A 115,343-nucleotide genomic window follows, 5' to 3' on the forward strand; every position below is an offset into this window, starting at 1 on the left:
CCACCCCCCCCCCCCTCTCCCGCCCCCCCCCCCCCCCCCGCCCCCCCCTCCCCCCCCCTGGACCACCTCTACCCCCATCACCCCCCAACCACCCGCCCCCACCTCCCCCCCCCCCCCCCCCCCGCTCTCGTCCTTCACCCCCCGCCCTCTTCTTTTCTTCCCTCATCAACACCACGCTCCGGGGCCCCCCCTGCCCCCCCCCCCCCCCTTCTATTTTTCCAGCCCCGGCAGACGGCTTACAGCACGTCGTTCACGAGTTCCGGCGGGCGGGCGATCACTGCCTTCTTGCCGTTCACGACGATGGGACGCTGCAACAGCTTCGGATGGGCAGCCACGGCCGCGAGCAGATCGTCGTCGCCCAGTGCCTCGTCGGCCAGCCCCAGTTCCGCGAACTCCGTCTCGTTGCTGCGGATCATGTCGCGCACGGGCACATCCAGCAGCTTGTGCAGACGTTTCAGATCCGCCAGCGTCGGCGGCATCTTCAAATATTCGACGACTTGCAGGTCGCCACCCGCCGGCGAACCCTCGACGAGCGCCAGCGCCTCGCGCGACTTCGAGCAGCGCGGGTTGTGATACACGGTAATCATGGTCACTCCAATGCGTCCAAAAAGCGTCCGGCGTGACAGGACAACGAGGGGTCAGCAATCGCTCGATGCAGCAACGATGCCCTCGCATCCCCGCGTCACGCCTGGGACGTGCGCTCCGAGTATGCATGGTATCGTCGGATGCCGCTAGCTACGGCCACCACGGACATCTGATCCGGCAACTCAGGAGAAAGTGACATGGCAGGACGCTTCATCAGCATCAAGTCGCGCGACGGCAAGACGTTTCAGGCATATCTGGCGACGCCGGACAGCAAAGGCGTTAGCGAGGGCAAGGGCCCCGGACTGGTGCTGTGTCAGGAAATCTTCGGCGTAAATGCCTACATTCGCGAACTGGCGGACCGCTATGCCGAAGAGGGCTACGTTGTCCTCGCGCCCGACCTGTTCTGGCGCATCGAGCCCGGCATCGAACTCGGTTATTCGTCCGGCGACTGGCAGCGCGCGTTCGCCTTGTTCCAGAGTTTCGACGTCGATCTCGGCATGGAAGACGTGGGCGCTACCGTCGACACGCTGCGTGCCTTGCCGGAATGCGTAGGCGGCGTGGGCGTGGTCGGCTATTGCCTCGGCGGCAAGCTGGCCGCGCTGTCGGTCACGCGCACGAGTGCGGATGTGGCCGTCGGTTACTACGGCGTGGGGCTGGAGCAGCACATCGACGAACTCGCGGGCGAGCATCCGCCCCTCGTGCTGCACGTCGCCGAGCTCGACAAATACGCGCCTGTCGAAGTGCGCGACACGCTGACCGAGCGACTCGGCAAGCATCCCAACGTCACCCTGTATCTGTACCCGGACGCCGATCATGCTTTTGCGCGTCCCGGCGACCACTTCAACCGCGCCGCCACCCAGCTCGCCCATCAGCGCACCATTGGTGCGGTGCGCCGCGTCATCGGGCCGCACTTCGACTTCGCGTCGCTGTGGGAAACGCATTGCGCGTACGAATTTGCCATCCGCGAGATCGATCCGTTGATGAAGACGATGGTGGCGGAGCCCTACGTCAATCACATTCCGACGATGACGGGCGGTGTCGGCCATCAGCAGTTAGCGCATTTCTACCGGAATCACTTCGTCAACAGCAACCCGCCCGACACGAAGCTGATTCCGATATCGCGCACGATCGGCGCGACCCAACTCGTCGACGAACTGCTGTTCTGCTTCACCCATACGACGCCGGTGGACTGGATGCTGCCGGGCGTGGCGCCGACGGGACGCCGTGTCGAGATTCCGTTGGTGGCCATCGTACGATTCCGGGGAGACAAACTGGAGCACGAACACATATATTGGGATCAGGCGAGCGTACTCGTGCAGATCGGTCTGCTCGATCCGACAGGGTTGCCGGTCGCCGGCGTGGAGACCGCGCGCAAGTTGCAGGACGAGAATCTGGCGTCCAACAGCTTGATGCCGAACTGGTCGTTCGGCACCAAGGCGCAGTAGATTGACCGCCGGCGAGCGCCGGCGTTGCAGTGAAGCGGTCGTCCCTCCCCGGCGAGGGGACGGACGCCGCGCAGCACAGGCAGTTACAACAAGAAAAAGTGTCGCGAACGTTGCGGGAGACAAGTCATGAATACGCAACCTTCTCAGCGCGCGTGTGCGCGTCATGTTCGTCATGCGCGCCATGCACGCCGCGTCGCATTCACCGGATGGTTCGCCATCCTCTCCGGCATGTTGATGGTGACCGGTTGTGCGAATCCCGATTTCGAGCCCAAGAAGCCGCTCGTCCTCAATTTCCCGCTCGGCCAGCCGCCCCTGTCGGGCCTCGATCAATACAAGGTGGCGGCGGCGCAGCGTGTGACCGAGGTCAATGCCCGGGAGATCACACCCGGCAATCCGCAGCCGATGTTGCGCTCGGTCGTCTCGCTCGAATACTGGGTCGATCGCGGTGGCAATGTCACGCGCGTGGCCCTCTATCGCAGCAACGGCGATCATGAAGCCGAGCGAATCGCCATCGCCAGCTTGCGACGGGCGAGCCCCTTGCCGGCACCGAGCCGGGCGCTGGTGGACAGCAGCGGACGTGTGCGTGCCGTCGAGACCTGGCTCTTCAACAACGACGGCCGGTATCAGCTGCGCAGCGTGGCCGCGCCGCAGATCGACGGGCAGTGATATCGTGACAGGCATCCGCCCGCTTTGCCCGGCCCGCTCGGGGCAACGGATAGGGGGCGACGGAGATGCTCATGCCGCGATTTGCTGCCAACCTGACCCTGCTCTATCAGGAAGTCCCGTTTCTCGATCGTTTTCAGGAAGCGGCGAGCGATGGCTTCAGAGGTGTCGAATTCCTGTTTCCGTACGAGCATCCCGCACAGGAAATCCGCAAGCGACTGGATGACGCCGGGCTGACGCAAGTCCTGTTCAACGGTCCGGCGGGCGACTGGGCGAGCGGAGAGCGCGGCATCGCGGCGTTGCCCGGCCGCGAGGCACAATTTCGCGACGGGATCGAACTCGCACTGGACTACGCCGATGCGCTAGGTTGCCGGCAGTTGCATGTCATGGCCGGTTGCCCCGACGCCGCCGAGTCGCCCGAGCGATGCCGCGCAAGCTACCTCGAGAATCTCGCCTACGCGAGCGGTCAGGCGGCGGCACACGGTGTGACCGTACTGATCGAACCGATCAATCCGCGCGACTTTCCGCGCTATTTCCTCACGCGCCAGGATCAGGCGCACGCCATTCGTAGCGAAGTCGGTGCGAGCAACCTCAAAGTCCAGTTCGATGCGTACCACTGCCAGATCGTCGAGGGCGATCTGGCGATGAAAATACGCCAGTCCATCGACCATATCGGCCACGTGCAGGTCGCCGGCGTGCCGGCCCGACACGAGCCCGATACCGGCGAGGTCAACTATCCCTTCCTGTTCCGTCTGCTCGACGAACTGGGGTATGCCGGGTGGATCGGGTGTGAATACCGCCCACAGGGGGCGACGCGCGCGGGACTTGGCTGGCTCAAGCCGTGGCTCAGAGCGACGGCGAACCGATAGATCGCGACCATCCCGACGCACTTTCGCGTCACGTCGACGTCACGTTTGCGTCACGTTCCGGGGGATTACGCAGACGTGAATCGATTTCCGAAAATCAATCGGAGGTCGAAGCATTGTGCGCTGCGCAGCGATATATCCGAGACAGAGTCGGAGAAAGTCTTAGGAAAGATGTAGGACGAATCAGGCAAAAAAATGGCGGGACACACGGGCCCGCCAAAACCACACGCTACGGGGTTAGCGCGAGGAGACCAGATTCGGAGCACTGTATCGAACCACCTTGCAAATTGCGCCGGGGGACGCGTTTTTGCCGATACAGTCGCGCTGCTGTGTTACCGGGGGATAAGCACTTCAGCGTTGAGATGCATTGTGGTGGAAACGTATGGAGGGAGGGGTAACAAAGTGTTTCAGGTTGTAACACCTAGCGCGTTTCACTGCCTCTGTGAATCGCGCCTGCGCCTTGCGGCACAAGGCGCTTCGCTGAGACACAACTTTCCATATTTTGTTCGTCATCCTGAATAACTCGCCACCCGAGCCATCCGTTCGACATCCATCCGACCCCGGTAAGGCAATCCCTCTTCGCCATCGATACCTCACCACTATCGACACGCCAATCCCGGCTGAGAGTCGGTGATAGCGTCGCGGCCGCTCCACTAGCGGCCATCTTCAGTCATCGTCGACAAACGCACCGCATCCTGGCGTCCCGAACGCAGGTGTCGGCAATGTGCTAAGTTCAAACTTTGTGCGTGGCAACAAAGTGAGCAATGGAAACCATTGAACGTTTGGGGCAGATCCTGGCGCGTGACCGGGTGATCGCGGTTGTGGGCTTATCGCCGCGGCCCGACAGGCCGAGCTTCACCACCTCGCGATACATGCAGCAGCATGGGTATCGGATCGTGCCGATCAACCCGCAGGCCGCCGATTCCGGCGAAAAGATTCTGGGCGAGACCGTCTACGCCAGCTTGACCGACGCAGCAGAAGCCCTTCGCGCCGAAGGTCTGCGCATTCACATGGTCGACTGCTTTCGCCGCAGCGGCGACATTCCGCCGATCGCGACCGAGGCTGTCGCCATCGGTGCAAACAGTTTGTGGATGCAGTTGGGCATCGAGAACGACGAAGCGGCGGCCGAGGCATTGGCGGCAGGGCTGGACGTCGTCATGGACCGCTGCGTCAAGATCGAGCATCAGCGTTGGTTGATGCAAGGCGGCGGGTTGTCCGAACCGGGTGGCCAACAGGCCACCGGCCGCTGACACGTCAAACGCTTGTGCCGAACGTCGTCCCGAAAATAGAAAAAGCCGACGGTTCAACGTCGGCATCCGACTCCCTCTAACGTCAACATCTCGCTGCCATGACCATCGACGCCGATCTGCTCGCCTATTACGACTTGATGGCGCGCAAGTACCCCACTCCCGAAAACGCCCCCGCGCCGACGCCGCAGGACGTGCGCGCCAAATTCGCCGCCGTCGCCGTCGAGGCGCTGCGTCCGTTGCCGGCGGGATTGAAAAGCGAGACGTTCGAGATTCCGCTGCCGGGTCGCAATCTGCGGGCGAGGCTCTATCGACCGGAGGGTCGCGTCGTCCCGCTGGTCGTGTACTTCCATGGTGGCGGCTGGGTCGTTGGCGATGTCGACACGCACGGAACGGTCGCGGCCCTGCTCGCGCAGGATGCCGACGTCGCGGTACTCAGTGTCGATTACCGGCTGGCTCCGGAGCATCCGTTCCCGGTGCCGGTCGACGACGCGCGTGAGGCGTTGGCGTGGGCGGCGGAACAGCGTGCCCGGCTGGGCGTGAGTCTGGACCGGTTGGCGGTGGCGGGCGACAGTGCGGGCGGACATCTGGCGGCACAGGCGGCGGCGTGGTTCAACGACAAGCACCCGGGCATGGTGGGTGCGCAGTTGCTCATCTATCCGGTCGTGCAGTATCGGTTCGACACGCCGAGTTACGAGCGTCTGGCGGATGGCATTGGACTGACGCGAGACGAAATGCGTTGGTACTGGAAGGAATTTCTGGGTGGCGTGGAGCCGGCGGAGAGTGATGTGCGGGTCAATTTGATGGCGGAAGCGCCGCGTCATCCGTTGCCGAACAGTTTGGTGATTGCTGCGGAATACGATCCGTTGCATGACGAAGCGGTGGCGTATGCGCAGTTCGTTGCGCGTACGGGATCGCGGGCGGAGGTCATCGAGGCGGCGGGTTTGACGCATAGCTTCGCGCGATTGCAGCCGTTCGTGCCGCAAGCGAGGATGGTGATGCACGACGCCGCGCAGCGTCTGCGCGAATGGCTGGGATAAACCGGGTCGTGTACAGGACGGCCTGAGAGCGCTCGAACCCCGCATGTCCGAACGGATTCGAGTCGAGGCCGCGGAAGCGGACGACCCGAAGGCGTTTGCGCCGTTGGCGAGGATGCAGATGGCCGAGGAGGTTTAGGGTTTAGGGGGGTTAAAACCCTGGGCAACACAGGCCGGAACAAGGGGGACGCTTGCCGCAGCGACTTTAAAGTTGGAGCGGAGGGAAGCGTCCCCCTTGTTTCGGTGTCGCTGCGTTTGGGGAGAACAATGCAGCGGTGAATCAGCGAATCACTTCAGCCATTTATCGACAACGCTCTGATACTCACCGGTTTTCTGAGCGAGATTCAGCCATTGGTCGACGTAATGCTTGAAGACATCGTCGCCACGGGGCAGCAGATAGGCCTTCTCGCCGAACTGAAGCGGTTTATCGGGATTGACGGGACAGAGTGCGGGGTTGAGCTTGTGCTGGAGGAGGGTTTCGGAGGAGTCCGTGACCATGACATCGGCTTTGCCGTCGGCGATTTGCTGGAAGATCGTGACGTTGTCCGGATAAATCGTCAGCGTGGCGTTCGGCAGGTATTGGCGGGCGAAGCGTTCGTTGGTGCCGCCGGGGTTGGCGATAGCGCGGGTGCTGGGTTTATTCAGATCGGCGAGCGTCTGGTACTTCGCCACGTCGGCGCAGCGAACAATGGGTGACTTGCCGTCGACCATGACCACCTTGCTGTAGTAGGCGCGCGCGGCGCGATCGAGCGTGACGGACACGCCGCCGACGACGATGTCGCACTTCCCGGCGGTGAAATCGTCCATCAGGCCTTTCCAGGTCGTCGGGACGATCACGGGTTTCACGCCGAGCGACTTGGCCAGTGAGGCGACGAGATCCACGTCGATGCCTTCGAACTGTCCGTCGGGGCGGCGGTACGAATAGGGTTTGTAGTCGCCGGTAGCGCAGGCGCGCAGCGTGCCGGACTTCACGATGTCGTCGAGCCGGGAGTGGACGGCGACGGGGGCCGCGGTCGTTGCCGTTTGCGCGTGAGCGGCAGTGGTGACGGTAGCGACGGTGGCGGTGGTGAGAATTGTAGCAACGAGGGTCGTGGCGGAAGCGGCGAGCGCCGTCCCCGTCACGAAGGCCGCGCGGGCGGCCGTCTTCATGACTGTCATGCTTGTCTCCGTATTGTTCTGTCGGCGTAGTGACGCCCTGACGTTCCGAGTCGTCTGACGCGACTCGTGGGGCTTCATACTACTGTTCGGCTGCGCCCGCGCCAACCGTCGCAAAAATGCGAAGTTTCCGAGCGCAGCGCGCCGGATTCACCGTCCGGTTCAAGCACTTATCTGCGGCATAACAGCCCGCCACGCGACCGGCCCCGGGATACCCGAGTAAAATGGCCGCTTGCCCAACCCCTTCCTACCCCCGCTGCGACGTGTCCCAAGCTCTGCAAAACGATACTTTCCTGCGCGCGCTGCTGCGCCAGCCGACCGAGTACACGCCGATCTGGCTGATGCGCCAGGCGGGCCGGTACCTGCCCGAATACAACGCGACCCGAGCCAAGGCCGGTAGCTTCCTCGCGCTGGCGAAGAATCCCGCCTACGCCACCGAAGTGACGCTTCAACCGCTCGAACGCTTTCCGCTCGACGCCGCGATTCTGTTCTCGGACATTCTCACCATTCCCGACGCCATGGGCCTCGGCCTGTCGTTCGAAGCCGGTGAAGGCCCGCGCTTCGCGCATCCGCTGCGCACCGAAGACGACGTGCGCCGCCTGCGTGCCCCCGACCTCGACAGCCTGCGCTACGTGTTCGACGCCGTCGCCGAAATCCGCCGCGCACTGAACGGCCGCGTGCCGCTCATCGGCTTCTCGGGCAGCCCGTGGACACTCGCGTGCTACATGGTCGAGGGCGCCGGGTCGGCCGACTTCCGTACCGTCAAGACGATGATGTATGAGCGTCCCGACCTGATGACGCACATTCTCGAGACGAACGCGCGTGCCGTCGCCGCCTATCTGAATGCGCAGATCGAAGCGGGTGCGCAAGCCATCATGGTGTTCGACACCTGGGGCGGCGCACTGGCCGACGGCCTGTATCAGCGCTTCTCGCTGGCGTACATGAAGCAGGCGCTCGAAGGCGTGCATCGCGAGTGGAACGGCGTGCGCATTCCGCACATCGTCTTCACCAAGGGCGGCGGCCAGTGGCTCGAAGCCATCGCCGACACGGGTCCCGATGCCATCGGGCTCGACTGGACCGTGGATCTCGCCGCAGCACGTCGTCGCGTGGGCGATCGTTGTGCACTGCAAGGCAATTTTGATCCGACCGCGCTATTTGCGGCCCCCGACGCCATCCGCACCGAAGTGCGACGTCTGCTCGACGCGTACGGTAATGCGCCGGGTCACGTATTCAACCTCGGGCACGGCATCTCGCAGTTCACCAACCCGGAACACGTCGCGGCACTCGTCGACGAGGTTCACAGCTATAGCCGGAAGCTTCGCCAAACGGCGTAAACAGGCGTGGATAGTCGTCGGCACTTCTCCGCACAAGCGGTGATGCGGGTTCGCGGGGCATTTCGCTCTGCAAACCCAACCGCCGTTTCAAGCGGGGAATGTCAAGCGAAAAGCGGTCGAATAACCCCTCCAATTTTCAGAGTTGTCCCGAAGACTTATGCACAAATTCTCGCTGCGCCGCCGCAAGTGAGAGACGAATGGAAGGGGTCGTCGACGTCATTCATAAGCTATTGATCAAAAAGCATTTTTGAATCTGGCAAAGTCGGGACGCCGCGCGACGCAAAGACCGTGCGACGAGGCTGACGGGAGAGAATCCCCACAGTTCTCAACATAGTTATCCACAAGCGTTTCGAACGCACTGGAAAGCCGACTCAAATCCGGGGTTTACCGGCACTTCTCAGGATTCACTTTAAGTTTGACCCGCGCCGACGATCTCTCCGCTCCTGCGTCAACCGCTTCGTCCGACGACGCGCACGACACGCTGTTCCCGGTGACCGGGCCGCGCGGCCCGGCACCCGCCATCGCACGTGTCGCGCTCGACACGCCGCTGCTCACCCTGTTCGATTACCGTCTCGATCAGGCCGCGAGCCCCGGCCAACTGGTGCAAGTCCCGTTCGGACGGCGACAGGTCGTGGGCGTTGTCTGGGAATTGACGCAGCGCAGCGAAGTCGACCCGAAAAAGCTGCGGGAAGTGACATCCGTCTGGCACGAATTGCCCCCGCTCGGCGACGATTGGCGCGACCTGATGCAATTCGCGTCACGTTACTATCAGCGCGGCGTTGGTGAAGTCGCATTGCCTGCCATTCCCGGCCATCTGCGCACGCCGATGCGCTGGCCGCGACTGCTCGCCCAACGCGGCGTGCAGCGCTACCGGATCGCCGACGGCGCGCTTGGCACGTTGATGGAGAACGTGCCCGCCCGTCTGCGGGCACAGCGCCGACTCGCCGAAGGACTCGCACAGGCAGGCACACTCGATGCCGACGAAGCCCGCGCCCTGTGCTCGAAGGCGGCGGACGTGCTCAAGCAATGGGCCGCCGCGGGCTGGGTCGTCGTGGAGACGGTGCCGTTTCATGAAGCCGTTCGGGACGCAGACGACACCGATGGGGATGAGGATGACGAACCGGCAGCATCCGTCGACGGCATGGCCGATGTGCTGGACGACAGCAATGCCACCCTCAGCGGCACGAACGAGACGAAAACGCTGACGACCGGACAAGCCGACGCCGTCGCCGCCATCCATGACGCGCTGCTCGCCGCAGGCGCTCAGTCGCTCGAAACGCCCGGCGCCGAGCCGGATAAGGACACACCGGCGTGCGCGCCCTTCCTGCTCTATGGCGTGACCGGCAGCGGCAAGACGGAAGTCTATTTGCGCGCCGTGGCCGAAGCGCTGCACACGCGGGCGTCGCGAGACGCCCAGGTGCTCGTGCTCGTCCCGGAAATCAATCTGACGCCGCAACTCGAAGGCGTCTTCCGTGCGCGCTTCCCCGACGAGACCCTTGTCACGCTGCACAGCGGGCTGGCCGAGGGTGAACGCGCACGGCACTGGCTGGCCGCGCATCGCGGCGAAGCGCGGATCGTGCTCGGTACGCGTCTGGCCGTGATGGCGTCGATGCCGCACCTGCGTCTCATCGTCGTCGACGAAGAACACGACCCGTCCTATAAGCAACAGGAAGGTCTGCGCTATTCGGCCCGCGACCTTGCCATCTGGCGCGCGAACCGGCTGCGCATTCCGGTCGTGCTCGGCTCGGCCACCCCCTCGCTCGACAGCTGGAACCGCGCCGAACAGGGCCGCTACGTGCGTCTCGCCATGCCCGAGCGCGCCACGCCCGACGCCGTGCTGCCGCGCGTATCGCTCATCGACATGGAGATCGAACGCAAACGCCAGCGTGTGGTGCACGAAGGCCTCTCGCAGCCGCTGCTCGCCGCCATTCGCGCACGCATGGAAGCGGGTGAACAAAGCCTGCTATTCCTCAATCGCCGTGGTTACGCGCCGGTGCTCAACTGCGACGCCTGCGGCTGGATCAGCGATTGTCGCCGATGCAGCGCACACATGGTGCTGCACAAGCCCGAGCGGCGGCTGCGCTGCCATCACTGTGGCGCCGAGGCGCGTATTCCTCACGCGTGTCCCGACTGCGGCAACCTCGACCTCGCCCCGCTCGGACGCGGCACGCAACGCATCGAAGAAGCCCTCGCCGAGCACTTCCCCGACGCGCGGCTCGCGCGTATCGACGCCGACAGCACCCGCCGTAAAGGCAGCGCTCAGGCGCTTTTCGCGCAGGTGCACGCGGGCGAAGTCGACATCCTGATCGGCACGCAGATGGTGGCCAAGGGACACGATTTCCGTAACGTCACGCTCGTGGGCGTAGTCAACGCCGACAGCGCCCTCTTTTCCCACGATTTCCGCGCGGCCGAACGTCTCTTCGCCCAGTTGATGCAGGTGGCCGGTCGCGCCGGACGCGCGGCGCGTGCCGATGGCCCCGGCGACGTGCTGATTCAGACCCGCTACGCCTCGCACCCGCTATTCGCGTCGCTCATGCGGCACGACTATGCAGGCTTCGCGGCGCAGCAACTGGAAGAGCGTCGTGTCGCACTGCTGCCGCCATATACGCATCAGGCGTTGTTACGCGCTGAAGCCCGCAAGCTCGATGACGCCATGACGTTCCTCAAACAAGCCCGCGAGATCGCCGCGACGCCAGCGTTGCACGACTCGCGTATCTCGCTGTGGGACCCGGTGCCGATGACGATGGTCCGGATCGCCGGCACCGACCGCGCCCAACTGGTGGTCGAAAGCCCGCATCGCGGGGCGCTCCAGCGTTTCCTCACGCAATGGATGAGCGAACTGCGCGCGCTCAAGGCACCGGTGCGCTGGCATCTCGAAGTCGACCCTCTCGAAATATAAAACGGTATATAGCGTTCCGAAAATTTGACAACATCGGAAGAATCTCCGACGATGCAGCCGTAACCCCACGATAAGAAGAACGCTGCACGTCGAACGGTTCACGTCATCTGCAAGATAAGTTCGTCCTACAGGAGACATCCGATGAAGTCGCACGACCGGAGCGCCGCCCCCACGGCGCCGCAAGCTGTTGCATCCCCTCTCGTTCCTCCCGAATACGCGTTTTCCGAATCACCACTCGAAACCGCCACGGCGGAAGTCTCGCGGCGTCGCTTTCTGCGCCGTGCCGGTGCGCTAGGTATCGGCGCCAGCCTCGCGGGACGCGCCCTCGACGTACTCGCGGCAACCGCCGCGCCGCAAACGGTCACGCTGCCGTTCGCGAACGGCGAGCGCGAACTCGTGGCGTATCCGCAAAAGCGCCCGCTGATCCGGCTCACGGCACGTCCGCCGCAACTGGAAACCCCCTTCGAAGTCTTCAACGACGGCCTGATCACGCCGAACGACGCGTTCTTCGTGCGCTATCACCTCGCCGGGATTCCGACCGACATCGATCCGGCGAAACATCGCATCCGCGTGGGCGGCAGCGTCGCCAAGCCGCTCGACATCTCGCTCGCGTCGCTGAAGAAGGACTTCGGCCCGCCCGTGGAAATCGTTGCCGTGCACCAGTGTTCGGGCAACAGCCGGGGATTCTTCGAGCCGCGTGTCGGCGGCGGGCAGATCGCCAACGGGGCGATGGGCAACGCGCAGTGGCGCGGCATACCGCTCAAGCGCATTCTCGAGCGGGCGGGCGTGTCGGCCGGGGCGAAGCAGGTGACGTTCGAAGGCCTTGACCGGCCCATCGTCCCTGCCACCCCCGAGTTCGTGAAGGCCCTCGACCTCGATCACGCGATGGACGGCGAAGTGATGGTCGCCTTCGCCATGAACGGTAAGGATTTACCGATGCTCAACGGCTTTCCGGTACGGCTGGTCGTGCCCGGCTACTACGGCACCTATTGGGTCAAGCATCTGGCCGACATCAACGTCATCGACAAAGTCTTCGACGGCTTCTGGATGGCCACGGCCTATCGCATTCCGGATAACGACTGCAACTGCGTCGAGCCGGGCAAAGCGCCGGAAAAGACGAAACCGATCGGCCGCTTCACCGTGCGCTCCTTCGTCACCAGCCACAGCGACGGTCAGCAAGTCGCGGCGGGCCGCGCGATGCGCGTGCGAGGCATTGCGTTCGACGGCGGTGAAGGGATCCGCGACGTGCAGTTCTCCGCCGACGGCGGCCAGACGTGGCAAACGGCGAAGCTGGGTAGCGAGTTGTCGAAGTATTCGTTCCGAGAGTGGATCGCGTCGTTCACGCCACCGCAGGCCGGCGAGTACGTCCTGAAAGTCAGGGCGACGAATCGTGCCGGGGTGACACAACCACTGCAATCGTTGTGGAATCCGGCGGGCTATCTGCGTAACGGCGTGGAATCCGTACGCGTGGTTGCGGCTTAAGGCGGGGGACGATCATGAAAAATCTGAAATTCACGCCTGATCTGACGCGCGCAGCAGCGCGGGCGCTCGGTCTGGCCGGCGTATTGGCAGGTGTATTCGCAGGAACACCTGCCCACGCGCTCGACATCAAGCTGCCGCAGGAAACGGCGCAACTCAAGGCCTCGACGCTCGCGGGCCATCAGGCGGCCAGCGCCTGGTGCGTGATGTGCCACTCCGTCGACTACATCAACTCGCAGCCGCCAATGCCGTCGGCCTTCTGGAGCGCCGAAGTCACGAAGATGGTGAAGGTCTACGGCGCGCCGATTCCCGAAGATCAGGTCAAGCTGATTTCCGAGTACCTCGGCAAGGCGTACGGCAGCGACCAGAAGTAGCCGCGCGGGGGGCGCAACCCCGAAGCGACCCCGATGGTGCAACCGCATTTTTGACTCTGGTTGCACCTCTTTCGAAACCCGGTTACGATGCCGCAATTCACCCGCTATGGGTGTCACGTTTTTGCGTCATCAGGTAACCCTCTCATGGCTAACACCACCCTCGGCGTCAAAGTCGACGACATCCTGCGCACGCGGCTCAAGACGGCTGCCCAGCAAATCGAGCGCACCCCGCACTGGCTCATCAAACAGGCCATCTTCGCCTATCTGGAGCGCATCGAGAGCGGCGCGCTGCCCCCTGAACTCAGTGGTGCAACCCAGTCGGGTACCGAGGTGATCGACGGCCATGCCGGCGACGACACCGTGCCGCACCCGTTCCTCGAATTCGCCCAGAACGTGCAACCGCAATCGGTGCTGCGTGCGGCGATCACGGCGGCGTATCGCCGTCCCGAGCCGGAGTGCGTGCCCGTGCTGGTCGGTCAGGCGAAGCTCGCACCGGCCACGGCCACGCTGGCATCGGACCTCGCGCGCAAGCTCGTCGTCGCCCTGCGCGGCAAGAGCACCGGCGGGGGTGTCGAGGGACTGATTCACGAGTTCTCGCTGTCCAGCCAGGAAGGCGTGGCGCTGATGTGTCTGGCCGAAGCGCTGCTGCGCATTCCCGACAAGGCCACGCGCGACGCCCTGATTCGCGACAAGATCAGCAAGGGCGACTGGCACGCCCACATGGGCAACTCGCCGTCGATGTTCGTCAACGCCGCCACCTGGGGCCTGATGATCACCGGCAAGCTCGTCACCACCACCAGCGAAGCCGGTCTCACGAAGGCCCTCACGCGCCTGATCGGCCGTGGCGGCGAACCGCTGATCCGCAAGGGCGTGGACATCGCCATGCGTCTGATGGGCGAACAGTTCGTCACGGGTGAAACCATTTCCGAAGCGCTGGCCAACAGCCGCAAGTACGAAGCGCAGGGCTTCCGCTATTCGTACGACATGCTCGGCGAAGCGGCGACGACCGAAGAAGATGCGCAGCGCTACTACGCGAGCTACGAGCAGGCCATCCACGCTATCGGCAAGGCCTCGGCCGGTCGCGGCATCTATGAAGGCCCCGGCATCTCGATCAAGCTCTCGGCGCTGCACCCACGCTACTCGCGCAGCCAGCACGAGCGCACCGTCTCGGAACTGCTGCCGCGCGTGCAGTCGCTCGCCAAGCTGGCCCGCTCGTATGACATCGGCCTGAACATCGACGCCGAAGAAGCCGACCGCCTCGAAATCTCGCTCGATCTGCTCGAAGCCCTGTGCTTCGACCCGGAACTGGCCGGCTGGAACGGTATCGGCTTCGTGGTGCAGGCGTATCAGAAGCGCTGCCCGTTCGTGATCGATTTCATCATCGATCTGGCGCGTCGCAGCCGTCACCGCATCATGGTGCGTCTGGTCAAGGGCGCTTACTGGGATACGGAAATCAAGCGTGCGCAGGTCGACGGCCTGGAAGGCTATCCGGTCTACACGCGCAAGATCTATACGGATGTCTCGTACCTCGCCTGCGCGAAGAAGCTGCTGGCCGTGCCGGATGCCATCTACCCGCAATTCGCCACGCACAACGCCTACACGCTCTCCGCGATCTATCACCTCGCAGGCAACAACTACTACCCCGGTCAGTACGAGTTCCAATGCCTTCACGGCATGGGCGAACCGCTGTACGAGGAAGTCGTTGGGCCGATCGCCGCAGGCAAGCTGGCGCGCCCGTGCCGTGTGTACGCACCGGTCGGCACGCATGAAACGCTGCTCGCCTACCTCGTGCGACGTCTGCTGGAAAACGGCGCCAACACGTCGTTCGTGAACCGCATCGCCGACGAGACCGTCAGCGTCGACGAACTGATCGCCGACCCGATTTCGGAAGCCGAGAAGGTGCAACCGCTCGGCGCGCCGCATGCCAAGATTCCGCTGCCGCGTGACCTGTACGGCGTATCGCGCGCCAACTCGTCGGGCTTCGATCTCTCGAACGAACACCGCCTCGCGTCGCTGTCGTCGGCCTTGCTGGCCAGCGCAGGCACGCCGTGGCGCGCCGCCCCGATGCTGGCCGACGGCGAACGTACCGAAGGCACGCCGCGTGCTGTGCGCAACCCCGCCGATCTGCGCGACATCGTGGGTCAGGTCATCGAAGCGACGTCCGCCGACGTCGAAGCCGCACTCGCGCACGCCGTGGCCGCCGCACCGATCTGGCAAGCCACGCCGGTCGAAGAGCGTGCCGACTGCCTGATGCGCGGCGCCGATCTGCTCGAAGCCCACATGCCCACGCTGATGGGGCTGTGCGTACGCGAAGCGGGCAAGTCGCTGCCGAACGCCGTGGCCGAAGTGCGCGAGGCCGTCGACTTCCTGCGCTACTACGCCGCGCAGATCCGTCAGGGCTTCTCCAACGACACCCACCGCCCGCTTGGCCCGGTGCTTTGCATCAGCCCGTGGAATTTCCCGCTCGCCATCTTCGTCGGTCAGGTCGCCGCCGCGCTGGCCGCAGGCAACCCGGTCATCGCGAAGCCCGCCGAGCAAACGCCGCTCATCGCAGCCGAAGCCGTGCGTCTGATGCAGGCCGCAGGCATTCCGTCCGGCGCGCTGCAACTGCTGCCGGGCACGGGCGAAACCGTGGGCGCTGCGCTGGTGGCCGACGCTCGCACCAAGGCCGTGATGTTCACCGGCTCGACCGAAGTCGCACGCATCATCGCGCGCACGCTGGCCGATCGCCTGGACGCCAACGGCCGACCGATTCCGCTGATCGCCGAGACCGGCGGCCAGAACGCGATGATCGTGGACTCGTCGGCGTTGCCCGAACAGGTCGTGTACGACGTGCTCGCCTCCGCTTTCGATTCGGCGGGTCAGCGCTGCTCGGCACTGCGCGTGCTGTGCCTGCAAGACGACATCGCCGACAAGACGCTGCACATGCTCAAGGGCGCGATGCAGGAGCTGGCCATCGGCAACCCGGACCGTCTGTCGATCGACGTCGGCCCGGTGATCGACGCCGAAGCGCAGAATGGCATCAACCGTCACATCGAACAGATGCGCGGCAAGGGCTTCCCGGTCGAGCAACTGACGCTGCCGGACGCCGCCCGTCACGGCACCTTCGTGCCGCCGACGCTCATCGAGCTGACCGACCTGAAGGCGCTGCAACGCGAAGTCTTCGGCCCGGTGTTGCACGTGATCCGCTTCAAGCGCGCGCAGCTCGACAAGCTGCTCGATCAGATCAACGGCACCGGCTATGGCCTGACGTTCGGCGTGCATACGCGTATCGACGAAACCATCGCTTACGTGACGGAGCGGGCGCATGTCGGTAACGTCTACGTGAACCGTAACGTGATCGGCGCCGTGGTCGGCGTGCAGCCGTTCGGCGGCGAAGGCCTCTCCGGCACGGGTCCGAAGGCCGGGGGTCCGATGTATCTGCCGCGTCTGCTGGCAACGCGTCCGGCGGCACTCGCCCCGGAACTGAATCGCAACGAAGCCGCCCTCTCGCCGCTGGTGAGCTATCGCGACTGGCTGCGTCAGCAACCGGAGAGCGCCGCCGCCGTCGATCGCGTCGACCGCTATCTGTCGACGTCTGCCCTCGACGCCACGGCGGTGCTGCCGGGCCCGACCGGCGAGCGCAACACGTACGGTCTGGAGCCGCGCGGCCCGGTGCTGTGTGTGGCAGCAACGGTGCTCGGCGCACGCACGCAACTGGCCGCCGTGCTGGCCACGGGTAACAACGCCGTGTTCGCGGACAGCGCTGCCGCCCGCGAACTGGTGAGTGCGTTGCCCGCCGCCCTCAAGGGCCGGGCGTCGGTGCTCGCTGCCGGGGTGGACGCCGCCAGCGAAGCCGCCCTCGCCGCCGTGCTGTTCGAAGGCGATAGCGACGAACTGCGCGCGCTGAACCGTCGCATCGCAACGCGCAACGGCCCCATCCTCTCGATGCAGGGTCTGGCGCCGGAAGCCCTGGCCGCTGGCGACGATTACGCGCTGGAGCGTCTGCTGTGCGAACGCTCGGTGTCCGTCAATACGGCCGCAGCGGGCGGTAATGCCAACCTCATGACCATCGGCTAATCGCGGGTTGTCCGCCGGATTTAGCGACGTCTCCTCCCGGATTCGTCCTAAATCTGGCGATCCACTCGCCTACGTCTTCTTCGTTCGTCTTCGCGTTTCCTCCGCTTCTCGCCCGCTTCTCTCCCGCTACTCTCGCGCTTCTCGTCCCCTCTCACCACTTCGCCGCTGCCTCTCCCCGGCTACCCCGCCTCGCCCGCCTCCCCCGGTTTTACCGACTTCTCCTCCGCCTTCCCGTGCCCAGTCACCGCTTCGTTGACGATCGACCCGCAACGAATCGCGCGGTTATGCGGCGCGCTGCGGGGAATGTTTGACGTCACATTTCCGGATGCACAAGTGACGCACCGCTAAATGCGTAGATGCGCAATTTGAGCGATTTCGGGGTATCGTCGCGCCCGCCCCCGACATATAACGCGTCTCACCGCTTCAGCGCGGTTAACCCGTGCCGGCGACACGTATCGCCGGCCACCGCGGCCGTCAGTACGCGTAGCACCTCTTTCGTCATGCCGGAAGAGGCGCAACGCGCTTGCGCGCCGTACAAGGAGGCAACATGTCCAACGTGTCTGTTTGGAACCCCACGGCGGTGTCGTTCACCGTCTATTTGATATTGATGCTGGTCATCGGCTGGCTCGGTTACCGCTCCACCAACAATCTGTCCGACTACATCCTCGGCGGACGCCGCCTCGGCAGCTTCGTCACCGCACTCTCCGCCGGGGCGTCCGACATGAGCGGCTGGCTGCTGCTCGGCCTGCCCGGCGCCATCTACGTAGGCGGTCTGTCCGGCGTGTGGATCGCCATCGGTCTGGCGATCGGTGCGTGGGCCAACTGGCGTCTCGTGGCCGCACGGCTGCGTGTGCACACCGAAGTCTGCGGCAATGCGCTCACGCTGCCCGAGTATCTGACGCAACGCTTCGACGACCGTAGCCATGTGCTGCGCATCGTCACGGCGCTCGTGATTCTCATTTTCTTCACGATCTACTGCGCGTCGGGCGTCGTGGCCGGCGCCCGTCTGTTCGAGACGATGTTCGGCCTCGACTATCACACCGCGCTGTGGATCGGCGCCGTGGCCACCATCGCGTACGTTTTCATCGGCGGCTTTCTGGCGGTTAGCTGGACGGACACGGTGCAGGCGTCGCTGATGTTCGCGGCGCTGGTCGTCACGCCGATTGCCGTGATCAGCATCGACGGCGGCCCGTTTACCGCCATCGACGCCGTGACCGCCGTCCACCCGGCCCACACGGACCTGCTCGGCGACCTCGCCCCCGTCGGCGTGCTGTCGCTGCTCGCGTGGGGCCTCGGCTACTTCGGCCAGCCGCACATCCTCGTGCGCTTCATGGCCGCGCGCTCGGCCGCCGCGATTCCGAAGGCACGCCGCATCTGCATGACATGGATGGTGTTGTGCCTGACCGGTGCCGTCGCCGTGGGCTTTTTCGGACTGGCGTTCTACAGCGCACGCCCGGAACTCGGCGCCGGCGTGAACGCCAACTCGGAAACGATCTTCATCGCGCTGACGCAGCAACTCTTCACACCGTGGCTCGCGGGCGTGCTGCTCGCGGCCATCCTCGCGGCGGTGATGAGCACGTTGTCCTGCCAATTGCTGGTGTGCTCCAGCGCGCTGACGGAAGACCTGTACAAGACGTTCGCGCGCGGCCCGGTGAGTCAGCGCCGCCTCGTGTGGATCGGTCGCGCGATGGTGCTGGCCGTGGCCGTGATCGCCGTGCTGCTCGCGCTCGACCCGGAAAGCCGCGTGCTCGGCATGGTGAGCTACGCGTGGGCGGGCTTCGGCGCCGCGTTCGGTCCGTTGGTACTCGCCACGCTGCTGTGGCCGCGCGTCACGCGCAACGGCGCGCTCGCGGGCATTGTCGTGGGCGCGGCAACGGTGCTGATCTGGAAGCAGTTCGGCTGGTTCGACCTCTACGAGATCGTGCCGGGCTTCACGTTGGGCGGGCTGGCGCTGTTCGTCGTAAGCCGACTGGACCGCGCACCGAGCGCCGCCGTGCTGGCCCGCTACGCCGCCGCCGAGACCCGGTTGCAGGAAATCCGCGACGGCAAGACGTCCGACACCGATGCGGTAGACGGGTCGGGTGGCACCCAGGCCCCGGCGGCGCAACCGTCGCCATAACCCGGTAGCACCTTCTATCGGAATTTCTCCCTCTTGACCGGCGCGAGCAGCCATCCAATACTGCCGCGTCGGACGCATTTTGCGTTTGATTGCGATGAATGCCGTCCCGGGTCAACCGGCCTGGTACTGACGACGTTTCAAGAAAGGCGTGCCGCGGCGATCCCGCGGACACGCCACTCAACGACAAACACATGCAAGGAGAGGGTTGATGCAATCGAAGCTTACGGCTAGCGCCGTCGCAGTCGCGGGACTGCTTGCCGGATTGGTCGCGTCCGGCGCAGCCAATGCGCAACAGGCGCAGGAAGTGAAGCTGGGTTTTGCCGCACCGCTCACGGGCGCACAGGCCCACTACGGCAAGGACATGCAGAACGGCATCCAGCTGGCTGTCGACGAGTACAACGCCACCAAGCCGACCATCGAAGGCAAGCCGGTGAAGTTCGTGTTGCAGGCCGAAGACGATCAGGCTGACCCGCGTCAGGGTTCGCTGGTTGCGCAGAAGCTGGTCGACAACGGCATCAAGGGCATGCTCGGCCACTTCAACTCCGGCACGACGATTCCCGCCTCGCGTATCTACGCACAGGCCGGCATCCCCCAAATCGCCATGGCGACGGCACCGGAATACACCAAGCAAGGCTTCAAGACGACCTTCCGCATGATGACGTCGGACATCCAGCAGGGTTCGGTTGTCGGTACGTTCGCCGTCAAGAAGCTGGGCTTCAAGAACATCGCCATCGTCGACGACCGCACCGCGTACGGTCAGGGGCTGGCCGACGAGTTCGAGAAGGCCGCGAAGGCTGCCGGCGGCAAGATCGTGCGCCGCGAGTTCGCCAACGACAAGGCCGTGGACTTCCGCGCCATTCTGACCAACCTCAAGCGCTCCAACCCGGACGTGGTGTTCTACGGCGGCGCCGATGCGCAAGCCGGCCCGCTCGCCAAGCAAATGCGCGAACTGGGCATCAAGGCCACGCTGATGGCAGGCGAGATGGTCAAGTCGGACGCCTTCCTGAAGATCGCCGGCGACGCCTCCAACGGTTCGGTCGTCTCGCTGGCGGGTCTGCCGCTCGACAAGATGCCCGGCGGCGCCGCTTACGAGTCGCGCTACAAGGCCAAGTTCGGCGCCGGTCCGGAAACGTACTCGCCGTACGCCTATGACGGCGCGATGGCCATGATGTCGGCCATGAAGAAGGCCAACTCGACGGATCCGGCGAAGTACCTGCCGGTGCTGGCCAAGACGAGCATGCCCGGCGTCACCACGCGTGAACTGGCTTACGACCCGCAGGGTGACCTGAAGTACGGCTCGATCACGCTGTACAAGGTCGTCGACGGCAAGTGGACCGTGCTGGAAACGGTCGGTGGCAAGTAAGTCACGCCATCACGGGCTTGCGATAGCGCGTTAAGCCACGCAAGACGCACATAGGCCGGTGAGGATGACTCACCGGCCTTTTTTTCACTTCACCAGACGTCCTTGGGCAACCGCTCACGCAGTTCGGGCGGCATGGCGTCGCGCGTGAAGACGGGCTCCGCGACACCCGCCTTACGTTGACGCTGATAGTCGTGCCACGCGACCCGCGCGTACTTCATCAGCAATCCGATCGCCACGAGGTTGATGAACGCCATCAACGCGGTGCCGACATCGGCCAGACTCCATACCATCGGCAAGCTCGCGACCGAGCCCAGCATGACCGCCAGCAACACGAAAGCGCGGAAGATGTTGAGCAGCCAGGGGCGTTGCGTCATGTAGTCCATGTTCACCTCCGCATACGCGTAATTGCCGAGCACGCTGGAGTAGGCAAGGAAAAACACGGTAATGCCGGTGAAGACGACCGCCCACTCGCCGAAATGCGTGGCAAGTGCGCGCTGTGTCAGCACCGATCCTTCCGGCGCGGCGCCCGGCACGAACTGCCCCGAAAGCAGGATCATGAAAGCTGTGGCGGAGCACACCACGATCGTGTCGAAAAACACGCCGAGCATCTGCATCAACCCCTGCTGAACCGGATGCTTCGTCGTCGCCACCGCCGCCGCATTCGGCGCACTGCCCATTCCCGCCTCGTTCGAGAAGAGTCCGCGCTTGACCCCCATCAGCACCGCCTGACTGACGGCATATCCGGCGATGCCACCCGCCGCAGGTTCCAGCCCGAAAGCATGACGCCAGATCATCGCGATCATGTCCGGGATCTCGTGGATATGCACGATGCAGACGAACGCCGCAAGGCTCAGATAGGCGACGGCCATCACGGGCACGATCCATTGCGCCATTCGTGCGACACGTCGCACGCCACCGTAGATGATCGGCGCTGTGAGCAACACCAGCGAGATACCGATCCACTGACGCTCCCAGCCAAACGACGCTTCCAGCGCTTCCGCAATCGAGTGCGACTGCACGGAGTTGAGCGCAAAGCCGAATGTGTAGAGCAGTGCGATGGCGAACACGATCCCGAACTTGCGCGATCCGAGGCCGAGCTGGATGTAGTACGCCGGACCGCCCCGGAAGGTGTCGTCGCGATGCGGCACCTTGAAGATTTGCGCGAGTGTCGACTCGACGAACGCCGACGCCATACCGAGCAACGCCGTCATCCACATCCAGAAAATCGCCCCGGGACCGCCAATGGTCAGCGCGACGGCAACCCCGGCAATATTTCCGGTACCGACACGACTCGCCAGCCCTGTCGCGAAGGCCTGAAACGGCGAGATGCCGCCGGTGCTGCCCGACTTACGCAGCAGGCAAACGCTGTGCGCCAACGCGCGGAACTGTATGCCGCCGAACCGCAAAGTGAAGTACAGACCTGCGCCGAGCAACGCGATGACAAGCGGGTAACCGGACAACACCCCCCCGATGGCATCGACCATCGATTTGAGCCAACTCTCCATAGCGATCGTCTCCTGTCGTCATTTCGAACAGCCTCTGTCCCGTTGGGGAACAGGAGGCAAGGGACGGAGAATCGCAAGAATCGAGCAGATTCGACAGATAGACGCGGCACTTTGCGCTTTTTCCTATCTGCGGATCATGCCTGGACGACGAACAATAAAAAAGCCGCTCGGCATTCGCCGGGCGGCTCAAAGACAAGGCAAGGAGACATCAATACGTAGATTAGCGGGGGAATGTGACTGTCATATGACGCTCAGGCAACGCGCCGAGCAGACTCACTTGATGACGTCCTTCCTGTCCCATATCTCGCTCGGACTGCCGGCGAACATGGTGTTGATCTGACGCATGAAATCCGGACTACTGCTACCGTGGAACGTCGGAATAACCTTCACTCCCGAGTCACCGCTGCGAATCCCTTCGATAGCGCGTTGCTTCGTTTGGCCTCCGGGGTGACTGATCCAGCCGATGGAGAATTGGGAGATGTGTTTCGGCTCGTAGGCGAACACGGAAAGATTTTCCTGCCGGGTGACCAGACACAGGATCTTCCGTGACCGGTTGGCACTGGTGTTGATGAGCGCGCGCGCGTCTTTAGCGAACGAGACACCATCGAAGTAGTTGGAGAACTGGATGCGTCCGTCGCTCCAATACCTGTCCGTATAAAGGTGACCACGCCTCTCCCATTGGTCTGAGTTCTCGGGGTGGCGAGAATCCGAACAGCCAAGCGCCCCTTTGATTTCGATGAGTGCGAGGTTGTCGGCGTGTACGCGGTTCCGACCACTGCTATCGAGCCTTGACCCGTCAACCGGGATTTCGGCCAGCCAGAGCTGGTTGCCTTGACGGGCCACGTCGGTGATCTCCTCCACCAGTTTGGTCGGCACGTCCGTCACGCTCCGGGGCATGCTCGCGAGTTGCCACACCCAGGCATTGTTGCGGAACTGGCACGACAGCACTCTGCCGGACGTATCCAGACTGATCCCATTGACGCTGCAACCGCCGCCCTCGATCGCGAGGTTATCTTTGTCGAACTCGACGATGCCTCCCATCGCCTTGAGTTTTTCTGACCGGACAGAGTCCGCCAACACCTCCTCCGCAGAAACCTTCTTCGCATCGTCAATGTCGTTGCCCGCCATCTGCAACTGGCCGCTCACCATGGCCCCCTTCTCGTCAGCGGATAAAGCACCGACCGTCGCGCTTTTCGCGGTCACCGTCTGCATGGAGAGTTTCCCCGAGCCTTCGATGTCTTTCGCACCGACGATGTCGCTCTTGGATTGCAGATTCAGCGTGCCATTAAAATTTGCGTCAGCCCCAACATCCAGCGAGCCCATCCTCAGATTGCCGTTGCCCTCGATATTCCCCACTCCCGCGATGTTGTGCCTTATCGGATCGTTGGATGCGTCTTTCGCCTCCGCATCCGCAAAATTCAGATCGCCCGACATGGCGCGTGATCCGTCGCGTGAGACCGTATTGTTGAGGTCCTTGGTCTGTGAACCGCCGCGCATGGCGAGCAACCCCGCAACGCCCGCCTTCGGATTGACGATCGGCAACACGCCCTCGGCCTGATCGATGAATCGGATCTGGCCCGGGTTACCGGACGTGGACAGACCACCGTATGTCCCGATCTTGCGTGCTGCAATGCTGGACATGTTGATGTCCGCGTCGGACGAGTACGTCTGCCGTATCGGTTCGGTCAGGAATGTCAGCGTTTCGATCCGACAGGCGTCCTTCACTTCGCACACGCGGTCGACGTGAATCTCGTACTGCCCCACACCGGGCGGCGGTTTGTCCGAGACGCCCGGCAGCCGCAACGCCTGAATCAACGTTGTCGCGTTCAGGTTCTCGAGGCGGACGCTGTTATCCGGCAGCACTTTGCGCCGGAACTCGACGCCGTTGATCTGGAGCGCATCCCCTCCCTTGCCCGACAGCAACTTGTCGATTTCCCCGTGATGCTTGACCGTGAACGTCTCGACGGCATTGCCGATGGCTTTGAGCGATTCCCCGATCCGCTCTGCCCGCTCGATGCGCATCTGGCGTGCCTGCTGCACACCCCAGAACGTAATCAGCGCACCCACGACAGCCACCGCAATCGCGGCAGACACCAGGAAAATGCCGGATTGTTTCCTTCGCATTGACCACCCCCTTTGAGAACGGCCGCCGCCGCCACCATGAACACCGGTGACGACGGCGGCTGAAAAATCCCGACATTCTCTGTGAGGGCACTCCGGCAAGCTTTGGCATTTGTGCGGCGAGCGTCTTGCCATGTCACCAATTCGAAAGCCGAATCGCAAAAAACAAAAGCCGCGGGACTTTCGTCACGCGGCTTTCGTCGGTATCGACGTCAGACCATCAGCACTCGACGATATTCACCGCCAGCCCGCCACGCGCCGTTTCCTTGTACTTCGTCTTCATGTCGGCGCCGGTTTCGCGCATCGTCTTGATGACGGAATCGAGCGACACATAGTGCGCGCCGTCGCCGCGCAGCGCCATACGGGCCGCGTTCACCGCCTTGACCGACGCCATCGCGTTGCGCTCGATGCACGGAATCTGCACGAGGCCGCCGACCGGGTCGCACGTCAGACCGAGGTTGTGCTCCATGCCGATCTCGGCCGCGTTCTCAACCTGCTCGACCGTGCCGCCGAGCACCGCCGCGAGTGCGCCCGCTGCCATCGAACACGCCACGCCGACTTCCCCCTGACAGCCCACTTCCGCGCCGGAAATCGACGCATTGAGCTTGTACAGGATGCCGATGGCACCGGCGGTGAGCAGAAAGTCGATCACGCCCTGTTCGTTCGCGCCGTGGACAAACCGGTCGTAGTAATGCAGCACCGAGGGGATGATGCCCGCGGCACCGTTCGTCGGCGCGGTCACCACGCGCCCGCCTGCGGCGTTCTCTTCGTTGACGGCGATCGCGTACAGGTTCACCCAGTCCATCACCGACAGCGGGTCGGACAGCGTGCGCTCTGCGCGTTGCGTCAGTTGACGGTACAACTCCGGCGCGCGACGTCGCACGTGCAACGGCCCCGGCAGTTCGCCGTCGGCTTCGTCGTTGCCAATACCGCACCCGCGCGTCACGCACGACTGCATCACGCTCCAGATGTTGAGCAAGCCACGACGGATATCGTCTTCCGCATTCTCACCGTGATGCCAGACCAGCTCGTTTTCCCACATCAACTGCGCGATGGTCTTGCCGCTCGCGCGGCACATCTCCAGCAATTCCTTGCCCGTGCGGAACGGGTACGGCAACTGATCGTGTGCGGAGAGCACCTGCGCATTCGACGCGCCCGCCGTCACGACGAAGCCGCCGCCCACCGACAGATAGCGCCCTTCACGCAGCTTGTTGCCCGCGCCGTCGAACGCATGGAATTTCATGCCGTTCGGGTGCTCGGCCATCGCCTCACGACGGTAGAACACCATGTGTTCCTTCTCGACGAAAGGCACGTCGTGCTTGCCGAGAATCGAGAGTGCCTTTTCCTTGCGCAGCGTCGCCAGACGCGCGGCAATCGTCGACGGATCGACGGTATCGGGCGCCTCGCCCATGAAACCGAGCAGCACGCCCTTGTCGGTGCCGTGGCCCTTTCCGGTGGCCCCGAGCGAGCCGTACAACTCGGCGCGCAACGTCGCCACCTGCGGCAGCAATCCGTCGCGCTCCAATCCCTGCACGAACATCAGCGCTGCGCGCATCGGCCCCACGGTATGCGAACTCGACGGTCCGATACCGATCTTGAACAAATCGAAAACTGAAACGGCCATGACGCTTTCCTGAAGTTCTGAAACGTTTTTGTGACGCCTCGAATGCCACCAGTCTGGCGCATTCGCGTGACATCCATAGAGACAAAAAGGGGCCAGCAATGTTTCTGCCGGCCCCCGTTTGTCGAATCTTCGCGACGTCTGTTACTCGTAGTCGCTCATCGGTACGCAGGCACAGAACAGGTTCCGGTCGCCGTAGACGTTATCGGCACGTCCGACCGGCGGCCAGTACTTGCGCTCGCGCAACGCCGCCACCGGGTACGCCGCCTGGCTGCGCGCATACGCGTGCGTCCATTCGTCGGCGGTCACCACGGCGGCCGTGTGCGGTGCATGCTTGAGCGGGTTGTCTTCGCGATCGGCGCGGCCTTCTTCCACCGCACGAATTTCCTCGCGAATCGCGACCATCGCTTCGATGAAACGATCCAGTTCGTGCTTCGATTCCGACTCGGTCGGCTCGACCATCAGCGTGCCCGGCACCGGGAAGCTCATCGTCGGTGCGTGGAAACCGAAGTCCATCAGGCGCTTGGCCACGTCGTCCACCGTGATGCCGCTGGTGTCCTTGAGCGGACGCAGATCCAGAATGCACTCGTGCGCCACCAGTCCGCCCGGTCCCGAGTACAGCACCGGGTAGTGCGGCGCGAGCTTTTTGGCGAGGTAGTTGGCGTTCAGGATGGCCGTCTCGGTCGCCGCCGTCAGGCCCTGTGCGCCCATCATGGCAACGTACATCCACGAGATCGGCAGAATCGACGCCGAGCCGTACGGCGCCGCCGACACGGCACCGATGCCGTGCGCATCACGTGAGTAGCCCGTCGAACGCTGGTTCGGCAGGAATTGCGCCAGATGCGCGCCCACCGCGACCGGGCCGACGCCCGGGCCGCCACCGCCGTGCGGAATGCAGAACGTCTTGTGCAGGTTCAGGTGCGAGACGTCGCCGCCGAATTCACCCGGCGCACACAGGCCGACCATGGCATTCATGTTCGCGCCGTCGACATACACCTGACCGCCGTTGGCGTGCACGATTTCGCAAATCTGACGCGCGCCGGCTTCGAACACGCCGTGCGTGGACGGGTACGTCATCATGATCGCGGCCAGACGCTCGCGATGCTGCTCGGCCTTCGCTTGCAGGTCGGCCAGATCGACGTTGCCGTTCGCGTCGCACGCGACCACCACGACCTGCATGCCGGCCATCTGTGCCGATGCCGGGTTGGTGCCGTGTGCCGACGCCGGAATCAGGCAGATGTCGCGATGCGCTTCGCCGCGCGACGCGTGATACGCCTGAATGATGAGCAGACCCGCGTACTCGCCCTGCGAACCGGCATTCGGTTGCAGCGAGACGGCGGCGTAGCCCGTGGCGGCCACCAGCATCTGTTCGAGCTGATCGATCATCGAACGATAGCCGACGGTTTGCGTGGTCGGTGCGAACGGGTGGATCTGACCGAACTCCGGCCACGTCACCGGCAGCATTTCCGAGGTGGCGTTGAGCTTCATCGTGCACGAACCCAGCGGGATCATCGTGCGGTCGAGCGCCAGGTCCTTGTCCGACAGGCTGCGCAGGTAACGCAGCATTTCGTGCTCGGAGTGATAACGGTTGAACACCGGGTGCGTGAGGTAGGCGCTCTGACGCGTGAGCGTCAACGGGAAACCGTTCGTGACGGTGGCTTCGATGGCGTCGAAGTCCAGCGAGACTGCGCTCTTGCCCAGGCCTTCGGCGACCACTTCCCACAGCGCGATCACATCGGCGCGCGTGCTGGTTTCGTCGAGCGACAGACCCACGGTGTCGGCATCTTCGCGACGCAGATTGAAGCGACGCGCAGCGGCCACGGTGTGGACGGTGTCTGCACGACCGGCGACGGGCACCGTCAGCGTGTCGAAGAACGTCGCGTTACGCGGCGCGGCGCCCAGCGCGGTGAGACCGGCAGCCAGCACGGCCGTCAGACGATGCACACGCTCGGCGATGATGCGCAGGCCTTGCGGGCCGTGATACGCGGCGTACATGCTGGCCATGATGGCGAGCAGCGCCTGCGCGGTACAGATGTTCGACGTGGCCTTCTCGCGGCGAATGTGCTGCTCGCGCGTTTGCAGCGCGAGACGCAGCGCCGGCTTGCCTTGCGAATCGACCGACACGCCGACCAGACGGCCCGGCATCGAGCGCTTGAGCTCGTCGCGCGTGGCCAGATAGGCGGCGTGCGGGCCACCGAAGCCCATCGGCACGCCGAAGCGCTGGCTGTTACCGACGGCCACGTCCGCACCCCACTCGCCCGGCGGCGTGAGCAGCGTGAGCGAGAGCAGGTCGGCGGCAGCGATCAGCATGCCGCCCTTGGCATGGATGGCGTCGGCCAGCGCGCGATAGTCGCGCACGTCGCCGCCGACACCCGGGTATTGCACCAGCACGCCGAACGCATCGACTTCGGCCGCAGCCGCAGCCGGGCCGACCTGCACTTCGATGCCGAGCGGCCTGGCGCGCGTCTGCACCACTTCGATGGTCTGCGGCAGCACGTCATCGGCCACGAAGAACGTGTTCGACTTCGACTTGCCGGTGCGCTTGACCAGCGTCATCGCTTCGGCGGCGGCGGTCGCTTCGTCGAGCATCGACGCGTTGGCGATCGCCAGACCCGTCATGTCGATGATCATCTGCTGGTAGTTGAGCAGCGCTTCGAGGCGGCCCTGCGAGATTTCCGGCTGATACGGCGTGTAAGCCGTGTACCAGGCGGGGTTCTCGAGCACGTTGCGCAGGATCACGCCCGGCGTGAACGTGTTGTAGTAGCCCTGACCAATGAACGATTTGAAGACCTGATTCTGGTCGGCGAGCGCGCGCAGTTGCGCCAGCGCCTGCGTTTCGGTCTTCGCGGCGGCAAACTCGCCGAGCGATGCCGAGAATTGCGTACCGTCGCGACGAATCGAGGCGGGCACGACGGCGTCGATCAGCGCGGCGCGCGACGCGTAGCCAAGCTCGGAGAGCATGGCCTGTTGTTCGGGGGTATCCGGGCCGATATGGCGCGCGGAGAAGTTGTCGCGCTGCTCAAGCTCGGCAAGCGAGCGGCGCGAGGCATGCAGGTCGTTCAAAGCATTCATGGGTCAGATCTCTCGTTCGATCACGGCAAGTGACGGCGGGGCAACATCGGTAAGATCGGTAAGTCAGCGGCACCGGGGGGACCGAAGCCCTCCCGGCGTCGCGCACCGGCATCAGTTGCCGATCTTCGCCGCGTATTGCTCGGCGTTCAGCAGCTTGTCCAGTTCGGCCGCGTTCGACGGCTTCACGCGGAACAGCCAGTTGCCGTACGCATCGCCGTTGACCAGTTCCGGCGAGCCTCGCACTTCCTCGTTGATTTCGAGGATCTCGCCGCCGATCGGCGCGTGAATGTCGGCGGCCGCCTTGACCGACTCGACCACGGCGACGCCGTCATTGAACGCGACCGTGTTGCCAACCGTCGGCATCTCGACGAAAACGATGTCGCCCAGGGATTCCTGTGCGAAATCGGTAATGCCGACCGTCACGGTGCCGTCGGCTTCGAGGCGGGCCCATTCGTCGGACTTGGTGTACTTGAGGTTATCGGGGATGTTCGCCATGTTGACGCTCCGGAATTCAGTGTTTGGGGTATTCGGTTTTCGGTAATTCGTGTCGCCGCACCGTGGCGCCGATCTCAGGCCACCACGGCCTTGCCGTGACGCACGAACGGTAATTTGACCACACGTGCGGGCAATTGCTTGTCACGAATTTGCACATGCACGGTCGCACCGTCCGGCACGCCCTTGGGCAGACGGGCGAAAGCGATCGATTGCTGGAGGCTCGGGCTGAAGGTGCCGCTGGTGATTTCACCGTCGCCCGCGTCCGTCACCACGACCTGATGCGCGCGCAGCACGCCGCCCTTGCCGTCGAGCACGAGGCCCGCGAAGCGCCACGTCTGGCCGCGCGAGAGCAGCGAATCCTTGCCGACGAACGTACGCTCGCTCTCCTTCTCGACGGTCCAGGCCAGGCCGGCGTCGAGCGGCGACACGTCGTCGTCCATGTCCTGACCGTAGAGGTTCATGCCAGCTTCCAGACGCAGCGTGTCACGCGCGCCCAGACCGGCCGGACGCACGCCGACTGCAACCAGCGCCTTCCACAGCGCCGCCACGTGGTCGGCATTCACGATGACTTCGAAGCCGTCTTCCCCCGTGTAACCGGTGCGCGCGATCATCAGCTCACCGAAGGCGGTGTCTTTGGCGAACGCGGCGTTGAACGGCTTGAGGGCTTCGCTCGCGGCCTGGCTGCCCGGCACGGCCTGCCAGACTTTGGCGCGGGCGTTCGGCCCCTGCACGGCCACGATCGACAGATCGCGGCGCGGGGTGATCGTCAGGCTGTAGTCGCCGTGCGCGTTGAGCTGACCGATCCACGCGAGATCCTTGTCGGCCGTACCGGCGTTCACGACGATGCGGAACCAGTCTTCGGCGATGTAATAGATGATGAGGTCGTCGATCACGCCGCCGCTCGGGTTGAGCATGCAGGTGTAGAGCGCCTTGCCCGGGGTTTGCAGCTTGTCGACGTTGTTGGCCACGGCGAAGCGCAGGAATTCGCGGCAGCTCGGGCCGTGCAGGTCGACCACGCACATGTGCGAGACGTCGAACATGCCGGCGTCGGTGCGAACGGCGTTGTGCTCTTCGATCTGGGAGCCGTAGTTCACGGGCATGTCCCAGCCGCCGAAATCGACCATGCGGGCGCCGGCAGCGCGGTGCGTATCGTTAAGCGGGGTACGTTTGAGTTCGGTCATCGGGGCATCTGGCCGTCAGGCATCAAGGTTCATGAATTCCGGAAGATGTCGCCCCGCGAACCGCGAAAGCCACGCGCGACGCACCGTCCGAAAATGCAAAAAGGGGTCATCTCGACGACCGGCACTTGGCGCAGACAACTCATACGGCGCGTGCTGATGCACTTGCCCTGCGCAATGCCAGTTGGCGAGATGACCCCTCTGTCCTTGGTACCTGAGAGATTGCCCGGTACGTACTGACCGGCCCCTTCGGTGGGTTGCCCGCGTGTCTCGCACACGGCAACCGCTCTCCAGAGATCGAAGGCGATGCCCTCGGCGCGGCCGGTCCTTGATGCCTGAGAGTTTATGGGTATTACCCCTTCGGCGGCGCCGGCATGTGCTTCCCGGCGCGCTCTCCCGACCACGCTCGCGCACTTTACGGGGAAAGCCAAAGGCTGTCAATTTGCCGTAAATACGGCCCGGTTTTCCATACCTTTGGCGTCATGCCGTCAGCGCGATTCGCCGGGATTCGTACCCGCCGGGCAACCGTCCTTGCCCCAACGCCCGTTGCACACGGCCCAGATGCAGCGCTGCTTCGGTATCACCTCGAACCAGCGATAGCGTTCGCATTGCGCGAGCGCTGCCGCGATCGTGGTGACGGCGGACGGCGCGGAGGCGACCGGCGCAGACGTTGGCGGCGGCACCTCGGCCGCCGCGATCGGGCCGATGTCGCCGCCGTCGTAATGCGCGGGCAGATCGGCATTCGCGGTGGGGCGTGCGGTGGTGTCGGTGCCTTCGCGCCGGCTGAGCAATTGCATCATTTCGTCGGGCGCCGGTTTCGTCGCGGGCGGCGCAGACAGCGTGGTCGCGGCAGCGGTCAGGGCAGCCGTGGCGGCAGATGCCGAGAGCGGCGGCGGACTGACCGCGCTGGCCGTGGCAGCCACCTCGGCGGCCGCGTCGGAAGCGGCGGCGTCCACGGCGGCGAGCGCCTGTGCACGCGCGGTCGCGGCGGATGACTGACTGGTCTGATTGGACGGGCCGCCCTGCTGCGGCGTCACGACCGGCGCGTCGTTACCGGAATTGAAGGGTGTGACGGCGAGCCCGCCGGGCGGTTTGGGTACAGGGTCGACGTAGGGGGCGCGCAGATTCCACCAGATCCCGAGCAGGGCGATGGCCGCGAAGATGGCCGTCCCGATGACGAGTGCGCTATTGAGCCAGCCGGGCTCTTCGTTCGCCTTGTTCGTCTTGCCGCTGCGATGCCTCGCGCGCCTGGCAGCAGGCGACGCCGACGACGAGGTGTCGGCCGCTCCATCGTCGGCACCGGGCGACGGCGCACCCAGCGAATCGATCACGCCGATGGCCCCGACCGCGCCAGCAGTGCCGGCCGCGGCGCCGGTGACGCCGGCCGCCGCAGCGGCACCCAGACCGTCATCCCGAAAGCCGGGTTCGGCGTCCATGAGTGTTGCGCCGCACTTCACACAGTGCAGCGCGCGCGTCGCATTGTTCGTCCCGCAGGTTGGGCATTGCACGGCGACCTCACCACGATGGCAACGTTATTCATTATAGGCACCCGGTCGGCGTCGACGCCAGCACGTCCCATGACGTCGGCGGCCGCCCGTCGCGTCGGCCCCACAGTCGACACCACACAGATGACACACGCTGGCAACGCCCTCGGCGTGTCACGGCGGCGTGCCACCTGCGTGATAGACTTGCCCACCACCCGGCGCATGCCCGTCAGTCGCCCGTGAGCCCTTGCCCCCGAGCACATGAGCCGCTTCCCATGAAGCGGCTGGACGTTCGGAAGACGTCGAGGTCGCGGGTCCCCATCAGGCATGCCGCACGCGGCCATCGCTTTCGTTGTCACTCCTCGTTCCCATCGCGTCACACCATGTCGTCCTTTCCGCTCAACCCTGCCCAGAACGAAGCCACGCATTATTTCGACGGCCCCTGCCTCGTGCTGGCCGGCGCGGGCAGCGGCAAGACACGTGTGATTACGCAAAAGATCGCGTGGCTCATCGAAGCGAAGGGTTTCGAGCCGAAGCACATCGCCGCCGTGACCTTCACGAACAAGGCCGCCGCCGAAATGCGCGAGCGTGTGGCCAAGCAGCTCGAAGGCAAGACACTCACCACGCCGGGTAAAGAGGGCCGCAAGGTTCCCGTCAATCAGCTCACCATCTGTACGTTCCACTCGCTGGGCGTGCAGATTCTGCGACGCGAAGCCGAGAACGTCGGACTGAAGCCGCAGTTCTCGATTCTCGACGCCGACGACTGCTTCGGCCTGATTCAGGAGCAGCTCGGCACCACCGACAAGGCGATGATTCGCGGCGTGCAGACGGCGATCTCGCTCTGGAAGAACGGCCTCGTCACCCCGGAAGTCGCGCTGGCCGCTGCCGAGACGGCCGACGAGCATCAGGCCGCCCTCGTCTATCGCAACTACATGGCGACGTTGCAGGCGTATCAGGCGGTCGATTTCGACGATCTGATCCGGCTGCCCGCCGAGCTGTTCGAGCGCGACGAGGAAGTGCGCGATCGCTGGCAGAACAAGCTGCGCTACCTGCTGATCGACGAGTACCAGGACACCAACACCTGCCAGTATCTGCTGCTCAAACTGCTTGCCGGGCCGCGTGCCGCGTTCACCGCCGTGGGCGACGACGATCAGGCGATCTACGGCTGGCGCGGCGCCACGCTGGAAAACCTCAAGCAGTTGCAGGTCGACTTCCCGACACTCAAAGTCATCAAGCTCGAACAGAACTACCGTTCGACGTCGCGCATTCTGACGGCGGCGAACAATGTGATTGCGAAGAATCCGAAAATCTTCGAGAAGAAGCTCTGGAGCGAACACGGTCTCGGCGATCCGATCACCGTCACCGCAATGAACGACGAAGAGCACGAAGCCGAGTCGGTCGTCTTTCGTCTGTCCGCTCACAAGTTCGAGCGACGCGCCGAGTTTCGCGATTACGCGATCCTCTATCGCGGCAACCATCAGGCGCGCATCTTCGAGCAGGTGCTGCGGCGCGAGCGCATTCCCTATGTGCTCTCCGGCGGTCAGTCGTTCTTCGACAAGGCCGAAATCAAGGACTTGTGCGCGTATCTGCGCCTGCTCGCCAATCCGGACGACGACCCGGCCTTCATCCGCGCCGTGACGACACCGAGACGCGGTGTGGGCAGCACCACGCTCGAAGTGCTCGGCAGCTTCGCGGGGCAGGCCAAGGTGTCGCTGTTCGAAGCCGTCTATATGGGGGCGGTCGAAGCGCGTTTGCAACCGCGTCAGCTCGACCCGCTGCGTGCATTCTGCGACTTCATCCAGCGCATTGCGGCGCGGGCGGCGCGCGACCCGGCCAACGAGGTCATCGACGACCTGATGGAAGGCATTCACTACGAGGCGTATCTGTACGACACGTTCGACGAGCGTCAGGCGCAGTCGCGCTGGACCACCGTGCTCGAATTCCTCGAATGGATGAAGCGCAAGGGCACCCGCAGCGAGACGTCGGCCACCGCCGAAGGGCTCGATTCGCTCGACGCGGACGAGGCGGACGACGACGCCAAGAGTCTGATGGAACTCACGCAGACCATCGCGTTGATGTCGATGCTCGAAGGGCGCGACGGCGACGATCCCGACGCCGTGCGTCTGTCGACACTGCATGCATCGAAGGGACTGGAATACCCGCACGTGTTTCTCGTCGGCGTGGAGGAAGGTATCCTGCCGCACCTTCGTGAGGACGAGGAAGTCACCGCCGAGAAGATCGAGGAAGAACGTCGGCTGATGTATGTCGGCATCACGCGCGCGCAACGCACGCTGCAACTGTCGTGGTGCAAGAAGCGTAAGCGTGCCCGCGAGACGTACTCCTGCGAAGTGTCGCGCTTCGTGCCAGAGATGCAACTCGACGAAGCGCCGCCCCCGCCGCCCGAAGACGCCCCGATGTCGCCCAAGGACCGTCTCGCCAGTCTGAAGGCGATGCTCGCCGGCGGCGCGAACAAGACACCGTCGTCGTCCGGCGCCTGAGTCTCCGAGCGCCCGGCGCCCGCCTCTGCGCACAAACGAATAGCCCCCGCGTACGGGGGCTGGTCTGAGGAACGGCGACGTCCTTACCGGGGCTGTCGGCGGCAGCAGGCGCGCCGTGAAGCCAATGCTGGCTTGCTGCTGGAAACGCTACTTGCCACTACCCGAAGACGTCTGGTCACACGCGGTGGCCGGGCTCGACGCCACGACAACGCCCGCAAGACCGGTCAAACAAAGCAGGACTGCCACCATCAGTTTTCGCATAGGCTCGCCTCCTCTCGTCGGATGAAATCAGTTGAAGTTTCACTATAGGAGCGCATCCTTTCGAAGACAAAGATATCTTGACCATCGACGCAGCGCGGGTGATAGTCGGTAAAAAACGGGCGAAACATAACGCAAATCGCGTTGATTTCGGCCCAATGCCCACACCTTCCTGCCGCGTCCGGCCATCCGATGCCCGACGCTCACCGCGGCGACGCGTGTGCGGCACCGATCCCCAAGTTTTGTGGAGCGTGGTGCGTGAGACTGCATATCCTGTCCGACCTGCATTTGTCCGTGGCGCCGCTGGCCATTCCCGACGTCGAAGCCGATGTGACGATTCTTGCCGGCGACATCAGCCGTCCGGCGCAAGCGATCGAATGGGCGAAGCAATTGCCGCGGCCCGTCATCTACGTTCCCGGCAATCACGAGTTCTACGGCGCGACGCTCGCCGGCACGCTGACCGAATTGCGACGTCTGACGGTGGGAAGCAACGTCCATCTGCTTGAGCGCAGTGCGTTGACGTTGGGCGGCGTGCGCTTCGTGGGGACGACGTTGTGGTCCGATTTCGCGCTGTACGACGCCGAGGGCAAGCATGACGCCGTGATCGAGGAGTCGCAGAAGTTCGTGCGCGACTTCACGCGGATTCGCATCGGCGACCCGGCCGCGCCGTGGTCCGATCTGCCCTTCTTCACGCCGGACGATTGCGCGGCGCTGTGTCGCGAGAACGTCGCCTGGCTCACCCGAACGCTGGCCACGCCGCACGACGGCCCGACGGTGGTCGTCACCCATCACGCGCCGACACCCCAGAGCATTCATCCGCGCTTTGCGGGATCGCTCGTGAATCCGGCATTCATTTCGGATTTGACCTCGCTCATCGACCAGTCCGATGCCGCGCTATGGGTGCACGGCCATACGCATGATTCGTTCGATTATCGCGTTGGGCACACCCGGGTGCTGTGCAATCCGCGTGGCTATTGCTTCGAGGGACGTGTGGAGAATCCGGCGTTCGATCCGCAGATGATCGTGCGCGTCTGAGTGTTCGTCTGAGTGTTCGTATGAGACACGCATTGCGCGCCCGGACGGTGGCCCGGACAGGCCACGGCCCCGGCTGTCGGTCTGGCCGTCGAACGTTAGGTACGCCGAAAACGTGAGTCGGCGTCGAAACGAAAATCCCCGCCGAAGCGGGGATTTTTTATTGCGGGATCGGCGACGGCAGGCGCGGCGCTTACTTCGCGGCGCTCACCATGTAGTCGACGGCAGCCTTGACGTCGTCATCCGACGCACCTGCCGCACCACCCTTGGGCGGCATGGCGTTCAGGCCCTTGATGGCCGCGTTGTGCAGCGTCTCGATACCGGTGGCGATGCGCGGCGCCCAGGCGGCCTTGTCGCCGAACTTCGGCGCGTTCATCACGCCGCTGGCGTGACAGGCCATACAGACGGTGTCGTAGAGCTTCTTGCCGGCGTCGAGATTGCCACCGGCGCTGGCCGCTGCGGGCGCCGCCGTCTTGAGCGACGCCATGGCGGCGGCGGCCGCAGCCGCACTACCGGCGTCCGCGCCCGAAGCCGCGGCCGGCGCCCCCGAGGCGGGCGCGGCAGCGCCAGGCGTCGGTTGGGCCGGCTGCGCCGGTTCCGGCAGCTTGCCGCCCGAGGCGTTCGCCATATAGACGATGGCGCGGCCGATCTCGTAGTCCGTCACGTCGTCCGGGCTGGTGCCCCCGCGCGCGGGCATGGCGCCTTTGCCGGCCAGCGCGATCTTGAGCATTTCGTCGTAACCGGGCTTGATGCGAGGCGCCCAGTCTTCGGTAGAGCCGACTTTGGGCGCGCCTGCGGCCCCGGAGGCGTGGCAGGCCGCGCAAACCGCTTTATAGAGTTGTTCCCCGGTCTGGTAGACGCGCGGTGCGTTGGCATCCTTGATCTCGACGTGGGCCACGGGCGCGATGCGCTCGGCGATGGCTTTTTCGGTCATGGCGGAACTGCCGGCACCGGTCAGGGCGTTGTTGCCCACGTAATTGACCAGCAAGACGATGATGACGATGGGAACGAGAAAACCGGCAATGATGGCGGCGATGAGCTGCTTGGGTGTTTTGATCAGGGACTCGTGCTCGTTATGTGCTTCACTCATGCGGGATCTCTCAATAGTTTTTGTGGAAACCGAGTGCATCACACCGGATAGCTCGCATGGGAAGCTGGCACCATCCAGTCAAAATAACGAACCATTGTAGCAACAAACCCTCGGCCGATGACATGCCAAGGCGGTGCGCAGACGCCGCAAAAGTCCCGTATTTTCCCTAACTTACGCGAAAGCCAAAGCGGTGTTCCGCGTGCTTTCTGCGCAAAATGCGGCCGCGTTGCATGCACAGCAAAACCGCGCCCGACGGGCTTCCGATAGAGAATTGCCGCATTGTGGGGCATGGGAATGCACGGGGCATGGACGTCACGCGGCAAAACCGCTATGCTTCTACCTCTTTGCCTGCCGGTACGCGCGCTCGCGCATTCCCACCGGTGGTCAGCTTAGCGCCCGTAGCTCAGGGGATAGAGTATCGGCCTCCGAAGCCGAGGGTCACTGGTTCGATTCCAGTCGGGCGCGCCAATCTGCATCATACGTTCCCCCTCACCGGTTCCCCCCAACCTTGTCGGCCATTGGGCGAATTTCGAAGGCTGTCGACGCCCGTGCGTGCCACGATCTGGCATCCGGTCGATGGCCCGGGGGGCGATCCCGATCGTCATGATGCTTCGACGACAACGTGTAGCGCGCCATCCGCTTCCGACCCATGTGGCGCATGGATATCCGTTCGAACCTCCTGAATTTCTCCCCGGGCGTCTTGTCAGCACCGGCCGACGGCCGGGTCTCGCAACCCATTGCCCCCGCATCCGACACTGTCACGCGCGCCGCCCCCCAGGAGATGGCCCTGGACCTGCGCGTCGTGCGCCCCCTGCCTTCCTCTGCCGCCCTGGAAAGCCCGTTCCCCGGCACCACATCTCAAGCCTCCCCCTTCCTGCCTCAGTCCGCACCTGACGTCGCCGTCCGGCCGATTGCCCTCGTGGCGCCGTCGATCAGCGCCGCCGTACCTTTTGCGCTAGTGAACGTCGGTCCCTTACAAAAAGCCCACGAGGGCGAGGTCTTCCTGACGATGATCGAAGCGACTGCGCCGGTCGCCACAACGCCCGGTGTGGATCGCCGCCCCGGTGAAGCGAGAATCCGATGGGCACAACGTCTTCTGACGACGTCGCCTCATCTCGGGATCGACGGCATCGCCTGCCTGGTGGGTATGCCGTCACGCGACATCAAGCGTGAATTTGCGCGTCAGCAGCTCACCCCTGAATTGACCCGCATCCTGCTGGCGTTTCCGCCACGATCGCGCGAGTCCTACCAACAATTCTCCGATCGCCTGGGTAAGGCGTACCCCGACCTCCGGAACGAAGAAATCGAATGGCTCGCGATGGCACGAACCCCCAATCCGAAGCGAGTGGACCATGCTGCGTTATCGGACGACCTGCAACGTGTCGCCCAGGCTGTCCCGAAGTTACCCAACGAAGCAGTGCTGCATTACGCACGTCGTTTGCATCGGTACGACGGCAAGCTCACCCTGGGACAAATCGCACAACTCTCGGGGGCAACCGCCTCGAACATGCGCGCCGCCCCCATGTTCTACGAATTGACGCCCCGACAGAAACAGGTGCGCGCGCAATTGCCACGATGGCCCCACGAAGACAACACCAAATATGCCCGGCGCGTTCATGCCAGCTTCCCTGAGTTCACGGTAGAAGACCTCGCCATCGTCTCCGGTGTCAATCAAACGAATGTGGCCCGATATGTGCTCCGGGAGGAGCCCAGGCTGACGATGCGTCGGGAGGACGACGAACCGGCGTTGAACGCCGCGCTTCGACAAGCGCCGCCGCCCAATCCTCCTGCGGGCAGCCCCATGGACGAATCTCAAACGACATGAACGTACGCGTATCGCACGACCGAATGCCGGCCGGTAGTTCGGTGTGCGCGATCCATTGACGATCATTGACGATGACGCGCGGCGCACGCTGCGCCGTGCCGGAGCAAGCCTATGTTTCCCTTACCGCCCCCCGCCCATACGGGCGTGCTGTGGTGCCCCAGCGACCCGGTGGCCGACGCGAGACGTATTGCGCGGATCACGGGCCCGTCATGCAGCGAGGACATGGCGCTGGATCTTCGCACCGTGTTTCAGGCACCGACGACGGCGTCCGTTGCCGATCGTGTCAGCACATCCCCGGTCCTTTCGCCGACGCATCACGTAAGCGCGCCGCCGGTCGCTCACGTGGCGCCGCGCCTGTCGACCACGTCAGACGCATTGATTCCCTTAGCGCCACCGTCATCCGCTGCGCAGACGGTTGACGAGCCCCCAACGACGCAGGCCATTTCGACGCTCCCCGGCACCGATTCTGATGTCGGCACATCGGCGCCGCCTGTCAGCCGCTATAAGCTGGAGAGCAATATCCGATTTGCAGCGCGCCTGTATCTGACGCATCCGGAACTGACGCGAACACAGATTGGAGCGCTATCCGGTGCTACGCGATGGCAGATGGATAGTCATCCGGTGTTTCAAAAGACGCGCAATCAGTTGGCGGCCATCCGTAACGCCTTTCCGCGTCTTCCGAAAGAGAGCGCGCAGGCGCACGCCAATCGCATCAGTGCGAACCACGCCGACCTGACCTGCGAAGCACTCGCCCATCTGGTCGGTTGCAGTATCCACTCGTTGAGATATCGCTTTCCCAAGCTCGTCTCGCAGAGCAGGCCGCCATCGATCGCAGCGATTCCCCCCAAAAAGGAAGGCGAGAGCTATCGTGAACACGCCTTTCGCATCTTGACGGCCAATCCCCACATCCCACTCGCCCGACTCGCGAAGCTTGTCGGAACGCATGAGGCAAATCTCCGCAGCGACCCAAGATACTTCACGCTCACCCCCGAGTTGCAAAAAGTGCTCACGACAACGCCACGTCAACCCTACGAGACGAAATCCGATCACGCGCGTCAACTGCGTCTAAAGCATCCGACCCTTACCCCCACGCAGATCGCGAAGCTCACGGGACTGGACGTCAGTAACGTGTGCGGCATCATCAGGCGTTCAACGGCCCCATATGAGCGGAGCGGGCGAGGTCACCCCGCCCGGGCCACGCTGACCTTACCCGGCAGCGCACCAACACCCTCGCCTGTCCGGCACCTTCACTCTCCACTGTATCCGGGCAGCGCCAACGCACATATCGAATACGCCGTGCCCGTCAGAACACCACCAACCGATCCACAAGCTGCGCCATGCGCGAGTTCGACGCCGACCATGACTCCACCGTCGACGAGCGCCCATCGAAATACACCGTGTTGATGACAGAGCCGTTCTGGCTGAGGGTGAGCGTCGCGTAGGCCAGGTATTCGCTGGGCGCGTTGCCCCACAAGGAATTACGCCACGCGCGACGCACGTTGTAATTGAGCACGACGCAGCCCGTGGGCCATGTGCCCGGACTGTAGATCGTGCTCACGATGCCGTATGCCCGCAACCGTCCCTGAATCGCCGGCAACAGATCGGAGATGCCGTCCGACGGCAGTTCGATGCACATGTTGTGCGAGAGTAATTCCGGCGCGGCCGCCTGCGTCGGCGGGGAGATCGACGGCAACTGGTCCGAGAGCACCACGCCCGTCGAGACCATCGTGGCGGCCACCTGCGCGGCGATTACCGGGGCCGGGGTGGCAAAAAGGCAGCCGCCCAGGGTCACGCTGGCCACAGCCGCCAGCGCCAGCACCATCGCGAGGCGCTTCATCAGAATGGCGAAACGTCGAGCAGAATCGATTGCAACCAGCCGCCGTTGCTGCCATCGGCAGCCTGACCCGCATCCACGCGCGCCACTTTGGCCTGCCCGACCTTGCTCGACGCCACCACGTTGGCCGGCGAGATGTCGAACTTGTTGACCACCCCGGTGAAGCGGAACGTCTCCATGTTGCGGCCCTGCATGACCTGCTTTTCTCCACCGACGACGTAGGCCCCGTTAGGCAGCACCTCCACGATCGCCACGGCAATCGTGCCGGTCAGCGCCGAACTCGACGTGTTCGTGCCGTTGCCCTTGAAGCTGCTGGCCTGCTGGCCGATGTTGAACCAGCGCTCGAGCACCGAGTCGGCGCCGTCGGCCTTGGCGCTCTTGGCCGTCGCGCTCGCGCTTCGCGAGGTATCGCTCTGCGATTTGCTGCTGCCGGTCGAGTTCTCCGACACCGCAATCGTCAGCAGATCGCCGACACGGTGCGCCACGGGCGTCTCGAACCAGTTCGTCGCCGTGGTCGGCTGGTAGATCGAGCCGGCCGTCTGGACGTTGGCCACACGCGGCATTGGCATGACGGCCATCGGCGTGGCCGTGACCTGCGTGCTGGCGCATCCCGAGAGGACGGCACTCGCGCCAAGGAGGCTCGCGATGGCCACGCACGTCGCCTGCCGCGCTCGCGCGCGGGTCACCCCGGTCATGACAGGGACGAGAACGGCACGCAGGCGCACGACACGCGCGAGCGAGCGCGCAAGGATCGACGGTTTCGACATGGTGAGGCGCCCCCGCGCCGGTCCCGGATGCCGTATCCGGATGTCTTTCGAAAGAGAGGAACGATGAGCGGCCCGACGCACAGCGGCACGAAGCGTCGGAGGAGAACGGCTCGGCGGCCAGTCTCGTGATGGATAGTAAGAACCGGGCGTGCAGCCACTGCGCACAAATAGAGGAAAATTTGTGGAGGCACGACGCGCCGGGCTCCGAAGCTGAGAGAATGGCGCGCCGACCTTGGCAGGGGCGTCCGCGCCCGCCAGATCAGCCCCGTTTCCCCTGTCGTTACCCGCGCGTCCGGCCCGGCTGTCCGGCGTTGCACTTAGCGAGACTTAACGAGACTCACCGAACGCATGAACTCAGGCATCACCCGCAAGCTGTTCCTCGCGATCTTCGCGACGGGTCTGGTCACGATGGCGGCCACGACGGTCGTCGTGCGCGCCGCCATGACCGGCCACGGCTGGCTGCGCGGCGACAACCTGATGTATCTGACGATTCTCGGCATCGCACTGCTCGGCGCCATTGCGTTGCGCGTGGCGCAACGTCTGCTCGTGCCCGTCACACCGTTACTGGAAGCCACCCACCGTATGGCGATGGGCGATTACAGCGTGCGTGCACCCACGGCCGGCGCAGACGAACTCGCCCGGCTGGCCGTCGACCTGAACCGTCTGTCCGACACGCTCGCGCGCAACGATCAGGTGCGCCGCAACCTGCTCGCCGACATCTCCCACGAATTGCGCACGCCGCTCTCGATTCTGCGCGGCGAGATCGAAGCGATGGAAGATGGCGTGCGCCCGCTCACGCAGGACGCCCTGGCGTCGCTACGCGTCGAAATTTCTCAACTGTCCAAGCTGATCGACGATCTCTACGAACTCTCGCTCTCTGACGTGGGCGCGCTGACCTACGAGTTCGCGCCAGTGGATATGACAGAGCGCGTGGCGACGTCGGTGGCCGCCTTCCGCGACTGGTTCGAGGCCAAGGGCATCGGACTGAACGTGCACCTTCCCGACGACACGCTTTTCGTGGACGGCGATCTGCACCGTCTCACGCAACTCATCGGCAACCTGTTTGAGAATTCGTTGCGCTATACCGACGGCGGCGGCGCAGTGCGTGTCTATTTGTCGTCGACGCAGGCACAGTTGCGGCTGGAGATCGAAGACTCCGCGCCCGGCGTGCCCGACGATGCGCTGCCCCGTCTGTTCGAACGGCTGTTCCGCGTGGAAGCGTCGCGCAGCCGACGCAGCGGCGGCGCCGGTCTGGGGCTGGCGCTGTGCAAGCACATCGTCGAAGCGCACGGCGGCCAGATCGTCGCGCGGCACTCGCCCCTGGGGGGCCTGGCGCTGTCGATCACGTTGCCGCGTCATCACGACGCGGCCATCCCTACCCCTTCATCGACCTGCGCACTGAGCGCGGTCTCGAGCTGTTTCAGTACCCAAGCCCTGACGACCCTGACGACTTTGAGTTAAGCCTGCCCTCCATCGATCCCTATGCAGAGCCTTACGCACACGCAGCCCGTTACGTCCCCGGCGGTCGCATCCGGGCCGGTATCCCTGTCGTCGACGGCGTCGCCCATCGCCGCACCCATGACGTCGATCACGTCGATGACGTCGGCGCCGCCCGCGACGGCACTGGCCGACAGCGCGCCGATCCTGATCGTCGAAGACGAGCCGAAGCTCGCCGCGCTGCTCGCCGAGTACCTGCGCGTGGCAGGCATGCCCTGCCGCATTCTCACCGACGGACGCGACGTGCTGCCCGCGGTGCGCGTGACGCAGCCGCGCCTCGTGCTGCTCGATCTGATGCTGCCGGGTATGGATGGCCTCGAAGTGTGCCGCGCAGTGCGCGAAGTCTCCGAAGTGCCGATCGTGATGCTGACCGCACGCGCTGCGGAGACGGATCGTCTGCTGGGTCTGGAGCTCGGTGCCGACGATTACATCTGCAAGCCGTTCAGCCCTCGCGAGGTGGTCGCGCGCGTCAAGGCCATTCTGCGACGCGTGCGGGGTACCGCCGCGCCGGTGGCCACGACCGCCAACACCGCAGTTGCCCCGCAAACGCCAGCGCTGGTGATCGACGCCGTGCGTCACCACGCGAAACTCGACGGTCACGAGCTGCCGCTCACGCCGGTCGAACTGCGCCTGCTCGCCACGCTGGCCAGCCATCCCGACAAGACCTTCCCGCGCGCGCATCTGCTCGACCGGATGTACGACGATCACCGTGTGGTCGCGGATCGCACCGTCGACAGCCATATCAAGAACCTGCGGCGAAAGTTGCAGGCGATCCGGCCCGACGAGGAGATCGTGCGCTCGATCTACGGCGTGGGCTATCGGCTGGAGTTGCGCACGGATCGTCCGGGCACGGCGATGCCGGCCACGCGGCAAGTCGCCGCGGCTATCGACAATCCGGCAGCGGCGATGCCAGAATAGGCGCACCCGCGCCACAGCGGGGATCCATTGAGGAGAATGTCGATGCCACGCCGCACCGCCACGCCACCCCCGATGTTCCCGATGTCCCCGAGCCGCCGCTCACAGCTCACGCACTTCAGATCTCTGCTCAACGCCACCGTCGCAAGCGCACTTCTCGGCGCCAGCGGCTTCGCCATGGCGCAAACCCCGGTGTGCTTCGACAGCGTCGGTCGCGCCCTTCCTACCGAACAATGCTCGCAAGCCGCCCGCGATCAGGCCGCCGCACAACAGGCGACCGCCAGCGCGGCGGAGCCCTCGAAGCGCGAGCATTGCAAGGCGCTCGCCGACAAGATCGCCAGCACACCTGACAAACCCGTTTACAAGCGCGATCAACGTGTCGATTCGCCCGCAGGCAATCGCGTCGACATTCCTACACGCACGAACCCGCGCAAAGCGCTCAAGGAGCAATACATGCGCGAGTGCACGTAGGCGGATGCCTACAATTTGACGAAAGATAGCGGCAAGTTAACGAAATTTATCTCGCTATTTTCTTGACAATACCGATAGAGACCGCATAATCGACGTCACGCCGATGCGAAGTCGTCCGCGCTCGCGACCCCGCGAAATCGCGAAGTGAACGACACGCTACGCCCTCTGGCCGGTCGATCAGGAAGCCGTCGCCGATGTCGCAACATCGACATCGCGCGTTGCCACCCGCAATCACCGGCATCCATCGGATGCCGAACGACCGTCCTCAGCATTCGCTTCATGGTCCGCTTCATTGTCCGTTTAGCTGCCGCTGGTCCCCGCCTCCTCAGAGGCGATCTCATCGGCCTGACGTTTTATCCGCATCCACACCGTTCGCCGTATGGCAGCAATATCGCTGCACTCGGCACACGCTTTCCGGAGGGAGAAAATGCAAAAACGCGAATTCCTGATGAAAACTTCCGTCGCTGTTGCCGCTGCCGCCTTCGCGCTGGCCGGTTGCACGACGACGACCCCGTCGCAAGCCGACAAGAGCGACAATTCCGCAGGCGCCAATGTCAACAAGCGTCGTGAGATCGACGCCGCCGTGAATGGGGCGCTCGACAAGATGTATGCGTCCGTAAAGGGCTCGCGCGAACTGGTCAGCAAGGCGCGCGGCGTGCTCGTGTTCCCGTCGGTGCTGCAAGCCGGCTTCGTGGTGGGAGGCGAGTACGGCGAAGGCGCGCTGCGCGTGGGCGGCGCCACGCAGGGCTACTACAACACCGTGACCGCGTCGTTCGGTTTGCAGATCGGCGCTCAGTCGAAGGCCGTGATCTTCCTGTTCATGACGCAGGACGCGCTCGACAAATTCCAGCGCACGGATGGCTGGACGGCCGGGGCCGACGCTTCGGTCGCCGTGGTCAAGATCGGTGCGAACGGCGCTGTCGACCTGAATACCGCCACCTCGCCGGTGGAAGTGATCGTGATGACCAACGCCGGTCTGATGGCCAACCTGAATATCGAAGGCACGAAGGTCACGAAGCTCAAGATCTGACGCCCGCGCAGTACCGTCGTCTCCAAAGGACAAGCGGCGCCTCCCTCAACAGGAGGCGCCGCTTTGTTTTTGCCGCAACAGGGGGCCGACGCGATGCCTCGGCCATCCCGTTCACGCCGATCGTCACTCGTTCGAGAAGGCCGCCGGACGCCACTTCAACAATCGCTTCTCCAGCGACGTCAGCAGCCAGTCGGCCCCGAGCGCCACCACGGCCAGCACGATCATCGCAGCGAACACGCCGCTCGCGTTGAACGCGCCCTGCGCGGTCGAGATCAGCAGACCGATGCCCTGCTTCGAGCCGAGGAATTCACCGACCACGGCCCCCACCAGCGCGAAGCCGAAGCTCACGTGCAAGCTCGCGAGAATCCACGACAGCGCCGACGGAATCACCACCGACATCGTCACCTGACGGCGCGACGCCCCGAGAATCTGTGCATTCGCGATCATGTAGCGGTCCGCTTCACGCACGCCCTGGAACGCGTTGGCGAACACCACGAAGAACACCATCACCACGGCAAGCGCCACCTTCGACGCCATACCCAGACCGAACGCGATCACGAAGATGGAGCCCAGCACCACGCGCGGAATCGAGTTGGCGATCTGGATGTAAAGACTGAAGACATCCGAGAGCAGCTTGTTACGGCCGAGCACGATGCCGCAGATCACCCCGGCCACCCCACCGATCAGGAAGCCCAGCACCGTTTCTTCGAGCGTGACGAGCACCTGCGTCCACAACGGTCCTTGCGACGTCCCCTCGACACACCAGTCATAGATCTGCTGAACGATCAGCGTCGGCTGCGAGAAAAAGAACGGATCGATCCAGCCCACGCGTGCGGCCACTTCCCAGCCGCCGAGCCCGATCACCAGAATCGCCACGCGCAGGAATACCACCAGCGCCCGACGTTGTTTGATGCGGCGTTGCGCCGCCGCTTCCTCGCGTGCGAGATCGGCGTCGCCAATGCCCGCCATGCCTGCCACCACGGCCTGTTCACTCATGTTCATCTCCAAGGTTCAACCGATCTTCACTTCTTCACGCAGGTCCGCCCAGATTTCGCGGGAGATGTCGATGAAGCGCTGTTCGTAGCGAATCTCGGACATCACGCGCGGACGCGGCAGATCGATCGTGTACGTGTTCTTCAACGTGGCCGGGCGCGCCGTGAGCACGAACACCCGGTCGGCCAGCGCAATCGCTTCTTCGAGATCGTGGGTGACGAACACCACCGAGCCCGACGTCGACGACCACAGTTGCAGCAGCTCGTCCTGCATGAGCGTGCGGGTCTGCATGTCGAGCGCGGAGAACGGCTCGTCCATCAGCAGGATTTCAGGGTTGTTGATGAACGTCTGCGCGAGCGCCACGCGCTTGCGCATGCCGCCCGAGAGCTGGTGCGGATAGTGGCTGCCGAACTTGTCGAGCCCCACACGCTTGATCCATTCGTCGGCCTGCGCATAGGCGGCGTCTTTCGACTGACCGCGAAACAGCGGACCGGCGGCGACGTTCTCGCGCACGCTGCGCCACGGGAAGACGGCGTCGTTCTGGAAGACGAAGCCGATGCGCGGGTCGATGCCGTTGACCGGCTGCCCCATGACACGCACGCTGCCGGCGGTCGGACGCAGCAGCCCGGTGATCATCGACAGCGTGGTCGACTTGCCGCAACCGGTCGGCCCGACGATGGCGACGAACTCGCCACGCGCGACCGACATGCTGAAATTGCGCAGCGCGACGGTGGCTTTACCGTCCGGCGAAATGAAGCGGCACGACACATTGTCGAATTCGATGGCGGGCGTATCACGCGACACGGCGCTTGCTGCGCGTGCCGGTGCCGTGGGGGTAATGGTCTGGGTCATGCCCGGCTCCTGGGTGACGTCGGAACGGTCGTTACGGTTTCTTGAGGCGACACGCTCCCGCACACCGGACAGTCGTCGGGTGCGGGCAGCGTCGCGTCGTACTTGGCTTAGGGACGGATCAAGGGCTGCGCGTCGTGGGGACCGCGCGCCGGTACTACAGGGTCAACTGGATCATCCGGGTCGCGGCGCAGGCGAATCACTTCACCTGATCGACGAACTCGTTGGTGTACGTCTTCGACAGATCGATGTGCTTGCCCTTCACGTTCGGGTTGAACGCGGCGAGCACCTTGAGCACGGTCTCCGGACCGTCCTTCGGCATGCGGCCGTCCGGCGAGTACATCGGCAGCGAGTTCTGCAACGCCTGCACGTACAGCGCCTTGTTGCTGCCGTAGTAATCCTTCGGCATCTTCTCGGTGATTTCGGCTGCCGAATGCGTGTTGATGTACTTGAGCGTCTTCACGAAAGCGCGGGCAAGCTTCGCGGCTTCCGGCTTGTGCTTGTCGAGCCACGCGCGTTGCACGTACAGGCTCGACGCCGGGTAAGCGCCGCCGAGCGCGGCCACCGTGCCTTCCATCGTGCGCATGTCGACGAGCACCGCAGCGTCGCCCGTCTTGATCAGTTGCGATGCGGTCGGCTCGGTGGTCATGCCGGCGTCGATGCGGTTCTGCTTGATGGCGGCGATGAACGTGTTGTCCGCCCCGACCGGCAGCACCGAGTACTGCGCCGAGGTCAGGCCGTGCTTGGCCGCCAGATACTGCGTGAGGAAGTTCGTCGACGAGCCCAGCCCCGTCACGCCAAGGGTCTTGCCCTTCACGTCGGCCATGCTCTTGATGGTGTCTTTGCTCTTGGCATTGACCAGTTCGACCTCACCCGGCACCTGACCGAAGACGACGATCGACTGAATCTCCTTGCCCTTGCTCTGCAAGTCGATGGAGTGGTCGTAGAAGCCGACCACGGCCTGTACGGCGCCGGCGAGCAGTTCGTTCTCGGCGTCGACACCGGCGGGCTGCGACAACAGTTCGACGTTCAGCCCTTCTTCCTTGAAGTAGCCCAGTTGCTCGGCAAGCTTGGCCGGTAGATAGATCATCTTCGTGATGCCGCCCACCATGATCGTGATCTTGCCGTTATCGGCGGCGAAACCCGGCGCAGCGGCCAGCGCCAGCGACGCGCCGACGACAGCGGCCAGAAGGGGTTTCACGAAGGCTTTCGGCGCACGCACGCCAAGGCTTGCTCGCATTGTGGTGTCTCCATCGTTTTAGGGATAATGGCTCGAGCTGCCGTTGGCGGCGCCGGCCGGCCTGACGTGAGCGATACACGCGGCCCGGGCAGCGGTCCATGGTGTTGGGTACGGTTTCCTCTGCCTTGCCACGAATTGTAGAAAAGCGAAGCTTTCATCAAGCTTTCGCGACATGCAGGTTTTGATCCCCCGCTCATGGGTGTTTACCCGCTGTTGGCGCGCTCACTGTTGGCGCGCTTGCATTACGCGGGCACACTCGCCGTCGCATTCTGCTTTCCCGCTATGAAACTGCTGCTGATCGAAGACAACGAGACTCTGGCCCACTGGCTCGCCCGCATGCTGCGCGACGACAACTTCACCGTCGATGCCGCGCGCGACGGCGACGCTGCCGATCGTCTGCTGCAAACGGAAACGTACGACGTGGTGCTGCTCGATCTCATGCTGCCCAAGCTCGGCGGCAAACATGTGCTGCGACGGCTGCGCGAGCGGCGCAACAACGTGCCCGTCATCATCCTGACGGCCAGCGGCTCGGTCGACGAGAAGGTCGACTGCCTGGGCGCCGGGGCCGATGACTACCTCGTGAAACCCTTCGAGGTGCGCGAGCTGATCGCGCGGGTCAAGGCGCTCGCACGGCGTCACGCGCCCGAACAGAGCGCCGACCTCGTCTGCGCCGATCTGAGCTATCACACGGGCACGCGACAGTTCACGATCGGCGGCGCGCCGCTGGCGCTGCCGTCGCGCGAACACGCGGTGCTTGAAATCCTGATGCGCAAGCAGGGCAAGACCGTGGCCAAGAGCGCGCTGGTCGACGGCGTCTTCGGCCTCGACGACGAACCGAGCGCCGATGCCATCGAAATCTACATCCATCGTCTTCGCAAGAAACTCGAACCGAGCCGGGCCGCGATCATGACCCTGCGCGGACTCGGGTATCTGCTGCGCGAGAAAGATGCTTAGCCTTCGCGTCAGGTTGCTGATGTGGCTGATGCTGCCGCTCTCGCTGTATATCGGCGCGAGCGCGTGGCTGGCCTACCGGAGCGCCCACGACACGGCGGAACTCGTTCAGGACCGGGCGTTGCTCACGTCCGCGCAGGTGATCGCCGGCGAACTCGCCTGGGTGGACGGCGCGTTGCGCGCGGTCGTGCCGCCTTCGGCGCTGGAGCTGTTCGCATCGCCGGCGCGCGACCGGGTGTTCTATCAGGTCATTACCGAAGACGGCCGGCTGCTGGCCGGCCCGCCCGACTTCCCGCATCCGCCGCTCTTTCCGGCGATAGTGCCGACTTATTCGAACGTGACAGTGAATGGAGAGCCGCTGCGCGCGATCAGTTTCGTGCGTACGATGTATGACTCGGGCAAGCCGCATCGGGTCGCGGTGATCGTCGCGGAGACGATGCATGCCCGAGACGAGATGCTCGCGCAGTTGTGGGAGCCGTCGCTGCACCGGCAGATCGCCATGGCAGCGCTGGCCGCAGTGTTGGTGCTCATTGGACTTACGGTCGAGCTGCATCCGCTCATCCGACTCAAGGACGAAGTCGCCGGACGCGCGCCGCAGGAGCTGGTGCCGATTCGCGCGGGACAGTTGCAGACCGAGTTGCGGCCCATCGTCGACGCCATCAACCTGTGTATTCAACGGTTGTCGGTGCAGGCGCAGCAACAGCGACGTTTCGTGGCGGATGCGGCGCATCAGTTGCGCACGCCGCTCACGCTGCTCGACACGCAGTTGCAGTTCGCCGCGCAGCTCGACGACCGTGCCGCGCTGGCCGACGTGCTCGCGGCCATGCAGACGAGCAGCCGGGGGCTGGCCGATCTGACGAACAAGTTGTTGCTGCTCTCGCAGGCCGAGGCAGCGGACACCCCGGCGTTCTCGCGCTCGCGCGTGGATCTGGTGGCCGTAGCGGCCGGGGTGCTGGAAGAACTCGTTGCGCTGGCGCAGCGACGCGATATCGATCTGGGACTGGAAACCACCGAGGCGCACGTGTGGGTGGCGGGCAATGGCGAATTGTTTCATGCGATGGTCATGAATCTTGTCGACAATGCGATCCGCTATATCCACGAGGGTGGACGCGTGACGGTTGCTATCGATCGTCACGACAGCACTGCCCGCCTGCGCGTCATCGACGACGGGCCCGGCATTCAGGCCGAGGCGCGTGCGCGCGTGTTCGAACGCTTCTATCGCAACGCGCCGCCCGGTCAGCCCGGCACGGGTCTGGGACTGGCCATCGTGAAGGAGATCGTGGCGGCCAGTCATGGCACGGTCACGCTCGCGCCGGGTGACAGTGAGACCGGTGGCCCCGGACTCATCGTCACCGTGACGCTCCCCGTAGATTCGGAGACCGAAAGCAACGTCTCATCGGGCACGTCACGAGAAGCAGTTCACCGATGAAGCGCGTGGTATACCCGCGCTCTCGTCTGAAAGAAAATAACAATCGTATGAAATAACGCCGTGGATTCAGGCGTTATGACCGTTTTGGACCGAGAATGTCGTTTGAAACATACGCTCGACTGGATGCGCTAGGACAAACCCTGATATATTCGGGGTCTTCATAGAAATCCCCTCAAGCAAGCGAAAACTTCTTGATCCAAATCAAATAGTTACGCATCTCTGTCAACCATGCGGGTACCCGCCGCGTGTAATTGTGACGAAATGTAAAGTTTGTTAAATTGAATCTGGGTCTCGCCGCGTGGGTTGCGGCACGGGACTTTTTCTCTCAGGGATTTGCCTCCATGCCGTTTCTCGTCGATCCTGCCGCACAGGCTGCGAGACGTCGCGTGTCGCTTGACGACGCGCTGCATACGCGCGCCACGACGCCGCAGACATCGGTCATGGATCAGCCCGCCGCCTGCGAAGGTGCGCTCCCGGCAGAGCCCGCCTCGCGCGCCGCACGTGCGCCCGCCAAGACTTCGCCCCGGCCGCTCGCCCAATCGGTGGCCCGCAAGATCGACGCGGCCCGCGAAGCCGAGCGCACGCGTCTCGCGCAGGAAGTGCACGACGGCCTCGGCGCGCATCTCACCGCATTGCAGATGGTCGTGGCACGACTGGCGACCCGCGCGCCGGCCGACGCCGCCGAATGGCAATCCTTCTGCACCCAGATTCAGCATGTCGCCAATGCCGCACAGGATGCCGCCGACGAACTCGTCGGCCGCAACCGCCCGCCCGCGCTCGACGCGGGCCTCGTCGTCTCGCTGCGCGCCTGGTTGCGCAGCTTCGGCGAGCAAAGCGGTCTCACGTGCATCTGGCGTTGCGAAGACGTGACGCGCGAGCGCGTCGCGAACCTCACACCCGACGCGGTGCTCGCTTTGTACCGCATCGCACAGGAAGCGCTGACCAACGTCGCCCGCCATGCCCGCGCCACGCGCGTGGTGGTGGCGCTCGATGGCAGCCACCGTTCACTCAAACTCACGATTTCCGACGACGGTTGCGGGCTCGCTCGCGGCGCGCGTCGCAAGCAGGGACATTTCGGATTGGTTGGCATGCGCGAGCGCTGCACGGCGCTCGGCGGCATGCTCCGTATCGGCAGTGTTCAAGGATCGGGGACGCTCGTGAGCGCACGACTTCCCTGGCATCAGATCCTGCCTGCCCCGACCGGCCAGCACGGCCCGGAATCGCTTGCTCTTCTTGGATACGCATCATGACGCTTAGAGTGCTCATCGTCGACGACCACGCCATCGTGCGCCAGGGCGTCCGGCAATTGCTCTCCGATAGCGGCAGCATCGCCGTCATCGGTGAAGCCGACTGCGGCGCAGAAGCGCTGGAGATGACCGACGCAGCCCAGTGGGACATCGTCCTGCTCGACATCTCGCTGCCCGACACGAACGGTCTGGAGATTCTCAAGACCTTGCGGCGCAAACACCCGCGCCTGCCGATCATGATCTTCAGCATGTACGGCGAAGGTCAGTTTGCCCTGCGCGCCCTCAAGGCCGGCGCCGCCGGTTACCTGAGCAAGCGCTCGAACGCCCAGCAACTGGTCTCGGCCGTTCGTCAGGTGGCGGCAGGTCGCAAGTACGTGAGCCCGATGGTCGCCGAGACGCTCGCCGACTATCTCGGCCCGGACGCCGATCAGCCGCCGCACGAACGCCTGTCCGACCGCGAATACCAGACGCTGTGCATGATCGGCTCGGGCAAACGCCTGACCGACATTGCCAACGCCTTGTCGCTCTCTGTCAAGACGGTGAGCGTGTATCGCACGCGCCTGCTGGAAAAGATGCGCCTGAACAACAACGCCGAGCTGACGTATTACGTCATGCAACACGGTCTGGTCAGCGCCGAGATGGGTCCGGTCTGCGCCTGAGCGTCTGAACGCTCACGGCACGGCATCACCACATTTCCTGCCAGATTCCCCCGGGGATCATCAGAACTAAGTGCTCACTTCGTGGCCCGCCGATGCGGGCCACTTGCATTTCGCTCACCGCTCACCGCGCTTGCGAAGAATTTTCACAGCATCGAAAAAATATTTTCGACGCCAGCCGACGGGCGTCGCGGCTTGAGAATTCTGCGCCGTCCGACCGGGCGCGATGACGACGCCCTGACCTCTCAGAGCCTTACAGGACAAGAATAGGCGGTAGATTGCCCCTTTCCTTGACGGATCAATCGTGGAGGAATTTCGTAGACTGGCCCGATAGCGTTTTTCCGACATCGACCTGCCAAGTCGAAGGGGGCGGTCGAAGCATTTTGCAAAACCACCCTAAATTTTCCCAAAGGGCGTCCGATATCCCCTACAACGGCGGCTTTCGGCGATTGGCTGGTGAGCCAAAGTTACGGCGCTTAAGCCGGAGCCAAAAAATTTTGGGAAAGGAGTGGCTAAATGTCATCTGTCATCAATACCAACATCTTCTCGACGATTGCCCAGCGTAACCTGAGCACGTCGCAGTCCAGCCTGCAAACGTCGATCACGCGTCTGTCGTCGGGTCTGCGCATCAACAGCGCCGCTGACGATGCCGCCGGTCTGGCCATTACCGACCGTATGACGTCGCAGATCAACGGTCTGACGCAAGCACAGCGCAACGCCAACGACGGCATCTCGCTGGTGCAGACCGCTGCTGGCGGCCTGTCGTCGATCTCGGACAACCTGCAACGTATCCGTACGCTCGCAGTGCAAGCCACGAACGCCACGAACTCGGCGTCGGACCGTGCTGCTATCGACCAGGAAGTTCAGCAACGTCTGTCGGAAATCACCCGTACGGCGCAGCAAACCCAGTTCAACGGTCTGTCGGTGCTCAACGGCTCGATGGGTACGGCGAACTTCCAGGTTGGCGCCAACGCCGGCCAGAACATCTCGGTCAGCCTGACGCAGAACATGTCGGCCAGCTCGATCGGTGGCGTTGCCCTGGCAACGGCGACGACGGCTGCCAAGTTCGGCTCGATCACGCTCGACGCTGCCAACACGATCTCGGTCGGTGGCACGGCAGTGGCAAGCGGCACGTACAACACGGCTGCCGACCTGGCCGCTGCGATCAACACCGCCGCTGGCACGAACATCGCCGCCGCCAACGCGACGACCGGTGAAATCGACTTCACGAACACGACCGCCGCCGCCATCAACATGACGACGACGGGTCTGACCGGCATCACCGTGCCGGCCACGCTGGCAGCAACGACGGGTACGGGTTCGTCGACGGGTGTGAAGACGGCCCTGTCGCCGCTGACCCTGTCGGGCACGGACCTGCAAATCAAGGCGGCCGGTGCGGCCACCGCGACGTCGATCACCGGCACGTTCAAGTCGGTTGGCGAACTGGCTGACGCCATCAGCGCCAGCGGCAGCGGCGTGACGGCATTCGTCGACTCGACCGGCAAGCTGAACCTGGTGTCGAGCCAGAACTTCACGGTGTCGGGCACGGCAGCGAAGCTGACCCAGATCGGTGTGGCAGCAGGCAGCTCGGCAGTCAGCGGCAGCCTCTCGACGGCTAACGCACTGACGGCTGACTCGGCAACGAAGCTGGTCGCGCAGATCGACGCCGCCATCGGCACGGCTGACTCGTTCAACGCAACGCTGGGCGCCATTCAGAACCGCTTCCAGTCCGCAGTGAGCAACCTGTCGGCCACGACGCAAAACCTGACCTCGGCACGTTCGGGCGTTCAGGACACGGACTACGCAGCGGAAACGGCCAACATGACCCGCTCGCAGATCCTGCAACAAGCCGGTATCTCGATGCTGTCGCAAGCCAACCAGCTGCCGCAACAAGTGCTCAAGCTCCTCCAGTAATAGCGGAGTAGTGCTTGGCACTCCCGGTGAGCGCAAGCTCGCCGGGTCGACGGCGGCGTCACTGCGAAACGGTGCCGCCGCCGCCTGTTTTACAGGCCATCGTGTTTTCCAGCGGGCCAGGTAGTAACGATCAATTCAACGGAGTGAGAGCAAATCATGGCAACTTCTAACGGACCGGGCACTATTTCCTCCCCTGGGATTGGGTCCGGGCTGGACGTCAATGCACTCGTCAAGAGTCTGATGACGCCTGCCACGAACAAGCTCACTCTGCTGCAAAACCAGGAAGCGGCGTACAACACGAAGCTTTCGGCCATCGGCCAGTTGCAATCGGCGCTCTCCGCCTTCCAGACGTCGCTCGGCACGCTCTCCAGCGCCGCCCAGTTCCTGCAAGTGGCGGCAGCGGTCGGCGACAACACGATTCTGCAAGCTACGGCGGACTCGACGGCGAACGTCAGTCAGTACAGCGTCAACGTCACGCAGTTGGCGCAGGCGCAAAGCCTGACCACGACCGGGTTCTCGAGCCAGACGAGCACGATCGGCACGGGCGCATCGACCAAGGTGACGATTACCCTCGGCACGATCACGGGTGGCACCCTCACCGACGGCAAGTACACGGGCGCGAGCTTCGCAGCCAACGCGAGTTCCTCGCCGATCAACCTGACGATCAACAGCAGCAACAACTCGCTGACCGGCATTCGCGATGCGATCAACGCCCAGAACGGCGATGCCGTGGCAACGATCGTCAACGACGGCAGCGGCACGCCTTACCGTCTCGTGCTGACCTCGAAGACCACGGGTCAGAACATGAGCATGAAGATCGATGTGGCCGCCGGCGGCGACCCCACGGTCACCAACCTGCTCGCCAACGATCCGACCGGCACGCAGAACCTCACGCAAACGAGCGCGGCGCAGAACGCCAACCTGACCATCAACGGTCTGGCGGTCACCAGTGCGACGAACACCGTGACCAAGTCGGTCACCGGTGTCACGCTCACGCTCTCGAAGACCGGTTCGACCACGGTCACGACGAGCCGTAACACCTCGGCCGTCACCCAGGCCGTGCAGTCGTTCGCCACGGCTTACAACACGCTGCAAACGACGATCGGCAAGCTGACCGCGTTCGATTCGGCCGGTAACGGCGCGAACAACGGTCCGCTGATCGGCGACTCGACGGTTCAGCTCGTGCAGAACCGTCTGACCCAGATTCTCAACGGCAAGCTGCCGGGCGTCGGCTCGACGGGCCTCGCATCGCTGGCGCAGGTCGGCGTGGGCTTCAACAAGGACGGCACGCTCTCCGTCGACACGACGGCGCTGAACAAGGCGATGTCCTCGCCGAACGGCTTCAACGCGCTCGCCTCGTTGTTCGCGACCAACGGCCAGACGACGGACTCTCTGGTGAGCTTCACCAGTTCGTCGAACGCCACGCAGCCGGGCCAGTACGCCATCAACATCTCGCAGGCGGCCACGCAAGGCACGACGACCGGCGCGATCACGCTGGGCGCGACGACCACGATTGCCGCCGGCAGCAACGAACTCCAGGTCTCGCTCGACGGCAACATCGCCAGCGTGCTGATTCCGCCGGGCACCTACACGCAAGACAAGCTGGCGTCCGCCATTCAGGCTGCGATCAACGGCAACAGCAAGTTCACCACCGCCGAGTCCGGCGTTTCGGTCGCCTCGAACAACGGCATTCTGACGATCACGTCGAACCGTTACGGCTCGGCCTCGAAGGTCGTCGTCACGGGCGGCTCGGCGTACAACCAGCTGTTCAACGGCAACAACACGACGACGGGTAAAGACGTCGTGGGCACGATCGGCGGCTTTGGCGCGACCGGCAGCGGTCAGACCTTGACCGGCAATTCGGGCACGCCGGTCGAAGGGCTGAAGCTCACGGTCTCGGGCACCGCCACCGGCAGCCGCGGCAATATCGGTTTCTCGCAAGGCTTCGCCTCACTGCTCAACACGCAGGTCACGGATTTCCTGAGCGCCAAGGGCGCCGTCACCAGCGCGACGAACAACCTGAATTCCTCGATCAAGCAGATCAAGCAGCAGGAATCGGACTGGCAAGATCAGATGACGCAGATGCAGAACCGTTATCTGGCCCAGTTCACGGCACTGGACGCCACGATGGCCAAGCTGCAGAACACCAGTGACTATCTGAAGCAGGTGCTTGGCGGCGGCTCCTCGTCGTCGTCCTCGAAGTAAGCGGCGGAGACAGACATGTACGGTCAGAACGCCGCCAATGCGTATCGCAAGGTCGGGCTCGAAACCGGCGTCGTCGCCGCGAGCCCCCATCAGCTCATCGTGATGCTGTTCGATGGTGCCAAGGCTGCGCTCACCAAAGCTCGTATCCACTTCGAGGCCGGCCACATCGTCGAACGCGGCCAGGCCATCTCGAAAGCGATCGAGATCATCGGCGGACTGCGGGACGGATTGAATATGGAAGTCGGCGGGGAACTGTCGCGCAACTTGCGTGATCTCTACGACTACATGGGACGACGTCTGCTCGAAGCGAATCTCGAGAACGACGTCGCCAAGGTACAAGAAGTCGACACCCTGCTTGAGACGATTGCATCGGCCTGGCGAGCGATCGCGCCGAGCACCGGCACGGGTGCCCCCGCCGTTCAGGCGGGCACCGGAGTGCGCTATGAATGAAGCGACGACTTTGCTGAACTGCTACGAAAGTATTGCCGGCCTCACGGAGCGTATGCTCGGCGTGGCGCGCGACGGCGACTGGGACGCCCTCATCGACCTCGAGACGCAGTATCGTGCGCAGGTCGATTCGATCAAGCAGCTCGACGCCGATCTGCCGCTCTCGGAGGACGAGCGCTCGCGCAAGCATGCGATCATCCGCCGTATTCTGGCCGACGACGCCGCCATTCGCGATCTCGCGGTACCGCACCTGGCGCACCTCGACGCCATGATCAACAGCACGCGCCGTCAACGTGCCCTGCACGAAGTCTACGGCCTGAACCTGGGCGCCTGACGCGCGACGCGCGTCACGTCGTCCGCATCTCGGAGTAAGGCATGGCCGGTCTCGACTCGGTTCTGGCCACGACGCTCGCCCGGCGGCTCGACTCGTTGCTCGGTATGGGGCAAGGTGTCTCCTCGACGACGGCCCCCAACGCCATTGCCGGCTCGCAGCCGTCCGGCGACGCCACCTCCGCGCTCGGCGATCTCGCCACCAAGACCTCACCCACTGCGGTTGCCCTGGGCAATGCGACGTCGCAAGCCGCGGCGCGCGCGCCAACGCCAATCCAGCAGGCGACGCTCTCGGCGGCCGCGCGCACCATCGATACCATTCTGCGTCTCGCCCCCGACTCACCCGGCCCCGTGCAGGCGAGCGCGCCGGTGTGGCCGGCGGCCCCCGGCACCGGCGCCCCGGCGCTCGCGCCGCTGGTCGCCGCAGCGCTCAAGGAAGCGCTGTCGACGAGCGGGCTGTTCTACGAATCGCATCTGTCGCAATGGGCGTCGGGCAGCCGTTCGTTCGAACAATTGCAGGCCGAGCCGCAGTTGCGTTGGCCGGCTTCGGCCAATCTGGCGGCACAGTTGCGTGCCGCTGGCGCCGACGCCACGTTGCCGGGCCCGGGGCCGCTCACGCGCCTGCTCGGACCGGCGGGCGGCGAAGCGGCTTTGGCGACAGGATGGCCCGCATTGGGTCCATCTACCATGTCATCGGCACTGACGTTGCCGACGGCGACTGCGAATCCTGCGACTCCCCCGCCCGGTGCACCGGCGCAGGCTGCGAATGCCGATGCTGCCGATGGGGGCCTGCGGGCTAGCGCCAATCTCCCCAACACCGCGACCGCGCTGGCGCATGCCGCGAGCGTGGCGCATACGACCAGCGGCGTGCTGCCGACAGGGCATGATGGCGGGGACCCTTCGCTGGGTGCCAATGCCGCGACGAATCCGCAGCAACACGGTGCCGCCGGGGCAATCGCCGCCGTGGCGAACACGCCCGCGGAGAGCGTGACGCTCGTGCGTCAGCAGCTCGATATGCTGGTCAATCCCCAGTTTCAGTGGAACGGCATGGCGTGGCCGGGTGCGCCGATGGAGTGGCAGGTCGAGGAGCGCGCGGGCCAGCAGGCGCCGGGCGAAGCGGCTGCGCCGTCCACATGGCACACGCATTTGCGTCTGACGTTGCCGTCGCTGGGCACCATCGACGTCACGCTCGGTTTGTCAGGCCAGCAGTTGCAGGCGAAGCTGCTGACGGATTCGACCGCGTCCACGGATGTACTGTCCAACGAAGGCGAAGACTTGCGTCAGCGGTTGGCGTCCGTCGGTCTGATTGCGAGTCAGTTGTCGTTCGGCGCGCTCAGCGAAGCCGATGACGCGACGCAGGCGTCGGATGCCGCGTCGGCGGTCGGTGCGATGACGAGTGCGAATGCGCAAGCGCCGATGTCCGATACCGAGGTTGCCGGTTTGCCGGTGCCGGTCGGCGATGAGACCCCCAACGTACCGAATGCCGGAGGTAACGCATGACGTTGCCACCGGAGCGTCGCACGGCCGTCGCGCTCGCCTACGGCGCGAAGGATTCGGCCCCGCGTGTCGTGGCGAAGGGGTACGGCCTGCTTGCCGAGACGATCGTGCGCACAGCGCGTGAGCATGGCCTGTACGTGCACGAATCGCCTGAGCTGGTAAGTCTTCTGATGCAGGTCGATCTCGACCAGCGCATTCCGGCGCAGCTTTATCAGGCGGTCGCCGAGCTGCTGGCCTGGCTATACAAGCTCGAAGCGGGCCGTGGCGGCAAGCCGCCCCCGCTGCCACCGGGCGTGCTCCCGCCTGAAGTCCCGACCGACGCCCCGGCGTCCGCCACACCGCCAGCGCCAACGCCGTCGACCTGACAACGCAGGCGCTAGGTCTTTCAGCGCACGCGCGGCGTGAAGTTTCCGATTTCGACTATGGGCGCGCTTTCTCTAGTGAATTGAATTTTCAGTACTTTTGATAGCCACGCTCGCGGCAGCGTTCGGCGTCAGTACGCATCCAATAAAGGGATCAATAGCATGGTCTGCAGGGTTTCTTCGGAAACACCCGCCCATTGACCCCTACGTTGCAGACCACCATGCACCACACTGCCTTAGCAGACACCCGTCTGCCGCCCGCGCATTCCCGCACGTCACATATCACTGCCCCGCTCATGCCAACACCTTCCTGTAACGATTTTGTTGATCGAGTTACCGGGGACCGCTCCGGTGTCTTCGTCGTATCGGAAGGTGAGTTCTGGCGTATTGAAATGTTCATTGCAGACGAGCTTCGATTACTGACCGACGGTGCATCTTCTACCGGCCGGGTCTTTTCTTCGCTTGGCGACGCCTCGGATTTTCTGCATGCCTTGGGCGTATTGACCTTTTCAGTCATTCCCGGACCAACACCGAGGAGCGCTATCGACTATGACAACTGGGTACTGGAAACCATTCAGGATGCCCTGTTGGAAGCAGACGACCCTGCGACGGAATGGGTATCGAATGAGGACGTTGAAACGGCTGCGAAGGATCTGATTCGGGGCGGTGACGCGTGATCCCGATTTTTTGGACACGTCGCGCGGCAAGCGAGCGTTATGACGCGCTCAGATACCTTCTCCTGAAAAACGCTTCCGCGGCGAAGCGGCAATCTCAGGAGATTTCCGCACAAATTTGCTGGCTGCAACGCTATCCGAGCCTGGGCCGTCTCGGCCGAGTAACGGGAACTCGCGAATTCCTTGTTCGACGCACGCCCTATCTCGCGATTTATCGTCATCGCGGGGATCCACCGCATATCGAGATCATGCGTCTTTTACATGGTGCACGGAACTGGTTTTAGACACCATTCACACCAAGCAACAAAAAGCCCCGTCATCGGACGGGGCTTCTGGGTACCGCCACAGCAGGCTCGGTATCAGACCTGCATGTTCATCACGGTTGTGTAGGCCGAAACGAGCTTATTGCGAACTTGCAGGCTCATCTGGAAGCCGATGTTGGCTTTTTGCATATCGACCATGACATCGTTGAGCGCCACGCCCGGTGTGCCCATTTCAAACGCCTGCGCCTGCGCTTCGGCGCCCTGCTGGGAAGCCGACACGCGCTTGAGCGACGCTTCGAGTTCGGAGGCAAAACCGCCCGTCTTCGACACGGAACCCGCGCCGGCACTGGTCGTGCCCATGATCGAGCCCGCCGCCTGCGACGCTACGCCGCCCAGCTTTTGCAGTACCGATTCGATCCCCGGAATGGCCATGATCCTTGTCCTTGCTTGTCTCGTCGACGATGCGATGAAGATGCCTGAAGCGGTAAAAACGCCGTCGGCACCCAGCCAGTCACGCGAATGGGTTCGAATTCGCGCCAACCCCACCGGTATGCCTTTTATCAGTCACGTCGGAGCTTACCACCGCTTGGCAAGCCCTCAATAGCCTAATTAACGGGAAAAGACCCGCCTAATCCTCAGAACGATTCCACATTCGTCAACGAATAATCAGGACCATCGGCATCGTGCGCACCGGCAACAGGATTCTTTCCAATCCTTAAGCCCCCAGGGACGTGAGCGCAATGCCAAGCGTACCCGGAGAATTCTGTCGCATGTTAGTGAGCACTTCCACCGCGATGAACGTCATGTCAACGCCTCTGGCGTGGAGCCGCGCATGAATGCCGCCACCCAGACGGCGGACGTCGCCGCCAAGCCGCCCCTGCTCGCGCAGCTGCGCTCGCGTGAGCGCCTGCCGCTGCTGATCGGCGGCGCGGCGCTCGTCGCCTTGCTGATCGCCGTCTTCCTGTGGAGTCGTGCCCCCGATTACAAGGTGCTGTATAGCAACCTGAGCGATCGCGACGGTGGCGCCATCATCACGTCGCTGCAACAGATGAATGTGCCGTACAAGTTCGCCGAGGGCGGCGGGGCCATTCTGGTGCCGGCCGAACAGGTGCACGACGTACGTCTGCGTCTGGCCTCACAAGGCCTGCCCAAGGGCGGTCTGGTCGGATTCGAGTTGATGGACAACCAAAAGTTCGGCATCAGCCAGTTTGCCGAACAGGTCAATTACCAGCGCGCCCTCGAGGGCGAACTCGCGCGTTCGGTCGAATCGCTCTCCGCCGTGCAGGCCGCCCGCGTGCACCTCGCGATCCCGAAGCCGTCGGTCTTTGTGCGTGAACAGCAAAAGCCGAGCGCCTCGGTGCTCGTCACGCTCTACCCGGGTCGCGTGCTCGACGATGCGCAGGTCAGCGCCATCGTGCACATGGTCGCGTCGAGCGTGCCGGAACTGCCCGTCAAGAATGTCACGGTGCTCGACCAGAACGGCAATTTGCTCTCCGCCCAAAGCGGCAACGCCCTGGGCCTGGACGCCAGCCAGCTCAAGTACGTTCGCGAGCTCGAACAATCGTATGCCCGCCGCATCGAAGCGATCCTGAACCCGATCGTCGGCCCGGGCAACGTGCACGCGCAGGTCACGGCAGACGTCGACTTCAATCAGGTCGAGCAGACGTCGGAGAACTACAAGCCGAACTCGGGTGATCAGGCGGTGCGCAGCCAGCAAAGCAGCGAAGCGTCGCAGATCGGCGCGAACGCCGCAGGCGGCGTGCCGGGCGCCTTGTCGAACCAGCCGCCGGGGCAGGCCACCGCGCCGATCACGCAGCCGCAACAGCAGCAGCTCGCCCAGCAAGGCGCCGCAACGCCGGGTGCCGCCAGCGCGCCGCAAGGGCCGCGCAGCGATCGCAAGGACGCCACGACCAACTACGAAATCGACCGCACGATTCGTCACGTACAACAGGCAACCGGCGGCCTCAAGCGTCTGTCGGCGGCGATTGTCGTGAACTATCGTCCGGGCACGGATGCGAAGGGCAAGCCCGCCATGGTGGCGCTCACGCAGGCGCAGCTCGACCAGATCCAGAATCTGTCGAAGGAAGCCATCGGCTTCTCGGGCCAGCGCGGCGACACGATCAACATCGTCAACAGCGCCTTCACGGTCGAGGAAGATCCGGAAGCCAACCTGCCGTGGTGGCGCCAGCGTCAGAACATCGAACTGGCCAAGCAGGTCGGCAAGTGGGTGCTCATCGGCCTGATCGGACTGTATCTGTGGTTCGGCGTGATTCGTCCGGCCATCCGCAAGCACCTGACCCCGCCGCCGCCCGCCGAGCCGACGCTGGCCGGTGCCGGTGGTGGTGGCGCGGCCGGTGCCGAAGGCGGCGATGGCGAGAGCGCCGACGGTGAAGGCGGCAAACGCGGCGAAATCAGCGCCTACGAGCGTAATTTGCAGTACGCGCGCCAGGTGGCGCGACAGGATCCGAAGATCGTGGCAACGGTAGTCAAAGCATGGGTGGGTGGTGGCGATGAGCGCGGCTGAGGGACTCCAACGCAGCGCCATCCTCCTGATGTCGCTGGGCGAAGATGAAGCGGCCGAGGTCTTCAAGTACCTCGCCCCGCGTGAAGTTCAGAAGCTCGGCGCGGCGATGGCCTCGCTGCGCCAGGTCACGCGCGACCAGATCGCGGACGTGTTGCAGGACTTCGTGCTCGAAGCCGAACAGCATTCGGCGCTCTCACTGGACTCGTCGGAATACATTCGCTCGGTGCTCAACAAGGCGCTCGGCAACGACAAGGCCGCGGGCCTGATCGAGCGCATTCTGCAAGGCGGCGACACCAGCGGCATCGAAGGCCTGAAGTGGATGGACTCCACCGCCGTGGCCGAGCTGATCCGCCACGAGCACCCGCAGATCATCGCCACGATTCTCGTGCACCTCGATCGCGATCAGGCATCGGAAGTGCTCGCGCTCTTCACGGAACGTCTGCGTAACGACGTGGTGCTGCGTATCGCCACGCTCGACGGTATTCAGCCGGCTGCGCTGCGCGAGCTGAACGACGTGCTGACGAAGCTGCTCTCGGGCAGCGAAAACATCAAGCGCAGCCCGATGGGCGGCGTACGCACCGCGGCGGAAATTCTCAACTATCTGGGCGGCGTGCACGAAGAGTCGGTCATCGAAGCCGTGCGTAACTACGACTCGGACCTCGCGGCGAAGATCGTCGAAGAGATGTTCGTGTTCGAGAACCTGCTCGACGTGGAAGACCGCAGCATTCAGGTACTGCTCAAGGAAATCGAGTCAGAGTCGCTCATCATCGCGCTCAAGGGCGCGCCGGCCGAGCTGCGCGAGAAGTTCTTCAAGAACATGTCGGCCCGCGCGGCCGAACTGTTGCGCGAAGACCTCGAATCGCGCGGCCCGGTGCGAGTCTCGGAAGTCGAGTCCGAACAGAAGAAGGTGCTGCAAGTGGTGCGGCGCCTGGCCGATCAAGGCGCCATCATGATCGGCGGCCGCGGCGACGACGCGTACGTGTAACGCAACGGGGCCCACGCGTATGTCGACCATCATCCCGAAAGAACGCCTCTCCGCCTGGCAACGCTGGGAGATGGCATCGTTCGACCCGCCGCCGCCCCCGCCACCGCCGCAACCCAAACCGCCCAGCCCGCTCGACGACCCCGCGCTCGTCGAACAGATCGCCGCGTGGCGCGAGGAAGCCCGCGCCGAAGGTCACGCACAGGGCTACGCCGCCGGCCACGCCGAAGGGTATGCCGCAGGTCAGGCCGACGGCCAGCACGAAGTCGACACGCGCGCCGCCCAACTCGCTGACATCGCCCACGGTTTCGGCGACGCGGTGAACGCCATCGACCGCGAAGTGGCCGAGCCGCTGCTCGGGCTGGCGCTCGACATTGCGCGTCAGGCCCTGCATCAAACGCTCACGATCCGCCCGGAAACGCTGCTGCCGATCGTGCGCGACCTGCTGGCCAACGATCCGCTGACGGGCTCGCCCCGTTTGCTGCTGAATCCGGAAGACGTCGAACTCGTCGAATCGCATGTCGGCGTGGAACTGCGTGCCGCCGGCTGGACCGTACGCGCCGACCCCACGATCGAGCGCGGCGGCTGCAAGGCCGAAGCGGCCAGCGGCGAAGTCGACGCCACCATCGCCACCCGCTGGCAGCGCGTGATGGCCGCCCTGGGCAAGGATCTGCCATGGTAAACGTCGAACTCACCCCACTCGCCGCGCATGCGCCGGTGCTGCCCAGCACCGAGAATACGCAGGACCCGGCGATGCCGTCGCCCACCCCGGCGAACGACGGCACCACGCCTTCGGTGCGACTGTGGGATGAGATCGACACGACCACGCACGCGGCGCAGGCCGGTGCGCTGCAACCCGACGATCACGACGACAGCGATGTCGTCGATCCGTCACTGGATGCTGACGACACCGCTGCCGATAGCGATGCCGATGCAGCCGCGTCCGCGCCGAAGACCGCCGGGTCCACGCAACACAACGCCCTGAATCCCCGCGAGATCGCACGCGACGCGCATCTGCGCCGCTGGCAGAACACGCTACGCGAGCGCATCGCCCACGTGCACGCCATCGAGCCGACGCGCCGATGCGGCCGCCTCACCCGAGCGGCCGGTCTGGTGCTCGAAGCCGTCGGCCTGCGTCTGCCGGTCGGTGCCGGTTGCCTCATCGAACTGCCGGTGCACGACGCCTCGCGCGAACCGGCCACGGCCGAAGCCGAAGTCGTCGGCTTTGGCGGCGATCGCCTCTTTCTCATGCCCCAGACGGAAGTCGCAGGTCTGCTGCCCGGCGCTCGCGTGTTTCCGATGGAGCCCGCCGCCGACGGCCCGCTGCCGTCGCAACGCCACAATGGAAAGCGCCTGCCCGTGGGCGAGGCGCTGCTCGGTCGTGTGGTCGATGCCGCGGGTCGTCCGCTCGACGACTTCGGTCCGCTCGGCATGACCGACAGCGCCTCACTCGCCTCGGTGCCGATCAACCCGCTGGGCCGCGCGCCCATCGAATCGGTGCTCGACGTCGGCGTGCGCGCCATCAACTCCCTGCTCACCGTAGGACGCGGTCAGCGCATGGGCCTTTTCGCGGGTTCGGGCGTGGGCAAGAGCGTGCTGCTCGGCATGATGGCCCGCTTCACGCAGGCAGAAGTCATCGTCGTGGGTCTGATCGGCGAACGCGGCCGCGAAGTGAAGGACTTCATCGAGAACATTCTCGGACCGGACGGTCTGGCGCGCTCCGTGGTCGTGGCCGCACCGGCCGACGTCTCGCCGCTGCTGCGTTTGCAGGGCGCGGCGTACGCCACCACGCTGGCCGAGTACTTCCGCGATCAGGGCAAAGACGTGCTGCTGATCATGGATTCGCTCACCCGTTACGCCATGGCCCAGCGTGAAATCGCGCTCGCCATCGGTGAACCGCCTGCCACGAAGGGTTATCCGCCTTCCGTGTTCGCCAAGCTGCCCGCGCTGGTCGAGCGCGCCGGTAACGGCCCCGACGGCGGCGGCTCGATCACGGCGTTCTACACCGTGCTGACCGAAGGCGACGACCAGCAGGACCCGATCGCCGACTCCGCGCGCGCCATTCTCGACGGGCACATCGTGTTGTCGCGTCAGCTCGCCGAGTCGGGTCATTACCCCGCCATCGACATCGAACAATCGATCAGCCGGGCCATGGCCGCACTCATCGACGACGCGCAGTTCGACACGGTGCGCCGCTTCAAGCAGATGCTTTCGCGCTACCAGCGCAACCGCGACCTCATCAATGTGGGCGCGTATGCGCCGGGCAGCGACCCGATGCTCGATCAGGCGATCGAGCTCTATCCCCGTCTCGAAGGCTTCCTGCAACAGGGAATGCGCGAGCGGGCCAGTTATCCGGACGCCGTGCAGCAGTTGCGCGGTCTGTTCCATTAATTGGAGGCGGCCATGAATTCCACCCTGCCCCTCAAGTTGCTCATCGAACTCGCCCAGAAGGACGTGGACGAAGCCGCGCGCCTGCTTGGCGAGCGTCAGACGCAACGCGCCGAGGTCGAGCGTCAGCTCGAAGCGCTGCGTCAGTATCGTCACGAATACCGCACGCGCATGCAGACGGCGACGATTCAGGGCATGGCGGGCTGCGACTGGCGCAACTTCCAGCAATTCATCGATACGCTCGATACCGCCATCGGACAGCAGGCCATGCTGCTCCAGCAGGCGGAAGAGCGTCTGGCGGCCGCGCGCCGCGAATGGCAGGCGCAGCAGCGCCGCCTGAACTCCTTTGGCACGCTCGCTTCGCGCGAAGAAGCCCGCACCGCGTTGCGTGTGGCGCGTCGCGAGCAGAAGGAAAACGACGAGTACGCCGCGCGCAGCCTGCGCCGTCGTGCCGAATCCCCGATTTGAAGGAATAGGTGAGCCCACTATGTCGATTCTGAGCTTCCTGACCGATGCCGCTGGCGCAGCCAGGCAGGCCGTGAGCGGTAACAATCGTGCCGGATCGTCGAACAGCGACGACGCCAGCGCATTGCCGTTCGCCACCGTGCTCTCGCAACAGACGCGTCAGAGCGTTCAGCCGAGCGCCGCCAGTACGAACAACAACGCTGCGCAGGCCAATCAGACGAATGCGTCCGACGCCGCAAACACCAGCACCAAATCGACGGATAACGCGTCGAACACCCAGGCTGGCCAGACGGCGCAATCGGGCCAAACGACCGCTTCGAACAAACCGTCGAAGTCGAATACCGATGACGGCAAGGATGACGAAGACGACGCACAGGCCGCCGCCCCGGGCGATCCGGCCGCTGCACTGGCCGTTGCGCTCGCCGCGATGAACAACGCACCGCTGCAAGTCACGACGCCGCCCGCCGCCGCGACGACAACCACGGACGCGACGATCACCGACGGCAAGCCCGGCGTGGGTGCGGCCATCACCGCCGCCGTAACCGGTGCGATGCAGGCCGCAGGTGCTGCGCAGTTGACGGGCCAGCCGCCGGCAGGCACCGATACCGACGCCAAGGCAACGACCACGGCAGCCGCGCCCGCTGCGCCCGTGAAGGGCACGGTCACGCCCGCGGCCGCCACGACCAGCCCGACGGGCGGTATCTCGCTCGACACGCTGGCGAAGAACGCCACGTCCGCACAAACCGCGACCACCGCGCAGCCGGCCGCCACGGACCCCAAGGCCGCCCCGCTGGTGAGCACCGACGCGCAGACGGCTCAACGCATGGCCGATGCCCTCGCACAGGCGCAAGGCAACCGCGACAGCGCGACTCAAGCTGCCACAGCCGCAACGCAGGCAGCGGCACAGGCGGCGCAAGCCGCAACCCCTGCCGTCGACGCCCAGCCGCAACTACAGGCGCAGGCCAATTTGCCCGCCGCGCTCGCCCTGAACGCACGCGTCGGCACGCAGGACTGGAACAACCAGCTCTCGCAACAGGTCGTGTGGCTGTCCAGCGCGCACGCCCAGACGGCGCAACTGAGCCTGAATCCGCCGGATCTCGGTCCGCTGCACGTGGTGCTGAACGTAGCGAACGACTCGGCGCAGGCGATGTTCGTCTCCCAGCACGCCGCCGTGCGCGACGCCGTGCAAGCCGCGCTGCCGCAACTGCGCGACAGCCTTGCCAACAACGGCATCGCGCTGGGCAATGCGACCGTGAGCAGCGACAGCTCGCAGCAACAGGCCTTCGCTCAGCAAAGCGCGAACGGTAACGGCAACGGGAATGGCGGCAATGGTGGAAATGGCCGTGGCACGTCGGGCTTCGGCCAGACCGACGACGGCCCGATCGCCACGACGGTGAGCGTGCCGGTGCGCGCCAGCAACGGTTTCGTCGACACGTTCGCGTAAGCCTGTCCGGGATACCGGTGACGGCGACGTCACCGACATCACCGACGTCGCCTCGCACGGCACGGCGTCCATGCGTCCCGAAAACAGGCACAAGTACCGGCATCCGTGAGGTTGTACGTCCGTGCCGTCGGCCCCGACAGGCCGCGACCGCGTGACGCAGCGCATCACGGTGCCCTAAAGCAAGCGGGTTTTTCTGCCGTTAAGACAAAGACGCGAGTTAGACGCGATTGTCCCTTCTTTTCGGCCGATCACCCCCTGGCGGGTTGGCCGACAATCATTACCCAATAGCAGGCGAATACATGGCAAATCCCGCACCGACGCAAGCCGCGGCTCCCTCCGGAGGGGGCATGCGCAAATGGATTCTGTTGATCGTGGCGGTTGCGCTGATGGCAGCGGCTGGCGCGGCAACGGCCGTGTATTTGCTGACCGGACGTCACGAAACGGCAAAAGCACCGCCGCCGCCTCCGCCGCCCGTCTTTGTGAGCATGGATCCGTTCACGGTGAATCTCCAGGGCGACGACGGCGAACGTTATCTGCACATCGGCCTGTCGCTCAAGGTAGCCGACGCCGAAACGCAAGCCCGCATCACGCAGCACATGCCCGAAGTGCGTAGCCGCGTGTTGTTGTTGCTGTCGTCGAAGCAGCCGCAGGATCTGGCGACGATCGACGGCAAGCGCCGTCTGGCTAGCGAGATTCGTACGTTGGTCGCGCAGCCGTTTGCCGCCAACATGCCGCAGCAAGCCGTGGGCGACGTCCTGTTCACCGCGTTCGTAATTCAGTGAGTGATTCATGGCGCATGAGGAGTTCCTGTCGCAGGAAGAAGTCGATGCCCTTCTGAAGGGTGTCACCGGCGAACAGGATGACCGGTCGGAGTCGGAAGATCATTCCGGCATCAGGCCATACAACATCGCGACGCAAGAGCGCATCGTGCGCGGGCGCATGCCCACGCTCGAAATCATCAACGACCGCTTCTCGCGACTGTTCCGCATTGCGCTGTTCAACTTCATGCGCCGTAGCGCCGAAATCTCGGTGAGCCCGGTGCGTGTACAGAAGTACAGCGAGTTCATTCGCAACCTGCCTGTCCCGACCAACCTCAACCTGGTCCACATCAAACCGCTGCGCGGCACGGCGCTGTTCGTGTTCGATCCGAACCTCGTGTTCCTCGTGGTGGACAACCTGTTCGGCGGCGACGGCCGGTTCCATACGCGCGTCGAAGGGCGCGACTTCACGCAGACCGAGCAGCGCATCATCGCGCGCCTGCTCGATCTGGTGTTCGAGAACTATGGTGCCTCTTGGAAGCCGGTGCATCCGGTCGAATTCGAGTACGTGCGCGCCGAAATGCACACGCAGTTCGCGAACGTCGCCACGCCCAACGAGGTCGTGGTCACGACCACGTTCGACATCGAGTTCGGCTCGGCCGGCGGCGAATTCCACATCTGCATGCCCTACTCGATGATCGAGCCGCTGCGCGATCAGCTCTCGAGCCCGCTGCAAGGCGAAACGCTCGAAGTCGACAAGCGCTGGGTGCGTCTGCTCTCGCAACAGGTGCAGGCCGCCGATGTGGAGATCGTGACGAATCTGGCCCAGATCGACATGACGCTCTCGCAGTTGCTCAACATGCGCGTGGGCGACGTGATTCCGCTCGACGTACCAGAGGTGCTTGAAGCCAAGGTCGACGGCGTGCCCGTGATGCACTGCAATTACGGCGTCTTCAATGGTCAATACGCGCTGCGCGTGAACCAGATGATCAACCATTCGCACAGCGATTACACGAAGGACAACGAGTGATGAGCGATACCCCTCAAACGCCCGGTGACGACGCCCAGGCCATGGCGGACGAGTGGGCCAGTGCCATGGCGGAGCAGACCGCTGCCGAGCCGCAGCCCGCCGCAGCCCCCCAACCGGCTGCCGCCCCCGTGTTCCAGCCGCTGGCCGCCACTGCGGGTAACCCTGCAACGGCGACACACAACGACATCGATCTGATCCTCGACATCCCGGTCCAGATGACCGTGGAGCTGGGCCGCACCAAGATCGCCATCAAGAACCTGCTGCAACTGGCACAGGGTTCGGTGGTGGAGCTCGACGGCATGGCCGGCGAGCCGATGGACGTGCTGGTCAACGGATGCCTCATCGCCCAGGGCGAAGTGGTGGTCGTGAACGACAAGTTCGGCATCCGCCTGACTGATATCATCACGCCATCCGAACGCATCCGTAAGCTCAACCGATGATTGCAACGAAAGTCCGCGGCAAGCCCGTGCGGCGTGCTGCGGCAAGCACCGCCACGACGGCGGCGTCCGCTCGTACCGTCGCTCACGCCGTTCAAGCCATGGCGCGGCGCCTGCCCTCTCCCATCCGCCCGGCCCGTCTGATCGCCGGCGCGGTCTTCGCCGGCTTCGGCGGTCTGTTCGTCTCCAGCGCCCACGCTCAGGGTGCCGCATCGCAGGCGGCGGCCGTACCGAGCCTTGGCGGCGCAGGCATCGTACAGACGGGCTTCGGTCTCGTGCTCGTGCTCGCACTGCTGTTCGGGCTGGCGTGGCTGGCCAAACGCTTCGGGCTGCAACGACCGCTGGGTGGCGGCAACGTACGTATCGTAGGTAGCGCCGCTGTGGGACAACGCGAGCGCGTGGTGGTCGTGGAAGTCGCGGGCGACTGGGTCGTGCTCGGCGTGGCGCCGGGACAGGTCCGCAGCCTGCACGTCATCGACGCTGATCGCGTCGCCGATCTGCCCGCCGCCCCCGCTGTCGCCCATCCGGGGGCTCAGGCCAATCGCGCCGCGCAAGCCTTTGCGCAAAAACTGCGCGAATCCATGAAGAAGGACACCTGATGTCGCGCGGCATGTCGTTGGGGCAAATGACCGGCTGGGCCGCGACGCACGATGCGACGCCGTCCCATCGGGGCACGCCCGACCGGGCTTCGGGCCGATCCCGGCTCCCGTCCGCTCTGTCCGGTCTGGCGCTCCTCGGTCTCGCTTGCCTCGCCTGCGTGCTCTGTCTGGCATGGCCGGGCACGGCGTTCGCGCAGGCCACCTTACCGGCATTCACCACGACACCGGCCCCCGGCGGCGGACAGACGTATTCGCTGTCCGTGCAGACGATGCTGCTGCTCACGTCGCTGGGCTTCCTGCCCGCGATGTTGCTGATGATGACGGCCTTCACGCGCATCATCATCGTGCTCTCGTTGCTGCGCCATGCCATCGGCGTGACGACCTCGCCGCCGAACCAGATCCTCATCGGACTCGCGCTGTTCCTGACGTTCTTCGTCATGTCGCCGGTCTTCGATCAGGTCTACACGAACGCCTATCAGCCGTTCGCCGCGAACAAGATCAGCTTCGAGCAGGCGATCGACACCGGCGCCAGGCCGTTCCATTCGTTCATGCTCAAGCAGACCCGCGAAGCGGACCTCGCGCTCTTCGCCAAGCTTGCCAAGACCCCGCCGATGAACGGTCCCGAGGACGTGCCGATGCGCATTCTCGTGCCCGCCTTCGCCACGAGCGAGCTCAAGACGGCATTCCAGATCGGCTTCACGATCTTCATCCCGTTCCTGATCATCGATCTGGTGGTTGCGAGCGTGCTGATGGCCATGGGGATGATGATGGTCTCGCCCTCCACCGTGTCGCTGCCGTTCAAGCTGATGCTGTTCGTGGTGGTCGACGGCTGGCAATTGCTGCTGGGCTCGCTGGCCCAGAGCTTCACGATGTAGCGGGGAGGCCACCGAGATGACTCCGGAAACCGTCATGGCGCTGGCCCATCAAGCCATGCAGGTGTGTCTGCTGCTCGCGGCCCCGCTGCTGATCGTCGCGCTCGTCTCCGGTCTGCTCGTGAGCCTGTTTCAGGCGGCCACGCAGATCAATGAAATGACGCTGTCGTTCATTCCCAAGCTGCTCGCCGTGTTCATCACGCTCGTGATTGCCGGGCCGTGGATGCTCAACCTGATGGTCGACTACATGCGCCAGTTGCTCACCGGCATTCCCGGCCTCGTCGGGTAAGCCGTCCGGCCTTGATCAGCTTCACCTACGACCAGCTCTCGGGCGTCATCGCGACGTTCCTCTTCCCGTTCGTGCGTCTGCTGGCACTGTCCATGACCGCGCCGCTGTTCGGCGACTCGCGGGTGCCGGGTACGGTCAAGATCGGTCTGGCGGGCATCGTCGCGCTCACGCTTGCGCCGGTGATCGGCCCGGCGCCGGCCGTCTCGCCGTTCTCGTGGGAAGGCCTGTGGATACTCGTCCAGCAGATGATCATCGGTGCGGCGCTCGGCTGGTGCATGCAGATCGTGTTCTCTGCCGTGAGCATGGCGGGCGACTTCGTCGGCCTGCAAATGGGGTTGTCCTTCGCCACGCTGCTCAACCCCAACGCCGACGGCAGCACTGCCGTGCTCGGCATGTTGCTCAACGTGGTCATCATGCTCGTGTTCCTCGCGACCAACGGGCATCTGGTGATGTACGCGACGCTGGTCCAGAGTTTCGACGTGTTGCCGATCTCGAGCACACCGCTATCGGTCGGCGGCTGGCATTACCTCGCGATGCTGGGGGGCCAGTTGTTCACCCTGGCGCTGATGCTCTCGCTGCCGCTCGTCGCGGCGCTGCTGATCTGTAATCTGGCGCTGGGCATTCTGAACCGCGCCGCGCCGCAGCTGAACATCTTCGCGGTGGGCTTCCCGCTCACGCTGGGCGTGGGTCTGGTGGTACTCGAACTGATGATGCCGCGCATCGCGCCCGTGATGGACCACTTCAACGCCATCGGCATCGACATGATGATCCGCGCGACCGCCGCGTTCGTACCCAAGCCCTGAGCGGCGGGGCTTTCAGTCCGGTCGACGTCACCGTTTTCGTTGCACAAAAAGAAACAGGCCACCCGCGCGGGTGGCCGGTCCATCATTGCAGCGTCAGGATCAGAGCAGGCTGAACAGCGACAGCTTCTGCGTCTGAATGAAGGTCTGCTGCGAGGCTTGCAGCGACGCCTGCTGCTGCGCGAACTGGCTCGTCGCCGAGATGATGTCCACGTCGAGCAGATCCTGCAACTGCGACGTGTACGCCAGATCGTTGGCGCTGCCGATGTCGTTGAGCGTCGACACCTCGTTCATGCGCGAGCCGACCGTCGTGCGCACCGTCGTCACGTTGTCGTAGCTGTTGCTGAACATCTGGTTGAACGTCGTCAGCGCGTTCGTCATGTTGGCCGAGCCCGACGGACCCTGTGCGCTGATCGGCGTCTTGAGCGTGTTGATCAAGGCTTGCAGGTTGTCGAACACGTTCGTGCTGGACTTGCCCGGGGGATCCACCTTGAAGGTGTCGCCATTTCCGGGATCGCCCGTGAACGTCACCGACTTGCCGGCGAACGTGATCGGCTGGCCCGATGTGTACACGCCCGTGACGTCCGGCGTCGTCGTGTTCGTCAGATCCTTGATCGTGTAGTTCGTGGTCGGCGGCGTGGTCGTGTTGTCGATCGCGAAGTTGATCGAGAACTGATGGTTGGCGCCCGCATTGGTCACATCGGTCGTCGAAACCGGCGTATACGTCGCCGTGCCCGTGTTCGACAGGCTGCCGCTGATCACCGTGCTCGCCGTGGCCGGCTGGATCGCCTGGAAGATGTTCGAGCCGATGTCGTTGATCGGGATCTGGCGGTTCGGGCCGACCTGAACATACCGGATACCCGTGTCGCCCGCGTAGCTCGCGCCGGTCGGCGTGGCGACGTAAGCCGCCGAATTGCCCATGAAGCCCGAGAACAGGTACTGGCCGTTCGCGTCGGTCGTGTTGGCGAGCGAGAGCAACTGCTGGAAGCTCGATTGCAGATCGGTCGCGATCGCCGAGCGATCGTTGTCGTTGAGCGAAGCGCTACCGGCCGCCACGACCTGCGACATGACGTGCTGCAACGTGTTGACGATGCTGCCGAAGGTCTGGTCTTCGAGCTGGAACGCGGTCGTCGCCGAATTGCGGTTCGTCGCGTACTGCGCGTTCATGTCCTTGTCCTGCGACACGGCCACGGCCTGCGCCGACGCGAGCGGATCGTCGCTCGGCGTGGTCACGCGCTTGCCCGACGAGAGCTGCGCCTGCGTGTTGAGCAGATCGGAAGTGTTGCGGCTCATGGCCGACGCTCCCTGATCGAAAATCATGCTGGTGCTGATGCGCATTTTTCGTCTCCTCAGCCTTAGTTGACCATCTGCAGAATCGTGTCGAACAGCTGCGACGCGGTCTGGATGACCTTCGAGTTGGCCTGATAGAGCTGTTGGAACTTGATCAGGTTGGCGGCTTCTTCGTCGAGGCTCACGCCGGAATTGGACTGCTGGGCGGTCTGCGCCTGCTTGAGCAGCGTTTGCTGCGCAGCGCTCGTCGCCTTGTACGTGTTCGTGGTGGAACCGACAAACGAGACCAGATTGGCGTAGGCGCTGGCGTAGCTGTCCTTGCCGCCGACCTTCGTCTTGTCGTTTTGCAACGCCGAGAGTGCCAGCCCGTTGCGGTTGTCCGTCGTCGCCCCCGAGGCGTTCGGGGCGATGGTCAGCTTGTCGCCGTCTGCCGGAGTACCGCTGACGTTCACGGTCATGCCGCCGAGCGTGATCTTCGCGCCGCTCGCGGCGTCGTAAGGCACCGTGTCGCCGGCAGCGTAGGTCGTCGTCGTGCCGTTCACGGTCACCGTCATCGGCGACGGCGCCACCAGCGTGATCGCTCCCGTCGTCGCGTTCTTGCTGAACGTGAACGTGACGGGCGACGTCAGCGGCGCGGCCAGATAGTTGGCATCGACCGTGCCCTGATCGGTCTTGAGCGAACCGGTGTTGGTCGACGGCGTGGACGCGAGAATCGGTGCGGCCAGCGCAATCTTGCCCGGGTCGGTGATCGCCACGCTGATGTTGCCGGCGGCGTTGCGCGTCGGCTCGATGGTGAAGCTGTCGCCGGCCACCATGTTGCCGACCGTGACGTTGAAGCCGTCGTCGAACGCCTTGCCGCCGCTGTCCGTGAAGGTCAGCGGAGCACCCGGCGTGGCGGGGGCCGGTGCGGTCCACTTCGCGCCGTCCGTCTGGCGGGTCATGGTGTAGTTTGTGCCGTCGTACGTCACCGTGTAGTCGCTGGCCGTGACCTTCGACGCGTCGGTGATCTTCGAATTGAGTACGGCGTTATTCGAGTTATTCGCGTTGGCGACGATGGTCGGGTTCGGCACGGTAAAGACATTCCCGCCGAGCTGGCCGTAGAGGTCGAGCCCCAACTGGTTCTGCGCGTTGAACGTGCCGGCGAGCGACAGGCCGATCTGGCCGAGCGAGTTCTGGGCCTGCGTCAGTGCGCCGCTGCGGAACGACAGCAAGCCGGCGAGCGAGCCGCCGGTGATCGACGATTCTGGCACCGGCACCTTCGTGCCGCTGGGCGTGACGTACGCGATGGTGAGTTCCGACGGGTCGTTGGTCGACGCCATCGTCGTGAGCTGGTACGCGGAATTGCCCGTTACGAGCGATTGCCCGTTACCGACATAGACGTTGTACGTGCCGTCTTGCGCCTTGACCACGTTGGTCTGGATGATGGCGTTGAGCTGGGAGACGGCCAGATCCCGCTGGTCGAGCAGGTCGTTCGGCGTGGCGCCGCCGCCATTGGCCTGCGCCTGCACGATGGCGTCGTTGAGCTCGGCGATCTGCTTGGCGTAGACGTTGATCTGGTCGGTCGACTGGGCAATGCTGGCGTTCGTGCTGCTGCGCAGGGTGGACAGCGTGCCCGAGAGCGACTGGAACATGCTGGCGAGCGTCTGTGCCGACGACACGACCGTCGCGCGCGTTGCCGAGTTGGCCGGGGCCGACACGATGTTCTGCAAGTTCGTGAAGAACTGGCTCATCGTGGCCGAAAGGCCGGTCGTCGAGCTGCCCAGCGCGTTGTTGATCTGCGAGATCTGCTGGTAGTACGTATTGAGCTGGCTGTACTGGGTCTGCGCCTGGTTCGTCTGGTTCGACAGGAACTGGCTGTACACGCGCGAGACGTCGTTGACCAGCACGCCCGAGCCCAGATAGCCGACACCGGCGTACTGACTGGCCGCCTGAGAGTAGTCGACGATCTGACGGTTATAGCCGGCCGTGCCCGAGTTGGCGACGTTGTTGCCGGTGGTGCTGAGGGCGAACTGGGCGGCGTTCAGCCCGCTCATGCCAATATTGATTAGGCTCATGATCTCGCGGCTTGAGTTGGGGGCGCGCCCTGCGGCAAAAAGTCCGATGCGCACCGTTACCGATGTGTTTACGGCAGCCCGGCGACAAAATTGAGGCCGACGCCCGCCTTGTTTTCGTCCCGTTTTCCGTCAGCTTCCGGCGGGAACCGGCGCCATCCCCGGCAGATCCCGTTGATCCCACGGATCCCGCCAGTCCTGCCCCCACGCCATCCGGCGCGGCCTCACCCTCAGGTGAAGTGCTTCATGACCTTCATCAGCTTGTTGGCGTACTGCGGATCGGTCGCGTAGCCCGCCCGTTGCAGATTGTTGGCAAAGCTGGCGGCGTCGTTGGCGCTCGCCACGACCGACGAATAACGCGGGTTGTTCGAAATGAGGTTGGCGTAGTCGGCGAACGCCTCGTCGTACGAGCCGTAGGCGCGGAACTTGGCCATGACTTTGCGCGGCTGGCCGTTCACGTACTCGGTCGTCGCCACTTCCACGGTCGGGCCGTTCCAGTTCTTGCCCGCCTTGATACCGAACACGTTATGGCTGGTGCTGCCGTCCGCACGACGGATCTCGCGCTTGCCCCAACCGGACTCCAGCGCCGCCTGACTCAGCATGAAACGCGCCGGAATGCCGCTGTTCGCGCTGGCGTTCTGTGCCGCGCTGGCCATACGGTCGACGAACTCGCCGGCGGCCGCCGGGGCGCCGTCGGCCACACCGATCGCATCCGCGGCGTTGTACGCACGACCGGCCAGCGACTGCTGACGGCCCGTGGCCGCCGGCGGCAGCGTGGTACCCGTCTTGGCAAGCTGCTTGAGCATGAGGTCGGCCAGGCCGATGCCCTTGTGCGACGCCAACTGCTGCGCGAGCTGATCGTCGAGCATGCCGTTGAACATCTTTTCCTGATCGCTGCCGAGCAGGCCGCCGGACATGGTGGCGTCGCGCATGCTCTTGACCATCATCTGCGTGAAGACAGCCTCGAACTGCTTGGCCGCCTGCTGCGTGGCCTGCGGCGTTTGCTGGTGCGCAGCGGCACGCAGGGCCGTGAGGCCTTGCATTTCGTAGGCTGCGCGTTGCGTCAGATCGGGCAGGTTGTTGCCTGCCGCACCGCTCAGGCGGTTGCCGTCGGCCATATCAGATGATCTCCAGATCGGCGCGCAGGGCGCCCGAGGCCTTCATGGCCTGCAGAATCGACATCAGGTCTGCCGGACTCGCTCCCAGCGAGTTCAGCGCCTTGACGACGTCGGCGAGGTTGGCGCCCGCTTTGACCATCTTGAGCGCGTTGTTCTCCTGTTGGACGGAGATTTGCGAATTCGGGGCCACGACCGTCTGACCGCCCGAGAACGGCGCCGGCTGGCTCACATTGTTCTGCGTATCGATGACGACCGACAGGTTGCCGTGCGCCACGGCGCATTGCTGGATCGTCACGTTCTGGTTCATCACCACCGAACCGGTACGGGCGTTGATGATGACGCGCGCAGCCGTGTTGTCCGGGCGCACTTCCAGACTTTCGAGCTGCGCGAGGAATTGCACGCGCGACGACGGATCGGTCGGCGTGCGCAACAGGATCACGCGGCCGTCGAGCGCCTGCGCCGTGCCGTAGCCAAAGCGCCGGTTCACGGCATCGACCACGCGCTGCGCGGTCGAGAAGTCGGTGGCATTGAGCTCCATCTGCACGGTGCCCGGCTGGCCGCCCATGGCGGTCGGCACGGCCCGCTCCACGATGGCCCCGCTCGGAATCCGGCCCGAGGCCAGTTGGTTGATGGTCACGCTCGACCCATTGGCCGATGCGCCCGCGCCGCCGATCAGCAGGTTGCCCTGCGCCAGCGCGTAGACCTGTCCGTCCGGGCCCTTGAGCGGCGTCATCAGCAGCGTGCCGCCGCGCAGGCTCTTGGCGTTACCCATCGACGAGACCACCACGTCGATCGCCTGACCGGGACGCGTGAATGCCGGCAGCGTGGCCGTCACCATCACGGCGGCCACGTTCTTCAACTGCATGTTGGTGCCGGGCGCGACGGTAATCCCCAACTGCGAGAGCATGTTCGTCATGCTCTGCACCGTGAACGGTGTCTGGGTCGTCTGGTCGCCCGAGTTGTCGAGACCGGCGACGAGGCCGTAGCCGATCAACTGGTTGTCGCGCACGCCCTGAATCGACGCCAGCTCCTTCAGACGCTCGGCATGCGCCACGCCGGGTGCGAGCATGGCGGCTGCGCCGGCCACGCTCACGGCTGCCGCCACGGCCAGCGTGCAGACGCTGCGGCCAAGCGATTGGCGCGACTGACGCAGAGGGCGAAGGTTGGGCGCGCGGCGCGACGGGAACGGCATGATCGACATCAGAAGGGCGAAACGTTAAGGAAGAAGCGTTGCAGCCAGCCCATGGTTTCGGCTTCGTTGATGTAGCCCTTGCCACGGTATTCGATGCGCGCATCGGCCACCTGCGTCGAAGGCACGGTATTCGCGCCCGAAATCGTCTGCGGGCTGACGATGCCCGAAAACTTGATGTACTCCGTGCCCTGGTTGATGGCGATCTGCTTTTCCCCGGCGACCGCAAGGTTGCCGTTGGACAGCACTTCCATCACGGTCACGGTGATCTGACCGGAGAACACGTTGTTGGCGTTGGCGGCACCCTTGGCGTCGAACTTGTTCGCGCCGCTGGCGTCGAGCGCCTGATTGTTGAGCACGCCGCCGATCACCCCGGGCGTCTGGTTCAGCGTCAGATTGCCGCTGCCGGCGCGCGTGGTGTTGGCTGCCGAGTTCTTGCTCGCCGCCGTGTTTTCGTTGATGACGATCGTGAGGATGTCGCCCACATTACGCGGACGGCGATCCTCGAACAGCGGACGGTTCGAGTACAGCGGACGGTAGATCGAGCCTTCCGGATCGGCCGCCACCGGCGGGGGCGGCGGACGCGTGGTCGTCGGTCCGTTGACGACCGGCTCCTGCGGCACGTAGGCGCAGCCCGCGAGACCGGTCAGCGCAGTGGCGGCCACGAGCGCAAGAAACCGCGCCAGGCCTGCGCTGCGTTGCTTTTCGGTCTTTCGTGCGGACATATCGACGTTCATTCCCAAGTACTGACTACGTTTGCGGCGCAATGACGCGGTGGTGCAATGGCCCGGCATGCCGGGCCGCCGCTTACATCTGCGTCAGACGTTGCAGCATCTGGTCGGATGCCGTCACGGCCTTCGAGTTGATTTCGTAAGCGCGCTGCGCGGAAATCATGTTCACGAGCTCTTCGACCACGTTCACGTTCGACGTTTCGACGTAGTTCTGGTTGAGCACGCCCGCGCCGTTGGTGCCCGGTTGCGCCACGTTCGGCGCGCCCGATGCCGCCGTCTCGGCGTACAGGTTCTCGCCCATGCTTTGCAGGCCGGCGTTGTTGATGAACGTGGCGAGCTGGAACGTACCGATCTGCACGTTGGCCGTGTTGCCCGGCTGCGTGACCGACACCGTACCGTCGCGCGCGATGGTCAGCGACAGGGCGTTGGCGGGAATCGTGATCGCCGGCTGAATCGGATAGCCCGACGCCGTCACGAGCTGGCCGTTGTTGTCGACCTGGAACGAGCCGTCGCGCGTGTAGGCGGTCGTGCCGTCCGGCATGAGCACCTGGAAGAAGCCGTCGCCGTTGATGGCCACGTCCTTCGCGTTGTTCGTCGACGTCAGGTTGCCCTGCGTGAAGATGCGCTCGGTCGCGGCCGGACGCACGCCCGTGCCCAGTTGCAGGCCCGACGGCAGCAGCGTCTGTTGCGACGACTGCGCGCCCGGCTGGCGGATCGTCTGATACAGCAGATCCTCGAACACCGCGCGGCCTTTCTTGAAGCCGTTCGTGCTGGTGTTGGCGAGGTTGTTCGAAATCACGTCCATGTTCGTCTGCTGGGCATTCATGCCGGTGGCAGCGATGTAGAGCGAACGGATCATTGGATGTTTCTCCCCGTGTACGGTGGCGGTGCGCGTTCTCGCCGCTGGCGAGTCCGGTGCATCCGACGCCGGTTAGCTGAAGTTCAGCAACTGGTTGGCGGATTGTTCGTTGGTATCGGCCGTCTGCAGCATCTTCATCTGCATCTCGAAGGCCCGCGACTGCGAAATCATGTTCACGAGACCGCTCACCGGATTGACGTTGCTGGTCTCGATCGAGCCCGCGACCACCACGACATTCGGATCGACCTGCGCCGGTGCGTTATTGGCCTGACGGAACAGCCCGTCGTCACCGCGCACCAGATTGCCTTCCGGCGGATTGACCAGCTTCAACTGCCCCATCACGGCGATGGAGTTGGGCGGATCGCCCTGCCCCAGCGCCGAGATCGTGCCGTCGGTCCCCACGGTCACCGACGCGCCCGGCGGCACCGCCGCAGGCCCGGCGTCGGTCATGACCGGCAGGCCGTGCAGCGTGATCTGGCCGTCGGCCGTCATTTCGAGGTTACCGCCACGGGTGTAGGCTTCGCGGCCCTGCGCGTCGCGCACGGCCAGCCAGCCCTGTCCCTGAATCGCCACGTCGAGCGCGCGACCGGTCTGCTGCATGGCGCCGGGCGTGAAATCGGTGCCCGGCGTGGACGTCGTGACGAACGTGCGCGTACCCGTCGAGCCGTCGGCGGCGCGCACCGGCGCCTGACGAAACGCCGAGAGCTGGGCGCGGAAGCCCGGCGTCGAGACGTTCGCCAGATTGTTGGCGGTGGTCGATTGCTGCTCCATCGCCTGCTTCGCACCGGTCATGGCCACATAGATCAGACGATCCATCGACGCCCCTCCTGCAAGTTACGCATACGCGCTCGCTCCGTCTTACAGGTTGACCATCGTCTGCATCAACTGGTCTTCCGTCTTGATCGTCTGCGCGTTAGCCTGATAGTTGCGCTGCGCGGTGATCATGTGGACCAGTTCGGCCGTCAGGTCGACGTTCGAGGCTTCGACGGCGCCCGCCTGAAGCTTGCCGAGGTTCGTGCCGCCCGGCACGCCCACGATCGGAATGCCCGAGGCAGCCGATTCCGACCAGAGGTTGTTGCCCAGCGGGATCAGGCCGTTCACGTTGTTGAAGTTCGCCAGCGCGACCTGACCGAGCACCATCGACTGCGTGTTCGAGTACGTACCGACGATGGTGCCGTCGGCGTTGAACGTGAAGCCGGTCAGGCGACCCGACGAGTAACCGTCCTGCGTGAGCGTGTTCGGCGTGTAGCTGTTACCGAACTGCGTGGTACCCGTGAGGTTCAGCGTCAGGTTGCCCTGTGCCGCGCCGTTGCCGTAGGTGATCGTCGGCAGGGTGATCGGGCCAGTCACGGTAGCGCCGGTCGAATCCGTCTGCGAGATCAGGCTGCCCGACGAGTTGAACGTCAGCGTGCCGATCGCGCCGGTGCCGACCTGCGTCGTGCCGTCGACCGAGGCGTACACGGTCCACGTGGCGTTGTTGGTCGTGGCGTCGACGCCCGTCTTCTTGAAGTACAGGTTGACGTCGTGCGAATTGCCCAGCGAGTCGTAGACCTTGAGCGACGTGGCGTTGGTGTACGAGTTTGGATCGGTGATCGAGAACGGCGTGGTGTTGACGGCGCTGCGCGAGTCGAGGTTGAACTGACCCGTGATCTTCTTGGTGGCCGTCGGGGCCAGATCGCCCGTCGGGATTTGCAGATCGACCGGCGAGACGCTGTTGATGATGCCGTTCGGGCCGGCCAGATAACCGGTCAGGTGATCGCCGTTCGAATCGACGATGAAGCCGTTCTTGTCGAGCGAGAACTGGCCGTTGCGCGTGTAGGCGATGGTGCCGTTGTTCGACACGCGGAAGAAGCCGTTACCCGAGATCGCCAGGTCGAGCTGACGGTTCGTGACCGTGATGTCGCCCTGCGTGAACTGCTGCGCGATGGCCGCCACACGCGTACCGATACCGACGGTGTTGTTACCCGCGCCGAACAGCGAGTTCGCGTAGATGTCGGCGAATTGCGCCTGCCCCTGCTTGAAGCCGACAGTGGCCGCGTTGGCAACGTTGTTGCCGATGACGTCCAGGTCCTTGGAAGCGGCGTTCAGGCCGCTCAATCCGGTCGAAAAGGCCATGTGTTACTCCTGAAATTCGGTTGTCGACGACGGGTGTCGCGACGCAATCGTTGAGTTCGGTGAAAGACTTACGTCGTGATGGAGTCGGTTACAAAATTTCGCGTACGTCGGAGAGCTTGATGTTCGAGCCCGTGCCCACGTTGAGCAGCGGTGCGCCGGTCGTGCTGGCCACCACGCTTTGCACCTGGGCGTACGAGAGCAGCGTCGGCGTAACGGCCTTGCCGTTGGCCGTTGCCGTCACGCTCAGCGTGTACTTGCCGTCGGCCACGTCCACGCCGGCATCGTCCTTGGCATCCCACGTCAGGGCCTGCACGCCGGCGTCCAGCGCGCCCGCGTTCACGGTGCGGATGGTCTTGCCGGTGCTGTCCTTGATCTCGATCTTGACGGTGTCGGCGTCGCTCGGCAGCTCGAAGCCGAACGGCGTGGCGGTCTTCGTGACCGTGCCGTCGTCGGCCTTGGTGCTGCCCACACCGATGTTGGTGCCCGGAATCAGCACGCCCTTGCCGACCAGCGCCGCCGCTTGCAGGCTCTGTGTCGAGTTCAGTTGCGAGGTGACCGACGAGAGCGTGGTGTTCAACTGGGTGATGCCCGAGACCGTGCTGATCTGCGCGAGCTGGGACGTCACCTGCGAGTTGTCCATCGGGTTGAGCGGATCCTGGTTGTTCATCTGGGCGACGAGCAACTTGAGGAAGCTGTTTTGCAGATCGTCTGCGCTGCCGGCCGACGACTTCGAGCTGCTGCTGTTCGCCGTCCCGTTGATCGAGTCGAGGAAGTTCTGCGAGAAGTTGCCGGTGTTCGACGTATTGATGCTGGCCATCTTTCTGGTCTCCGCGCGGCCCCTTACTGGCCGACCGTGAGGGTTTTGAGCATGAGCGTCTTGGCCGTGTTCAGCGCTTCGACGTTGGCTTGGTAGGAGCGGGAAGCGGAGATCATGTTGACCATCTCTTCCACCGGATTCACGTTGGGCATGGTGACGTAGCCCTGGGCATTCGCTGCCGGATTCTTCGGGTCGTACACGGTCTTGAGCGGCGACGGGTCGTCTACCACGCCGGCGACCTTCACCCCGCCCACATCGGTGCCCGTAACCGGGTTGACCTGAAACACGACCTGTTTGGCGCGGTACGGCTGGCCGTCCGGGCCGGTGACCGATTCGGCGTTGGCCAGGTTGCTGGCCGTCACGTTCATGCGCTGCGACTGCGCAGTCATGGCCGAGCCGGCGACGTCGAAGATGCTCATGAGTGGCATGGCGCTTACCCTTGATTCGTGATGGCGGCCAGCATCGTCTTGATCTGGCCCGTCAGGACCGTGAGGCCCGTCTGGTAATGCACGGCGTTGTCGGCGAAGTTCACACGCTCGGCATCGAGTTCGACGGTGTTGCCGTCAACGCTTTGCTGGTAAGGCACGCGGTAGAGCAGCTCGGGGCCGCCCATGGGCGGGGCGCTCGTGACGGCGCGCCCGGCGATGTGGCGCGAAGACGTACGCGAGAGCGACACGCTCGACTCGGTGGCGAGCTGCTGCTGCGCGCCGCGCTCGACGGCCTGACTCAACGCGTTATTGAAGTCGACGTCGCGGGCCTTGTATCCGGGCGTGTCGGCGTTGGCGATGTTCGACGAGATCACCTCCTGGCGATAGGCGCGCATCGACAGCGCCTGCTGGGAGAATCGCAATGCCGCGTCCAGTTTGTCCATGATCTCGTCTCGCCTGATGCTTGCCTTGATGCTGGGTACTTGGGTGATGCAAAAGAAACCTTGCCGTCGCGCTCGCGGTGCCTGCCCGGCCGTGTACGGCTTGATGTGGCGGGCCGATACAGCAAGCAATGAGCGGTCATGCGCTGCGCAGACGGGATGTCCTGCCGGGTCCGGAAAAAATACGGACCTTTTGGCATGCTTCGCATCGTATGCGTACCCCCTGGGATTCAATCGGAGGAATAGGAAGGAGATTGACCGCCATTTCGAGCCATGCCCTGTCGCGGGACATCTCTAGAATGGCTTCCTGACGGCATCGGGCGGGGTTCGCCCCCCAGGCACAGGGACACTGCCCGGTGTCGTCGGCTTCACAGCTTGAAGTGGGTTGAGTGCCGGATGCCCCGAAATCATCTCGGGCAGCGGCCGCAAGGAGAGTGAGCATGGCAGGCAAATCCGGCGACGGTCTCGCCCGTGCCCCGCGCCCGCAAGGCGAACGGGGCGGCCAGCGCGCGCGCCTTCGATCGGTCCTGTCGGGCTTGATGACTGCGACGCTCGGCTTAACAGCCTTCGGCATCATGGTCAGCCCGGTTTGCGCCGCCGCTCAGAACGCGGTGAACCCCGGTGTCGCCACCGACCCTGCCGCGCAGAACCTCGGCAGTACGCTCGGTCCCGGCGCCATCGTCATCCCCGGTAACAATGCCGCCGCAGGCGGTGTCGCGTCGAACGTGCCGAGCATGGTGCGTCCGGTGACGGCGAACGCCGCGCCCGCACAGCCGCAAGCCGTCGCGGTGCAAGCGCCGCAAGTCGCGCAGCCGCAACCATCCCAATACCAGAACACCCAGGTCATCCGCCAGACCGCCGAGCGGTTTCTGCGCGAGCAGACGACCGGCCTGCCCGGTCAGGTGAGCATCACCGTGGGCGAGTCGGTCTCGGACCACATGCCCGCATGCATGGCGCTCGAACCCTTCCTGCCGCCCGGTGCGCGCCTGTGGGGAACGACGAGCGTCGGCGTGCGCTGTGCGGGGGAGCGTCCATGGACGCTGTATCTGCAAGCCCGCGTGAGCATCAACGCCACGTACTTCGTCGCCGCCCGTCAGATCAATCCGGGCGAGACGATCGGGCCGAACGACCTCTCCCCGCGTCAGGGCGATCTCACGTTGCTGCCGCGTACGGTCGCGACCGATGCCGGCCAGATCGTCGGCACGGTGGCGGTGAACCGGATCACGTCCGGTCTGCCGATTCGCTCGGACCTGCTGCGCAGTGCGATTGCCGTCCAGCAGGGACAAACCGTGCGCGTGGTCTCGCGTGGCTCAGGATTCGAAGTGAGCACGGAAGGTCAGGTGCTCACGCGTGCCAGCGCGGGCGATCCCGTACAGGTGCGCACCCGCGCCGGACAAGTCGTCAGCGGCACGGTAAAGACAGGAAAAAATGGCAACGTCGAAGTCGAAGTTGCTCTATAAGTGATCGCTCACTATCATTAAGTATTCGCTGAAATCACCCGGGCACTTGAACTGGTAACAGGATGTTACTTGCCTAAAGTTATGGCGGATAATGCCGTTACACAGGCAGGTTTCTGGGGAAAGCACATGAAAATCGAACCACCCGCCAATCCGTTGACTGGTGTCGGCGCAGGCAAGGCGACGACCGATCGGACGACGACCGGCACTGTGAATGCTGATGCGACGGCTGCGCCTTCGGCGAACGTCGGCGGCGGCGCGAACGTGAGCACGAGCGCGTTGTCGTCGGAGATGCGTGCGTTGCAGGACGGGCTGGCGAAAACGGGCACGGCGGATATCGACGTGGCGAAGGTAGAAGCGATCAAGGCGGCGATCGCCAACGGCCAGTTGGCCATCGACACATCCAGGATTGCGGACGGTCTCATTGCGACCGCACGCGATTTGCTCTCTGCGCAATCGAAGTCATGACAACCGAAGCTCTGCTGAACGCCCTGTCTGTCGAGACGACCGCTATCGGTACGTTTTCGGCATTGCTCGGGGAAGAACAGCAGGCATTGGTGAGCGGCACGCTGGACGCGCTGCCGGAGCTGACCGAGCGCAAGACGCGCGCGGTCGTGGAACTCTCGGCGCTCGGTCGCGAGCGCGATGCGCAGTTGCAGGCGTTGGGCTTTACGCCGGATGAAGCCGGCGCGACGGCGGCGGCAGCGACCGACGCTCGCATCGCCACGGCATGGAACGCACTGCTTGCCGCAGCGGCCGAAGCCAAGCGCGCCAACGACACGAACGGCCTGCTCATCAATACGCGCCTGACCTACACGCAACAGGCGCTGAACGTCCTCTACGGCCCGAGCAACAACGCCCCACTCTACGGCCCCGACGGCCGCACCACCCCGCGCTCGAGCGGGGGCAGCGTGACGGCCTGATCGGCGAGGTTTTCACCAACCACCATCGGGCACGGCTTCGCCGTTCGCCTGCAAAAGCTCTCAGCACCGCACAACGGCAAGCGGCCGGTCGCGCCTCTCAAACGGATCGATGCTCGCGACTCGACCGGGAACGCGCACGCAGAACATGCCATCCCCTATCTGAACCCGTTCGACTCTCGATCCATCGGGTCTCAGGTCGCTAGCCACACTTCCCACCGGTACCCAACCCTTGCCAAGCGCTTTGTCAAAAACCTTGGTAACACCGCTCTGGAGGTCTGCGCCACGTGTTGGCACCTGGACGTTGGCCAAGCTCGACTGGCTCGTAACTGCCGTCTCGCTTGCACCGCGCACACGGGCCCCTCCCGCAGATCGCACCAACGACGCAACCGACTGCCTCCAGTCATTTAGTGCCGGCACAGACTCCGATTCAACGCGCTGAGACTCTTCATCGAGAGATAACAAGGGCTTTCGCCCGCCCTCGCCCGCAAGATCACGCTGCACACGCGCCCCAGCGAAATGCTTGGCCTCGAGTGGCGACACCCCCACACCCGCAGATATTTCGCTTATCTCCTTGGGATGTGAGTGCGTCAGGACAACAGATAAACCAGCAGCCCAAGGGGGTCGCTCAATTGAGTCACCTCGATATGGAAATTGGGAGATCGCGATCAGATGAATCAGGACAGATGTCGCAATGCCCCCGAGAAGATTGACGCTTGCTCGGCTTTGTATTTTCTCCCCCCGTTGGCTGAATGTCGGCTTGAGCGAATGGTCGTCAAACCCCGTCAGGGAGGATAGCGCTCGGCGAACTAGCGCAACGTGAGGAAATTTCCGTTGAATCTTGGTTCACTGCGTCAGGTATGCTCAGACGCTTAATCTTTGAGTCGCGCAGGATCGCGCTTCGCTCCATGCGCACGTGCTCGCTTTGGGCGTCATCCGAAAATCCAACGAATGCCAATCGGCACGGAATCGACGAAGCGTCGCATCAGTCAACTGCGCCAATAACATGCTGCGCCGACGATCCCGCCACCGGCCAATCGGCCCCCTCCCCAGCGACGGCAAACTCATGCTTCCGGTGAACATCCCACTCGCCCGAGATCCGCCATGAACGTCGACCATGAGTTCGTCGCAATTCCCAATGCCATAAAACAGTAGGAACGGATGCGTGCTTACGAAGTTACTTTTGATGTACCCGCATTTCGTACGAATGAGCACCTTCATCCGACAGAAGTCAACGTCGCCCGCTTAAGGTTCCGATATCACCCGCGCAAGCAGCTCGTAGAGTTCTTTTCTTTTCAGCAATATCTCGCAAAGTACTCGACTCTCGCTATGACACTCGAGCAAGCGTGTTGGTCGATTGTTGACGATTTTTTCGAGTCAATCGAACCCATTCAATGCGATCCGACAATTCAGAACGAATTGTCAGGCTGTGCGAGTGTGACGATTCACGCCTCACGTGGCTGGACTGACGCAATTCGCGTCCCGCTCGCTCCAACGCCGATCCCCGATAAGCGGGCCGCATTATCCGTCTGACATGACATCGATAGACATCCCCGATCTTATTGGCATCGCGGGCGCACTCACCGTCGTCGCGGCGTACTTCCTCAATCTCCACGGAACACTTCCAACAGCCGCATACCGGTACTCGGCGTTTAACCTCGTGGGGTCATTGATGATCGTTTATTCGCTCATTCACAACCCCAATCCTGCCTCGATGCTCATTGAAGTCTTTTGGGCTTCAATCAGCGTCTACGGGTTACTCAAGTCTTACAGAAACAGGAGGGCAAGGTAATGGGAAGTCGAGTGCTTCTAGGTACGACCGGCAGTATTGGCGCCAAGGACACGCTCAGACTCATCGAGATGCTTGGTGCTGCCCACGAGGTTCAGGTGGTGGCTTCAACACCATCGCTTGCCTTCTTCGATCTGAGCGCAGCGAGACAACGTGCCCAAATTCACACGGACGAAGACGACTGGTATGTATGGCGCAAACGTGGGGACCAGGTCCTGCACATCGCCCTCAGGAACTGGGCAGACCTATTCGTCATTGCGCCAATGACCGCAAACACCTTGGGAAAGCTGGCTTCAGGTATCTGCGACAACTTGCTCACGACGGTATATCGTGCGTGGCAAATCAAGACAAAGCCGCTGCTGGCAGCCCCTTCCATGAACAAGTTCATGTGGGAACATCCGCAAACGGCCAATCATCTTGCGCTACTCAGAACGTGGGAGGTTGGCGTGATACCGCCGAGGGAGAAGTGGCTAGCGGGCGGAGATTTCGGCCCCGCCGCTATGGCCACACCAGCGCATATTGTCGAATGCGTCGACCGTGCCCTTTCAAAATATAAGCAGGCTTAGTTCGCCGACGTCCACGCCTTCTCGCGCAACGTCGCGCGAAGACGCGAGATCGCCTGACTGTGCAACTGGCAGACGCGGGACTCGCTGACTTCGAGCACCGCGCCGATTTCGCGCAGGTTCAGGCCCTGTTCGTAGTACAGGCTCATCAGCAACTTCTCGCGATCGGGCAAGCGGTCGATGGCGTCGACCACACCGCCGCGCAAGCCTTCGTCGAGCAACATCGTCAGCGGATCCGCGCCCGGATCGGCGCAGATGCGATCGATGAACGGCTCTTCGTCCGCCGACTCGAAATCTTCGTAATAGATCAGCTGGCAGCCGTGCACGTCCTGCAACATCTGCTGATACTCGGTCAGACCGATCGACATCTCGCCCGCAATCTCGCTCTCGGACGGTCCCCGTCCAAGACGCTGCTCCAGACGCTGCACCGCCTTCTCGATCTCACGCGCCGTCTTGCGAATGCCGCGCGACGCCCAGTCCAGTTCGCGCAACTCGTCGAGCATCGCCCCGCGAATGCGCTGGCTCGCGTACGTCTCGAACTGCGCGCCCTGCGTCTCCTGGTACCGGTTCGCCGCATCGAGCAGCCCCAGCATGCCGGCCTGAATCAGATCTTCCAACTCCACGCTGGCCGGCAGCTTCGCCATCAATTGCAGCGCCAGACGGCGCACCAACGGCGCGTATTGGGTCAGCGTGTCGTTCGTGTCGACCTTCCCGCGCGCGGTATACATGTTTCCCTCCGCTTCCTCTCGACGCGTGCCGTGACGCTCAGGCCGTGTGCGCGCTCGCCGCGCCCACGCCATGCGTCATCTCGCCACCGCGATCGCCGCCGATATCACCGATCCCCGTCGGACCCGTCTCTCGCATGGCGAGCGGCCAATGCGTCACCTGCGACGCCAATTGACGATACGCCACCGCCGCCGGCGCCATCGGGAAGGCATCCACCACGGTGCGCGTCAGATGACGCGCACGCATGACCTGCCGATCCAACGGCACATGTCCCGCCAGCTCCAGCGACACCGCCAGATACCGGCTCGCCGTCGTGGCCAGATTGCGGCACACCACCCGTGCCTCCATATCCTCGGCCCGATTCACCAACACCCGGAATTGCGCCAGCGCATACTCGAAATGCGCCTGCTTGATCCACGAATACGCCCCCGTGATCGCCGCCGGCTCACACCCCAGCACCACCAGCACGTCGTGCGCATGCGCCGCGAGCGGGCTCAGCACACCGCCGGTGTGGGTGCAGTCGACGACCACGACGTCGGGCTCGCCCGCCGTCAACATCGGCAACGAGTGCTGCGGATCGATACGCTCCGGATGACGATGCGCCACGGGCACCAGCACCACGTTGTCGCGCGTGTGTACGCGAATCGCATCGGACGACACGCGTCCGGCAATCACGTCATGGATGTCGCCGCGCAGCGGCAGACCGAGCGCAGGCGCCGCATGGCCGCTCTCGTCGGCCAGTACGACATCCTGACCGTGATGGGCCAGCGCACTGGCCAGATTCAACGCAACACTCGTCTGACCGGCTTCAGGCGCACTCCCCACCACCGCGACGATACGCGTGGTATGACGCGCCACCAGACGGCGCAGCCCCTCAGCTTGATCGAGTACGAGTTTAACCAAAGCAGGCCTCGCCTGAAGGTTGAGCAGGCGCGAACAGCCCGCTGTAATTGGGATCGACCCCGCGCACCACGGCCGGCAAATCTTCCTCGGACGGTACGAACGGCGAACCCGTCACCGGCGCCGACAACGCCGTGTCGATCAGGAACTGCCGGTCGGCCACGTGCAGGTTCTCCGGCACGCGCTGTCCTGTGGAAACGTAATGCACCGGCAAACGGTGGCGAATCACCGTATCGAGCACCGACCCGAGATTGGTCGTCTCGTCGAGTTTCGTCAGAATACACCCGGCCAGATCGCCACCGCCCTCGGCGCTGGCACTGCGGTACGCATGCACCACTTCGTTGAGCGTGTCGCCGTGGCTCGTCGCATTGAGCAACAGCAGACGCTGCACCGGCGTCTCCGCCCCGCACAGCATCGCCACCTGCTCCGGCACCGTGCGATCGCGCTGGCTCATGCCAACCGTGTCGATCAGCACCATGTGCTTGTTGCGCAGCTCGGTCAGCGCCAGACGCAGGTCCGTCGCATCTTTCACCGCGTGCACCGTCACGCCGAGAATCTTGCCGTAGATGCGCAACTGCTCGTGACCGCCGATACGATAGCTGTCAGTCGTGAGCAGCGCGAGCTTCTCGGCGCCGTGACGCATAACACAACGCGCCGCCAGCTTGGCCGTGGTCGTGGTCTTGCCCACGCCCGTTGGCCCCATCAGCGCGTACACGCCGCCGCGATCCATCAGTTCGTCTTCGTTCGGCATAATGGGCAGGTTGCGCTTGAGCGCATTCTTCACCCAGTCCAGACCGCTTTCGCGGTCGCTGCCTTCGGGCAGATGTTCGAGCAACGCGCGGCCCAACTGCGCCGAGAAGCCCGCCGCGAGCAAGGTGCGCAGAATCTCGCCCTGTGCCGGCGAGCGACGTTGCTTGTCGTTCCACACCAGTCCGGCGACCTGCTCTTCGAGCAGCCCGCGCATACTTTGCAACTCGCCCATCATCGACTGCGCAAACGCGCTCGTCGCTGCGATGTCGTTCGCCGCGCTCGCCTGGGGGGCAGAGACCGGAGGCGCAGCCGGGCGCGGACGTGGCCGATGTGTCGGCATGTCGCCGCCGGCCAGTGCGTCCAGATCTTCTTCCGCCAACGCCACGATCTCGACGCCGTTAGCGACCGAACGATTGGACAACACGACCGCATCGGGTCCGATTTCCTCGCGAATCTGGCGCAGTGCGTCGCGGCACGTGCCCGCAAAGAATTTCCGAATCTTCACGCTTGACCTCCGATGAGTGCCGTCATTTTCACATTACGGGTATCTGGCACTTCCGCATACGACAAAACCTTGAGCTGCGGCAGGCTGCGACGCAAGAAGCGCGAGAGCAGCGAACGCAGCGGATGTTGAACCAGCAATACCGTCGGCAAGCCCTGACGCTCCTGACGCGTCACAGCCGCCTGGGTTTCACGCAACAACGTGTCCGCGAGGCCCGGCTCGAGGCCGGTACCGCCGCCGGCCGACAACGCCTGCGTGAGAATTCGTTCGAGATTGGCGTCGAGCCCCACCACTTCCAGATCGCCGCTGCCCGGAAACACGCTTTGCGTGATCGCGCGACCCAGCGACAGACGCACCAGCGCCGTGAGGTCGTACGGGTCCTGCACGCGCGCGCCATGCTCGGCGATGGTGTCGATGATGGTGCGCATGTCGCGAATCGGCACCTGCTCTTCGAGCAGGTTTTGCAGCACCTTCTGCAACGTAGTGAGCGCGATGGTCTTCGGCACCAGGTCTTCGATGAGCTTCGGCGCGTCCTTGCCGATGCGCTCGATGAGCTGCTGCACTTCCTGACGTCCCAGCAATTCGTGCGCGTGGGCGTTGATCAGGTGATTCAGGTGCGTAGCGACCACCGTTCCGGCATCGACCACGGTGTAGCCGTACGCCTGGGCCTGATCTCGCTGACCGACGTCGATCCACGTGGCCGGCAGCCCGAACGCCGGATCGCGCGTCGGCGTGCCTTGAAGCGGCGCGCTGACCTGTCCCGGATCAATGGCCAGCAACTGGCCCGGATACGCTTCGCCCTCGCCGATGATCACACCCTTGAGCGTGATGCGGTACTGGTTCGGCCGAAGCTCCAGGTTGTCGCGAATGTGCACCACCGGCGCGAGAAAGCCGATTTCCTGCGCGAACTTCTTGCGGATGCCCTTGATCCGTTTGAGCAGTTCGCCATCCTGATTGCGGTCGACGAGCGGGATCAGACGGTAGCCGACTTCCAGTCCCAGCGGGTCGACCAGGGCCACGTCGTCCCACGAGGCTTCGGCCACTTCGGCCGGCGCCTGCGCGGCCACGGGCGCCGGGCGCGTCGCCTGCACCTTGGCTGCTGCGGCCTTGCGGAACTGCCAGCGGGCGAGCGCGCCGAGCCCCAGTGCGAGCAGCAGGAAGGCAAAGTGCGGCATGCCCGGGATTAGCCCCATCAGGCCGAGAATCGCCGCCGTGATACCCAGCACCTGCGGGTTGCTGAACAGTTGCGAGACGACCTGCTGGCCGACGTCTTCGTCCGTCGCCACCCGCGAGACGACCACACCGGCGGCCGTCGAGATCACCAGCGCCGGGATCTGCGCGACGAGACCGTCACCGATGGTCAGCAGCGTGTAGTTCTTGGCGGCGGTCGCCAGGTCCAGATTGTGCTGGACCACACCGACGATCAGCCCGCCGATGATGTTGATGAGCATGATCAGCAAGCCCGCGACCGCGTCGCCGCGCACGAACTTGGAGGCGCCGTCCATCGAGCCGTAGAAGTCGGCTTCCTGCGCGATCACGGCGCGGCGCTTACGGGCCTCCTCTTCGCCGATGAGACCCGCGTTCAGGTCGGCGTCGATGGCCATCTGCTTGCCGGGCATGGCGTCGAGGGTAAAACGCGCGCCCACTTCGGCGATACGGCCGGCGCCCTTCGTGATCACCATGAAGTTGATGACCACGAGGATGATGAACACCACGATACCGACGGCGTAGTTGCCACCGACGAGGAAGTGGCCGAAGGCCTCGATCACCTTGCCGGCGGCGTCCGGGCCGGTGTGGCCTTCGAGCAGCACCACGCGGGTGGATGCCACGTTCAGCGACAGGCGCAGCAGCGTGGAGAACAGCAGCACGCTCGGGAACGCCGCGAAGTCGAGCGGCTTTTGCGTGTACATGCTCACGAGCAGCACCATCACCGCCAGCGCGATGTTGAACGTGAACAGCAGATCCAGGATGAACGGCGGCAGCGGGAGGATCATCATGCCCAGAATCATGATGATCAGCACCGGCGCGGCGAGCGACTTCAAATTGCCGCCGAGGAGCATTTGCGACGTACGCAGCAGCTGGTTCGCGCGTGGATTGAGGTTCATTCGTTACACTCGTTTCGACCCGAGGCGCCGGGGCGCATCGAGTTCTGCCGGCACCGGCAGGTCCGACGGGGTCATCGGCTCGACGCCCCCTTCGGTACGCCAGCGGCGAAGCTGGAAGACCCACGCCAGCACCTCGGCCACGGCCGTGTACAGCGTGGCCGGGATTTCGTGACCGATTTCCACGTGACGGTGCAGGGCACGCGCCAGCGGCGGGGCTTCGAGGATCGGAATGCGGTGCTCCGCAGCCATCTCGCGGATACGCTGCGCGACCAGATCGGTGCCCTTGGCGAGCACGCGCGGCGCGCGCATGTTGTCCTTGTATTCGAGGGCGACGGCAAAGTGCGTCGGGTTCGTCACGATCACGTCGGCCTTGGGCACGTCCTGCATCATGCGACGGCGCGCCGCCTGACGCTGCAACTGCCGGATGTGCGCCTTGACGTGCGGATCGCCCTCGGTTTCCTTGTTCTCCTGACGCACTTCCTCTTTGGTCATGCGCAGCTTCTTGTAGTGCTGCCAGATCTGGAACGGCACATCGATGGCCGCCACCAGCAGCAACGACGCCACGATGAACGCGCAGCACACCACGATCATCTCGCCCACGTACGGCAGCGCGGCGCGCGGCGGCTGGGTCATCAGGCCCATCACGGCGTCTTTGTCGCGGGCAATCGCCCAGTACGCCACGGCGCCCACCAGAATGGTCTTTGCCACCGCCTTGATCAGCTCGACCAGTCCCTGCGTGGAGAACATGCGGCCCAGCCCCTTGAGCGGGTTCAGACGGCCGAAGTTGGGGGCGAGCGACTTGGTCGTGAAGAGCCAGCCGCCGAGCGCCATCGGCGCCACGATGGCCGCGATCACCAGCAGACCGAGCAGCGGCGCGATGGCCATGAGCGCGTCGGCGCCCGAGTGGGCGGCGTACGACAGCATGCGACGGGTGTCCATCGCCGTGCCCGGCTCGAACTGCATGCCGTGGCGCATCAACTGTGCGAAACCCTGCGAGATACGGTCGGCCGTCATCCACATGCCGGCCACGCCAGCGGCCAGCAAAGCGAACGTCGAAAGCTCGCGCGAACGCGCGACCTGACCCTCCTCGCGCGCCTTCTCAAGGCGCCGGGGGGTCGGTGATTCCGACTTTTCGAGATCGCTTTCCTCAGCCATGCCCTATCCACAGCGGGCGGACGAACCCACCCTATCGCGACTGATTATCGCGGTAACCGTCAAGTCACAAAGGGGGGAATAGAGGCGGGATTGGGCGGTATATTGGGGCAGACGTCGCGAGAACGTCGGGATCGGGGGCGCGAATGTAGGGAAAAGCCCTCACCAGACGGGATTCCGCCAGCCGGTTGAGGGGCTGGCGGAGGTTTGGCATCGACGCCGCAATCACGGGCTCAGCCGCCCGCGACGATCCGGCAGACGTCAGAAACCGAGGCTCGCGAGCAGGTCGTCGACCTGACCCTGATCCGACACGATGTCGGTGCGCCCTTCCTTCTTGATCTGCGGCCCGTTGAGCAGGGAATCTTCCGCTTCCTTGCGCTTTTCGGGCGGCATGTTCTCGAGCAGCGTCTGGAGCAGATGCTTCTCGATCTCCTGCACCACGTCCATGATCTTCTTGATGACCTGCCCGGTCAGATCCTGGAAGTCCTGCGCCATCATGATTTCCATCAGATGGTTGTTGGTCGCGCGGGTGTCGTCCGGCACGCGACGCAGGTAGGTGCGGGTCTCGGTGACGAGCTTGCGGGCGTCGTCGAGTTCGAGAGGCTGGTCGAACCACTTGGCCCAGCGCTCGTCGAGCGCGTTGGCGTCCGCTTCGAGACGGTCCTGAATGGGCTTGGCCAGCTCGATCGCCGTCAACGCCCGCACCGCCGCCTGTTCGGTCATGGTGGCGACGTAGTTCAGGCGGTCGCGTGCATCCGGAATGGCCTCGGCGGCCTGTTCCAGTTGCTTGTCCAGACCGAGTTCACGCAGGTTGTCGCGCAACATGCGCGTCAACTGCCCGATGCGCATGAGCATGCGCTCGGCCGGATCCGCCTCGCCGGTCACGTAAGCGCCGCTGGGCTCACCCGGCCATTCAGTGCTCGACTCGTGGGTCACGTTCAGGCCCCCGTTTTTTCCATTTTCTCGAAGATCTTGCCCAGCTTCTCATCGAGGGTCGCGGCCGTGAACGGCTTGACCACATACCCGCTCGCACCGGCCTGGGCGGCGGCGATGATGTTTTCCTTCTTGGCTTCGGCCGTCACCATCAGCACGGGCAGCTTCGAGAGGTTGGGATCGGCGCGGATTTGCTGGAGCATCGTCAGGCCGTCCATGTTCGGCATGTTCCAGTCCGACACCACGAATTCGAAGCTGCCGCCGCGCAGCTTGGCGAGCGCCGCCGCGCCGTCTTCCGCCTCGTCGACATTCGAGAAACCCAGCTCCTTGAGCAGGTTTCGCACAATGCGACGCATCGTCGGGAAGTCGTCGACGACCAGGAACTTCATGTTCTTATCAACCATCATCACTCCAATTCTGCCGGTCCCCCTCGGGGGGCCGACGATATTCATGGGCAAATTCCGCCGTCACTCAGTGCCCTGAGTGTGGACGCAAATCGCTGCGGACCATACGGCGAAAAAACGCCAAAAACCGAACTATACCCGTTGCGTGCGTTCGCCGAATTTCGCGACCTGATGAAGCACTTTTCGGGCCATCTCGTGCAACGGCACCACCTCTTCCGCGCCGCCCATCGCAATGGCCTCGCGCGGCATGCCGAACACGATGCAGCTCGCTTCGTCCTGCGCGAACGTGTGCGCACCGGCGCGGCGCATCTCCACGAGGCCGGCCGCACCGTCGCGGCCCATGCCCGTGAGAATCACCCCGATGGCGTTACGTCCCGCGTGCACGGCTGCGGAGCGAAACAATACATCGACCGACGGCCGATGTCGATTCACGGGCGGCGCCGGATCGAGCAGCGCCACGTAGTTCGCGCCGCTGCGCGAGAGTTGCAGGTGGGTGTCGCCGCCCGGCGCGATGTACGCGTGCCCCGGCAACACACGTTCGCCATGCTCGGCTTCCTTCACCGTGATGCGGCAAAGCCCGTTCAGGCGCTGCGCGAACGACTTGGTGAAGCCCGCCGGCATGTGCTGCGTGATCAGAATCGCCGGCGCGTCCGGCGGCATCGGCACGAGCACTTCACGAATCGCCTCCGTGCCGCCCGTCGACGCGCCGATGATGATCAGCTTTTCCGTCGAGACCAGCGGGTTACGCAGCATCGGCGCGGCTTCCACCGGTGCCGGCGCGGCACTCTTGGGCGGTGCGCTGCGCACGCGGGCACGCGCGGCGGCACGAATCTTGTCGGCGATCATCTCGCCGTATTCGAGCATGCCGTCACGAATCCCCAGACGCGGCTTCGTCACGAAGTCCACCGCCCCGAGTTCGAGCGCGCGCATCGTGACTTCCGAGCCACGCTCGGTCAGCGACGACACCATGAGCACCGGCATCGGACGCAGGCGCATGAGCTTCTCGAGGAAGTCCAGCCCGTCCATGCGCGGCATTTCGACGTCGAGCGTGAGCACGTCCGGGTTGTGTTGCTTGATCAGGTCACGCGCCACGAGCGGATCGGGTGCGGTCGCCACGACGGTCATGTCCGGATGCGCATTGATGATCTCCGTCATCAGGCTGCGCACAAGTGCGGAATCGTCCACGCACAGGACTTTGATTGGTTCGCTCAAGCCTCCTCCATTTTTCGGTTGTCAGGCCCCGGCCGAGGCTTGGCATTTCTGGCCGGTGGCGCAAAGAGTTCTACGGAGCCCCGTACTTCGCGTGCACGCAAACGCTGCGCGTACGCCTGTTCCCGCTGGACGATGGCCGGATCGCCCCGGTCGCCCAGCTTCTTGACCATCACCCGCCCGGTGCGCGGCAAAAAGCACACCTTGCGCGGATGCGGTCCGAGCAGATCCTGCGCAGTCACGCGAATCTGCTCCATCTCGAGATAGCGCAACACGAAATTCGCATTGCGATCGCCGATATTCAATGTGGTCATGCCCGCGAGCACCGCGCCGCCGCCGAAGACCTTCGCCTCCAGACGCTCGCGCCGCGCGCCGAGCTTGATCAGCTCGTTGATGAGCATTTCCATCGCGTAGGCGCCGTAACGCATGGACGCCGAGAGTAACCGGTCGCGCTCGCTTTCGCCATCGTCGGGCAGCATGAAATGGTTCATGCCGCCGATGCCCGTGACGCTGTCGCGCACACACGCGGCGACACAGGAACCGAGCACCGTCACGAGCATGATGTCTTCGGTCGTGACGTAATACTCCGAGGGCAGCAACTTCACCGCCTGCGTGTTGAACGCATTGTCGAAGTAGTGGTTGGTCGCCAGCGCTTCGGCCAGTGGCTGTGCCATCTCAGGCTCCCCGTGCGCCTGCACCGGCCAGTTCGTACACCGTCTGCCCGCGCAGACGGAACGCCCGGCTCACATACGTAAAGTTCTCCGAGTGGCCCGCGAAGAGCAGGCCATCCGGCTTGAGCAAGGGCACGAAGCGCTCCAGAATGCGCGCCTGCGTGGCCTTGTCGAAGTAGATCATCACGTTGCGGCAGAAGATGACGTCGAACGGTCCGCCGATCTGCCACGACGGCGCGAGCAGGTTGAGCGGCTCGAACGTCACCAGTTGCTGCAATTCGGGACGCACCTTGATCTTCCCCGAGTTCGCTCCCGTGCCGCGCAGGAAGTGCCGACGCAGTTGTTCCTGCGAGAGCTTGCCGGTCTGCTCGCCGTTGTAGACGGCGGCGGACGCGCGCGCGAGCACCTGGGTGTCGACGTCGGTGGCAATCACGCTCGCATTGGGACGCGAGCCGAGCGTGTCGACCAGCGTCATCGCGATCGAATACGGTTCTTCGCCCGTCGATGCCGCACAGCACCATACGGAAATCGGTTTGGCGCGGTTGCGCACGAAGTCGGCCAGCAGCGGGAAGTGGTGCGATTCGCGGAAGAACGATGTGAGGTTCGTCGTCAGCGCGTTGGTGAACGACTCCCATTCGCTGTCGCCGGTATCGGCTTCGAGCATGTCGAGGTATTCGGTGAAGCTCGTCATGCCGAGCGCACGCAGGCGCCGGGCGATGCGGCTGTACACCATCTCGCGCTTGTGTTCGGCCAGCGCGATCCCGGCACGCTGGTAGATCAGGTTGCGAATGCGGCCGAAGTCGGCCAGCGAGAAGGCGAAGTCGCGCTCGCCCGAGAGGGCGGCACCGCTTGCGCGCGCGAAATCCGCGCTGCGCGAGCCAGCGTCGCCGTCGGTGCCGGAGGCACCGCGACGCGTCAGATGCGAGGTGTTGCGCGAATCAGTCATGGTGTCTCACTTTGTCACGGCGTCATGTACCCGCCGATCCCCATTTCCACTACTAAACTGCCGACGTCATTACTGCTAAACCAGCGGTGCCCTTGCGCTGCCCTGCCCGGCTCATGCCGCGCGTGCCATCGGTCGCGGTGCGCTGTCGCGACGCGGCGTCCCGAGCGCGTGCACGCTGCCTGCCGCTGCGGCACTTCCCATGCCGCCGGTCTGGAACACCGACACCGCCGCACGCAACTCGTGCGCCTGCGATTCCAGCGCCCCCGCAGCCGCAGCCGCCTGTTCCACCAGCGCCGCATTCTGCTGCGTGACTTCGTCCATCTGGGTCACGGCGCGGTTGACCTGCTCGATGCCGCCGGACTGTTCGGCAGACGCCGCCGAGATCTCGCCCATGATGTCCGTCACGCGTTTGACGGCCTGCACGATCTCTTCCATCGTCTGACGCTGACGCGCCACCAGCGCCGTGCCGTCCTGCACACGACGCGACGAATCTTCGATCAGCGCCTTGATTTCCTTCGCCGCCGCCGCACTGCGCTGGGCCAGCGTGCGCACTTCGCCGGCCACCACGGCGAAGCCACGTCCCTGCTCACCCGCGCGGGCGGCTTCCACCGCCGCGTTCAGCGCGAGAATGTTTGTCTGGAACGCAATGCCGTCGATCACACCGATGATGTCGACGATCTTGGTCGAGCTGGTCGAAATGCCGTCCATGGTCGCACCGACCTGCCCGGAGACTTCCCCGCCGCGCGTGGCGATCTCGGACGCGTTCACGGCCAACTGGCTCGCCTGACGCGCGTTGTCGGCGTTCTGGCGCACGGTGGCGGTGAGCTGTTCCATCGACGATGCGGTCTCTTCGAGCGACGCCGCCTGCTGCTCGGTGCGCGCCGACAGATCGGTGTTGCCCGCCGCGATTTCGTGCGCAGCAGTCGTGATCGACTCGGTGCCCTCGCGGATCTGCGAGATGGTGCCGGCGAGCGTGTGCTGCATGCGTTGCATGGCATACAGCAGGCTCTGTGTATCGCCCTGCGCCACGTTCACATGGCTATGCAGATCGCCGCTCGCGATGCGATGCGCGATCTCGGCCGCATATTCGGGTTCGCCGCCGAGGCTGCGATGGACGTTACGGATGATCATGATCATCGCGGCCGTGACGATGGCGCCGATGACGAGCAAGGCGATGCCGAAGCGTGCGAGCGTGGCGTAGAAGGCCTCGTCGATATCCTGCACATACACGCCGCTCATCATTCCCCAGTCCCACGGCGCGTAGTACTTCACGAACGAGAGTTTGGCGAGACGCTTGTCGCTGCCGGCAACACGCCCGAAGTAATCGACGAAGCCCGCGCCCTTGTCCTTGGCCACGCGCGCCATTTCGACATAGAGCAGCTTGCCGTTCGAATCCTTGTAGGTGGAGACGTCCTTGTTCACCAGATCGGCGAGCGTCGGATGCATGAGCACGGTCGGCCTGGTATCGAAGATGACCACGTAGCCGTTGCCGCCCTCGCCGTAGCGCATGGCTTTCAGGCGCGCCATCGCCTGCTGCTTCGCTTCGTCGACGGTAATCTTGCCCGCCGCCGCCTGCGCGGCGTATTCGCGCACGATGCCATCAGCGCTCGTGACGATGTTCTCGACCGACGCGCGACGCTCCGACGTCATCGTGCCGCGCTCATGCCACGCAGCCCAGCCGCCGAGAATCAAAAGACCCAGCCACATCAGCGCGAGCGCCGACCAGAGTTTTGCCTTGAGACTCAACTGCATCATGATGTGACCCTCCACCACCCGCCTGCCGGGACGCTGCACTGAGGCGCGGCGCGCACGACGGCTTTTGTCTTGCCGATTGTTGCCACTTGCCGACACGCGCCTCTGGCTTCCCCACGATCTTGCTGTGCGGGGAGAGACGCGTGCACCGTTCCTGTAAGTTGTTGCGTGACTGCGTTAATGCGCCGTCGTTAGCCGATCAGAACGTTTCCCAGTCGCCGTTCGCGTCGTCCGTGCCGGTGCGCGCAGCAGCCGATGCTGCCGGTGCCGCCGCGGGGGCAGGCTTGCGCAACGGGGCCGGTGCGGGCGTGGCCTTGGGCGCAGCCGCCGGTGCCGGCGCTGCGGGCGCCGCCGCCTTCTTCACGGCCGCCGGACGCGCGACGGGCAGCGCCGCCAGCGCCGGGGCGACATGGCTTGCAGCCGCCTGGCTGGCGTCGACACGGAACACCGACACCGTCGTCTTCAGACGGTTGGCCTGCTCTTCGAGCGAGCCGGCGGCAGCCGCCGCTTCCTCGACCAGCGCCGCGTTCTGCTGCGTGACTTCGTCCATCTGCGTGATCGCGCGGTTGACCTGCTCGATGCCGCTCGACTGTTCGGCAGAGGCTGCCGAAATCTCACCCATGATGTCGGTCACGCGCTTCACGGCCTGCACGATCTCGTTCATCGTGTGGCCCTGCTGGGCGACGAGCGCCGTGCCGTCCTGCACGCGACGCGACGAGTCTTCGATCAGCGCCTTGATTTCCTTCGCGGCGGCAGCGCTACGCTGGGCCAGCGTGCGCACCTCACCGGCAACCACGGCGAAGCCGCGGCCCTGCTCACCGGCACGCGCGGCTTCCACCGCGGCGTTCAGCGCCAGAATGTTCGTCTGGAACGCAATGCCGTCGATCACGCTGATGATGTCGACGATCTTGCTGGAGCTCGTCGAGATGCCGTCCATCGTTTCGCCGACCTGACCGGACACCTGACCGCCACGTGTGGCGATTTCCGAAGCGTTCACGGCAAGCTGGCTGGCCTGACGGGCGTTGTCGGCGTTCTGACGCACGGTGGCCGTCAGTTGCTCCATCGACGATGCGGTCTCTTCGAGCGATGCAGCCTGTTGTTCGGTGCGGGCCGACAGGTCGGTGTTGCCTGCGGCGATCTGCTGCGCGGCGGACGTAATCGACTCAGTGCCCGAGCGGACCTCGGCGACGGTGCGCACGAGGCTGTCCTGCATGTGCTTCACGCCCTTGAACAGACGACCCGTCTCGGTGTCGTTCCACACATCGATGCGTTGCGTGAGGTCGCCGCCGGCGATCTTCTCGAAGTGCTTGATGGCGTCGTCGATCGGGCCGACGATGGCGCGCGTGAGGGTGATCTGCGTCACGATGCCGACCAGCAGACCGACCGCCAGACCGATACCGACCATCCACATCACCATCGTGTAGCGGGCTTGCGCCTGAGCGTAACGGGTCTCGGCGTTCGTGACCTGCATGTCGGCGAGGGTCGTCATCGCCTTGGTGTAATCGGCGAACAGGCGCGGCACGTCCATGACCGTCTTCGCGTGGAAGTCGGGAATGTCACCCGATTCGATGGCCTTGAGCGCGGGCAGAATGCCGTCGTTGTTCACCTTGCCGCGTGCCGCAACCACGGCGTCGGCCAAGCCCTTCTCCTGATCGCTCATCGGCAGCGCTGCGTAGGATGCCCAGGCGTCGTCCGCTTTCTTGAGATTGGCACGTACGCTCTCGATGGCCGACTTGATCTCGGTCGGATCGGCAATGAACTCGATACGCGACAGCGTCACGCGCGCGCCCAACGTCGAGATCGTCGTCTGCGCGAGCGAGCGCGCCGACGCCATGTCGTTCGTATAGATCTCTTGTAGCGATGCGTTGCTCTGTCGCAGCGAGATAAGTCCCACCGCTGCGCCGACAATCAGCAGCACCATGAAGAGTCCAAGCGCCAGCGTAAGCCGTGCCCGGATGGTGACATTCTTAAACATAACGACCTCTACCCCGTGAAGACCGGTCATTGACCGGTATAGCCATCACAACAATCTCGACTCTTGGCCGACGCTTTGCATCCACGTACCGTCAAAACTCTTCCCAGTCGCCCGGGTCACTGGTCTTTGCCGTCGACGTTGTGCCCGTCGATCCGCCGGCCGGGGGCTTGCCCCGACGTGCTGCCAGTTGCAGCACCTGTGCATCTTCCTGTGTGTCCGTCGCAGCGGGCGTCGTGGCCTGCGGGCGACGTGTCGCCGTTCGCGTCGCCGCGCCGCCTGCGCTCGCGCGCGCCGGTGCCACACCCACCTGAGCCGCCTGAGCGGTCTGCGCCACGGATGCGGCGTGCGTTGCCTGTGCTGCTGCCGTCGTCGCCACCGGCTTCGATACCGGCTGGCGCGTGGTCATCGTGCTGGTTTGGGCGATCACGTGACGGGCGCTCGGTGCGCCGGCCGCCTGGAACGCGTCGCCGACCCGGAAGACGGACACGGCGTCGCGCAGACGGTGTGCCTGATCTTCCAGCGATCCGGCCGCAGCCGCCGCTTCTTCGACCAGCGCCGCGTTCTGCTGCGTGACTTCGTCCATCTGGGTGACAGCGCGGTTGACCTGCTCGATACCGCTCGACTGCTCGGCAGACGCCGCCGAGATCTCGCCCATGATGTCCGTCACGCGCTGCACGGCCTGCACGATCTCGTCCATCGTGGTGTGACCGGCCTGCGCCACCAGCGCCGAGCCATTCTCCACGCGCCCGACCGAGTCTTCGATGAGGACCTTGATTTCCTTCGCGGCGGCGGCACTGCGCTGCGCCAGCGTGCGCACTTCGCCTGCGACCACGGCGAAGCCACGACCCTGCTCACCCGCGCGGGCGGCTTCCACGGCCGCATTGAGCGCCAGGATGTTCGTCTGGAACGCGATGCCTTCGATCACGCTGATGATGTCGACGATCTTGTGCGAGCTCGTCGAAATGCCCTGCATCGTGTCGACGACGTTACCCACGACCTGACCGCCGCGCGCGGCGATCTCCGAAGCGTTCACGGCCAGCACGCTCGCCTGTTTGGCGTTGTCGGCGTTCTGCTTGACGGTCGCCGTCAGCTCTTCCATCGACGACGCGGTCTGCTCCAGCGACGCCGCCTGCTGCTCGGTACGCGCCGACAGATCGGTGTTGCCCGCTGCGATTTCGCGCGAGGCGATGTTGATCGATTCGATGCCTTCACGCACGTCCGAGACGATGGACAGCAAGCTGTTCTTCATCACGGTCAGGCCGAACAACAACTGCCCGATCTCGTCGCGCCCCGTGCCTTCGGCCTTGCCCGTCAGGTCGCCCGCCGCGATCTGCTTCGACATGGCCAGCGCCACGCGCAGCGGATGATTGATCGCGCGGCGCAAAATGCTGCCGAGCACGAACAGCACGATGATGCCGCCGATCACCGCCACCGCCGTCGCCGCGCGCACCAGCGTGTGTTCCTTCTGCGCCTGCTGATACAGATCGGTGGCCTGCGTGAGTTCGAGGCGCGTGAGCGCGTTCAGCTCGTCGCGCATCGGGCCGTAGGCCGGCTTCACTTTTTCCAGATATGTCTGCTGCGCGCCCTCGGCCGAACCGACCCGCAGCATCTCGACCGTCTTTTGCAGACCGTCGCTGGTGAAACGCTGACGAATCACGTCGAAGCGCTCGGCCTGCGCCCGCGTGTTGGCGTCGACCGTCTTCATGTACTCCGCCCACTGGCGGTTGATGTCGTCGAGACTGCCTGCGATCTCGTCACCCGCGCGCTTCATCGTGTCGAGGTTCGGGCTGCCGACGGCCTCGGCCACGAGCCACACGTCGCGATCGAGCTTCTGTCCGATCGTGCCCAGCGTGCTCACCGGCACCATGCCGTTCTGATACACCTGCAACAGCTTGGTGTTGCTGCTCGACACGCCCCACAGGCCCAGCCCGCCGACGATCGCAAGCAGGACCGCGCCGAGCACGATGATGCCGGTCAGCCGTGCGCGCAGCGTGTCCAGACGCACGCGACGCGCGAGCGCCGCAATGCCGCCACGCTCGACCTGGCCGCCGCGAATGCGCAGGCTGCCAGCCTGTCCGTTGCGAAAGCGCGCGTAGAGGTCTTCGGCTTGCGCGGCGGCGCCTGCGGCCGGGCGCACACGCACAGACGTATAGCCCACCACCGCGTTGTTTTCCAGCGTCGGCGTGACGGTGGCCAGCACCCAGTAGAAGTCGCCGTTCTTGCGGCGGTTCTTGACCAGCCCGGTCCACGTGTCGCCGCGCTTGATCGTCTCCCACAGATCGCCGAAGGCCTCGGCGGGCATGTCGGGATGGCGAACGATGTTGTGCGGCGACCCCAGCAGTTCGTCGCGCGAATAGCCGCTCACCTCCACGAAGGCGGGATTGGCGTACGTGATCCGCCCCTTCAGATCCGTCCGAGAGATCAGGTACTGATGCTCGCCGATGACGAATTCGTTCTGGGTAACGGGCTGGTTATCGCGCACGTGCTCGGTCTCCGTGGACTGGGGTGAGTGGGTTATGTCTGTAAGGGTGACGCGGCGGGTGTCTCGGCCCGCCTGCTGATTGGCACTTTGGCGTCTCGCTGCCGTTTCCGGCGTCGGTCTGACTTAGCTCGCCAGACGCTCGATGAGCGCCATGTCGTCGCTGGTCATCAACTTCTCGATGTCCATCAGGATCAGCATGCGGCCTTCGACCGTGCCCAGCCCCGTGATGTACTCGGTGGCCAGTTGCGCGCCGAACTCGGGCGCCGGCTTGATTTCGCCGCGTGCGAGCGTCAGCACGTCGGACACGCCGTCGACCACCATGCCGACCACGCGACCCGCCACGTTCAGAATGATCACGACCGTCTGCGTGTCGTATTCGACGCGGCCCAGACGGAACTTGATGCGCATGTCGACGATCGGCACGATGATGCCGCGCAGGTTGATCACGCCCTTGATGAAGTCGGGGGCGTTGGCGATGCGCGTGACCGCGTCGTAGCCGCGAATTTCCTGCACCTTCAGAATGTCGATGCCGTACTCCTCTTCACCGAGCGTGAAGACGAGAAATTCCTGGCCGTCGCCATCGGTCTGCATGGCGCCTGCGTGGCGCGACACGGCCTGCTCTTGCGAAAGGTTGTCCATCTAACGCGTCTCCGACTTCAGTTGAAGATGGTGGCGGCGGCCGACCGTTGACCGCGCTGGAGCGCCGCCACGTCGACGATCAATGCCACACTGCCGTCACCCATAATGGTGGCGGCGGAAATACCGTGAATACGGCGGTAATTGGTTTCGAGGTTCTTCACCACGACTTGCTGCTGACCGACCAGCTCGTCGACGAGCAACGCGAAGCGGCGCCCTTCGGCTTGCAGAATGACGATGATCCCCTGCGTCGGATCGAGACGCGCCTCGGGCACGTCGAACGCGCGGTACAGCTCGACGAGCGGCAGGTACTCGCCGCGCACCAGCACGACCTGGCCTTCGCCGGTCACCGCACGGATGTCGTCGCGACGCGGTTGCAGCGACTCCATTACGAAGTTCAGCGGCAGGATGAAGATCTCCGGGCCGACCTTGACGGACATGCCGTCGAGAATGGCGAGCGTGAGCGGCAGCACGATGCGGATCGTGGTGCCCTTGCCGCGCGTGGAGAGAATCTCCACGTGGCCGCCCATCTGCTGGATGTTTCGCTTGACGACGTCCATGCCCACGCCACGGCCCGACACGTCGGTCACGGCTTCGGCGGTGGAGAAGCCCGGCGCGAAGATCAGTTGCCAGACTTCCTCGTCGGCCATCGAGTCGGACACGTTCATGCCCTGCTGCTGCGCCTTGGCGAGAATCTTCTCGCGACGCAGCCCCGCGCCGTCATCGCTCACTTCGATGACGATGTTGCCGCCCTGGTGCGCGGCGGACAGCACGAGCTGGCCCACCGGGTCCTTGCCCGAGGCCACGCGCAGTTCGGTCGTCTCGATACCGTGGTCGAGGCTGTTACGCACCAGGTGCGTGAGCGGATCGATGATGCGCTCGATCAGGCTCTTGTCGAGTTCGGTCGCCTGACCGAACGTGACGAGTTCGATCTGCTTGCCGAGCTTGGTCGCGAGATCGCGCACCAGACGCGGGAAGCGCGAGAACACGTAATCCATCGGCATCATGCGGATGGACATCACGGCTTCCTGCAAGTCGCGCGCGTTGCGTTCGAGCTGCCCCATGCCGTTGAACAGGCGGTCGTGCAGCATCGGATCGAGGCTGCTGGCCGTCTGGGCGAGCATGGCCTGCGTGATCACCAGTTCGCCCACGAGGTTGATGAGCTGGTCGACCTTTTCCACGCCCACGCGAATCGAGCTGTTCTCGTGACCGGCAGCGCCGCCGGCGGCGGGCGCCGCGGCACGCTTTTCCGGCGGATGATGCGCGCCGTTTCCGCCACCGGAGGCGGCGGCCGGCGGTGCCGCAGACGGCACGACGATCGGTTCGGCCGCCGGCGGCGGTACAACGGCTTCGGGCGCAACCGGTGCAGCAGCGACCGGCGCCATGGCGGCGGGCACTTCGATCGGTGCGGACGCGGCCGGGGCCGGGGCCGGCGTGAAGATTTCGGACGTCTGCACCGGGGCGGCAGCCGGTTCCGGTGCAGGGGCAGGCGCGGCCACTGCCGACGCGTCCTGCACGTCGATCTGCGACGGTTCGATCACGAAGCAGCACACGGCGAGGATGTCGTCGGCGTCGCAGGTGGTGTCGAGCCACAGGTGCAGCGCGTCGCCGACCGACTGTCGACCGGCCACGGTACCGAGGTTGCCCAGTTCTTCCGCGAGCAGCGTCTGATCCTTTTCGCCTACGCCGGTGAGCGTGACCTTCAGACGCGTCTGGCCCGGCGGGATGGCGCCGCTCGGCGCACCGCTGGCGTCCGTTGCAGGCTCAGCCGCTTCGACCGGTGCAGCAGGCGCCGCCACGGGTGCGGGGGCTGCGGCTTGCGTGAACGGCGACGTGGGAGCCGCGGAAACCGGTGCGCCCTCACCTTCGGCGGCCAGTTGCTGGAGTACGGCGCAGATGCGCTTCATTGCCTCGGCATCGGGCTCACTGGAGGCGCGGTAGGCATTCAACTGTTGATGCAACACGTCTTTGGTTTCCAGGAAGGTATCGACCATCTCGGTGCGCAACTGCAATTCACCTCGACGTGCGCGATCGAGCAAGTTTTCCAGCAGGTGTGTGGTTTCGGTCAGCGCGGTGAAACCGAACGTCGCAGCGCCGCCCTTGATCGAGTGCGCCGCCCGGAAGATCGCGTTCAGTTGCTCGTTATCGGGCGCGCTGACGTCGAGCGCAAGCAGGAGGTGCTCCATCTCAGCGAGCAACTCTTCCGCTTCATCGAAAAAGGTCTGGTAGAACTGGGTGATATCCACCGGTTTCCTCGTCCTAACTTGGTTGTGCCATCGACGCCGTCGACTTCATCGTCAAGCGCCTTCGCCGACGAGCGAACCGACCACGTCGAGCAATGCTTCAGGGTCGACCGGCTTGATCAGCCAGCCGCTGGCGCCCGCATCGCGGGCAGCCGTCTTGTAGGCGCTGTCGACTTCGGTCGTCAGTACCAGAATGGGCGTTTGGGCGAACGTGTCGAGCTCGCGCAGCGCGCGGATGAGCGACAAACCGTCCATGCCGGGCATGTGCTGATCGGTCAGCACCAGATCGAAGCTCGCGTTCGACGCCAGCGCCAGCGCTTCCTGCCCGTCGCGGGCGGTCGTCACGGCGTAGCCGGCTTCGTCGAGCGTTGCCGCCAGAATCTGACGCATCGACGCGGAATCGTCGACGGCGAGAATCGTGTTGCGAATGGCCTGCATGCGTCTCCTCTTGTCGGTTATCGCGGACTCGCGCCCGGCGCCGTGGGGGCTGTCGGCGGTGCGGGGGGCGCGGGCAGATTCGGCACACCCGGCACGGCCGGACGCTCGCCGCTCATGGCTGCGCTCACCGCGTTACTGCCTGCGCCGCGTGCGTTCGCGGCGTCGATGGTCGGTTGATCGACTTCGTGCTTGACCGACTGCTCGGCGCGGCGGTTGAGCACGATGATGCTGATGCGGCGGTTGATCGGGTTGTAGGCATCGTCGCGATCGAGCGGCACGGTGGACGCCAGTCCGACCACACGCAGTACCTTCTCGCCATCGAGACCGCCCGCAATCAGTTCGCGACGCGACGCGTTCGCGCGATCTGCCGACAATTCCCAGTTGCTGTAGCTCTTGTCACCTTGCGCGTACGCCGTGGCGTCGGTGTGACCGGACAGGCTGATGCTGTTCGGCACGCCGTTGAGCGACTTGCCGATCTCGCGCAGGATGTCGCGCATGTACGGCTGCACCTGCGCGCTCGCATTGGCGAACATCGGACGGTTCTGGTCGTCCACGATCTGGATGCGCAGCCCTTCCGTCGTCACGTCGATGAGCAGTTGCTTGCGGAACTGCTTGAGCGTGGGGTTACTTTCGATCGCTTTCTCGATGCGCGCCTTGAGATCGCGCAAACGTTGTGCGTCGGCACGCTCGGCCATCTCGGCCGTGGTCGCGTTACGCGCGCGTGCCTGATCGCCGCGCGCCTTCTGGCCGTCGGTGCGCGTGGTGTCCGTGCCGCCGCCCGGGATCACGCCGCTGTTGTCGGCGGCGTTACGTCCGCCGGTGAGGGCGACCTTGAGCGGCGTGCGGAAGTATTCCGCGATACCGGTGAGTTCCTTGCTGCTCACGGAGCTGAGCAGCCACATCAGCAGAAAGAACGCCATCATGGCCGTCATGAAGTCGGCGTACGCAATCTTCCACGCGCCGCCGTGATGGCCGTGCCCGCCGGCTTTGCGGCGCTTGACGATGATGGGCCGCTCTTCTTTCTCGCTCATTGCGCTCGCCCGTCAACGTGCCTTGACCTGTCGCACGTGCTCTTCGAGCTCGGCGAACGACGGACGTACGGTGGAATACAGCACCTTGCGGCCGAACTCGACCGACAGGGCCGGTGCGTAACCGTTCAGGCTGGCGAGCAGCGTGACCTTGATGCACTCGTAGAGCTTCACCGACTCGTTGATGCGGTGTTCGATGAGTTGCGCCAGCGGCGAGATGAAGCCGTAGGCGAGCAGAATGCCGAGGAAGGTACCCACGAGCGCCTGCGCGATGAGCGCGCCGAGCACGGCCGGCGGCTGGTCGGCAGACGCCATCGTATGCACCACGCCCATCACGGCCGCCACGATCCCGAAGGCCGGCATGGCGTCGCCCGTCTTTTGCAGACAGTGGGCAGGCACTTCGCCCTCATGGCGGTAAGTTTCGATTTCGTGATCCATCAGGTTCTCGATCTCGAACGCGTTCATGTTGCCGCTGACCATCAGTCGCAGATAGTCGGTCAGGAATTCCATGATGCGCGGCTCGCCCAGAATGCGCGGGTATTGCGAGAACACCGGGCTCGATGCCGGATCTTCGACGTCCCCTTCGATGGCGAGCATGCCGTCCTTACGCGCTTTCGCGAGCAGCACGTACAGGAGCGCCATCAGCTCCATGTACAGCTCTTTGGTGTATTTCGAGCCCTTGAACAGCATCGGCAGCGCTTTCATCGTCGCCTTGATCGCCTTGCTGTTGTTGCCCACCACGAACGAGCCGACGCCCGCGCCACCGATGATCAGCAGCTCGGTCGGCTGAAACAGCGCGCCCAAGTGGCCTCCGCCAATGACGAAGCCGCCAAAGACCGATGCCAGAACGATGATGTAACCAATGACGACAAGCACTGCCGGATACCTCTCGCAAAAATACGTCTACGGAAAAATGTCCTTCCTGTTCAGAGGGCTTAACGGCAGACACGCAGGGAAACTGTAGGGGCGGGATTACCTCAGGGTGTTCTCGTCGGGCGGCCCGTTCAGGCGGCCAACGGGGAAATGTCCGAGTCCGGCTCGGCGGATGCCACGGCCGGCGCCAGATCGGCGGCGTGCGCGTGTTTTGCTTTCCGGGTCTTTCCGGCGCGCGACGGCGGCTGGCACAGGCCGCAAACGTACTGACCATGCGGCTCGTGAGCGTGCGTGACGAAGTGACCGCCGCAGCGCGTGCACGGCGTCATCTGCAACATCTTGCTGTCGAAGAAGCGCACCAGCGTCCACGCCCGGGTAAATCCGAGCACCGCTTCCCAGCCATGCAATTCCACGTGTTCCAGGTACAGGCGGTACGCCTTCACGATGGCCTCGATCCCCTGGCAGCCGCCGTATTGCACGAGGTGGCGGTAGATGTTGTGGAAAAGCGACGAGTGGATGTTGGGCAGCCACGTCACGAACCAGTCGGTCGAGAACGGCAGCATGCCCTTGGGCGGCGACGCGCCCTTGAGTTCTTTATAGAGTTTGATGAGCCGGTCGCGGCTCAGGCTCGTTTCCGCTTCCAGCAACTGGAGGCGGGCGCCGAGTTCGATCAGTTCGATGGCCAGCTGAATCTCGCGGGCCTCGAGAACGACGCTTTTGGTACGCATATACAGGCTTCCTGGCAAATCACGCCAAGCGCAGTCCACTCATACGACAGGGACGGCGCGAGGCGTGCGTCGCGTATGTCGTACGTTCAGCCGATCTGCTCGACGGGCTGACCCGCGAGCAGAATCGAAGCGTGCGACTGCTGCATACCCACGTCTTTCGCGCCGTGCGTGAGGCTCGAAAGAATCACGTGGTCGTCGAATCGAAATCGGCACAAGAGCTGGTTCGACCCCGCGAACTTGACGAGTTGTGCAAGGGTCAGGCTGCCGAGGACGTCGGCAAGCTGGTCGCTGATGCCCAGGCGGAACATTGCCGCCGCGCGATCCTCACGGATCAGGCGCTGAGCCAGGACGAGGTAGGAGAGATTCAACTCACGAATCTCATTCAGTGTTTCGCTGTTTCGCATGCGGCCCCCCGGCGCAATGGATGAATCTGGCGGTACTACTGTCTATTCCCTCGCATTGTGGACAAGGGCGAAAGATAAAGAAATCGGAGAAAAACTACAGAAGGGAGCAAGAAAAGCGGAAGTTTTTTGTAGGAATTTTTCCTACACGCGAGGCGCGCAGCGATCCGACGACGCGCTCGGGGGGAACGTTCGGTGACAGAGTGTGAACGCTTCATGAAAGTGTCACGAAGCTACGCTCTACTACTTGACTGTATTTCGGCGGACTTTTGCCGAACTTTAGCCATCCTTGCAAAAAATTTCAGGGGGGCTTCTGCGAGGGTTGGCTGATTCGTACTTTGCCTATTTCGTAGGCACCGGAACAGCCCAATTACAAAGTGTTACAGATGTAGTGGGGCGCGCCGAATTCTAAGTTTGGAAGCGGCGCTCTGGTTCCGGTTCCCGAAGATTTGCAGGGAATCGCGAAGCGCCATCTTACAAATCCTTCCAGGCGCGCTCGTCTCGTTATTCCGGTTTCGTCAGTTGATACGTACTGACGCCCCATATCCCGCGACGTTCCCGCCGTCACGTCTTGACGATGCGTTGAGGAAAACTACCGGACGGGGATCCTACGTGTAGGACAAACCGGCGGCAGGATCTCGTCGACATCCACAGCCGCCCGGTCCGGGGCGTCAAACCTCTGCCCTCATCTGCGCAGGGCGCACCCGATCGGTACGACTGAGCGCGGTACCGCCGTCAGGCAGTGCCCGCCGCAGGCGGCAGGGCCGGTCCGGCACGGCGGATCAGCACCGTGTGGAAGCACCACGACAGCACGCCGCACACCGCCATGACGGCGGCCATCGGCACCGCCGAGCGTGCGTGCAACAGACCGACGGCGGCACCGGCGCTGGCAGCGGCGAGGAACTGCAATGCGCCGAGCAAGGCCGATGCGGCGCCCGCGCGTTGCTGCTGACGGTTGAGCGCTTCGGCAATGGCGTTCGGCTGCGAGAAGCCGAGGCTTGTCACGTAGGCGAACAGCGGCACCATCAGCCCGATGAGTCCGCCGAGCCGCAGCGCCGCCACGGCCAGCATCAGCAAGCCGAGAATGGCGACGAGATTGTTGGTCCGGCGCAACACGGCAGCCGGCCGGCGCGTGCGCAGCAGGTACGCGTTGATTTGCGAACCCGCGATGATCCCGCAGGCATTCAGCCCGAAGAGCCAGCCGTAATTTGCCGGATCGATGCCGTACAGGTTGATGAAGACAAACGGCGAGCCGGTGATGTACGCGAACATCCCCGCCTGGGAGACGCCCCCAGCCAACGCATTGCCCATGAATTCGCGGTCGCGCAGCAACACCCCGTAGTTATGCCACGCCGTGGCCAGCCAGTTGCGCGCCTGCTTCGCCGCCTGACGCGTCTCGGGCAACCAATAGACGGCCATCGCGAAACACATCGCCCCGAACACCGTCAGGCCCCAGAAGATCCAGCGCCAGCCAACGAAGTTGAGGACTTGCCCGCCAACGAGCGGCGCGAGAATCGGCGCTGCGCCCATGATGAGCGTCATGCGCGACAGGACACGCGCCACCGTCGCCGTATCGAACAGATCGCGCGCCATGGCCCGTGCGATCACGAAGCAGGCGCACCCGCCGACCGCCTGAATGAAACGGCTGACGATCAGCGTCTCGATGTTCGGGGCGAGTGCGCAGCCCGCCGACGCGAGCGTGTAGAGCGCCAGACCGGCATACAGCGGACGCTTGCGACCGTAGCGATCGGCAAGCGGGCCGTGCAGCAACTGGCCGAGGCCCAGCCCGATGAAGAACGATGCGAGGGAGAACTGCACCGCCGCGTCCGTCGTATTCAGTTCGCGCGCGATGCTCGGCAACGCCGGCAGGTACATGTCGATCGACAGCGAGCCGATGGCCGACAGGATGCCGAGAACGAAAACGGTGCGGAAAGTTTGAGCGGGCATTGAGCGAAACCTAGGGTAATCCCGAATGATACGGCATTCCCCCCGGCTTCGCTTAAAAAATAAGCAGAGAATGCCCGAGCGCTTCGGGCATCCTCCGGCGGGTCGTCGGCGTCAGGCCGTCTTCGCTTCGTGAAGGCCCAGCGATTCGACCATCTGCTCACGCATGATGAATTTCTGCACCTTGCCGGTCACCGTCATCGGCATTTCGTCGACGAACCGGATGTAGCGCGGGATCTTGTAGTGCGCAATCTGATCCTTGCAGAACGCCCGGATATCGTCCTCCGTCGCGCTCTGTCCCGGTTTGAGCACGATCCATGCGCAGACCTCTTCGCCGTACTTCGCATCCGGCACGCCGAACACCTGCACCGCCTGCACCTTGGGGTGACGGAACAGGAACTCCTCGATTTCGCGCGGATAGATGTTCTCGCCGCCGCGAATGAGCATGTCCTTCACCCGGCCGACGATGTTGCAATAGCCGTCTTCGTCGAGCGTGGCCAGATCGCCGGTGTGCATCCAGCCGTCGCGAATCGCTTCGCGCGTGCGGGGTTCGTCGTCCCAGTAGCCCTGCATCACCGAATACCCCTTGGTGCAGAGTTCGCCCTTCTCGCCAACGGGCACGATCTCCCCTGCGGCATCGACGAGTTTGACTTCGAGGTGCGGCTGCACACGCCCGACCGTCGTCACGCGCTTTTCGAGCGGATCGGTCGTCGTGGTCTGGAACGACACCGGACTGGTCTCCGTCATGCCGTAAGCAATCGTCACTTCGCTCATGTGCATCTGATCGATCACGCGTTTCATCGTCTCGATGGGGCACGGCGAGCCGGCCATGATGCCTGTGCGCAGCGTATCGAAGTGGTAGTTGCCGAAGTCCGGATGATCGAGCTGCGCGATGAACATCGTCGGCACGCCGTGCAGGGCCGTGCAGCTCTCCTCGGAGACGGCCGCCATCGTGGCCTTCGGATCGAACGCTTCACTGGGGAAGATCATCGTCGCGCCCGTCGACACGCAGGCGAGCACGGCGAGCACCATGCCGAAGCAGTGATAGAACGGCACCGGAATGCACAGGCTGTCACGCTCGGAGAAGTCCATCGCCATGGCGATGTAGCGACCGTTATTGACGATGTTGTGGTGCGTGAGCGTCGCGCCTTTCGGATTACCGGTCGTGCCGCTCGTGAACTGGATGTTGATCGGCTCGAAGCAGTCGAGCCCATCGGAGATTTTGCGCAGCGCGTCGAGGTTGGCATCGGCGCCGAGCGTCACCACGTCGCTGAAATTCATCATGCCGGGGGTGGTCTCCATCCCCATGCGGATGATGGTGCGCAGCGTCGGAAACTTCTCCGACTGCAACTGGCCGGGGGCGCACGTCGCCAGTTCGGGCGCGAGCACGTTCAGCATGTCGAGGTAGCGCGAGGTCTTGAACGACTCCGCCGCGACGAGCGCCTTGCAGCCGACCTTGTTGAGCGCGTAGTCCAGCTCGGCCATGCGGTAGGCGGGGTTGATGTTCACGAGAATCAGCCCGGCACGCGCGGTCGCGAATTGCGTCACCAGCCACTCTACGCGATTCGGCGACCAGATGCCGACGCGGTCGCCCTTCTTCAATCCGAGGGCAATGAGCCCGGCGGCGAAGGTATCGACGTGTGCGATGAACTCGCGCCATGTCCAGTCCACCCCCTGCTCGCGAAACACGACGGCCTGACGCTCCGGAAACTTCGCCGCCGTCTCCGCAAGCAGTCCGAATACCGTCAACGTCGACAGCGGTACGGTGGTATCACCCTTCACATACGACAGTCCATTACGAGGTACAACGCCCGC

Annotated in this window: 97 protein-coding genes, 1 tRNA gene and 2 riboswitches (1 of these 100 running past the window's edge); of the genes, 49 read left to right on the forward strand and 49 right to left on the reverse strand. The window is 64.3% G+C overall.

Annotation, left to right across the window (positions count from 1 at the left end; translation table 11 throughout):
- Positions 1–236 precede the first annotated feature (236 nt).
- The gene (gene arsC, locus C5N93_RS18575) at positions 237–587 is read right to left on the reverse strand and encodes an arsenate reductase (glutaredoxin) (protein ID WP_242560454.1); all 351 of its coding nucleotides are present in this window, start codon (positions 585–587) and stop codon (positions 237–239) included.
- A 195-nt stretch (positions 588–782) separates the two neighbouring features.
- On the opposite strand from arsC, the gene C5N93_RS18580 reads away from it, so the two are divergent.
- The 5 genes from C5N93_RS18580 to C5N93_RS18600 all read left to right on the forward strand — a co-directional run bounded on the left by C5N93_RS18580 (position 783) and on the right by C5N93_RS18600 (position 5,846).
- Positions 783–2,030 (forward strand): dienelactone hydrolase family protein, encoded by a 1,248-nt coding sequence (locus C5N93_RS18580; protein ID WP_242560455.1) that lies wholly within the window; start codon positions 783–785, stop codon positions 2,028–2,030.
- Positions 2,031–2,156: 126 nt separating this feature from the next.
- Positions 2,157–2,696 (forward strand): TonB family protein, encoded by a 540-nt coding sequence (locus C5N93_RS18585; protein WP_242560456.1) that lies wholly within the window; start codon positions 2,157–2,159, stop codon positions 2,694–2,696.
- Positions 2,697–2,767: 71 nt separating this feature from the next.
- A complete protein-coding gene (gene otnI, locus C5N93_RS18590; protein ID WP_242560457.1) occupies positions 2,768–3,562 on the forward strand; it encodes a 2-oxo-tetronate isomerase in 795 nt (264 codons plus the stop codon).
- A 761-nt stretch (positions 3,563–4,323) separates the two neighbouring features.
- Positions 4,324–4,809: a CoA-binding protein gene (locus C5N93_RS18595; protein ID WP_242560458.1), complete on the forward strand. Its 486-nt coding sequence runs from the start codon at positions 4,324–4,326 to the stop codon at positions 4,807–4,809.
- Between the two features lie 98 nt (positions 4,810–4,907).
- Positions 4,908–5,846, forward strand: a complete 939-nt coding sequence (locus C5N93_RS18600; RefSeq protein WP_242560459.1) for an alpha/beta hydrolase — start codon at positions 4,908–4,910, stop codon at positions 5,844–5,846.
- A gap of 285 nt (positions 5,847–6,131) precedes the next feature.
- Here C5N93_RS18600 and C5N93_RS18605 read toward each other — a convergent pair whose 3' ends face one another.
- Positions 6,132–7,001 carry a transporter substrate-binding domain-containing protein gene (locus C5N93_RS18605; protein ID WP_242560460.1) on the reverse strand — a complete coding sequence of 290 codons (870 nt, stop codon included), beginning with the start codon at positions 6,999–7,001 and terminating at the stop codon, positions 6,132–6,134.
- A 260-nt stretch (positions 7,002–7,261) separates the two neighbouring features.
- Here C5N93_RS18605 and hemE point away from each other — a divergent pair, with 260 nt between their 5' ends.
- From hemE to C5N93_RS18640, 7 genes are all read left to right on the forward strand, one after another.
- A complete protein-coding gene (hemE, locus tag C5N93_RS18610; RefSeq protein ID WP_301232334.1) occupies positions 7,262–8,332 on the forward strand; it encodes a uroporphyrinogen decarboxylase in 1,071 nt (356 codons plus the stop codon).
- A 520-nt stretch (positions 8,333–8,852) separates the two neighbouring features.
- Positions 8,853–11,231, forward strand: a complete 2,379-nt coding sequence (locus C5N93_RS18615; protein WP_242560911.1) for a primosomal protein N' — start codon at positions 8,853–8,855, stop codon at positions 11,229–11,231.
- Positions 11,232–11,372: 141 nt separating this feature from the next.
- Positions 11,373–12,713 carry a molybdopterin-dependent oxidoreductase gene (locus C5N93_RS18620; protein WP_242560462.1) on the forward strand — a complete coding sequence of 447 codons (1,341 nt, stop codon included), beginning with the start codon at positions 11,373–11,375 and terminating at the stop codon, positions 12,711–12,713.
- A gap of 14 nt (positions 12,714–12,727) precedes the next feature.
- Entirely contained in the window at positions 12,728–13,084 is a 357-nt protein-coding gene (locus C5N93_RS18625; protein WP_242560463.1) for a sulfite:cytochrome C oxidoreductase subunit B, read from the forward strand.
- Positions 13,085–13,228: 144 nt separating this feature from the next.
- Positions 13,229–17,143: a trifunctional transcriptional regulator/proline dehydrogenase/L-glutamate gamma-semialdehyde dehydrogenase gene (putA, locus tag C5N93_RS18630; RefSeq protein WP_242560464.1), complete on the forward strand. Its 3,915-nt coding sequence runs from the start codon at positions 13,229–13,231 to the stop codon at positions 17,141–17,143.
- Between the two features lie 547 nt (positions 17,144–17,690).
- Positions 17,691–19,262: a sodium/proline symporter PutP gene (gene putP / locus C5N93_RS18635; protein WP_242560465.1), complete on the forward strand. Its 1,572-nt coding sequence runs from the start codon at positions 17,691–17,693 to the stop codon at positions 19,260–19,262.
- Positions 19,263–19,470: 208 nt separating this feature from the next.
- Positions 19,471–20,625, forward strand: a complete 1,155-nt coding sequence (locus C5N93_RS18640; RefSeq protein WP_242560466.1) for a branched-chain amino acid ABC transporter substrate-binding protein — start codon at positions 19,471–19,473, stop codon at positions 20,623–20,625.
- A gap of 89 nt (positions 20,626–20,714) precedes the next feature.
- Here C5N93_RS18640 and C5N93_RS18645 read toward each other — a convergent pair whose 3' ends face one another.
- The 7 genes from C5N93_RS18645 to C5N93_RS18675 all read right to left on the reverse strand — a co-directional run bounded on the left by C5N93_RS18645 (position 20,715) and on the right by C5N93_RS18675 (position 32,053).
- Positions 20,715–22,130 carry a sodium:alanine symporter family protein gene (locus C5N93_RS18645; protein WP_150722791.1) on the reverse strand — a complete coding sequence of 472 codons (1,416 nt, stop codon included), beginning with the start codon at positions 22,128–22,130 and terminating at the stop codon, positions 20,715–20,717.
- A 273-nt stretch (positions 22,131–22,403) separates the two neighbouring features.
- Entirely contained in the window at positions 22,404–24,254 is a 1,851-nt protein-coding gene (locus C5N93_RS18650) for a hypothetical protein (protein ID WP_242560467.1), read from the reverse strand.
- Between the two features lie 217 nt (positions 24,255–24,471).
- Positions 24,472–25,875: an L-serine ammonia-lyase gene (locus C5N93_RS18655; RefSeq protein ID WP_242560468.1), complete on the reverse strand. Its 1,404-nt coding sequence runs from the start codon at positions 25,873–25,875 to the stop codon at positions 24,472–24,474.
- Between the two features lie 141 nt (positions 25,876–26,016).
- Positions 26,017–28,944 (reverse strand): aminomethyl-transferring glycine dehydrogenase, encoded by a 2,928-nt coding sequence (gene gcvP / locus C5N93_RS18660; RefSeq protein WP_242560469.1) that lies wholly within the window; start codon positions 28,942–28,944, stop codon positions 26,017–26,019.
- A 111-nt stretch (positions 28,945–29,055) separates the two neighbouring features.
- Positions 29,056–29,439, reverse strand: a complete 384-nt coding sequence (gcvH, locus tag C5N93_RS18665; RefSeq protein ID WP_242560470.1) for a glycine cleavage system protein GcvH — start codon at positions 29,437–29,439, stop codon at positions 29,056–29,058.
- A gap of 74 nt (positions 29,440–29,513) precedes the next feature.
- Positions 29,514–30,620 (reverse strand): glycine cleavage system aminomethyltransferase GcvT, encoded by a 1,107-nt coding sequence (gene gcvT / locus C5N93_RS18670; RefSeq protein ID WP_150722796.1) that lies wholly within the window; start codon positions 30,618–30,620, stop codon positions 29,514–29,516.
- Between the two features lie 188 nt (positions 30,621–30,808).
- Positions 30,809–30,921, reverse strand: a riboswitch (glycine riboswitch).
- Between the two features lie 8 nt (positions 30,922–30,929).
- Positions 30,930–31,026: riboswitch (glycine riboswitch) on the reverse strand.
- A 79-nt stretch (positions 31,027–31,105) separates the two neighbouring features.
- The gene (locus C5N93_RS18675) at positions 31,106–32,053 is read right to left on the reverse strand and encodes a hypothetical protein (protein WP_242560471.1); all 948 of its coding nucleotides are present in this window, start codon (positions 32,051–32,053) and stop codon (positions 31,106–31,108) included.
- Between the two features lie 431 nt (positions 32,054–32,484).
- On the opposite strand from C5N93_RS18675, the gene C5N93_RS18680 reads away from it, so the two are divergent.
- Together C5N93_RS18680 and C5N93_RS18685 are read left to right on the forward strand one after the other, a co-directional pair.
- Positions 32,485–34,599, forward strand: coding sequence for a UvrD-helicase domain-containing protein (locus C5N93_RS18680; protein WP_242560472.1), 2,115 nt, complete (start codon positions 32,485–32,487; stop codon positions 34,597–34,599).
- A 516-nt stretch (positions 34,600–35,115) separates the two neighbouring features.
- A complete protein-coding gene (locus C5N93_RS18685) occupies positions 35,116–35,892 on the forward strand; it encodes a metallophosphoesterase (RefSeq protein WP_242560473.1) in 777 nt (258 codons plus the stop codon).
- Between the two features lie 190 nt (positions 35,893–36,082).
- On the opposite strand, the gene C5N93_RS18690 is transcribed toward C5N93_RS18685, so the two are convergent.
- A complete protein-coding gene (locus tag C5N93_RS18690; RefSeq protein WP_069344525.1) occupies positions 36,083–36,979 on the reverse strand; it encodes a c-type cytochrome in 897 nt (298 codons plus the stop codon).
- Positions 36,980–37,371: 392 nt separating this feature from the next.
- Between C5N93_RS18690 and C5N93_RS18695 the strand changes: the two genes are divergently transcribed.
- From C5N93_RS18695 to C5N93_RS18705, 3 genes are all read left to right on the forward strand, one after another.
- A tRNA-Arg gene (locus C5N93_RS18695) sits at positions 37,372–37,447 on the forward strand.
- Between the two features lie 190 nt (positions 37,448–37,637).
- Positions 37,638–38,804, forward strand: a complete 1,167-nt coding sequence (locus C5N93_RS18700; RefSeq protein ID WP_242560474.1) for a hypothetical protein — start codon at positions 37,638–37,640, stop codon at positions 38,802–38,804.
- Positions 38,805–39,026: 222 nt separating this feature from the next.
- Positions 39,027–40,208: a hypothetical protein gene (locus tag C5N93_RS18705; RefSeq protein ID WP_242560475.1), complete on the forward strand. Its 1,182-nt coding sequence runs from the start codon at positions 39,027–39,029 to the stop codon at positions 40,206–40,208.
- Here C5N93_RS18705 and C5N93_RS18710 read toward each other — a convergent pair.
- Both C5N93_RS18710 and C5N93_RS18715 read right to left on the reverse strand, forming a co-directional pair.
- Positions 40,108–40,641 (reverse strand): hypothetical protein, encoded by a 534-nt coding sequence (locus C5N93_RS18710; RefSeq protein ID WP_069344521.1) that lies wholly within the window; start codon positions 40,639–40,641, stop codon positions 40,108–40,110. The two genes, C5N93_RS18705 and C5N93_RS18710, sit on opposite strands and share 101 nt — an antisense overlap.
- Positions 40,641–41,405 (reverse strand): flagellar basal body L-ring protein FlgH, encoded by a 765-nt coding sequence (locus C5N93_RS18715; RefSeq protein WP_242560476.1) that lies wholly within the window; start codon positions 41,403–41,405, stop codon positions 40,641–40,643. The genes C5N93_RS18710 and C5N93_RS18715 overlap by 1 nt, the downstream gene beginning before the upstream one ends.
- 348 nt (positions 41,406–41,753) lie before the next feature.
- Here C5N93_RS18715 and C5N93_RS18720 point away from each other — a divergent pair, with 348 nt between their 5' ends.
- From C5N93_RS18720 to C5N93_RS18735, 4 genes are all read left to right on the forward strand, one after another.
- Complete coding sequence (locus C5N93_RS18720) at positions 41,754–42,866, forward strand: ATP-binding protein (protein WP_242560477.1); 1,113 nt, start codon at positions 41,754–41,756, stop codon at positions 42,864–42,866.
- A gap of 135 nt (positions 42,867–43,001) precedes the next feature.
- Positions 43,002–43,820 (forward strand): response regulator, encoded by an 819-nt coding sequence (locus tag C5N93_RS18725; RefSeq protein ID WP_242560912.1) that lies wholly within the window; start codon positions 43,002–43,004, stop codon positions 43,818–43,820.
- 42 nt (positions 43,821–43,862) lie between these two features.
- Positions 43,863–44,288, forward strand: coding sequence for a hypothetical protein (locus tag C5N93_RS18730; RefSeq protein WP_242560478.1), 426 nt, complete (start codon positions 43,863–43,865; stop codon positions 44,286–44,288).
- A 427-nt stretch (positions 44,289–44,715) separates the two neighbouring features.
- Positions 44,716–45,318 (forward strand): YSC84-related protein, encoded by a 603-nt coding sequence (locus tag C5N93_RS18735; RefSeq protein ID WP_242560479.1) that lies wholly within the window; start codon positions 44,716–44,718, stop codon positions 45,316–45,318.
- Positions 45,319–45,441: 123 nt separating this feature from the next.
- On the opposite strand, the gene C5N93_RS18740 is transcribed toward C5N93_RS18735, so the two are convergent.
- The 3 genes from C5N93_RS18740 to C5N93_RS18750 form a co-directional block, all read right to left on the reverse strand.
- Entirely contained in the window at positions 45,442–46,287 is an 846-nt protein-coding gene (locus C5N93_RS18740; RefSeq protein WP_139133387.1) for an ABC transporter permease, read from the reverse strand.
- Between the two features lie 42 nt (positions 46,288–46,329).
- Positions 46,330–47,163 (reverse strand): ABC transporter ATP-binding protein, encoded by an 834-nt coding sequence (locus tag C5N93_RS18745; RefSeq protein WP_069344515.1) that lies wholly within the window; start codon positions 47,161–47,163, stop codon positions 46,330–46,332.
- Between the two features lie 196 nt (positions 47,164–47,359).
- On the reverse strand, positions 47,360–48,361 hold the full coding sequence (locus tag C5N93_RS18750; protein WP_069344622.1) for an ABC transporter substrate-binding protein: 1,002 nt from the start codon (positions 48,359–48,361) through the stop codon (positions 47,360–47,362).
- 321 nt (positions 48,362–48,682) lie between these two features.
- Between C5N93_RS18750 and C5N93_RS18755 the strand changes: the two genes are divergently transcribed.
- The 11 genes from C5N93_RS18755 (at position 48,683) to C5N93_RS18805 (ending at position 60,115) form a co-directional block, all read left to right on the forward strand.
- Positions 48,683–49,354 carry a response regulator transcription factor gene (locus C5N93_RS18755; RefSeq protein ID WP_242560480.1) on the forward strand — a complete coding sequence of 224 codons (672 nt, stop codon included), beginning with the start codon at positions 48,683–48,685 and terminating at the stop codon, positions 49,352–49,354.
- Positions 49,347–50,780 carry a sensor histidine kinase gene (locus C5N93_RS18760; protein ID WP_242560481.1) on the forward strand — a complete coding sequence of 478 codons (1,434 nt, stop codon included), beginning with the start codon at positions 49,347–49,349 and terminating at the stop codon, positions 50,778–50,780. Before C5N93_RS18755 ends, C5N93_RS18760 begins: the two co-directional genes overlap by 8 nt.
- Before the next feature lie 341 nt (positions 50,781–51,121).
- The gene (locus C5N93_RS18765; protein WP_242560482.1) at positions 51,122–52,030 is read left to right on the forward strand and encodes a sensor histidine kinase; all 909 of its coding nucleotides are present in this window, start codon (positions 51,122–51,124) and stop codon (positions 52,028–52,030) included.
- Positions 52,027–52,686, forward strand: a complete 660-nt coding sequence (locus C5N93_RS18770) for a response regulator transcription factor (protein WP_010807699.1) — start codon at positions 52,027–52,029, stop codon at positions 52,684–52,686. Before C5N93_RS18765 ends, C5N93_RS18770 begins: the two co-directional genes overlap by 4 nt.
- A 513-nt stretch (positions 52,687–53,199) precedes the next feature.
- Positions 53,200–54,597, forward strand: a complete 1,398-nt coding sequence (locus C5N93_RS18775) for a flagellin (RefSeq protein ID WP_242560483.1) — start codon at positions 53,200–53,202, stop codon at positions 54,595–54,597.
- 156 nt (positions 54,598–54,753) lie between these two features.
- Entirely contained in the window at positions 54,754–56,802 is a 2,049-nt protein-coding gene (gene fliD, locus C5N93_RS18780) for a flagellar filament capping protein FliD (protein ID WP_242560484.1), read from the forward strand.
- 15 nt (positions 56,803–56,817) lie between these two features.
- Positions 56,818–57,252, forward strand: coding sequence for a flagellar export chaperone FliS (gene fliS, locus C5N93_RS18785; protein ID WP_069344511.1), 435 nt, complete (start codon positions 56,818–56,820; stop codon positions 57,250–57,252).
- Positions 57,245–57,583 carry a flagellar protein FliT gene (locus tag C5N93_RS18790; protein ID WP_242560485.1) on the forward strand — a complete coding sequence of 113 codons (339 nt, stop codon included), beginning with the start codon at positions 57,245–57,247 and terminating at the stop codon, positions 57,581–57,583. The genes fliS and C5N93_RS18790 overlap by 8 nt, the downstream gene beginning before the upstream one ends.
- A gap of 41 nt (positions 57,584–57,624) precedes the next feature.
- Positions 57,625–59,079 (forward strand): flagellar hook-length control protein FliK, encoded by a 1,455-nt coding sequence (locus C5N93_RS18795; protein ID WP_242560486.1) that lies wholly within the window; start codon positions 57,625–57,627, stop codon positions 59,077–59,079.
- The gene (locus tag C5N93_RS18800; RefSeq protein ID WP_150722811.1) at positions 59,076–59,441 is read left to right on the forward strand and encodes an EscU/YscU/HrcU family type III secretion system export apparatus switch protein; all 366 of its coding nucleotides are present in this window, start codon (positions 59,076–59,078) and stop codon (positions 59,439–59,441) included. Before C5N93_RS18795 ends, C5N93_RS18800 begins: the two co-directional genes overlap by 4 nt.
- A gap of 218 nt (positions 59,442–59,659) precedes the next feature.
- A complete protein-coding gene (locus C5N93_RS18805; protein ID WP_242560487.1) occupies positions 59,660–60,115 on the forward strand; it encodes a hypothetical protein in 456 nt (151 codons plus the stop codon).
- Between the two features lie 356 nt (positions 60,116–60,471).
- Here the strand turns inward: C5N93_RS18805 and fliE are convergent, their stop codons facing one another.
- On the reverse strand, positions 60,472–60,807 hold the full coding sequence (gene fliE / locus C5N93_RS18810; protein ID WP_069344507.1) for a flagellar hook-basal body complex protein FliE: 336 nt from the start codon (positions 60,805–60,807) through the stop codon (positions 60,472–60,474).
- Between the two features lie 400 nt (positions 60,808–61,207).
- On the opposite strand from fliE, the gene fliF reads away from it, so the two are divergent.
- From fliF to fliR, 13 genes are all read left to right on the forward strand, one after another.
- Positions 61,208–62,899 (forward strand): flagellar basal-body MS-ring/collar protein FliF, encoded by a 1,692-nt coding sequence (gene fliF, locus C5N93_RS18815; RefSeq protein WP_242560488.1) that lies wholly within the window; start codon positions 61,208–61,210, stop codon positions 62,897–62,899.
- Positions 62,886–63,884: a flagellar motor switch protein FliG gene (gene fliG, locus C5N93_RS18820; protein WP_083254264.1), complete on the forward strand. Its 999-nt coding sequence runs from the start codon at positions 62,886–62,888 to the stop codon at positions 63,882–63,884. Before fliF ends, fliG begins: the two co-directional genes overlap by 14 nt.
- 19 nt (positions 63,885–63,903) lie before the next feature.
- Positions 63,904–64,563, forward strand: coding sequence for a flagellar assembly protein FliH (fliH, locus tag C5N93_RS18825; protein WP_242560489.1), 660 nt, complete (start codon positions 63,904–63,906; stop codon positions 64,561–64,563).
- Positions 64,557–66,272: a flagellar protein export ATPase FliI gene (gene fliI / locus C5N93_RS18830; protein ID WP_242560490.1), complete on the forward strand. Its 1,716-nt coding sequence runs from the start codon at positions 64,557–64,559 to the stop codon at positions 66,270–66,272. Before fliH ends, fliI begins: the two co-directional genes overlap by 7 nt.
- Before the next feature lie 12 nt (positions 66,273–66,284).
- Positions 66,285–66,737, forward strand: coding sequence for a flagellar export protein FliJ (gene fliJ, locus C5N93_RS18835; protein ID WP_069344504.1), 453 nt, complete (start codon positions 66,285–66,287; stop codon positions 66,735–66,737).
- 19 nt (positions 66,738–66,756) lie between these two features.
- Complete coding sequence (locus C5N93_RS18840; protein ID WP_242560491.1) at positions 66,757–68,178, forward strand: flagellar hook-length control protein FliK; 1,422 nt, start codon at positions 66,757–66,759, stop codon at positions 68,176–68,178.
- 347 nt (positions 68,179–68,525) lie between these two features.
- On the forward strand, positions 68,526–68,960 hold the full coding sequence (gene fliL / locus C5N93_RS18845; protein ID WP_240493695.1) for a flagellar basal body-associated protein FliL: 435 nt from the start codon (positions 68,526–68,528) through the stop codon (positions 68,958–68,960).
- A 7-nt stretch (positions 68,961–68,967) separates the two neighbouring features.
- Positions 68,968–69,966 carry a flagellar motor switch protein FliM gene (gene fliM, locus C5N93_RS18850; RefSeq protein ID WP_069344501.1) on the forward strand — a complete coding sequence of 333 codons (999 nt, stop codon included), beginning with the start codon at positions 68,968–68,970 and terminating at the stop codon, positions 69,964–69,966.
- Positions 69,966–70,406 (forward strand): flagellar motor switch protein FliN, encoded by a 441-nt coding sequence (fliN, locus tag C5N93_RS18855; protein ID WP_083254245.1) that lies wholly within the window; start codon positions 69,966–69,968, stop codon positions 70,404–70,406. The genes fliM and fliN overlap by 1 nt, the downstream gene beginning before the upstream one ends.
- The gene (gene fliO / locus C5N93_RS18860) at positions 70,403–71,002 is read left to right on the forward strand and encodes a flagellar biosynthetic protein FliO (protein WP_242560492.1); all 600 of its coding nucleotides are present in this window, start codon (positions 70,403–70,405) and stop codon (positions 71,000–71,002) included. The genes fliN and fliO overlap by 4 nt, the downstream gene beginning before the upstream one ends.
- A gap of 26 nt (positions 71,003–71,028) precedes the next feature.
- The gene (gene fliP / locus C5N93_RS18865) at positions 71,029–71,877 is read left to right on the forward strand and encodes a flagellar type III secretion system pore protein FliP (protein ID WP_242560913.1); all 849 of its coding nucleotides are present in this window, start codon (positions 71,029–71,031) and stop codon (positions 71,875–71,877) included.
- 16 nt (positions 71,878–71,893) lie between these two features.
- The gene (gene fliQ / locus C5N93_RS18870) at positions 71,894–72,163 is read left to right on the forward strand and encodes a flagellar biosynthesis protein FliQ (RefSeq protein WP_069344499.1); all 270 of its coding nucleotides are present in this window, start codon (positions 71,894–71,896) and stop codon (positions 72,161–72,163) included.
- A gap of 11 nt (positions 72,164–72,174) precedes the next feature.
- The gene (fliR, locus tag C5N93_RS18875; protein WP_069344498.1) at positions 72,175–72,966 is read left to right on the forward strand and encodes a flagellar biosynthetic protein FliR; all 792 of its coding nucleotides are present in this window, start codon (positions 72,175–72,177) and stop codon (positions 72,964–72,966) included.
- Between the two features lie 99 nt (positions 72,967–73,065).
- Here the strand turns inward: fliR and flgL are convergent, their stop codons facing one another.
- The 11 genes from flgL to flgB form a co-directional block, all read right to left on the reverse strand.
- Positions 73,066–74,301, reverse strand: a complete 1,236-nt coding sequence (gene flgL, locus C5N93_RS18880; protein WP_242560493.1) for a flagellar hook-associated protein FlgL — start codon at positions 74,299–74,301, stop codon at positions 73,066–73,068.
- 17 nt (positions 74,302–74,318) lie between these two features.
- Complete coding sequence (flgK, locus tag C5N93_RS18885) at positions 74,319–76,307, reverse strand: flagellar hook-associated protein FlgK (RefSeq protein WP_242560494.1); 1,989 nt, start codon at positions 76,305–76,307, stop codon at positions 74,319–74,321.
- Between the two features lie 227 nt (positions 76,308–76,534).
- Complete coding sequence (gene flgJ, locus C5N93_RS18890; RefSeq protein ID WP_242560495.1) at positions 76,535–77,422, reverse strand: flagellar assembly peptidoglycan hydrolase FlgJ; 888 nt, start codon at positions 77,420–77,422, stop codon at positions 76,535–76,537.
- Between the two features lies 1 nt (position 77,423).
- Positions 77,424–78,491, reverse strand: a complete 1,068-nt coding sequence (locus C5N93_RS18895) for a flagellar basal body P-ring protein FlgI (protein ID WP_069344615.1) — start codon at positions 78,489–78,491, stop codon at positions 77,424–77,426.
- Positions 78,492–78,622: 131 nt separating this feature from the next.
- The gene (locus tag C5N93_RS18900) at positions 78,623–79,336 is read right to left on the reverse strand and encodes a flagellar basal body L-ring protein FlgH (RefSeq protein ID WP_242560496.1); all 714 of its coding nucleotides are present in this window, start codon (positions 79,334–79,336) and stop codon (positions 78,623–78,625) included.
- 82 nt (positions 79,337–79,418) lie between these two features.
- On the reverse strand, positions 79,419–80,201 hold the full coding sequence (gene flgG, locus C5N93_RS18905; protein ID WP_069344493.1) for a flagellar basal-body rod protein FlgG: 783 nt from the start codon (positions 80,199–80,201) through the stop codon (positions 79,419–79,421).
- 72 nt (positions 80,202–80,273) lie between these two features.
- A complete protein-coding gene (locus C5N93_RS18910) occupies positions 80,274–81,017 on the reverse strand; it encodes a flagellar basal body rod protein FlgF (RefSeq protein WP_069344492.1) in 744 nt (247 codons plus the stop codon).
- 42 nt (positions 81,018–81,059) lie between these two features.
- Positions 81,060–82,316 carry a flagellar hook protein FlgE gene (gene flgE, locus C5N93_RS18915; protein ID WP_242560497.1) on the reverse strand — a complete coding sequence of 419 codons (1,257 nt, stop codon included), beginning with the start codon at positions 82,314–82,316 and terminating at the stop codon, positions 81,060–81,062.
- 88 nt (positions 82,317–82,404) lie between these two features.
- A complete protein-coding gene (flgD, locus tag C5N93_RS18920) occupies positions 82,405–83,133 on the reverse strand; it encodes a flagellar hook assembly protein FlgD (protein ID WP_069344490.1) in 729 nt (242 codons plus the stop codon).
- A gap of 23 nt (positions 83,134–83,156) precedes the next feature.
- Positions 83,157–83,561, reverse strand: a complete 405-nt coding sequence (gene flgC / locus C5N93_RS18925; protein WP_150722825.1) for a flagellar basal body rod protein FlgC — start codon at positions 83,559–83,561, stop codon at positions 83,157–83,159.
- Between the two features lie 5 nt (positions 83,562–83,566).
- Positions 83,567–84,007: a flagellar basal body rod protein FlgB gene (gene flgB, locus C5N93_RS18930; RefSeq protein WP_069344614.1), complete on the reverse strand. Its 441-nt coding sequence runs from the start codon at positions 84,005–84,007 to the stop codon at positions 83,567–83,569.
- A gap of 434 nt (positions 84,008–84,441) precedes the next feature.
- Here flgB and flgA point away from each other — a divergent pair, with 434 nt between their 5' ends.
- The 4 genes from flgA (at position 84,442) to C5N93_RS18950 (ending at position 88,733) form a co-directional block, all read left to right on the forward strand.
- Entirely contained in the window at positions 84,442–85,461 is a 1,020-nt protein-coding gene (gene flgA / locus C5N93_RS18935) for a flagellar basal body P-ring formation chaperone FlgA (protein WP_242560498.1), read from the forward strand.
- A 126-nt stretch (positions 85,462–85,587) separates the two neighbouring features.
- A complete protein-coding gene (gene flgM / locus C5N93_RS18940; protein ID WP_150722827.1) occupies positions 85,588–85,926 on the forward strand; it encodes a flagellar biosynthesis anti-sigma factor FlgM in 339 nt (112 codons plus the stop codon).
- Positions 85,923–86,381, forward strand: coding sequence for a flagellar protein FlgN (locus C5N93_RS18945; protein WP_242560499.1), 459 nt, complete (start codon positions 85,923–85,925; stop codon positions 86,379–86,381). The genes flgM and C5N93_RS18945 overlap by 4 nt, the downstream gene beginning before the upstream one ends.
- Before the next feature lie 1,788 nt (positions 86,382–88,169).
- Positions 88,170–88,733: a flavoprotein gene (locus C5N93_RS18950; protein WP_242560500.1), complete on the forward strand. Its 564-nt coding sequence runs from the start codon at positions 88,170–88,172 to the stop codon at positions 88,731–88,733.
- On the opposite strand, the gene C5N93_RS18955 is transcribed toward C5N93_RS18950, so the two are convergent.
- The 22 genes from C5N93_RS18955 to C5N93_RS19065 form a co-directional block, all read right to left on the reverse strand.
- A complete protein-coding gene (locus C5N93_RS18955; protein WP_046290192.1) occupies positions 88,730–89,458 on the reverse strand; it encodes an RNA polymerase sigma factor FliA in 729 nt (242 codons plus the stop codon). The genes C5N93_RS18950 and C5N93_RS18955 overlap by 4 nt on opposite strands.
- A 37-nt stretch (positions 89,459–89,495) precedes the next feature.
- Complete coding sequence (locus C5N93_RS18960; protein ID WP_242560501.1) at positions 89,496–90,359, reverse strand: hypothetical protein; 864 nt, start codon at positions 90,357–90,359, stop codon at positions 89,496–89,498.
- A complete protein-coding gene (gene flhF, locus C5N93_RS18965; RefSeq protein ID WP_069344484.1) occupies positions 90,352–91,611 on the reverse strand; it encodes a flagellar biosynthesis protein FlhF in 1,260 nt (419 codons plus the stop codon). The genes C5N93_RS18960 and flhF overlap by 8 nt, the downstream gene beginning before the upstream one ends.
- Entirely contained in the window at positions 91,608–93,713 is a 2,106-nt protein-coding gene (flhA, locus tag C5N93_RS18970; protein WP_069344483.1) for a flagellar biosynthesis protein FlhA, read from the reverse strand. Before flhA ends, flhF begins: the two co-directional genes overlap by 4 nt.
- Before the next feature lie 3 nt (positions 93,714–93,716).
- Positions 93,717–94,868, reverse strand: coding sequence for a flagellar biosynthesis protein FlhB (flhB, locus tag C5N93_RS18975; protein WP_150722832.1), 1,152 nt, complete (start codon positions 94,866–94,868; stop codon positions 93,717–93,719).
- A gap of 258 nt (positions 94,869–95,126) precedes the next feature.
- On the reverse strand, positions 95,127–95,750 hold the full coding sequence (gene cheZ, locus C5N93_RS18980) for a protein phosphatase CheZ (protein WP_256388788.1): 624 nt from the start codon (positions 95,748–95,750) through the stop codon (positions 95,127–95,129).
- Between the two features lie 53 nt (positions 95,751–95,803).
- On the reverse strand, positions 95,804–96,202 hold the full coding sequence (gene cheY / locus C5N93_RS18985) for a chemotaxis response regulator CheY (RefSeq protein WP_042113604.1): 399 nt from the start codon (positions 96,200–96,202) through the stop codon (positions 95,804–95,806).
- Between the two features lie 132 nt (positions 96,203–96,334).
- Positions 96,335–97,414, reverse strand: a complete 1,080-nt coding sequence (locus tag C5N93_RS18990; RefSeq protein WP_083254242.1) for a chemotaxis response regulator protein-glutamate methylesterase — start codon at positions 97,412–97,414, stop codon at positions 96,335–96,337.
- The gene (gene cheD / locus C5N93_RS18995; RefSeq protein ID WP_069344481.1) at positions 97,411–98,085 is read right to left on the reverse strand and encodes a chemoreceptor glutamine deamidase CheD; all 675 of its coding nucleotides are present in this window, start codon (positions 98,083–98,085) and stop codon (positions 97,411–97,413) included. The genes C5N93_RS18990 and cheD overlap by 4 nt, the downstream gene beginning before the upstream one ends.
- A 1-nt stretch (position 98,086) precedes the next feature.
- A complete protein-coding gene (locus C5N93_RS19000) occupies positions 98,087–99,028 on the reverse strand; it encodes a CheR family methyltransferase (RefSeq protein WP_242560502.1) in 942 nt (313 codons plus the stop codon).
- A 111-nt stretch (positions 99,029–99,139) separates the two neighbouring features.
- Positions 99,140–100,783, reverse strand: coding sequence for a methyl-accepting chemotaxis protein (locus C5N93_RS19005; RefSeq protein ID WP_242560503.1), 1,644 nt, complete (start codon positions 100,781–100,783; stop codon positions 99,140–99,142).
- Between the two features lie 196 nt (positions 100,784–100,979).
- Positions 100,980–102,755 carry a methyl-accepting chemotaxis protein gene (locus tag C5N93_RS19010; protein ID WP_242560504.1) on the reverse strand — a complete coding sequence of 592 codons (1,776 nt, stop codon included), beginning with the start codon at positions 102,753–102,755 and terminating at the stop codon, positions 100,980–100,982.
- A 91-nt stretch (positions 102,756–102,846) separates the two neighbouring features.
- On the reverse strand, positions 102,847–105,237 hold the full coding sequence (locus C5N93_RS28365; RefSeq protein ID WP_301232337.1) for a methyl-accepting chemotaxis protein: 2,391 nt from the start codon (positions 105,235–105,237) through the stop codon (positions 102,847–102,849).
- Between the two features lie 123 nt (positions 105,238–105,360).
- Positions 105,361–105,828, reverse strand: coding sequence for a chemotaxis protein CheW (locus C5N93_RS19025; protein WP_237170157.1), 468 nt, complete (start codon positions 105,826–105,828; stop codon positions 105,361–105,363).
- A gap of 65 nt (positions 105,829–105,893) precedes the next feature.
- Positions 105,894–108,119: a chemotaxis protein CheA gene (cheA, locus tag C5N93_RS19030; protein WP_301232339.1), complete on the reverse strand. Its 2,226-nt coding sequence runs from the start codon at positions 108,117–108,119 to the stop codon at positions 105,894–105,896.
- A 51-nt stretch (positions 108,120–108,170) separates the two neighbouring features.
- On the reverse strand, positions 108,171–108,554 hold the full coding sequence (locus C5N93_RS19035) for a response regulator (protein WP_069341125.1): 384 nt from the start codon (positions 108,552–108,554) through the stop codon (positions 108,171–108,173).
- 17 nt (positions 108,555–108,571) lie between these two features.
- Positions 108,572–109,585 carry a flagellar motor protein MotB gene (gene motB / locus C5N93_RS19040; protein ID WP_242560505.1) on the reverse strand — a complete coding sequence of 338 codons (1,014 nt, stop codon included), beginning with the start codon at positions 109,583–109,585 and terminating at the stop codon, positions 108,572–108,574.
- A gap of 12 nt (positions 109,586–109,597) precedes the next feature.
- Positions 109,598–110,458 (reverse strand): flagellar motor stator protein MotA, encoded by an 861-nt coding sequence (gene motA, locus C5N93_RS19045; protein ID WP_023598342.1) that lies wholly within the window; start codon positions 110,456–110,458, stop codon positions 109,598–109,600.
- 128 nt (positions 110,459–110,586) lie between these two features.
- Positions 110,587–111,183, reverse strand: coding sequence for a flagellar transcriptional regulator FlhC (flhC, locus tag C5N93_RS19050; protein ID WP_150722839.1), 597 nt, complete (start codon positions 111,181–111,183; stop codon positions 110,587–110,589).
- An 86-nt stretch (positions 111,184–111,269) separates the two neighbouring features.
- On the reverse strand, positions 111,270–111,587 hold the full coding sequence (flhD, locus tag C5N93_RS19055; RefSeq protein ID WP_023598340.1) for a flagellar transcriptional regulator FlhD: 318 nt from the start codon (positions 111,585–111,587) through the stop codon (positions 111,270–111,272).
- A 732-nt stretch (positions 111,588–112,319) separates the two neighbouring features.
- Entirely contained in the window at positions 112,320–113,531 is a 1,212-nt protein-coding gene (locus tag C5N93_RS19060; protein WP_242560506.1) for a Bcr/CflA family multidrug efflux MFS transporter, read from the reverse strand.
- Between the two features lie 111 nt (positions 113,532–113,642).
- Positions 113,643–115,343, reverse strand: partial view of an AMP-binding protein gene (locus C5N93_RS19065; protein WP_242560507.1) — the 3' portion only. It continues 18 nt past the right edge of the window; only the last 1,701 of its 1,719 coding nucleotides appear in the window; its start codon lies beyond the right edge, outside the window; it ends in the stop codon at positions 113,643–113,645.

This window comes from Pandoraea sp. LA3 (assembly GCF_022696215.1).
GTDB lineage: Bacteria > Pseudomonadota > Gammaproteobacteria > Burkholderiales > Burkholderiaceae > Pandoraea > Pandoraea capi.

Bases quoted from the DNA above. Each gene is read 5' to 3' on its own strand.
- arsC (WP_242560454.1), bottom strand. From the start codon at position 587: ATGATTACCGTGTATCACAACCCGCGCTGCTCGAAGTCGCGCGAGGCG.
- C5N93_RS18580 (WP_242560455.1), top strand. From the start codon at position 783: ATGGCAGGACGCTTCATCAGCATCAAGTCGCGCGACGGCAAGACGTTT.
- C5N93_RS18585 (WP_242560456.1), top strand. From the start codon at position 2,157: ATGAATACGCAACCTTCTCAGCGCGCGTGTGCGCGTCATGTTCGTCAT.
- otnI (WP_242560457.1), top strand. From the start codon at position 2,768: ATGCCGCGATTTGCTGCCAACCTGACCCTGCTCTATCAGGAAGTCCCG.
- C5N93_RS18595 (WP_242560458.1), top strand. From the start codon at position 4,324: ATGGAAACCATTGAACGTTTGGGGCAGATCCTGGCGCGTGACCGGGTG.
- C5N93_RS18600 (WP_242560459.1), top strand. From the start codon at position 4,908: ATGACCATCGACGCCGATCTGCTCGCCTATTACGACTTGATGGCGCGC.
- C5N93_RS18605 (WP_242560460.1), bottom strand. From the start codon at position 7,001: ATGACAGTCATGAAGACGGCCGCCCGCGCGGCCTTCGTGACGGGGACG.
- C5N93_RS18620 (WP_242560462.1), top strand. From the start codon at position 11,373: ATGAAGTCGCACGACCGGAGCGCCGCCCCCACGGCGCCGCAAGCTGTT.
- C5N93_RS18625 (WP_242560463.1), top strand. From the start codon at position 12,728: ATGAAAAATCTGAAATTCACGCCTGATCTGACGCGCGCAGCAGCGCGG.
- putA (WP_242560464.1), top strand. From the start codon at position 13,229: ATGGCTAACACCACCCTCGGCGTCAAAGTCGACGACATCCTGCGCACG.
- putP (WP_242560465.1), top strand. From the start codon at position 17,691: ATGTCCAACGTGTCTGTTTGGAACCCCACGGCGGTGTCGTTCACCGTC.
- C5N93_RS18640 (WP_242560466.1), top strand. From the start codon at position 19,471: ATGCAATCGAAGCTTACGGCTAGCGCCGTCGCAGTCGCGGGACTGCTT.
- C5N93_RS18645 (WP_150722791.1), bottom strand. From the start codon at position 22,130: ATGGAGAGTTGGCTCAAATCGATGGTCGATGCCATCGGGGGGGTGTTG.
- C5N93_RS18650 (WP_242560467.1), bottom strand. From the start codon at position 24,254: ATGCGAAGGAAACAATCCGGCATTTTCCTGGTGTCTGCCGCGATTGCG.
- C5N93_RS18655 (WP_242560468.1), bottom strand. From the start codon at position 25,875: ATGGCCGTTTCAGTTTTCGATTTGTTCAAGATCGGTATCGGACCGTCG.
- gcvP (WP_242560469.1), bottom strand. From the start codon at position 28,944: ATGAATGCTTTGAACGACCTGCATGCCTCGCGCCGCTCGCTTGCCGAG.
- gcvH (WP_242560470.1), bottom strand. From the start codon at position 29,439: ATGGCGAACATCCCCGATAACCTCAAGTACACCAAGTCCGACGAATGG.
- gcvT (WP_150722796.1), bottom strand. From the start codon at position 30,620: ATGACCGAACTCAAACGTACCCCGCTTAACGATACGCACCGCGCTGCC.
- C5N93_RS18675 (WP_242560471.1), bottom strand. From the start codon at position 32,053: ATGGACGCCGAACCCGGCTTTCGGGATGACGGTCTGGGTGCCGCTGCG.
- C5N93_RS18680 (WP_242560472.1), top strand. From the start codon at position 32,485: ATGTCGTCCTTTCCGCTCAACCCTGCCCAGAACGAAGCCACGCATTAT.
- C5N93_RS18690 (WP_069344525.1), bottom strand. From the start codon at position 36,979: ATGAGTGAAGCACATAACGAGCACGAGTCCCTGATCAAAACACCCAAG.
- C5N93_RS18700 (WP_242560474.1), top strand. From the start codon at position 37,638: ATGGATATCCGTTCGAACCTCCTGAATTTCTCCCCGGGCGTCTTGTCA.
- C5N93_RS18705 (WP_242560475.1), top strand. From the start codon at position 39,027: ATGGCGCTGGATCTTCGCACCGTGTTTCAGGCACCGACGACGGCGTCC.
- C5N93_RS18710 (WP_069344521.1), bottom strand. From the start codon at position 40,641: ATGAAGCGCCTCGCGATGGTGCTGGCGCTGGCGGCTGTGGCCAGCGTG.
- C5N93_RS18715 (WP_242560476.1), bottom strand. From the start codon at position 41,405: ATGTCGAAACCGTCGATCCTTGCGCGCTCGCTCGCGCGTGTCGTGCGC.
- C5N93_RS18720 (WP_242560477.1), top strand. From the start codon at position 41,754: ATGAACTCAGGCATCACCCGCAAGCTGTTCCTCGCGATCTTCGCGACG.
- C5N93_RS18725 (WP_242560912.1), top strand. From the start codon at position 43,002: ATGACGTCGGCGCCGCCCGCGACGGCACTGGCCGACAGCGCGCCGATC.
- C5N93_RS18730 (WP_242560478.1), top strand. From the start codon at position 43,863: ATGCCACGCCGCACCGCCACGCCACCCCCGATGTTCCCGATGTCCCCG.
- C5N93_RS18735 (WP_242560479.1), top strand. From the start codon at position 44,716: ATGCAAAAACGCGAATTCCTGATGAAAACTTCCGTCGCTGTTGCCGCT.
- C5N93_RS18740 (WP_139133387.1), bottom strand. From the start codon at position 46,287: ATGGCGGGCATTGGCGACGCCGATCTCGCACGCGAGGAAGCGGCGGCG.
- C5N93_RS18745 (WP_069344515.1), bottom strand. From the start codon at position 47,163: ATGACCCAGACCATTACCCCCACGGCACCGGCACGCGCAGCAAGCGCC.
- C5N93_RS18755 (WP_242560480.1), top strand. From the start codon at position 48,683: ATGAAACTGCTGCTGATCGAAGACAACGAGACTCTGGCCCACTGGCTC.
- C5N93_RS18760 (WP_242560481.1), top strand. From the start codon at position 49,347: ATGCTTAGCCTTCGCGTCAGGTTGCTGATGTGGCTGATGCTGCCGCTC.
- C5N93_RS18765 (WP_242560482.1), top strand. From the start codon at position 51,122: ATGCCGTTTCTCGTCGATCCTGCCGCACAGGCTGCGAGACGTCGCGTG.
- C5N93_RS18770 (WP_010807699.1), top strand. From the start codon at position 52,027: ATGACGCTTAGAGTGCTCATCGTCGACGACCACGCCATCGTGCGCCAG.
- C5N93_RS18775 (WP_242560483.1), top strand. From the start codon at position 53,200: ATGTCATCTGTCATCAATACCAACATCTTCTCGACGATTGCCCAGCGT.
- fliD (WP_242560484.1), top strand. From the start codon at position 54,754: ATGGCAACTTCTAACGGACCGGGCACTATTTCCTCCCCTGGGATTGGG.
- fliS (WP_069344511.1), top strand. From the start codon at position 56,818: ATGTACGGTCAGAACGCCGCCAATGCGTATCGCAAGGTCGGGCTCGAA.
- C5N93_RS18790 (WP_242560485.1), top strand. From the start codon at position 57,245: ATGAATGAAGCGACGACTTTGCTGAACTGCTACGAAAGTATTGCCGGC.
- C5N93_RS18795 (WP_242560486.1), top strand. From the start codon at position 57,625: ATGGCCGGTCTCGACTCGGTTCTGGCCACGACGCTCGCCCGGCGGCTC.
- C5N93_RS18800 (WP_150722811.1), top strand. From the start codon at position 59,076: ATGACGTTGCCACCGGAGCGTCGCACGGCCGTCGCGCTCGCCTACGGC.
- C5N93_RS18805 (WP_242560487.1), top strand. From the start codon at position 59,660: ATGCACCACACTGCCTTAGCAGACACCCGTCTGCCGCCCGCGCATTCC.
- fliE (WP_069344507.1), bottom strand. From the start codon at position 60,807: ATGGCCATTCCGGGGATCGAATCGGTACTGCAAAAGCTGGGCGGCGTA.
- fliF (WP_242560488.1), top strand. From the start codon at position 61,208: ATGAATGCCGCCACCCAGACGGCGGACGTCGCCGCCAAGCCGCCCCTG.
- fliG (WP_083254264.1), top strand. From the start codon at position 62,886: ATGAGCGCGGCTGAGGGACTCCAACGCAGCGCCATCCTCCTGATGTCG.
- fliH (WP_242560489.1), top strand. From the start codon at position 63,904: ATGTCGACCATCATCCCGAAAGAACGCCTCTCCGCCTGGCAACGCTGG.
- fliI (WP_242560490.1), top strand. From the start codon at position 64,557: ATGGTAAACGTCGAACTCACCCCACTCGCCGCGCATGCGCCGGTGCTG.
- fliJ (WP_069344504.1), top strand. From the start codon at position 66,285: ATGAATTCCACCCTGCCCCTCAAGTTGCTCATCGAACTCGCCCAGAAG.
- C5N93_RS18840 (WP_242560491.1), top strand. From the start codon at position 66,757: ATGTCGATTCTGAGCTTCCTGACCGATGCCGCTGGCGCAGCCAGGCAG.
- fliL (WP_240493695.1), top strand. From the start codon at position 68,526: ATGCGCAAATGGATTCTGTTGATCGTGGCGGTTGCGCTGATGGCAGCG.
- fliM (WP_069344501.1), top strand. From the start codon at position 68,968: ATGGCGCATGAGGAGTTCCTGTCGCAGGAAGAAGTCGATGCCCTTCTG.
- fliN (WP_083254245.1), top strand. From the start codon at position 69,966: ATGAGCGATACCCCTCAAACGCCCGGTGACGACGCCCAGGCCATGGCG.
- fliO (WP_242560492.1), top strand. From the start codon at position 70,403: ATGATTGCAACGAAAGTCCGCGGCAAGCCCGTGCGGCGTGCTGCGGCA.
- fliP (WP_242560913.1), top strand. From the start codon at position 71,029: ATGACCGGCTGGGCCGCGACGCACGATGCGACGCCGTCCCATCGGGGC.
- fliQ (WP_069344499.1), top strand. From the start codon at position 71,894: ATGACTCCGGAAACCGTCATGGCGCTGGCCCATCAAGCCATGCAGGTG.
- flgL (WP_242560493.1), bottom strand. From the start codon at position 74,301: ATGCGCATCAGCACCAGCATGATTTTCGATCAGGGAGCGTCGGCCATG.
- flgK (WP_242560494.1), bottom strand. From the start codon at position 76,307: ATGAGCCTAATCAATATTGGCATGAGCGGGCTGAACGCCGCCCAGTTC.
- flgJ (WP_242560495.1), bottom strand. From the start codon at position 77,422: ATGGCCGACGGCAACCGCCTGAGCGGTGCGGCAGGCAACAACCTGCCC.
- C5N93_RS18895 (WP_069344615.1), bottom strand. From the start codon at position 78,491: ATGCTCGCACCCGGCGTGGCGCATGCCGAGCGTCTGAAGGAGCTGGCG.
- C5N93_RS18900 (WP_242560496.1), bottom strand. From the start codon at position 79,336: ATGTCCGCACGAAAGACCGAAAAGCAACGCAGCGCAGGCCTGGCGCGG.
- flgG (WP_069344493.1), bottom strand. From the start codon at position 80,201: ATGATCCGTTCGCTCTACATCGCTGCCACCGGCATGAATGCCCAGCAG.
- C5N93_RS18910 (WP_069344492.1), bottom strand. From the start codon at position 81,017: ATGGATCGTCTGATCTATGTGGCCATGACCGGTGCGAAGCAGGCGATG.
- flgE (WP_242560497.1), bottom strand. From the start codon at position 82,316: ATGGCCTTTTCGACCGGATTGAGCGGCCTGAACGCCGCTTCCAAGGAC.
- flgD (WP_069344490.1), bottom strand. From the start codon at position 83,133: ATGGCCAGCATCAATACGTCGAACACCGGCAACTTCTCGCAGAACTTC.
- flgC (WP_150722825.1), bottom strand. From the start codon at position 83,561: ATGCCACTCATGAGCATCTTCGACGTCGCCGGCTCGGCCATGACTGCG.
- flgA (WP_242560498.1), top strand. From the start codon at position 84,442: ATGGCAGGCAAATCCGGCGACGGTCTCGCCCGTGCCCCGCGCCCGCAA.
- flgM (WP_150722827.1), top strand. From the start codon at position 85,588: ATGAAAATCGAACCACCCGCCAATCCGTTGACTGGTGTCGGCGCAGGC.
- C5N93_RS18945 (WP_242560499.1), top strand. From the start codon at position 85,923: ATGACAACCGAAGCTCTGCTGAACGCCCTGTCTGTCGAGACGACCGCT.
- C5N93_RS18950 (WP_242560500.1), top strand. From the start codon at position 88,170: ATGGGAAGTCGAGTGCTTCTAGGTACGACCGGCAGTATTGGCGCCAAG.
- C5N93_RS18955 (WP_046290192.1), bottom strand. From the start codon at position 89,458: ATGTATACCGCGCGCGGGAAGGTCGACACGAACGACACGCTGACCCAA.
- flhA (WP_069344483.1), bottom strand. From the start codon at position 93,713: ATGAACCTCAATCCACGCGCGAACCAGCTGCTGCGTACGTCGCAAATG.
- flhB (WP_150722832.1), bottom strand. From the start codon at position 94,868: ATGGCTGAGGAAAGCGATCTCGAAAAGTCGGAATCACCGACCCCCCGG.
- cheY (WP_042113604.1), bottom strand. From the start codon at position 96,202: ATGGTTGATAAGAACATGAAGTTCCTGGTCGTCGACGACTTCCCGACG.
- cheD (WP_069344481.1), bottom strand. From the start codon at position 98,085: ATGGCACAGCCACTGGCCGAAGCGCTGGCGACCAACCACTACTTCGAC.
- C5N93_RS19000 (WP_242560502.1), bottom strand. From the start codon at position 99,028: ATGACTGATTCGCGCAACACCTCGCATCTGACGCGTCGCGGTGCCTCC.
- C5N93_RS19005 (WP_242560503.1), bottom strand. From the start codon at position 100,783: ATGATGCAGTTGAGTCTCAAGGCAAAACTCTGGTCGGCGCTCGCGCTG.
- C5N93_RS19010 (WP_242560504.1), bottom strand. From the start codon at position 102,755: ATGTTTAAGAATGTCACCATCCGGGCACGGCTTACGCTGGCGCTTGGA.
- C5N93_RS19025 (WP_237170157.1), bottom strand. From the start codon at position 105,828: ATGCAGACCGATGGCGACGGCCAGGAATTTCTCGTCTTCACGCTCGGT.
- C5N93_RS19035 (WP_069341125.1), bottom strand. From the start codon at position 108,554: ATGCAGGCCATTCGCAACACGATTCTCGCCGTCGACGATTCCGCGTCG.
- motB (WP_242560505.1), bottom strand. From the start codon at position 109,585: ATGAGCGAGAAAGAAGAGCGGCCCATCATCGTCAAGCGCCGCAAAGCC.
- flhC (WP_150722839.1), bottom strand. From the start codon at position 111,183: ATGCGTACCAAAAGCGTCGTTCTCGAGGCCCGCGAGATTCAGCTGGCC.
- flhD (WP_023598340.1), bottom strand. From the start codon at position 111,587: ATGCGAAACAGCGAAACACTGAATGAGATTCGTGAGTTGAATCTCTCC.
- C5N93_RS19060 (WP_242560506.1), bottom strand. From the start codon at position 113,531: ATGCCCGCTCAAACTTTCCGCACCGTTTTCGTTCTCGGCATCCTGTCG.